This window comes from Thalassotalea sp. 1_MG-2023, from assembly GCF_030546745.1.
In the GTDB taxonomy this organism is placed as follows: Bacteria; Pseudomonadota; Gammaproteobacteria; order Enterobacterales; family Alteromonadaceae; genus Thalassotalea_C.
In genome coordinates this window covers 115,344-230,686 of sequence record NZ_JAUOPD010000005.1, presented here as the reverse complement: position 1 = coordinate 230,686, position 115,343 = coordinate 115,344, and the positions used below count along the sequence as shown (strand labels likewise).

Genomic DNA, 115,343 nt, shown 5'->3' with positions numbered 1-115,343 from the left:
CAGCACCACCGCCGCCAAAGCCGCCACCGCCGCCCATACCACCTTGTTCAAAGGCTGCATGACCGTATTGATCATAAGCTGCGCGCTTTTGATCATCCATGAGCACTTCATAAGCTTCTTTTATTTGCTTAAATGTTTCTTCTTTCTCTTTATCACCTTTTGTACGATCAGGGTGAAACTTCATAGCAAGACGCTTATAGGCCTTTTTAATTTCACGATCAGACGCATCTTTGGCAACTTCTAATAGTTCATAGTAATCGCGTTTTGACATAGCTTTAATTCTTTATATTTACTGCAGGTTTCGAAAATTAATTTTTGTATTCGCTTAACCAATAAAAAAATTAACTCAGGTATTTAATTATTAAACACAATAAAGCGCCGACAACGACGCTTTATTAACACCCTTTTTAAAAATTAAGGGCTTAGAAGCTTTAAGTTAGTTGGCTTTAGTACAAGGCTGAAACACGGAGCATACAAGTGTATGTGAGTATTTCCAACGAAGTAATCGAGCCAACTAACGACAAGATTCAAGTCCGACTTATTTGTCGTCTTTAACCTCTTCAAACTCAGCGTCAACAACATCATCAGCTGGCTTTTCACCTGAGCTTTGAGCTGCATCAGCACCTGGTGCTGAGCCGCCTTGTTGTGCTTGCGCTTTCGCTTGAGCTATTTCCATTAACTTATGCGAAGCTTCTACAACAGCTTGTGATTTAGCGTCAATTTCTTCTTTGTTGTCGCTTTTAATCGCGGCTTCTAGTTCTGTAAGCGCTGCTTCAATTTTTTCTTTATCTTCAGCTGGCAAGTCATCACCTGCTTCAGTAATTTGTGTGCGTGTTGCGTGAACCATGCCATCAGCTTGGTTACGTGCTGTCACTAGTTCTTCAAATTTAGCATCTGAATCTGCATTAGCTTCAGCGTCACGTACCATTTGTTCTACTTCATCATCAGACAAACCAGAAGACGCCTTGATTGTGATTTTCTGCTCTTTACCTGTGTTTTTGTCTTTCGCAGACACATGTAATATGCCATCAGCATCAATATCAAAGGTTACTTCGATTTGCGGCATACCACGTGGTGCAGCATCAATACCTTCAAGGTTGAACTGACCTAATGACTTGTTTGCTTGGGCTTGCTTACGCTCACCTTGCAATACATGCACAGTTACCGCAGCTTGGTTATCTTCGGCTGTAGAGAACGTTTGCGATTGTTTCGTTGGGATAGTCGTGTTTTTATCGATAACTTTCGTCATCACACCGCCCATCGTTTCAATACCTAGCGATAATGGTGTTACATCAAGTAATAATACATCTGTAACGTCACCTGCTAATACACCCGCTTGTACTGCTGCACCAGAAGCTACTGCTTCATCAGGGTTAACATCTTTACGAGGCTCTTTACCAAAGAATTCTGTTACCACTTTTTGCACTAATGGCATACGTGTTTGACCACCAACTAAAATTACATCAGTGATTTCAGTTGTTGATAAATCAGAGTCAGCCAACGCTGTTTTTAATGGTTCAAGTGTTGCTTTCACCATGTCTTCTACTAACGATTCAAGTTTGGCACGTGTCACTTTAATGTTCATGTGCTTAGGACCTGAAGCGTCCGCAGTAATGTATGGCAAATTAACATCTGTTTGTTGTGCAGAAGAAAGTTCACATTTTGCTTTTTCAGCGGCTTCTTTAAGACGCTGCATAGCTAATGGATCTTTTGTTAAATCCATGCCTTGGTCTTTCTTAAATTCTTCAACTAAGTAGTTGATCATGCGGTTATCAAAATCTTCACCACCTAAGTGAGTGTCGCCATTTGTCGCAAGTACTTCAAATGTGTGTTCACCTTCAACTTCATCAATTTCAATGATTGAAATATCAAAAGTACCACCACCTAAGTCATATACAGCAACAACTTTTTCGCCTTTTTGCTTATCCATACCGTAAGCAAGAGCTGCAGCTGTTGGTTCATTAATAATACGCTTAACATCTAAACCAGCAATACGGCCAGCATCTTTAGTTGCTTGACGTTGAGAATCATTGAAATATGCAGGCACCGTGATAACAGCTTCTGTTACAGACTCACCTAAGTAGTCTTCAGCTGTTTTTTTCATTTTTTTCAATACTTCTGCAGAAACTTGAGGAGGCGCCATTTTCTCGCCTTTCGCTTCTACCCACGCATCGCCGTTATCAGCTTTAACAATACCAAATGGCATAATGTCAATATCGCGTTGTACTTCTTTGTCTTCAAAACGACGACCAATTAAACGCTTAATTGCGAATAACGTGTTGTTAGGGTTAGTTACCGCTTGGCGCTTTGCCGGTTGGCCAACTAACGTTTCACCATCATCTGTATATGCGATGATTGAAGGAGTTGTGCGATCACCTTCCGCATTTTCAATAACGCGTACTTTGTCGCCATCAAGAACAGCTACACATGAGTTAGTTGTCCCTAGGTCAATACCAATTATTTTGCCCATCTTAAGGATCTCCAAATACTTTCATTTACAATTAATTTCGTTGTTGACCATTTAGTGGGGGCAGGAAAAATTGTTTTCAACTGCTTACCCGAAAAAAATAAAAAAAATGTCATTTTATTTACCTGAAAACGACATATTTAAAATTAATTTATATTTTATGTTTAACAAGAGCTAAAAAAGCCAGGATAATTCCTGGCTTTTTCAAGAAATAGCGTGACTACGCTTCTGTATCAACGGCAGGTTTTGCTTTTGATACCATCACCATTGCAGGTCTAACTAAACGGCCATTTAATTCGTAACCTTTTTGCATCACGGCAATAACAGTATTAGGCTCCACGCCCTCTACTTCTTGCATTGACATTGCTTGATGCAATTCAGGGTTAAAAGGTTGATCTTGTGGATCAATACTTTTTACATCAAATTTTTCTAACGAGCTAAGAAAGCTTTGCAATGTTAATTCAACACCTTCAAGCATTGGCTTTGTTTCTTCATTTTCTTTATCAAAAGAAGCAATCGCGCGCTCAAGGTTATCAACTACAGGTAATAATTCACAAACAAATTTTTCTAAAGCAAATTTACGAGCTTTTTCAACATCTTGTGCACTTCGTCGGCGCACGTTATCTACTTCAGCTTTCGCCCGGATCACTGAGTCTTTTTGATCTGCAACAGTTGTTTGAGCTGCAGCTAACGCTAGCTCTAATTCATTTATTCTTTCTTGTTCAGCACTAATTGCTTCATGCGCGTGCTCATGTTGCTCTTCTACTTGCTGTTCTGCTTCTGCAATAATTTTCTCTGCAGCTAATTCCTCTGCACTTTTATTTTCTGATGATTCATTAGACATGAAACAACTCCACAATTCTTAATCTAACAGGATAATATAGTCGATTTTGGTAATTATGGGGGCTTCGCTTGACGATTCAAGCTTATTTGTAAAAGTTTTATAAAAAAGTAAACTTTACAAGCGGTTAAAATACAGCGAAACTTTTACTATTGATTCACTTTTTGTTCTCTAATGATGACTACTGTTTACAGCACAATAGGCCTTATTGGCAAACCAAAGCATGATGGTGCTAAAAACACCATAGAAACGTTATATAAATTTTTATCTGAACAAGGCTATCAAATACTGATTGAAACATCAGTCGCAAATGGTTTGGCAATAGAAAATATTAACCATCGAACACTTGTTGAAATTGGCGAGCAAGCTGATTTAGCTATTGTGGTGGGCGGTGATGGTTACATGTTAGGGGCTGCTCGTGTGCTCTCTTGTTACAATATCGGTGTAATAGGTGTTAACCGAGGTAACCTTGGCTTTCTTACCGATTTACCCCCCAGTGACTTAATAGAACCACTTCAACAAATATTAGATGGTAAGTCTCGTTCTGAGCAGCGATTTATTATCGAGGCTGAAGTGTATCGTCACGGTAAATTAAAAAGTTCAAATAGTGCGGTTAATGAAGCAGTGCTACATGCGGGTAAAGTTGCTAGCATGATTGAATTTGAAGTATACATTGATGGCAGTTTTATGTTTAGCCAACGCTCTGACGGCTTAATTGTATCAACCCCCACAGGTTCTACTGCTTATTCGATGTCGGCAGGAGGGCCTATATTAACCCCCAATCTAAATGCATTGTCTTTAGTGCCAATGTTTCCACATACCCTCACCAGCAGGCCGATAGTCGTTGATGGCGAAAGCGAAATTAAATTAGTACTGGCAAATGAAAACTATGAGAGTTTACAGGTTAGTTGTGACGGGCACGTCATTTTAGCCGTTTTACCAGGAGATGAAGTCGTTATTAGAAAAAGTGCCAATACACTTAGACTCATTCATCCATTAGATCATGATTATTTCAATGTACTAAGGCAAAAACTAAGCTGGGGCAATAAACTATATTAAAGTGAAGTAAATTTTACTTGCATCATCTACGAATACTGTATAAATTAACACCTATATATTAATACAGTAGTTGACCACTATGCTTATACATTTATCGATTCAAAATTTTGCCATTGTAAAATCGTTAGAAGTTGAATGGCGTTCAGGAATGACCACCATCACCGGTGAAACAGGTGCAGGTAAATCAATCGCTATTGACGCTTTAGGGCTATGTTTAGGAGATAGAGCCGTTACTAACGTTGTTCGACCTAACTGTAAACAAGCGAATTTAGTCGCTACATTCGACATATCAAAGAACCCAAAAGCAATAAACTGGTTAACTAACAATGACTTTTCCATTGATGATGAATGTATATTGAGGCGTGTTATTTCGAGTGAAGGACGTTCTAAATCATACATTAATGGCACGCCTGTGCCACTTGCTCAACTTAAAGATATTAGTCAGTTGCTGATTAATATTCATGGACAGCATGATCACCAATTAATCACTAAGAGTCACACCCAAAAGCATATGCTTGATGCCTTTGCTAACCATCATGATTTATTAGACTCAGTAAAGTTTCACTATCAAAAGTGGCAAGGCTTGAGCCAAGAATTAGCAACTTTACAGGAAACTCAACAAAGCCGAGAGGCGCAACAACAGCTATTACAATATCAAGTGAATGAACTTGATGACTTTTCAATGTTAGCCGATGAGTTCACCCAATTAGAGCAAGACTACAAAAAATATAGCAACTGCCAGCACTTACTTGATAATTCTTTACAAGCCCTTCATTTACTCAATGATAATGAACAATTTAACATCAACGATGCCTTACGATCTTGTATCGAAAAAGTTGCTGAAATTGCCAACGTAGATCAAGTTATTTCTCCAGTAATAGAACAAATGAATGATGCGTTATTGCAATTAGAAGACGCAAGCCAAGAACTACAAAGCTACCATGAACGCCTAGAGCTTGACCCTGAACACTTTCAACATATAGAAGATAGGTATTCAACAGCCATTCAACTGGCGAAGAAGCATCAAACACAACCAGAAGCTTTATACCAGCTGCATCATGATCTTAAACAACAATTAACTATGATAAGCTCTGACGAAACACGCTTAACACATTTACATCAAGAAATTGATGATGCTAAAAATCAATATTTAGATACTGCCAAGGCACTAACTCAGTCACGTCAATCTTCCGCAGAAAAATTAAGTGCATTAATTACCGACAGCATGCGAGAGCTTAATATGGAACATGGTCAATTTAATGTAGCAGTCAATAGTAACCATGCAGATAAAATGTCTGCAACGGGTAGTGACGACATTAACTTCTTAGTAAGCTTAAACCCTGGTCAATCATTAGATATCATGAGCAAAGTTGCCTCTGGTGGTGAATTGTCAAGAATAAGCCTAGCGCTGCAAGTTATTTTATCCCATCAAATTACCGCGCCAAGCTTAATATTTGATGAAGTAGATGTTGGTATTAGCGGCCCTACAGCGGCAATGGTCGGTACAAAGTTGCAACAACTTGCAGCAAATACACAGGTTATTTGTGTAACCCACTTGCCACAAGTTGCCAGTAAAGGCCACCAGCAACTCTTCGTCAGTAAATTAACCGATGGTGAACATACTGAAACAAATGTTACGGAACTTAGCCAACAAGCACGCGTCCAAGAAATTGCGCGATTACTCGCTGGCGACCAGATAACAGATTCAAGTTTGGCAAATGCACAAGAACTATTAGCAAGTTAAACTAAACATCTACTGAGACTGCACTGCTTAATAAAGAACACTCTGTTTGCCTACTTTATATTGATGAATCGCACTCGATAATGAATAATAGCAATTGATATAAATAGCTAAAAAAGTTTTGTATCTAAAGGCTGGCTTCGTTATTATCCCCATTCACAAAAAAAAGGGTTACTTATTACATCATGTTGTTTCGAATTTTAACGTTAATTGCTTTATTAGGATTGTCCGCTTGTACTGGTTGGATTTATCGCATAGATATGCCACAAGGTAATTTTCTTGAACAAAAAGATATTGATAAATTGCAATTAGGTATGACTAAAGAGCAAGTAAAATTTGTACTAGGTACACCTGTAGTAACAGATTCGTTCGATAATAATGTTTGGCATTATGTATATCGCTTTAAGTCAGGTAGAAGTGAGTCTTTAAATAAAGATAGAAAATTCATCGTCACATTTGAAGAAAATAAATTAAAAACGGCTAGTGGTGATTTTGAATTGCCTGAAAGTTTTTATACCCCTATCGTCAACTAATACCAATTGATATTAAAAAACCGATATTAACCTCATTTGGCTAATATCGGTTTTTTTGTGTTTGATAATGAGGTATTAAGCTTTTAATGCATTAACAGTGACATTTGGCGAACGTTTCACTATTTGATCATTAAGCTCAATGCCAATACCTGGTGCTTCTGATACCTTAAAAATACCATTTTTAGGCTGTGGATCTTGAAGGCATAATTCACGGTTCCAGTGCTTAATGGCATAGGTATGATGTTCATGAATTAAAAAGTTAGGGATCGCTGTTTCTAGATGCAAAGATGCCGCTGTAGCCACCGGCCCACCACAAACATGTGCTTGAATGCGGATATCGTAGGTATCGGCATAGTCACACACTTTCTTCGCTTCGGTAAAGCCACCACATAAACCAACATCAGGTTGTAAAACATCAATGCTTTGATCTTCAAAGTATGGGCGCACATCCCAACGATGGTATAATCGCTCACCGCCTGCTATTGGTACATTAACTCGATCTGAAACCTTTTTATGTACTTTAGCATTAAGATAATTCACGGGTTCTTCGTACATCATACAACCCACCTCTTCAACAATTTTACCCATTTGAATTGCTGATGCCGCCCCCATAAGTGAATGAGATTCAAAAATAATATCAACATCATCACCCACTGCATTTCTGATCGCACGTAAACGATCACCGAATAAACGCATTTGCGGAGCCGTAAATAATTTAGTTCGATCAAAAGAAGAACTGCCATCTTGGTTATAAACGATGGGATCTACCTTCACCGCATCATAACCTTCTGCCACTGCTTTTAAAGCAGCTTCGGCATACTCAGCAGGCTCAATTAACTTCTTACACTCTTTGTCCCAATCAAACTGCAGCTGACTAGCATAGGTACGTAACTCGTCATTCACTTTACCACCAAGTAATTGGTAAACAGGCAACTTTAATGCCTTGCCTTTAATATCCCATAACGCAGTATCAATCGCACTCATCGCAGAATAAAGCACTGGACCACCGCCAAGCCCCCAAAAACTTTCTCTTAACATTTTGGTCCATAACAATTCAGTACTAAAAGGGTCAAAACCTATTAATACCGCTTCTGATATTTCTTTGATCATGGCAGCCGCTGCACTATGACCCCAATCATATGCTAAACCAGCTTCACCCACACCGCTAATACCTTCATCAGTATGAACCCTAACAAATACAGGGTTCCAAGGTGGCCTTTCAGGGCATTCAATATCAAAAATTTCTACATGTGTTATTTTCATTTTATTCTCTTATTAACTTGCGAAGGTTGGATCTAAGCGATAGATACGCCTTAACATGGCTGGCCAAGATTTTTGACCGCCGGTTAGGCCTGTGTGCACGATATTAGCTTGTGCTTTGATCCCATCTATTATGCTTTGATCCACTAAAATAGGCTTCATACCAGTACTCATGATTTGCAATTGTACTTGGCATGCCCTTGTTAAATCGTACATATGCATAAAGGCATCGCCAATTGTGCGGCCGAGCGTTAAACCGCCATGGTTTCTTAGCAACATAAAATTGGCGCTACCTAAATTATCCTGTAAACGTTTCTTTTCATCGGCGTTAACCGCTAGTCCTTCATAATCATGATAACTAATAGAGGCAAGTGCAAACATTGCATACTGACTCAGCGGTAATAAACCTTCTTCCAAACTTGCCACCGCAATTGTTTCATTCGTATGAAGATGAAAAACGCATTGGTCTTCATGGCGTGCTTGATGTACAGCACTATGAATAGTGAAACCCGCAGGATTAATTTCGAACGGACAATTTGAGTCTACTATATTGCCGTTAATATCAATTTTTACTAGGTTAGACGCGGTAATTTCTTCAAACGCTAACCCAAACGCGTTAATAAGCAAGTGCTCAGAATCAGGAATTCGAGCCGAAATGTGGGTATAAATAAGATCATCCCAGCCATGTAACGCAACAAGTCGATAACAAGCCGCCAAATCTATACGGGTTTGCCACTCTTGCGGCGATACTTTATTTTTTAAATCGAGTTTTGGCACATCAAACATGCGGTGTCCTTAAAGCTAAACGATAGCGAAATAGTTTCGCAGTAACTGCCCGTCGTGTTTAGGGTAATTGTAGAGAAAGGTTTTATTGAGTTAAAGCAAACTATCAGCTTAAATACTCATAACTTAGACCATCATTTTAATGATGGCAGCAATAATCAAGACAAAAACCAGAATGCGAAGCCACTTACTGTAACTTGCCTGCTGCTCCTCATCCATGGGTTTACCGTATTTTTCGCCAAATATCACCATTAAGGCAACACCACCAAATACGCAAGCTAAAATAATTAATAATGTCATAATGAAAATTACTTGTTTTAGAAAAGTAAAACATAACATAAAATATCAAATAGTTAACGGCAATAACTTCGCTGCGGATCAAATTTATGAGTAACCTTGACGAGTTTCACCAAAAAAGACGATTTATTATTCGCTTGGGTAAAGCATTACATAAATTTGGTACCCCCGCTTACCGCTTAGAAGCACACTTACAAAGTGTCTCGCAATTTTTAGGGTTATATGCCAGCTTTATTGTTACCCCTACATCGCTAACTTTTATTCTTTCTGATGACGAAGAAAATCAAGAATATAATCACTTAGTGCGAGTAAATCCTGGCGATTTAGATCTAGGCGCCCTGGCGCGTACCGATGAGTTAGTGGATGAGTTAAGTTCTGGTCAGCGAACATTAACTGATGCCATAGAACGGTTAGATGAAATTGTAAATAAACCCAACCCTTATGGCAAAGTGCTGACTTTTTTCGCGTTTGGCGCGTCTAGCGGGGCATTCGCCATGCTAATGCATACCAGTTGGAATGATGTTTTCTGGTCGACTATTCTCGGTCTATTCGTTTGCTTAATTGTCTTTTGGGCGGAAAAATCTAAGCGTGTTACTGACATGTTAGAGCCAATATCTGCATTACTTTGTGCATTATTCGCTTCATTGATTACCAATTATGATCCAAGTATCAACGCCCCTTTAGTCATTCTTTCTGCAGTTATTGCACTAATTCCCGGTTTAGCACTCACTTTAGGCTTATCAGAACTTGCTGCACGTAATTTAATCTCGGGTACGGCACGAGTAATGGACGCCATTATGGTTATGTTCAAATTATATTTCGGCGCCGTATTAGGAATGGCTTTGGGCAATAAGCTGTGGGGGGTTGCTGATTATATAGAACCCTTAACGCTACCTGATTGGACATCTTGGGCTTCAGTTACTGTGTTATCAATTAGTCTCGTTATTTTATTTAAAGCACGTAAAAAAGATGCACCTTGGGGCATACTCTCTGGCTATATCGCTTTTAGTGCTAGCCTTTGGGGCGCTAGCTATTTAGGTGTTGCATTGGGCGCATTTGTCGGAGCCTTTGCATTAGGCATTTATAGTAACCTGTTCTCACGTATTATGAATTTACCTTCTAGCTTAGTAAAAATTCTCGGCTTAGTTGTACTCGTGCCAGGTAGCAAAGTGTATATGGGGTTAAATATTGCGGTATCAGGTCAAATGATTTTAGCTAATACATCTGATATTAATTCGCAAGCTTTTCTCATTTTTATGTCACTAGTTGCAGGATTAATTTTTGCCAATGTGGTGATCCCTCCACGAAAATCTTTGTAGCAAATATAATATGACAAAATCTGTAGAAAAAATGGCGTATCATCACGGTGATCTTTATCAAACCCTACTTGATAATGCCACGAATATGCTGTCTAAAGAGGGAATTGAAGCACTTTCTTTACGTAAACTCGCAGAGAAGTCAGGCGTTTCAAGAACAGCTGCATACCATCATTTTGCTGATAAACATGACTTACTGTGTGCTATTGCCGCAAAGGGTTTTACACAGTGGCGTTCTATTGCAGACGATATCGCAAATAACAAAAATTCCAAGATTGAAATTCAATATCGTAACTTTGTCTATCGCTATTTAGATTTTGCCACTAGTAATCCCCATTTATATAACCTGATGTTTGGGCATACTATTTGGCAATCTAACAACGTTAGTGAACCACTTAAAAAAGCTGCTTACCCCACTTTTAGTCAACAGGTTGAGATGGTTAATCATTGGCAAGAGCAACAACTGTTACCAAGTGAACATTCCTCGTTAAGAGTGTCACAAGTTGTTTGGGGAACGTTACATGGTATTGCAAAATTAACAATAGATGGCATATATACTGAACCATCAAGTATCGAACAAATGTGCGAGTGCGCAATTGATTTAATGATAAAACAACATCATTAGTTGCGAATGATTGTGTACTTTGCAGATTTATTTCATAATTAAAAAAAGCTCCTAATAATGTGTGTGCGATGACAACAACAAATCAAGATAAACATGACCAATTTAATGAGTTTTTTTCCATTGCTCATAATTTCACTGTAAATGTTACACCGTTAAATAACACACAAGTGACGAGTTATCAGAACTTTTTAGATGCAATACCTACCCCCTTTCTCATGGCTTCTGAGATATCAAGTTTAGATCAAGCAGCTTTAAAACCTTTACAAGCACTCAGTGGTGTTGCCGGTCAACTGATTGATTACTTAAACCATCAGGCACGAAAAATTGATTTATTAATGGGTTATATTGTTCAGCAACAAGATGAAAGCAATAAACGGTATCAAGGGGTTAGTTTTGGCGGTGGTGGGTTTACCTTTGTTTGTGAACAACCGTTCGCCATTGGTACATTCATCGAAGTTAAGCTATTCATCCCAACTGACAATTGTGCCATTTATTGTTACGGCGAAATTATTAATCATACCCCACAACCGGAAAATGAAACGACTTCTGCGCAACAAGAATACCAAGTGGTTTACCATTTTATTCGTGATGAAGATAGAGATGCACTCGTTCGAGCAAGCTTGCATAAACAAGCAAAAGATTTACAAGCACTTGCTGCAAAAAGAAAACAAAAAGAAGCCGAATAACGTCAGTCGGCTTTAGTTAACATATAAAGTTTGTATTAAACGCAAACTCTATTTAACGTGGTATCTACATCTTCCGATGTTGCTTTTTGACGTTCAGCATGCTCTGCAATATTATTTAGTGCGCCATGTAACTCTTGGCTTAAGGTTACAACTGTTGCCATATTATCATTGATAGACGAAGTTGCTTGTTGTTGTTCATCAGTATCTGCCGCTATCTGTGAGGTTAAGTTATTCACCTCTTTAAATGCTTCACCCACTTTATTCAAAGCCGCAACAACTTCTTCCGATTGCGTTAAACTATCTTGAGTAAGCTTTTGCCCTTTAGCAATAGATTGCACCGCATTGTTAGATTTTTCTTGTAAGCCTTCAACCATTGATTGAATTTCAACGGTTGATTCTTGTGTACGATGTGCAAGCGCTCTAACTTCGTCAGCGACCACAGCAAAACCTCTACCTTGTTCACCAGCTCTAGCGGCCTCAATAGCTGCATTTAACGCCAGTAAATTGGTTTGATCAGCAATGCCACGAATCACATCTAACACTGAACCTATTCGCGCACATTCCTCTTGCAACAACGCTAGATCATGTGCCATTTCTGTTACTTCTTGTGCAAAATTTGCAATGGTATTTTGACTGATTGAAGAAGAGTCTGTTCCCTGTTGTAAGGTGGCTAACACTTCGCTTGTGGTATTACTAACTTGCGCTGCATTTTGTGATAACATCGATGATGTAGACGCTACGTTATCAATTGAATTCGCCATTTGCGTAATTTGGTCACTGGATTGGTCAACGGCAATAACGGCATCACTGATTTGACTGGTTAATAACCCAGCCCCCTCCCTTAACCTTACTGATTCTCGCCTAATCTCAGCAAGCACATCGCTTAAGTTATCAATAAAGCCACCAAGATCTTGTGTCATTAACGCTAAATCGTCATTACCCGAATCAACTAGCGGGCCAGATGGTGCTTCATTAACACTAATCACTAAAGCTAAATAACGTTTTAATTTTTCTAAACGACTTCCTACCTGTTGATTAAAAAACCAATAACTAATGGCTACTTGCAATAAACATAATATAAATATTAATGTGATAACGCCAAGTTTAGAAAGCTGCTCTACAAATAATGCTACTGTCATTATTGCTAAAATACCGACACCAACGATAGGAAGGAGCAGTTTAAATTGCAATTTATTCACCATAATTTATCCATCATGTAATTATTTTTATTTTGCGTATAACAACAATAAACTAGAACAAGTGTGACTCAATAATAGCAGTTATACTAATTACATAACGTTACAGGTAAATTTGACATTTGGCGACTTTTTTAACAACAAAAATGCGCTAAAAAACAACATATCTTTCATCATAAACGTGTTATTTTACGGTAAAACTTGTGGTGAATTCTCAATATTTAACATGCAACAGCAGTTCAAACTGCTAGTAAATTAACGTTAATTGACAGGTTTAAATAAAAGTAACAAAGGAAATTCATATGAATGTATATAGTTATTTACTCATTTTTTTGTGTTTAGCATTCATCGTTGGTGCAGTGATGGTTATCTTTCAATCAGCAAGGAAGTTCAAGTTAACCGACGAACAACGTAAGAATATCAGAATACGTGAAGCAGAGCAGCGAAAAAAAGATAAACAAGAAGAGTAGTATTCAACAAAAGTAATACCTCGTTTAATATTATTTTGCGCAATATCACAACAATTAAAATTCAGTTACAGTTTTGCATATAATTATTGTGATTTTGCACTATTCACATCAGTTAATAAATCTTTACACTGATAAATTACCAATAAAAATCAATCATCTACAAACAAAACTTAAATAAACCATATTAAAAAAAAGAATATTGAAAACGAAATGTTATAAAACGACACATTTTAACTGGTTGTTTTTTCTTAATTTTATTGACCTTTTGGGAGAAGTACAGACTTTTCAATTGAATTCATGTCAATAAATACATACTTTTACGTTTAAATTATTAAAAGCCTTTAAAATAAAGTACTTTAATGATTTAAAAATATTTCAAACCATTTCAAACACTTCCAAGATCACTCTCCTCTGTATTGCAGTTTCAAAGAGGCACAGCTTAATATCAGCACAACGCTGGCATTGAGGCCATATTGAAAGTTTTCATCCATGGCAACAAAACATGACTAGCGCGACATAACAACCAAAAATTAAATGAAAGTCCCAGGGAGTTTATAATGAAAAAATCTCGATATACTAAGATTTTTACCCGCTCACTTACCGCTATTGCCATTTCTTCAGTAATCGGAATGTCTACGGCTAGTGCAGAAGATATTAGAGGTGTGATTTCAGTTACACAGGGTGTTGCAACAGATATTACAGTAAAAGCTGTTAATGTAGACACAGGAACCACTCGTAGTATTGAATTAGACGATGATGGAAGTTATCGATTAGCAAAACTACCTACAGGTATTTATGAGGTAACCGTTTCTAAAGGTAATCGCGTTTTAGCACTTGAACAAGTACGTGTGTCACTTGGTAAAAATACCATCACCAACTTTGAGGTTGCCGCACCTAGCAATGACACTGAAGTTATTCAAGTGGTAGCTTCTTCGGTTGCTACACTCGATTTAGCGTCTTCTGACTCAGGTCTCATCATTGGTGAGGCAGAAATTGATCGCATGCCTGTCACTCGCAATTTAACATCTGTTGCTTTATTAGCTCCTGGTGTTGTTCAAGGTGATCAATCATTTGGGGCGAATACCGCTTCATTTGGTGGTTCTTCTGTTGCCGAAAACATATGTTATATCAATGGTATGGAAGTAACCAATACACGTAATGGGTTAGGCTGTGGTGAATTGCCGTTTGAATTCTATAAAGAGTTCCAAGTGAAAACAGGCGGTTACTCTGCTCGTTACGGGCGTGCTACAGGTGGTGCCATCAATGCCACAGCGAAAAAAGGGACAAATGAATGGGAATTTGCTGTCACTGGTACATACACGCCAGAATCATGGCGAAGTGATGATCGACAAATAGCACGTTCGAATGGCGGCTCAGGCACCATTTACCGCGATGAAAGCCTTGATGAATTAACCCAAAAAGAAATGACCTTCTCTGTGGGGGGCCCTATCATCAAAGATAAGCTATTTATGTACGCGATTATTAACCCTAAAAGTACTAAACAAAATTTAACTTTTCAGCCATCTTTTTGGGATCATTACCTAGCAAATAACCAGTACAGAAAACGTGAATCTTCAGGTGGTGACAATTTATTCTGGGGTGCAACCATTGATTGGGACATTAGCGACAACCATCGCTTAAGCTATTTTGGCTATTCAAATAGATCAGATACCCTAGAAACTATTTTTGCCTATAACAATAATGGTAAAGGGGTAGTAGGTGATGAAACCGGTACCCAAATCAGAAAACGTGGTGGTGAAACTCATAGTATTAGTTATACCGGTTACATTACGGATGATTTAATTGTCACAGCAATGGCTGGTCGTATTGAAACCGAGTATGAAACCAGTGCTTCTAATATCGCATGTTCAACCGTGAACGAAGCTCGTGATAACTTTACAACGCCAGCAGTAAGCTGTGGCCCTGGTGGTGCATACGGTGAAAACAACGATACTAACACGCAATATGCGTTAGATCTTGAATATACCATTGGCGATCATACCATAACAGCTGGTATTGAAAGTCAAGAACGCGATACTACTCGCTTTAATATTCCAACAGGTCCTGATGGTGGTCACTCTTGGACGTATTATACCGTGCAACCTGGTGCATCTATTCAAGGTAATGATGGCGTATTATTTACAAACACTAGCGATCAGCCGCAAGATTATGTACGAGACCGTGTATTTTCGAATGCTGAAAAAGGGGGTGGCTTTACCAGTGACATAAAAGCGTACTTCATTGAAGACGTTTGGACACTGAGTGATGACCTCACGCTAACCTTAGGTTTACGTGTTGATGACTTTGAAAATACCGGCGTTACTGGTCGTGTTATTAGCTCATTTACAACGGATGTTGCCCCTCGTTTAGGTTTTTCATGGGATCCAACAGGTGATGGTGAAAGTAAATTATTTGGTACATTTGGTCAGTACTACTTGCCAATAGCTAACAATACTATTTATCGCGCCGCTTCAGGTGTTGATGATAGAACGACTCATTATACTTTTACAGGCGTTGATCCAACAACGGGTGAACCCATTGGTGCAACACCGGTTAATGGCACTAAATCTAACTCAGAAGTGGTTAACTCGACGGCAACGTTTCCAGAAGAGAAAACCTTTGTATCAAATAATGCCGAACCATTTTCTAAAATCGAATACATCTTAGGTTATGAAACAATGTTAACTGATGAATACTCGATGCTAGTTAAAGGTACATACCGCTATGTTGATTCTGCGTTAGACGATTACTGTGGGGCATATTCAAATGCACACTGTTTAATGATCAACCCAGGTAAAGACGCCGTATTTTATGTTGACGCCGATGACGATGGTTTAGCAGATACAGATACACCTGTTAGCTATGATAATGAAACAACAGTTAAGTTACCGAAAGGCGAAAACAAGTATTACGCACTTGAAACAACTTTGAAATATAGAGTAGAAGATTTTTCTTGGACAGCAAGTTATACGTGGTCACACAGCTATGGTAACTTCGAGGGTGCCGTTAAATCAGATAATGGTCAAACAGACGCAGGTGTTACCACTGACTTTGATTTTCCAGCATTAATGGATGGATCTTACGGTAACTTACCAAACGATCGCCGCCACGTTCTCAAATTCTTCGGTAGTTATAATGTTACTGAACAATTTGTAATTGGTTGGAATTCAACCTTAGCTAGCGGTCGTCCTCGTGGTATACAAGGTGGTAGTTACTGGAGTACAGATCCAGATTTATACGGAAGTTATGGCGATACTTATTATGTTACACAAGATGACGGTTCAATTACCTACCACCCTCGTGGAAGTAATGGCACAACACCTTGGACATTTAGATTAGATCTTTCAGCAAGCTATACCTTCAATGTCAAAGGCATTGACATGAGAGCTTCATTAGATATTTTCAATGTGCTAGATAATAGCCAACCTGTCAGCATTGTTGATAACTATGAAGGAATCGGTTGGACAGCGGGTGCTCGTAACCAATTTTATGGCGCCCCCCTTGATTGGCAAACACCTCGTTTTGCGACACTTAACTTTGAAGCACGTTTTTAAAAAACAATTGCCGAAAAGTTAATTTAAATGAAAACGCCGCTGAGTAACAACTTAGCGGCGTTTTATCTTGTAAACCTAAAAAAGCAAGCTATCAACTACGATAAATGGTTTGAATTAGATGGTATCCAAAGCGTGTTTTAATGGGTCCATGAATTTTAAGCACTTCTTTTTTAAAGACTACATCATCAAACGCCTTAACCATCTGACCTTTCTTAAATTCGCCTAAATCTCCTCCTTTTTTACCAGAAGGACAAGTAGAGAACTTCTTCGCCAGTTGACCAAAGTCAGCGCCTTTATCAATTTTACTTTTTAAATCATTCGCTTGTTTTTCATTTTTTACCAATATATGACGTGCACATGCCGTTGCCATAACTTACCTTTTTTACCAAAATCAATTACATTTATTGTAATCGATTTACCCTAATCTGTGCTTATCTTTGCGATATAATTTTTGTTCACCAGTAAAATATTTGTCACAAAACTCTAGCGTGCAAACATGATTGACTACTTAAAAGCTGGAAAAACCACACAGAAAGGCCTGAATAATAGATGTGGATAATCAGCAAATCCTAACACTAATAAGAATGAATTATGCCAAAATAAGGTATTGGTCGGACTTACAATAAAGTTGAAAGTGACATAAAATGTCTATTATTCATTTGTGTAGAGCGATAAGTAGAGCCATATGTCAAATATAGATCACCTTTTTAAGAATAACCGCGCTTGGGCAGATAAAATTAATCAAGAAGATCCTACGTTTTTCGACACCTTAGCCAAGCAACAAAAACCGGAATACCTTTGGATTGGTTGTTCAGATTCTCGCGTACCAGCTAACGAGTTACTTGGCATGTTACCAGGAGAAGTATTTGTTCACCGAAATATCGCAAATCAGGTTATCCATACTGATCTTAATTGTTTATCTGTGATTCAATTTGCCGTTGATTACTTAAAAGTAAAACACATTATTGTGTGTGGTCACTATGGTTGTGGCGGTGTGTTAGCATCCATGGATAGCGACAGCTACGGTCTGATTGATAATTGGTTACGCCACATCGAAGACGTCCACCGTTTTCATCAAGAAAAGCTGGACGCAATTACAGATCACACCGAGAAATTTAATACCTTGTGCGAACTTAACGTGATCGAACAAGTAGCAAATGTGTGTAATACAACGATCGTACGCAATGCTTGGGAGTCAGGGCAAGAACTGACTATACATGGTTTTGTCTATAATTTAGCTGACGGTATTTTAAAAGATTTACAAGTATCTTCTGGCGCAGAAAAGCTACCAAAGTAAAATGCATGTTTGACTAAACCGGCAATTAGCCGGTTTTTTTACCTATTAATTTTGGCCTACTGCCAGCTAATTATACCTAACTTTTCATTAATTAGGATTGTCATTATTTTTAACCTTGTTTATATTGGTTAAAAAAATAACAACATGTTCAAGTTGTTAGATGTACATGTGAATTAAGGATGATTGATGGCAGATTTAGCAGTAAGCCCCCTACCTATTGAGGAAGAAGAATCAAATAATTTTTTTGAATTATTACCTGGTAAAGTCCTTGATTTTCAAGTAAATCACCCGGTGCAAGTGAGGCTCAGACTTCCACTTATAGGTTACGAAACCGGTAAATATATCATGCTAAAATATCCATCAACTTCTGATAACTTTAATGATGTATTAATTGAAGGCAATGTTGCCATTATTCGCTATTTACTTGAAGGCGACAAAGGCTGCTGTTTTGCTTTTAAAGCCACGATTCGCAACATCACACAGTCTCCAGAAAAGTTGATTTATCTTAATTACCCCAAAAAGATTGAAAATCGTCAACTAAGAGCTCATCAACGAATAACCACACACTTACCTGCGGCAATATCATTAAATGCACCCGATCAAAGTAACATCGAGTTAAATGGCATCATTGTAGATTTATCACTAAAGGGGTGCGGGTTCACCTTTAAAGCAAGTAGTGGCATTGTAAGTGTTAAACAACGTGAGATTTTTGTATGCGTTACCCACTATGCAACCGGAGAAATGCGGATACCCGCTAGAGTGTGTAATAGTCGCAATGAAAAGGGGCGAGTCAATGTTGGTATTCAATTTAATGAAGGTGATCAACAAGTAGCAACACTACTAGAACAGTTATTTATCGATACCAGCATTTTGTGATGATAGATAGAAGACAAAAAATCCAGTAGTGACAACTACTGGATTTTTCATCATATATCACTACAGAATATTGTAGTGAATTGTATTAATGCCTACAGTACACCACGTTCCATTTGGTTTAATTCAATAGACTTAAACAGCGCAGTAAAGTTTCCTTCACCAAATCCTTTATCATCAACTCGTTGAATCATTTCAATGAATATAGGACCAAATATATTCTTAGTAAAAATTTGCAGCAAATACGAATTTTCTTGTTGGCTATCTACTAAAATTTGGTGTTCACGAATACGATCTTTATCTTCTTTCACCCAAGGAATACGGTCAAATACATCATCATAATATTCTGGCACAATGTTTAGAGTGTCGATAATAGATTTATCAATCTTATCTAGCGAACCAACTAAATCGTCAGTGATAAACGCTAAATGCTGCACACCTGGTCCATCATATTCATCTAAGTATTCATCAATCTGGTTATTGCTTGTACCTTTACCTTCATTAATCGGGATAGAAAAGTTGCCGCAAGGCGACTGAAGTGCATATGAAACAAGCGCAGATTTTTCACCCTTAATATCAAAGTAACGTACTTCTGTAAAACCAAATACATCTTTATAAAAGTTAGCCCAATGTTCCATTGTGCCTTGATAAACGTTATTCGTTAAATGATCAACAGCTTTAAAGCCTTTATCTTCCACTTCAACAGGATTGTCTAATGGTTCGAAATCATCTTGGTAAATTGACCCTTTATCGCCAAACTTATCAATAAAATAAATTAAGCTATCACCGATACCATAAATGGCAGGGTACGGCAGTTTATTTGCTTCTTCTTGGGCTGACTTAGCACCACGCGCAATCGCTTGTTCAAAGGCAAATTCAGCATCTTCTACTCGCCAACCCATTGAACAAATAGCCGGGCCATGTGCTTTAGCAAACTCACGCGAAAAGCCTTTTTGCTCGTTGTTCAATAAAAAATGGATATCATTTTGATTGAAGTATTCAATGTCGCGACCTTTAAATTTTTTCGTTTTCGAAAAACCAAAGCCATAAAAAGCTTTTTCCATAAAATCAGAATCAGGCGTTGCGTATTCGGTAAACTCGATACCACAAAGTTTTAAAGGGTTTGCTGCGTTAGTCATAAGTTATCTCTCATTGATTTCTTAGCGCTATTATTACGAGTAAAAATCATCAGTAAAAGTGTCGAGAGATCAAGATTTTTACATGTGTCGTAAATGAATTTGTACGATAAGATTGCTGAAGTTTAAAGCAACTAAAAGCTAGCCCAATAGAGCCGTACAAAGAAGCTGTAAACAATTAAATACAGACATCAAATTTGTCTGATTAAGGTTAGATAACAGCCAATAAAACTGTCTTATATTTAGACGAAAAAAAAGCGCCTATTTGGCGCTTTCTTCAATAATTATGAAACCCGAGCTGGTTTTCGTGGCCTATCATTTCGTCTTTTCGGCTTATCTGTTACAACAGGTGCTTGTGACACAGAAATCTCTAATGCTTGACGACGTACACGTACGCGCTTCAATTGATTAAAGGCTTTCTCTGGCATACCTTTTGGTAATTGAACAAAAGTATGACGATCATGCAAGTTGATCTGACCAATATAGCCACTGTCTAGTGCTATTTCATTAGCAATAGCACCAACAATATCACCAGGCTTAGCACCATGCTCTTTGCCAACTTCTAAGCGATAAGTTTGCCAATCTACATCATTACGTGCCACTTTTGAACGACGAGGGCGTTCTCTTTCACCACGATTATCTCTGCTATCACGACCTCTTCCATCACGAGAACGGTTGTTATCTCTATCACGAGCTTCACGGCGAGGCTTAGGGTCTTCTTTAGGACGAAGTGGTTGTTTAACTTGTTTCAAGAACAATAAAGCTGCTGCGATGTCTGTCATTGAAAGTTCGGTGTCATTTGCCATCCCTTCAATAATTTCACGCATGTCAGCAATATCTTTTTGTTCAAGCAAGTTTTTCAATTCTGTTTGTGTACGTGCAATACGTGCTTTACCAATTTCATGAATACTCGGCAATTCAAACGCATTAATGGTACCTGAGGTTAAACGCTCATATTGACGTAATAAATACATTTCACGAGGTCGAACAAATGAAATCGCTGTACCACTACGACCAGCACGGCCTGTACGACCAATACGGTGAACATACGATTCAGTATCACCCGGTAAATCATAATTAATAACCGTAGAAATACGTGGGATGTCTAATCCACGAGCAACTACATCTGTTGCAATTAATATAGACGCTTTAGATGACTTAATTTGTTCAACAGCACGCTCACGTTGTGCCTGGTTCATGTCACCATTTAACGCAAGTGCCGGATAGCCAGCTCTCTCTAATTTTTCAGCAACTTCAACCGTATCACTTCGGGTACGAACGAAAATAATCATTGCATCATAATCAATAGTTTCAGCAATACGCTCTAAAGCAGTCATTTTATTAATACCACTTACTTTCCATGCAAGTTGTTCAATATTTGCTTTTGCTTTTTTCTCAGCGGCTATTTTCACATGCACAGGATCCGTTAAGAATCGATTCGCTACTTTACGAATTTGTGCTGGCATTGTTGCAGAGAATAAGGCCATTTGCGTTTTTTCAGGTAAGTGCTCAAGGATCCACTCAATGTCTTCTAAAAAGCCCATGTTTAACATTTCATCGGCTTCATCAAGTACACATACTTTAAGATCAGCAAGTTTCAAACTTTTACGACGTAAATGATCCATTAAACGTCCAGGTGTACCTACCACAACTTGAGCACCACGCTCCAGTTGTTGAAACTGTGGTCCATAAGATTGACCACCGTATAATGTAGCTACTTTTAAGCCTTTGATATTTTTTGCGAAAGTTTCAATCGCTTCTGCCACTTGAATAGCAAGTTCACGCGTTGGTGCCAATACAAGCATTTGAGGCTTACGTATTGAGGTATCAATTTTAGTCAAGGCTGGTAAGCTGAATGCAGCTGTTTTACCTGTACCTGTTTGTGCTTCACCTAGTACATCAAACCCTTCCAATAATGATGGAATTGTTTTCGCTTGTATTGGTGTTGCTTGGTCAAAACCAAGTGATGTAACAGCAGAAAGGATATTTTCAGGCAAGCCTAGGCTAGCAAAGCCGATAACGGCATTGTCGGTATTTAACATATATTTTGTCTTCCCATGGTAAAGCATTTTGTAAACTAACAAGCTCTACGCGATATAAAGAGGAAACCACCAGGAAGACTTTACAAATAGAGGTAGCACGTCAGTGCAGTACAGATCAAGTCTATTGGGATCGCCCCACTTCAAGATTCTTGCTAAGGCGTCCGAGCCCTAACAACGAGGCGCGCATTATACAGAATATAACAAAACAAACAAGTAATAAGTGTATAATTTGACCATACAGTTAACTAATTGCTGTGAATAATGCTTTTAGCTTAACCAAATTAGCATTAAAAATTTAATAACGGGGTAATAATCATATCAGGTAAAATACCTACACCAATGCTTAACAAGAAGATAACGCTAATCCAAAGTCGAATACGCCAAGTCGTCATGTGGCTCATTGTAACTACCTCTTTTTTAAACAACTGAAAAATCATCGGCAAATAGTAGCCCAATGCAATACCACTCCCTACAATCAGCGCAATCAATAATGGCCATAATGCATTATTTGCTGCGAGTATTATCAGATAAAACTTGCCGATAAAGCCAGCAGTTAAAGGTATACCTATCAAACTTAACAATGCCACAATAAGTACTAAAGCTTTAATGGGCGAATACCAAAACATCCCCTTCCAATGAGATAACTCAATATTATTACCAACATTACGCTCTCGCTCAATTAACACTAACACGCCAAATATCGCAATATTTGCTATTAAATAGGCGAATAAATAAAACAACACCGCTTGTCTTGCTAACAATATTGCCTGTTGTTGATGTACCAATAAAACAATCATCAAATACCCCATATGGGCAATCGAAGAAAAAGCGAGAATACGCTTAATATTGTTTTGACCTAACGCTAAGCAATTTCCCACAATCATAGAAATAATAGCTAAAGCACTTAACGCATGATGAATGCTTGGTAATGCAATCAATGTTTGAAAGCCTTCTACATAAAAACATTTAGCCAATGCGATAAACATCGCGCTTTTAGATATAGTGGCTAATACAAAGGTCACTGGCGTTGGTGAACCTTGATAAACATCAGGCGTCCAAAAATGAAACGGTACTAATGAGAGTTTAAAACCAATTCCAGCGATAAACAGTAAGAAGCCTATTTGAGCAATCATATTATCGGCACTTTCTGCCTGCATTTGCACAAAAGATAAACTGCCTGTCTGGCTATAAAGAAAGGCAATACCCAGTAACATAAAACTTGAAGCACTGGCACTTAGAATTAAATATTTAAAACTAACTTCTATAGCATGCCGTTGGTGTCGAAAATATCCCGTTAAACCCACTAATGATATACTTAGCAATTCAAAACCAAGAAATAAACTCGCAAAATGATCACTAGCCACTAAAACCCCTGCACCGAGAACAGTAAGTAAGAGTAATAAATAAAATTCATCATGAACTTCTAAATGACTGTGTAAATAAGCTTTGCTCATGTAAACAGCAGCAAAACCTGCCAGCAATACCCACAAAAAGGCGACCAAAGAAAAACTATCAACATAGAGTAACTCAGTAACATGCACTGCTGGTTGCCCAACTAACGACACCGTAGCAACAATCGTTACCAGCAATACCATTAACGTAAACCAAGCGATAATTTGTTGGCTACGTTGCCAAGAAATAAGCAACAAACAACAGACTACTCCAAGCGCAACGAGTAGTTGAGGAGTCAATAAAAGCCAAGTGTTTAACGACATTTAATAACCCCCTTGAAAAGTAAATTGCAATAACACTTGAGGGTAAATTCCGATCAAAAAAAGCAGTACGGCTAACACCAAGCAGATTGCCCCTTCTCTTATCGATAAATCTTCTATCTTGGTCGAGGTATTATCGCGTTTTACACCATGAAAAGCAGTTTGAAATAAACGTAGGCCATAGATAGCTGAGCCAATCATGCCGAGTGCCGCTAATAATGCATGTAATGGAGAAACCGCAAATACGCCAAGTAAACTATAAAACTCTCCAATAAAGTTTGCCAAACCCGGTATGCCAAATGCAGCAGCAACAAACACTAAAGTGACCCCTGCCATCCAAGGCGCACTTAACGCTAAATTACCCATTTGGGCTAAATCTCTGGTGTGAATACGGTGATAGATCATACCCGCTAAACAAAAGAGAGCAGCACTACTAATACCGTGGGCGATAATCGTCACAATAGCGCCATTAAACGCATTATAATTAAAGGCAAATAATGCCATCATCACAAAACCCATATGGCTAATACTGCTATAAGCGATTAAACGTTTGCAATCAGACTGTGCAAACGCCATTTTCGCGCCGTACAAAACACTCACAACCCCCAGGGTCATGGCGATAGGCGCAAACTGCATGCTGGCATTTGGAAACAGTAAAATAACAAAACGAATCAAACCGTATGCACCCGTTTTCAATAAAATACCTGCCAGCAATACACTGCCTGCTGTTGGGGCTTGAGTGTGTGCGTCAGGCAACCAAGAATGGAATGGTACAGAAGGTAACTTAACGGCAAATGCGATGAAAAAGCCAATCATAAGAAACGTTGCGGTTTCTGGTGAAAATGCTAACTGTTGCCAGTCACTGTATAGGAAACTGAATTGTCCAACCTGCTGTTGATGCATGAAAGCAAGCATAATAATCGCCACTAACATGCATAAGCTACTCACTTGGGTAAAGACAAAAAACTTCACAGCAGCAAAATAACGATTTTCATGTCCCCATATTGCAATTAGTGCCGTTATCGGCAACAGCATCACTTCCCAAAACACGAAAAATAAAAAAACATCGCTCGCAGCAAATACACCAATGATCCCAGCAATCGCGCAAAGTATATTAAAATAATAAAAACCCTGTCGTTCGCTAACTTCTTGCCATGAAATGGCTATCGCGATAAACGCAAGCAATAGCGTTAACGAAATCAATAAAATACTAAGCTGATCAAGTGAAAACTGTAGTTTAATGTTAAACGCTTCAATCCATGTAGCATCAACAATAACCGTCCATACTTCAAAACGATGTTCAGCTTGAAACAGCTGAAAACAAAATAAAAAACTAGCGATAACAACAGCTATAAGCGCAACGACTTTAGGTGCTTGAATAAAGTATTTTTCAACACGCCAAGCCAGTAACGCAAAGACAAGTAGTAACGCAATCATTAACAGAATTATCATACTAGCCACGCTCCTAACCAAAGCATTAATCCACAGGCAAAAGCAGCAGCGTACCAGCGTAATAAACCATTTTGTAAAGAGGCAGCAACGTCACGTAGAAGTTTGGCATACCAAGCACACAACATCACCAGTTGATCGATGAGATCCTTACGATTAACCTTAGCAATGAACATAAAAGGCGTAACAACAAGATGTGTATATAAACTGTCAAAACCTAAGCCCGAATAACACCAACGTTTAACCCTATTTGTTTGAATGCTTTGATAGGACTGTGCAATTTTTGTCGAATTACCCAATCGGTATTCACGAAAAATCCACCAAGAAAAAGCAATACCAATAAAGGGGGTAGCAACCGCAACACTGTGTAGCCAAGAAGGTTCTTGCTTCATCACTTGCGTTGTTAATGGTTGAAAGACAGTCGTAAGATCAATATTCAGCCAACCACCAAACAATGACAGAATCACCAATAAACTCAGCGAAGCTTTAATTAGCACTCCGTCACTTTTTACGATTGATATATTTTCTCTTGCGCTGCCCATAAAGGCCAAAAAGAATAATCGACAACTATAAATTGAGGTAATTAGGGCACCTATTATTGCTAACCACCAAAAAATAGGGCCTGCTGTAGGTGATTGCCATAAATGGCCAATTATTGCTTCTTTTGAGAAAAACCCTGAGGTACCAGGTAAAGCAACCAAACAAGCTAAACCGACAATAAAAAAGGCAGATTCAACCGGTAATCGTTTTAATAAGCCTCCCATTTTAAAAATGTTTTGTTGGTGATGTAAGGCATATATCACTGCACCAGCAGTCAAAAATAGCAATGCTTTGAAAAACGCATGGATCATTAAATGAAACACGCTAGCGCTCCAAGCACCAGCGCCTAGCGCTAACATCATATACCCTATTTGGCTCATAGTAGAGTAGGCAAGTATTCGCTTAATATCTGACTGCACTAACGCAGTTATGCCAGCAATTAACAAGGTTAAAACACCAATCCAAGCGATTAATGTCATTACCTCTGGCGATTGAATAAAAACATGATGCATACGTGCAATCAAATAAACACCCGCTGTTACCATGGTAGCAGCATGAATTAAAGCACTAACAGGTGTCGGCCCTGCCATTGCATCTGGTAGCCAAGTTTGTAGGGGTAACTGTGCTGATTTACCAACGGCACCACCTAACAAGAGTATCGTTATCCAGAAAGTTCGCTGTTCAGTTAACGGCCACTCTCCTTGTGCTAAAGTATTTAAGGTATTTATTTCAAGTGAATTGAGGCTGGTAAAAAGGAAAAGTAAACCGATAACTAATGCAGTATCACCGATGCGTGTAATGATAAACGCTTTTCTTGCCGCGGCAGCATTTTCAGGGACTTTATACCAAAAACCAATCAACAAGAAACTACATAACCCTACCCCTTCCCAACCTAAATAAAGCAACACTAAATTATCAGCAAGTACTAATAACAACATAGCAACGAGAAACAAATTCATGTACGCCATAAAACGATGAAAATGCGGATCTTCTTTCATATAGGCGGCCGCAAAACAATGGATCAGAAAACCCACGCCACTCACTACACAAACCATCACCGCTGAAAGCCGATCTAAATAAAATGCAATATTAACTTGGTGCGTATCTCCGGTATCAAAACTGGTTAAGGTAAACCATTGCCAGAGATTGACAGACAAGGTAGTAACATCGTTAAAGCTGAGCTGCCACATCAAATAACCACTTGATAGGGCCGATAACAAAACGGTAGTTACACTAATAACACTCGCAAGCTTCCACGATAACTGCCGCTGAAAAGCGATTAACAATGCAAAACTAATCAACGGATAAAATGGCAACCAAGCTAAAATCATCATCATTGCCCTTTCAAATCAGATAATACATCGATATCGAGTGAACGATATTGATGTTTCATACGAATTAATAAAGCTAGACCAACCGCTACCTCTGCAGCAGCAAGCGTTAATATCAACATGAACATGACTTGACCATCAGCTTGCTGCCAGACACTCCCGGCACCAATGAATGCTACACCGGTTGCATTTAGCATCACCTCTAAACTCATCAAAATAAACAGAGCATTTTTACGTACGATGACACCAACAAAGCCAATCAAAAATAAAATACTGGCTAAAATTAAAATATGTTCCAACGGAATAGCAGTCATTGTTGACCTCCGTGCGTAACATCTTTTGCAAAGTGATAAGCTGCAATTAAACCTGAGAGTAATAAAAATGACGCTATTTCAACTGCGAGCAAATACGGTCCATACAACAATATTCCAACCTGTTTTGAGTCAATTACCGTCGCGGAAAGTTGCTGCTGGATCCCTTGATGATTGATGGTATATAACAATTGAGCTAACAACACTAAGGCTAGAGTAACTGGGCCAAACCACATAGAAATGCCGTGATGAGAAGGCGCATATTGAGTTTCATCTTCTCGTAAACCAAACAACATTATGGCAAACACAAATAAAACTAAGATAGCGCCAGCATAAACAATCACTTCTAACCCTGCAGCAAAAGGGGCTCCCATAAGGTAGAAACAAACAGCAACTGCAATCAGTGATATCACTAAATACAACAACGCGTGTACGGTGTTTTTTCGCGTTACCACCTTGATACTCGCAACAATGGCAATCAGTGCGGCAAGGTAAAACATCGTTACTATTGGAGAAAAGTTCATGGCATCAAACTCTTCACATCAATTGGAGGCTTCTCTTGACTGCCTTGACCTTTGTCTTTGTTTTTTATTGAGATCCCTGATTGCTGATAAAAACTATAATCTGGATACTTGCCAACACCGTCGATTAATAAATGATGCTTTTCATACACTAAACTTTGACGATCATACTCAGCAAGTTCAACATCAGGGGTCAATTGAATAGCATAGGTTGGGCAAGCTTCTTCACAAAATCCACATAAAATACAACGCGAGAAGTTGATTCTAAAAAACTCAGCTCGTTTCCTTCCGTCATCATCAACCGTTTGCTGCAATGCAATACAGTCTACAGGGCAAGCAACCGCACAAAGATTACAAGCAACGCAGCGCTCTTGACCATCAGGCTCTCTGGTTAACACAATTCTGCCACGATATCGTGGCGCTAAGTACGGTTTTTGTTCAGGGTATTCAACCGTATCTGCTTTGGTAAACGTATGCTTTAATACCAACCACATCGTTCGCAATTGACTTAACATTAAATCACCTCCGTTAACGCCAACACAGCTGTTACCAGCAAATTCACTAACGCGAGCGGCAGCATATATTTCCAGCCAAATAACAGTAATTGATCAAACCTCGGACGCGGCAGTGATGTACGTAACAAAATAAACACCATCACCAACACACTGACTTTTAATAAATACCAAACAATCGCCGGAAGCCATGATGCTAAAGGCTCAGGCATTAACCAACCACCAAAAAACAACACAACAGACATACAAGAAATAAGCATTACGCCTAAATACTCACCTAAGAAGAATAGCGCAAACTTTAGTCCTGAATATTCAGTATGAAAGCCCGCGGTCAACTCAGTTTCTGCTTCAGGTAGATCAAAGGGCAATCGGTGACTTTCAGCAATACCCGCGATAAAAAACACAATAAAACCTACAAACTGGGTTTGAATAAACCAGCCTGACTGTTGGCTTAGTACTATTTCTCGTAAGTTAAAGCTACCACTAAGCAACACCACTCCCATCAGCGATAACCCCATAAACACTTCATAACTGACTGTTTGTGCTGCAGCTCGCATGCCGCCAAGTAAAGCATATTTAGAATTTGACGCCCAACCGGCAAGCACTACAGAGTAAACAGCAAGCGAGGCCATCGCTAAAAAGAACAATAAGCCAATATTTAAATCAGCAACCCCGATATTCGGTGAAAAAGGAATAACAGCAAAGCTCATCAACACGCAAACGGCACCAATAACCGGCGCGACAATAAACACTAATTTGTCACTAAACGGTGGTACCCAATCTTCTTTTCCAAGAATTTTTATGAGGTCTGCGAACGACTGTAAAATACCAAAAGGGCCTACCCGATTTGGTCCAAGTCTATCTTGCCAAATGCCAATTAGACGACGCTCTACCCAAACAAGCATTGCCGCAGAAGGGATAAGTAACCCTAATATGATGGAAATTTCAAACAGCTTTAACCAGGTATCATGCATCTTCTAACCCTCCAGAAACTAAACGGATAGGTATCGTTTGATCTTTTTCTTTTAGCCTTGTTAAGGTATTTTTTTGCTCAAGTTCAGCGGATTTTAAACGATTTTCAACCTGTTTATGCCATTGCTCAAGCGCTTGTTCGTCTGCCAATGTAACACTGACTAACTGCCAATGATTTTCATGCAGTTCATCTGCTTGCAAATACAAGTGGTTCACCGGTAAGTCATCATCAATCATCAATTGAGCGAACACCTCTTGTCTTGTTGACTGATTTTTTTTGCTTAATGACACCTTTACCCATTGTTTAACGGCTAATTGTTGCTTGTTAGCATAGCTTTTCGATACATACAGCACATTAGCTTGCACCATCATGCTAAATTCAGCTTGTGATCTCGTTAACCAAAACCGTCTGAACCATGGGACACTCATTGCTAAGCTAACATCATTGTGCTCAGTGTTAGCAGGCTTACCCTCATCGACAGATTGATATTGGTGAAATGGCTGCTCATTGAAGCTTAAAAATTTCGCTGATTGCCTGTTCATTAACGGGCCATTAGGTCGCTGTTGATAAAAAGTAATGGCTTGGTTTGAATTCCAGCCTGGCGCCCAAACGTAGGGCATGTTATCGCCGGTATCAATCGCACCGCCTTCCATTGAAAAGCGATAAGCTTCCTCACTTTGTGTCGTTTTTGCTTCATGAACCGTTTGATTTGCCATCTTCGCCGTTCTACCACTCACTCTGTGCGGCTCTCTGGCAATTGATGTATCGCTGGCATCAAGTTTGATTGGCCAACGATCAACATGCTTTTCAAACCACTCATGTAATGTAGAAAAGCTATTAATAACTGTTAATTCATCGGATAATTTCTCCAAGCCACTTGCCAGCAAACACAACCATTGCCAAGCATTTTGGATGGGTAATATCGGTGGTGTCACTGCATAGAAAGACTGAACCCTTCCTTGATAATTAGCAAAATGCCCATGCGATTCAGTGACAGGCGTTGCAGGTAACACCATATTGGCCGCTTGGGTAAATTTTCCGTCACTATGATCTATGGCAATACAAAGTTTATTCGCACTGTTTAAACGTTCAATTTGCGCTTTCGACAAGCTAGGTAACTCATGCTCTAAAACAATCAGTCCGGCAATATCACTATCGGTTATTGTTTGCTCTATTGTTTGTTCAACCGATTGGGTAATTTCTGTTGTTAAATATAATTGCCCAACCGTATTCGCCTCTGGTGCAGTCATCAATGAACAACTATTGCTATGACAAGCGCTAACAGCATCAATTAATGCAATGCTTGATGAAAACAGTCCATGATGTTGATGGCTCCAACCACTAATAACCAAGGGCTTTTTCGCTTGAATTAGCGCATCAGCAATCTGCAAAATATTAGGATTTATCTCGTGCTCACGATGCTTGTTAGTTAATACTGCAATTAATTGTTCGACCGCCAACTTGGTTTCTTCTGGTGATTGTAAGTATCGAGCTGACGCGACAGAATCTAATTTAGTGGCGACACTGGTAAAAATATACAACGGTGATTTTTGTTCACCAGCGATTGTTCTTACTGCGCTATCTTGCCAAGACGGGATCCCCATACTTTGCGCACGTGCAATACCCTTATTGCGTAATGCTTGTCTTACCGATAAGGCAATTCTTGCGGCACTTTGGGTAATATCTTCATCAATGATCAAGACAAAATCGGCTTGTTCTATTTCAGCTAAAGAAACCGGTTGATGGCGTGATAAGTAATCTGCATGCTGTTTAGCAAAAGGTAATTGAGTTGCTGAAAAGCCCGTACTGAAGTTTCTTACACCGACTATTTCCCGTAATAATTGATTGCTTTCAATACTCGCTCGACCCGAGCCTATCGCTAAGAATTGTTTTTTCCGATAATGCAACAATGCACGAACGACATCTTGTTTTTTTAAGCCCATTGGCGACGAATGATCAATGCCCTTCGTGCGTGTTAATCGTTTATTGCTGTTAACATACGATAAACCAAAGCGACCATGATCACAGATAAAGTAGCCATTTAATTCATGGTGATAACGATTCATGACTCGTCTAACACTACCGTACCTTTCACCGACGCTAAGATTACACCCCACAGAACAATTCGCACAAATAGAGGGCGCTGATTGTAAATCCCATTTACGCGCATAATGTGCTGAGAAGTGTTTATTGGTAAACACCCCTGTTGGACAAACCTCTACGAGATTACCGCTAAATTCACTCTCTAATTGGCCATCTTCTTGACGACCAAAGTACACTTGGTTTTTCGAACCAAAAACACCGAGGTCTTCTCCGCCTGCATAATCTTTATAAAAACGAACACAACGATAACAAGTAATGCAGCGATTCATTTCATGGCCAACAAATTGCCCTAAGTCTTGATTGGTAAAGGTGCGCTTCAACCCTTCATAGTTCCGTGATGTGTGGCCTGTCATCACAGTCATATCTTGTAAGTGGCACTCCCCCCCTTCTGCGCACACTGGGCAATCATGTGGATGATTCGTCATCATTGCCCCAATAACTTGTTCACGGAACTCCTGTGATGCATGATCATTAATACTAATGCGCATTCCTTCAGCAACTGGTGTGGTACAAGCCATCACAATACGACCTTTTTTATCATGCTCGTCTTGATATTGCGTCACAGCACATTGACGGCAAGCACCAACAGAGCCCATCGCAGGATGCCAACAAAAGTAAGGTAGATTTAACTTATTAGACAGTACGGCAGCCAATAAATTGTCATTACCATCAACTTGATAAGCGTCACCATTGATATAAATGGTGAGTAGTTGGTTATCCATGATGCCCCCTTTGCTGATATGGGCAGCAGTGTTCTTCAATGTGCTGTATGAAATCATCGGTAAAATAATTTAACGCACTTCTTAAAGGCTCTACCGCACCTGGAGCTAATGCACAGTGTGTTTTACCAATCCACATAAAATCACATAATCGATAAAGTTCGTCGATATCAGTTAATGTTCCTTTCCCTTGCTCTATTCTAGTTAGAATTTCCAATGCCCACGGTGTACCATCACGACAGGGAGTACACCAACCGCAAGACTCTTGCGCAAAAAACTGCATAATATTTTTCACCATGGCAACAGGGCAATTCTTATCATCCAGTACAATTAGCCCGCCTGTTCCTAAGCGGCTGCCAGCTTTAGCGATTGAATCGTAATCCATTGCTACATCTAAATGTTCTGGTAGCAAGAAATCTGTTGATGCACCGCCGGGCAATAAACCTTTTAATGCTAACCCTTCACACATTCCGCCTGCGTGATCATTTAACAGTCGCCCGATGCTAACTCCCATGGGTAACTCCCAAAGCCCAGGGATTTTGATACGGCCACAAGCACCGTATATTTTCGTTCCAGCATCACTTTCAGGCGCATGCTGTTGAAACCACTCAACGCCGTGGGCAAAAATATGGGGTAAATTACTTAACGTTTCTACGTTATTAACGATAGTGGGTTTACCAAATAAACCAGCAACTTGTGGAAAAGGTGGTTTTGCTCTCGGTGTTGCGCGTTTTCCTTCTAAGGCATTAATCAATGCCGTTTCTTCCCCACAAATATATCGCCCTGCACTGGTGTGCAAATGTAACTCTAGGCTATAGCCACTTTGCTGAATATCGTTACCTAACCAGCTTGCCTGATAAGCTTCGTCAATTGCTTGTTGGATCCGCTTAGCCGCAAGGTGATATTCACCTCTTAAAAAAATGTAAGCACGCGTTGCACCGATGATGTAACCGGCAATAATCATTGATTCAATAAGCTGGTGAGGAACGCCCTCTAATAACAATCTATCTTTAAACGTTCCTGGTTCCATTTCATCAGCGTTACAAATAAGGTATTTAGGTTCTTTTGCTCTAGGGTCGTCTTCTTCAAATTCAGGTAAAAAGCTCCACTTCATCCCTGTAGGAAAACCAGCGCCGCCACGGCCCTTTAAGCCTGAACTCTTCACGGTATCTAAAGCCTCTGCTGGCGTATACTCAAAAAGCACTTTTTTCGCGGCGGCATAACCCTTTTGTTGACAGTAGCCCTTGAAATTTAACGGGTTATTAACATCAACCAAATGCGTTAACGGATGTGTTAAAGGTGTCATCTGCCCACCCCTTTATTATCTGCCGCTTGCAATGTTTGTAAAATATCCACCACATTTTGTGGGGTGAGACTTTGATAAAGCTGATTGTCAATCATCATCACCGGTGCTTGATCGCAGGCGCCTAAACAGGCATTTGACAACAACGTGAACATGCCATCAGAAGTCGTTTGACCATATTCTATTGCTAAATAATTTTTAATGGCTGATACCACGGCATCGTAACCACACAAATGGCAACTGATACTATTACAAATATGAATCACGTATTTCCCAACCGGTTGGCGGTAAATAAGGTTATAGAACGTTGCTACACCTTCTAAGTCTGCTGATGGTATTCGTAAATAAGCAGCAATCGCATGTAGTGAATCATCGCTGATCCAACCTCGTTGCAGTTGGACAATTTTCAATGCTTCTATACTGCATGCTTCTCGGGTTTCCATGATCTGCAACTCATGATCAATAGCGATCTTCTCTTGTTCGGTAAGGTAGTCTAAAGTTAATAAGTTACTGTTTAAATCTATGGTCATCACATCACCTGTCAACATCAGCCATCACGTAATCAATACTGCCAAGTGTCGCGATTAAATCTGCAACCATTTGGCCTCGAGAAATCACCGGTAGCATTTGCAAATGCGCAAAACTCGGTGTTCTTATGCGTGTGCGATAACTCATCGTTGAACCGTCACTGATCAAGTGATAGCCCATAATGCCTTTGGTCGCTTCTACCGCAACAGATACTTCACCAACAGGAATTGTAGGCCCCCAAGATACGTTGATAAAATGTGGGATCAAAGTATCAATATCTGTCATGGTACGAGTTCTATCAGGCGGTGTTGTTTGTGGGTGTTCCGCTTTGTAAGGACCTTCAGGCATGTTATTTAAGCATTGTTCGATAATACGAATACTTTGCCTCATTTCTTCAATTCGAACGCGGCAGCGGTCATAACAATCCCCGTTGCTACCGGTTGGCACTTCAAAATCAAATTGATCATAACCACCATACGGTCGCTGCTTTCGTAAATCCCATGAATAACCTGTAGCACGTAAGCCAGGGCCAGTAACGCCCCATTCAAGCGCCTCTTTAGTAGAGTACGCGCCAATTCCTTGGGTACGTTGTTTTAAGATACTGTTTTGCATGACCATCTTGTCATATTCATCAAGTCTGGCTGGTAGGTAATTCACGTATTCTCGAACAAGTGTCTGCCAACCTTTTGGTAAATCTGACGCTAAACCACCAATACGAAACCAACTAGGGTGCATACGAGCCCCCGAAATAGCTTCAACAATACCGAACAGTTTTTCGCGATCTACGAACATATAAAAAATGGGTGAAAGTGCACCGACATCTTGGGCAAACGTACCGTAAAAAAGTAAATGGCTCAGAATTCGAAACATTTCGGCTGTCATTATGCGTGCAACTTTTGCGCGTTCAGGCACCTGAATGCCGGCAAGTTTTTCGACTGCCATCACATACGGAAAGTTGTTCATCACACCACCGAGGTAATCAATACGATCGGTATAGGGAATGTAACTATGCCATGATTGTCTTTCTCCCATTTTTTCTGCGCCGCGATGGTGATATCCAATATCGGGGACACAATCGACAATTTCTTCGCCATCCATTTGCAATACGATACGAAAAGCACCATGAACGCTCGGGTGATTCGGCCCTAAATTTAAAAACATGAAATCATTATCTGGACCTTGACGCTTCATTCCCCAAGCTTCTGGGTTGAACTGTAATGCCTTTTGCTCTTCGTCTTGTTTATGTTTTGGTAGTGTGAAAGGATCCATTTCTGTTGCTCTAGCAGGGTGCGTTTTCAACAGTGGATGTCCTTGCCATGTTGATGGCATCAAAATACGCGAAAGATGTGGGTGATTAAGAAAAACCACCCCAAACATATCCCACACTTCGCGCTCATACCAATTAGCATTAGGCCAATATTGGCAAACGCTTTCGATTGATTTATCGTGTTTTGTAAGCGCAACTTTTAACCGAATATCTTGGTTTCTTTGCGGAGATGTTAAGTGATAACTAATGGTAAAGTCAGCCACATGTTTAGACTTATGGCGTCTTTCACTTTCATCGATAGCGGTAATATCAAAGCAAACGGTAAAAGGCTCAATTAATTCATGTCGAACAGCCTGCATCACTCGGCATACATCTTGTTTTAACAGCCAAACCGTTGGAATATCATCACAAATATTATCTTGCTTATTTGCAGGTATTAACGATACGTCATGAATCAATGCGCGAATTTCTTCAATAATAGGCAGTTGATTAGGTTGGTGCCAATCTTGACTGAGCGATATATCCACCTGATTTGTCATACGGAATCTGGCTCATCTAAATTGGTCGTTGCGATACGATGCTCGTGCTTGATGTCTCGCAAAGAAGGTTTAGCTATTTCACTCACACCAGCTTCATCTACCATCCAACTAACTTGTCTTGGTTGATGAGCTATCTTAGTTTGCAATAATAAAATGGCTTCCATTAACGCTTCTGGCCTTGGCGGACAACCCGGTACATAAACATCAACGGGGATAAACTTATCAACGCCTTGTACAACGCTGTAAATATCGTACATACCACCAGAGTTAGCACAAGACCCCATTGAAATTATCCACTTAGGCTCTAATAATTGCTCATAAAGATGCTGTATAACTGGCGCCATTTTTCGAAAGCATGTACCAGAAATGACCATCAAATCAGCCTGACGTGGCGTTGCTCTGATCACTTCCGCGCCAAAACGCGCAATATCGTGTCTTGAAGTAAAACTGGTCGCCATTTCAACGTAGCAGCAACTCAACCCGAAATTAAAAGGCCAAATAGAGTTTTTACGCCCCCAATTGGCTAAATCATCTAATTTAGAAAACAAAACATTACGCGATAACTCTTGTTCAACTTGTTGCTTAGACTGCGACATTTGTTTATCAAGTTCAGCTTTAGTTAACGACCACTCCATTAGCGCTCCTTTTCAGTATGATTGATTTGGATTGTGTCTGCTTTAATCGACAAGTGCCGTCTGGTTAATGACAATGCGCCAACGCGATACAAATATAGTAACGCTGCAAGTAGAATAAAAATAAAAACAGATGCTTCAATAAACCCAGGCCACCCTGACTCTTTAAAGGCGATGACCCAAGCAAAGAGAAAAATCGTTTCTAGATCAAAAATGACAAAAAAGACGGCATAAAGAAAAAAATGAGAGGTAAAGCGAGTTTTATTAGCATTAACAGATATAACGCCAGATTCATAGGGTAAGTTTTTTGCAGGGAGTTTCGCTTTAGTACCAAGCACATGAGAAAGTATCATCATGGCAACTAACATGATAACCAGCGTTAAAAAGTATGCAGCAATCGGCCAAATTTGCGAGACTTGCTCACCCATCGCACTGAGCTCCCCAAATGTTTAACATTTGATTTATTATCGCGATAGACTACTTACTTACCGGCAGTATTATATTGCTCATATCAGAAAAAGCCTGCGATACGAGCTGTTTTTTAATCAGCTATTCTAATCATAAGACAAAGATAATATTTTGCAAATATACCGTACATTCAATTAATTAAAATTAGGGGCTATTGAACTTTGTGGTTTAAATGTAATTCGTATTCAACGTTTTTTGTTCAAGGCGTGAGTAATTTCGGGTGGTTACTCCATGTAAAGGGCAAACAGCGATGACACCCTTTTTCGTTACCGTTGCTAGAAGTATAAGAGCATATTGAGCTTTGTGGTATAAATGAACTAAAAAGGCAGCGATTGTTTAATTTTCTACGTTGTTGTTGCGTTGTTGCTACGTTCTTGAAGAAGCATAGCTACACGACAAGAACGCTGTAAATGATAAAAAAACAAACTAAAGGCTGCAAAATCATTGAACAAAGTTAAACACGCAGAAGAATTACATTTTGCTATTCTTCTGCGCCGTTTATCAGCTCCGTTAATTGGCCTAACTTGGCTAACACTTGTGCATGAATTGATTTTCTAGGGTAGCGCCCCACACTATTGATTTCACCAGCTGTTTGACCCATTAATATTTCCATTGATTGATCTACATTATCAACCGCATAAATATGAAACTTCTTGGCGTTAACCGCGGCAATAACTTCTGGAGCTAACATTAAATTTGTCATGTTCGTTTTTGGAATAATCACCCCTTGCTGACCCGTTAAGCCTTTATCTTTGCAAAGGCGATAAAATCCTTCTATTTTTTCATTAACGCCACCAATCGATTGCACTTCCCCATGCTGGTTCATAGAACCCGTTATCGCTATTGCTTGTTCAATTGGAAGTTGAGCAATTGCAGAAATCAACGCACATAATTCAGCCATTGAAGCACTGTCGCCATCTATATGCCCATAAGATTGTTCTATCGCAATATTGGCTGAAATTGACACTGGCAGCTCACGCCCATATTTGTGGCCAATATAACCACTGAGTAATAATACACCTTTCGAATGTATCGATTTACCAAGGTCGACTTCTCGTTCAATATCGGTAATGCCGTGACTCCCCGCATAGACAGTTGCCGTGATCCTAGCTGGAGTACCAAACACAGTATCGCCAATTTCAAGTACCGTTAAACCATTAACTTTCCCTATTTGTTGGCCACACGTACTGATCAACACTTGTTCTTCTTTAATTTCATCTAGCCATGCTTCACTAATGCGCCCGGTTCGTTTCTCTTTCGCTTTTATTGCTTGCAGCACATGCTCAGCGGTTAACGGGGTGGTTAATTCTGCCTTGCGCCACAAGTAAGCAGACTCATCAAGTAAGTCGTTCACTTGCACGATATTTGCAGATATTTTGTGTTGGTGTTCTGCACGCCTTAATGCATAGCGAATAAGTTCTAACACTGCGCAGTCGCTAAGCTCAGGGTATTTTTGTTGGTAAGCTCGTTGCCTTATGAGTTGTGCGTATTCTAATAAACGCTCATCGCTGGTATCTAAATAACGGTCGAAATCTGCAAGTACACGAAAAAGCTCAGTAAATTCTTGATCGTAATCTTGAAGCATATAATAAATATCAGGGTCACCTAACAGCACAACTTTTACTTGTAACGGTATTTTTTCTGGTTGAAGACTAAAAGAACCAGGTTGAGCAAATTCAGAGTATGGGTTTTCAATGGTAATTTCTTGCGTTTTTAACGCGAGTTTTAATTTTGCCCAAACTAAGGGTTGATTTAACAATTTCTCAGCTTCAAGTAATAGGTAGCCACCATTGGCACGATGTAAAGCTCCAGGACGAATTAGCCGATAACTGGTATAAGTACTTCCTTGAAAGCTAGCAAAATCAACATGACCAAATAAACGCTGAAAAGTAGGGTTCTGCTCATATACAACAGGGGCACCCTCATGTTCATCCCGCGCAACTAATAGGTTTGGTAAAAAACGCTCAACCATTAATTTTCGTGTGTCTTTTTCGTTCGGTTGCTGGTCTTCGTTTTCAACTACTAATAATTCTAACACCACATCAACCACATGATGTTTAACACTTGATAAGTATTTTAATACTCCATCATTGTTAGCAAATTCGTCTTCTAATTCTTGTAAAAACGGACGAATACTTTGCTCTGCCGTTTCTTGCTTTAATTTGCGTAATTTATCTGACGAAATGCGCTTCCATTGGGGAAGTTCAATTAATTGCTCAGAAAGAATGTTTTCTAATTTTTCAAGTTCGTCATAAAAGGCATTGCGTTTGGCTTCATCTAATTTAGCAAACTCTTGATCGTTTAATGGTTTACCGTCATTTAAAGGCGCAAAGGCAATTTCACCTGCTTCTTCATATACGACCACTTCGTTTTCTAACGCCAAAGCCTCAACATGTGCAATGGCCTGATCGTACTTTCGATTAAACTCGCGATCTATTGCTGCTTTTTGTCGTTGATAGCTTGGGTTATCAAAAATTTCAGGAAATAAATCTAATAATTCATCTATGAATGTATTCATTCGAGCTAGTAACTGTTTACCATCACCAGGACTTACATAAAGCTTATAAGGCGCATGAACATCATCAAAGTTATTGATATAACACCACTCATCAGGTGTTACTTGCTCGCTAGCAAGTTTTGTGAGCATTTGTTTAACTAATGTTTGTCGACCCGTGCCATGCTCACCCATCGCAAAAACATTAAACCCTCGTGTTTGCATTGATAAGCCAAATGCTAACGCTTCTTTTGCTCGTTGATGACCAAGAAATATTGATGATTGAGAAGAGTCTTGAGCGATGTTTTTGAAAAGCGATGCATCTAACTTTGCAGTTAATTTTTCCGGCGCCAATCGATATTGGCTAAGACTTACGGTCATATTGATGATACCTGAGTACAGAAAGTAAATAGTTTACGGGCGGATGGTATTCATTCATATATGGCAAGGTAAACCATCCTTGATAACATTTATCAAGGCATAGTGTACTCTGAACTAAGGTAAAGTCGCAAAAAATACCTCGACTATGGCGTTAAACTTTTTCTAATAAAATGATCATGCCCGCAATAGATACATTTTTTCACTTCCGTCATATGCGTAACAGCAGTCGCCTTATGGCATTGTTGGCACTCAAGCATACCAAAGCCAATAATATCACCTTCTTGATATATACCGTCATGCTGAAAATCATCAGGAATTTCAGCCCATTCAACTTGTGATTTATCGGTAATATTTGCCATATTCGCCCAAAAAGATTCCTTCATTAAGGATAAATAAATCGAATGCTTCGCCTCTTTTTGATTCTGTGCATAAAACTCTTGTAGATCATATTTAAAATTTGCGACAAATTGTTTAACACGATCTTCCGGCAACTTTTCCATGGCAAACAGAATTGATTTTGCTTGTTCTACCAATTCAACAATTTGTGTGACTTCATGTTTTTTGACATCTGTGATCCAGTCAGACATGTCTTGATAAAAGTCAGAATAGTTATCTTTTTTCATCTTACTTCCGTCAACGTTTTGTTTTAATGAAAGTATAGCAGTTTTTAGGCACGGGTGGTCTTTACCTCTAAGTAAGAAACAATCAAGCATCTAACATAATATGCCACCAAACCGCATAAGCTTTTTAATAGGTTTACAGTGGTTAGCTTCTCTTCAAGATTTTCGCATAAAATAGCATCATATAAACTTGTCGCCATCACGGTAAATCATGTATTCTATAGCGATTATTAAATTATCTTTTTGATCTGAATTTCTTAACGCGAAATTCGCATCACTTCAAATTTTTGAGAACACCATTAATGGAATCCATTTACAATCCCCAAGCTATCGAAGCTGCAGTACAAAAACATTGGGCTGAGAACAAAACATTTAAAGCCGTTGAACAGCCAGGTAAAGAAAAGTTTTATTGCTTATCTATGTTTCCTTACCCAAGCGGAAAATTACACATGGGCCATGTACGCAATTACAGCCTAGGTGATGTAATTTCTCGATACCAGCGCTTGCAAGGCAAAAATGTTATGCAACCTATGGGATGGGATTCGTTTGGCTTACCTGCAGAAAACGCTGCGATAAAAAACAATTCAGCTCCCGCTAAGTGGACTTATCAAAACATTGATTACATGAAAGGCCAACTTAAATCGTTAGGCTTTGGCTATGATTGGGATCGCGAATTAGCTACCTGCAAAAAAGATTACTACCGCTGGGAACAATGGTTTTTCACTAAATTATACGAAAAAGGTTTAGTGTATAAAAAAAATGCAACGGTTAACTGGGATCCTGTAGATCAAACAGTACTCGCCAACGAACAAGTCATCGACGGTCGCGGATGGCGCTCGGGCGCGATTGTTGAGCGCAAAGAAATACCGCAATGGTTTATTAAAATTACCGATTACGCCGAAGAGCTATTAAATGATTTAGATCAGTTAGAAGGCTGGCCGGAACAAGTAAAAACCATGCAAAAGAATTGGATTGGTCGCTCTCAAGGCGTTGAAATGACCTTTGATGTTCATAACAGCGATCAACAATTCGATATCTACACCACTCGTCCTGACACGGTAATGGGCGTAACGTATGTTGCTTTAGCAGCACAACATCCGTTAGCACTCGAAGCAGCAAAATCGAATCAAGCCCTAGCCGCTTTTATTGATGAATGTAAGCAAAGCAAAGCCACTGAAGCTGATATTGCCACGATGGAAAAGAAAGGGGTTGATACCGGCTTAAAAGCTGTTCATCCACTAACAGGTGAGTTAGTCCCCGTTTGGGCAGCAAACTTTGTATTAATGGACTATGGTTCAGGCGCGGTAATGTCAGTACCTGGGCATGACCAACGTGACTTTGAATTTGCGAAAAAATATGGCCTAGCCATTCACCAAGTAATTGCCGCTAGCGAAGGTGACGACATAGAACAAGCTGCCATCCTTGAAAAGAACACGTTAGTCAATTCAGGCGAATTTACCGGTTTATCATTTGAAGAAGCATTTAACGCTATTGCTGATAAATTAATCGCGTTAGGTAAAGGAAACATTAAAGTTAACTATCGATTGCGCGACTGGGGGGTTTCTCGTCAGCGTTATTGGGGTTCACCTATCCCCATGATTAACCTTGAAAACGGTGAATCTGTACCAGTACCTGAAGATCAGTTACCCGTAGAATTACCGGAAGATGTAGTAATGAATGGCGTTACTTCTCCAATAAAAGACGACCCTCAGTGGGCAAAAACCACTTATAATGGAGAAGCGGCATTCAAAGAAACAGACACCTTTGATACGTTTATGGAGTCTTCATGGTATTACGCACGCTTTTGCTCTCCAAACGATGATACGCAAATGCTAGATCCAGAAAAAGCTAACTATTGGTTACCCGTTGATCAATATGTTGGTGGTATAGAACATGCCATTTTACATCTTTTATACGCACGCTTTTTCCATAAGTTATTACGTGATGTTGGTTTAGTAGATAGCGACGAACCGTTTAAAAGCTTGTTATGTCAGGGTATGGTGTTAGCAGATACTTATTATCGTGAAAGTGAAAATGGCGCACAAGAGTGGATTTCACCTTCAGATGTCGAAGTAGAACGGAATGAAAAAGGTGCAGTGATCAAAGCAACCAGTAAAGTTGATGGCCAACCTGTTATTTCTGCCGGCATGAGTAAAATGTCTAAATCTAAAAATAACGGCATTGATCCACAAGAAGTGATTGAACTTTTTGGTGCGGATACTGTGCGTTTATTTATTATGTTTACCTCTCCACCTGAGCAAACACTAGAGTGGTCTGACTCTGGCGTTGAAGGTGCACATCGATTCTTAAAACGCGTTTATAAATTGGCGGCAGATTTCAAAGCAAGCGGCAGTGCGCCAGATTTGGCTGGCCTTTCTTTAAACAGCCAACAAAAAACCTTACGTAGAGAATTACACAAAACCATCAATAAAGTCAGTGATGATATTGGCCGTAGAAACACATTTAATACGGCTATAGCTGCAATTATGGAGCTGATGAACCATTTAGCTAAAGCACCACTAACGAGCGAAGAAGATCGCGCAGTAATGCAAGAAGCGGTTCAAGCGGTGGTATTAATGTTATCACCTATTGTACCTCATTTAGGTCATCATTTATGGCAAGAAGTTGGTGATGGTACAACGATTGAAAACGCATCGTGGCCTGTTGTTGATCAAACCGCATTGGTTGAAGATGAAAAGCTAATTATTGTGCAAGTAAACGGTAAGTTACGCGCTAAAATTACCGTGGCTGCTGATGCAACACAAGACTCTGTTGAACAACTCGGCACCACAGAAGAAAATGTCGCTAAATTTATTGAAGGTAAAACGATTCGTAAAATTATTTACGTTCCCGGTAAACTACTAAATATTGTGGCGAATTAATGAGTGTAGTAAGTAGTAACTTACCCGTTAACTATAAGGTGTTCAGCGTTATGCTGTTCACCTTAGTGCTAACAGCCTGCGGTTTCCAGCTGCGAGGAAATTATTTGCTTGACCCAGAGCTACAACATTTAAATGTTAGTTCGGTAGACAGGTACGGTGAACTTACTCGTCTGACAATTCAACATTTACAGCGTAATCAAGTTACCGTTGCTAAACAATTTGACAATACATTACCTGAGTTACGTATTTTAAAAGACACCTTAGATCGAAGAACATTATCAGTCTTTGCCAATGGACAAGTAGCGGAATATGAACTTATCTATACCGTAAACTATCAATTGCGATTTAAAGAACAAGATCCCCTTGATTTTCGTTTTGAATTAAATCGAGATTATCAAGACGACCCAGATATCGCATTGGCGAAAAGTCGAGAATTATCGATGATGTTGAAAGAAATGCGTATTGAGGCAGCAGACAAAATATTACGCAATATGGCCAGTATACAACGCTAATTGAGAAGCAATTAATCACGTGAGAATTTATCATAATCAACTAACAGCAACGCTAAACAAACCTGCTGTACCTGTATGGCTGATTTTTGGTGATGAACCATGGCAAAAATCGAACAGCCTTTCAACAATAAAACAACACTATAAACAACAAGGCTTCGATGAAATAATTCAGTTTACCGTTGATGATAAATTTGATTGGTCACAATTAGTTCAAGAATACCAAGCCATGAGCTTGTTCGCCAGTTTACGAATCATCGAACTTGAATTACTGACAAACAAAATTGGTGATACAGGTAGCAAGATACTTGCTGACATTGCTCAACAGCTAGTGCCCGATGTTTTATTATTAATACATGGCAACAAACTTGATGCCCCAACACAAAAGCGTAAATGGGTTAAAGCATTAGAATCAAACGGCTATTTTTTACCGTTATATGATATTGAAGGTAAACACCTACAACAGTGGGTGCAAAAGCAAGCACGGTTTTATCAAATTAATATGCTTCCTGATGTTATGCTATTACTGGCTGAACTGTTTGAAGGCAATTTACATGCGCTCGATCAAGAGCTGCAAAAGCTCGCTATTTTATTTGGGCAGCAGTTAATTATCGCTGAACAAGCAGAACAGCTGATGATCAAGCAAGCGAAATTCAATCCGTTTCAACTTATTGATGCCATGCTGTTGGGAGACTTATCAAAATGCATAAGCATACTCGACCAGTTGCAACACGATGGAACGTCTGCTGGTCAGCTATTATGGTTTATCCATAAAGAAATTAAACAATTAAACCTTATGCAAGAACACATTGCTTCTGGCCAAGACATTCAAACTATCTTCAAAGAATATCGCATTTGGGATAAACGAAAGCCACTGTATCAAAAAGCATTGAACACCATGTCACCACCACACTTAGCCATTGCATTAGCAAGAATAGCTGAGGTAGATTTAACCATGAAAACAACCAGTGATTTCAATGTATTTCTTTTATTAGCCGATGTGATTACATCGTTATTTTATGGTGAAACAACAAAAGGTTTGTCTTTGAATTATGAGTATGGCGACGCATAATTTAACCAAGCAACGAATTGGTATTTTAGGCGGCACCTTTGATCCAATCCATAACGGTCATCTATACCCTGCTATCGCATGTATCGATACATTCGCACTTGATCAATTATTGCTGTTGCCTGCACATATTCCCCCCCATAAAAATACGACGGTTGCCAGCGCAGAACATCGCAAAAACATGGTCGCGTTAGCAAGTAATATACATAAAAAATGTCAGTTAGACGCAAGAGAGCTTTTACGTAACAGCCCTTCGTATACGGTAGAGACCCTAAAAGAAATAAGCCAACAACAGCCCAATTGGCAACTTTTCTTTATCATTGGTATGGACTCATTACTTACCTTTACCTCATGGTTTCAATGGCAGGAAATTTTAAAATATTGCCACTTGATTGTTACCGTTAGGCCGGGATATCAACAAGAGACTTTAGATAAAGAAAAGCTAACATTACTTAATCCGTTTTTTACCGATGATCACCTAAAACTGACAACAACACACGCAGGTTTAATTGGTTTTGTACAGCAGAAAGCGTTTGATATTTCTTCCACTAACATTCGACATTCAATTCGTGAAGGGCAAATCAATCAAAACGATATGCCTAAAGAAGTTGCTAACTATATTTTCCAACACAATTTGTATCGTTAAGCCGCTTTTCACCTATTAACCTAGTGTTAGATTAGTGCTATTATTCAGATATATTTTACTAATGAAGAGACGAAACGTTGCACATAGACGCAATTGCCCCATTTATTGTAGACAAAATTGATGATTTAAAAGGTAGAGATATCACCTCAATTAACATTAGCCAAAAATCAGACTTCGCCGATTACATGATTATCGCCTCGGGTAATTCTACACGCCACGTGAAATCAATCGCCCAGCACGTAATTATGGAGTGTCGAGCAGAATCTATTGAGCCTTTAGGAATCGAAGGAAATGATACTGGTGAATGGTGTTTGGTTGATTTAGGTGATGTTATTGTTCACATCATGACGGATGAAACGCGGGACACGTATCAACTAGAACAGCTTTGGGAAGCCTAATTATTTATGCGTATAACGCTGTTTGCTGTTGGTAATAAAATGCCAGCTTGGGTGCTTCAAGGTTTTGCTGAATACCAAAGACGATTTCCTCGTGACTTATCATTCGAACTGGTAGAAATAACACCAGGAAAACGTGGTAAAAACGCCGATATTGCTAGAATCCTTGAAAAAGAAGGTCAGCAAATGCTAGCGGCCATCCCTAAAGGTAGTAAGATCGTGACATTAGAAGTCACGGGTAAGCCGTTGACAACACCGCAACTCGCACAGCATCTCGAAAAGTGGCAGCTCGATGGTCGAGATGTTGCACTGCTTGTGGGGGGGCCTGAGGGATTAGCGCCAGCTTGTATTCAAGCTTCAGAACAAAAATGGTCGCTATCACCATTAACTTTGCCACACCCTATGGTCCGTGTTTTAATTGCTGAAAGCTTATATAGAGCTTGGAGCATCAACAACAACCACCCTTACCATAGAGAGTAACAATGGTTAAGCAGCCTCGGGTCGCCATTAGAAACCACACCGCAGAAGCAAATTTATTTGCGCGACGTTCCTTCATTGCATTATTGGGTGTAGTTATCATGTTGTTGGTGCTATTTAGTAAAGCCTACAACTTGCAAATAAGCTCTTTTGAAAATTACCAAACACGTTCAAACTCTAATCGGATAAAGCTATTACCCGTGGCACCAAACCGTGGCTTAATTTATGATAGAAATGGTGTATTGCTTGCCGAAAATAAGCCTGTTTACAGTATTGAATTGATCCCCGAGCAAATCAAAGACCTCGAAAAAACCGTTACCGAAGTCAGTAAATTATTAGGCATTTCAGCCGAAAAACAAGAAAAGCTTTTTAAATCTCTACGCAGTAAACGCCGATTTAAGCCGATTGAATTATTATCGCGTTTAAGTGATCAACAAGTGGCTTTGTTTTCTGTAAATCAACATAAGTTTCCTGGCGTGTTCATTGAAGCACGTTTAAAGCGTTATTATCCATTTGCTGATTTAACAACACATTCCTTAGGTTACGTTGCGCGAATTAATCGTCGAGATGCCATAAAATTAGAAGAACAAGGAAAAGAAGAAAACTACAAGGCAACGCGTAATATTGGCAAGCTTGGCTTAGAAAAATTTTACCAAGATGAATTGCATGGCAAGGTAGGACACCAAGAAGTAGAAATTAATAACCAAGGGCGTATTATTCGCACCTTAAACTTTACCCCTCCGGTGCCAGGAAAAGATTTAACCTTATCCCTCGATATCGAATTGCAAATGATTGCCAAACGCGCATTATCAGGTAAACGAGGGGCAATCGTAGCTATCGACCCTCGTGATGGCGGTGTGTTAGCCATGTATTCCAACCCTAGTTACAACGGGAATCTATTCGTACATGGCATCAGCACTAAAAATTACGGTAAATTATTAAGTTCAAAAGATCGACCCTTAATTAACCGTACCGTACAAGGTTACCCACCAGCCTCAACCATAAAACCATTACTTGCGTTGACAGGCTTAGAAGACGGCGTGATCACCCCGGAAACCGAAATATACGATCCAGGTTTTTACCAATTAAAAGGGGTTAAAAATAAACGCCGTGATTGGAAGAAGTGGGGTCACGGTAAAGTCAATTTATCGAAGTCCCTCGAGCAATCCTGTAATGTTTATTATTATGATTTATCCTATAAATTAGGCATTACGAAAATTGCTCGTATGATGGAAAAATTCGGCTTTGGTGAATACACTGGCATTGATATTTATGAAGAAAACAAAGCTATTATGCCCAGTGTTGAATGGAAACGCGCGAGATATAATCAACCATGGTATACCGGTGAAACGCTATCCGTTGGTATTGGACAAAGCTTTTGGACCGCAACACCACTGCAACTTGCTCAAGCTATTTCAATTTTAGTGAATAAAGGGCGAATAAAAGTACCACATTTAGTCAAAGCAAAAACCACTTACGACTCTCAGGATGGCACCACTTCAGAACAAACCAGCCGTATTGAAAATATCGCCATCGATGAAAAACCCCCTATTGTCTTAAAAGATGATAAAAATTGGGACTATGTGTTAGATGGTTTACACAATACGGTACAAAATAAAGGCGCTACCGGTTACCGAGCTTTTATCGGCCACAAGTATGATGCTGCCGGTAAAACAGGTTCTGCACAAACGGCAAATTTAGCACAAGATGAGAAGTACGATGCGAGCACTACAGAAGAGAGTCAACTTGATAATGCCATGTTTGTCGCTTTTGCCCCCTATGAGAACCCTGAAATCGTTGTTGCCGTTGCGATAGAAAATGTTGCTGAAGGTGGTGGGGCAACCAATGCAGCCCCTGTAGCAAGACAAATACTTGATCAGTACTTCGGTGATCGTGAAATTGTTAGTAAAAAACCGCATCCACTCCACGAAAATACCTACGGTGTTGATGATGATTAACGACTACCTAGTAGCAAGAGGCTTTTAATGCGTTCTCATAAACACGATCAACAAGCACAACGTTCGTTCTGGCAAATGTTACATATAGATATGCCGTTATTGATAGGGTTAATGTGCTTAATTATTTTAGGCGGTTTCATTGTTTACAGTGCAAGTGGTGGTGATAGCGCTACTGTGATCAGGCATATAAAGCGCCTAAGCATCGCGTTTGTTGCCATGTTTATTATTGCGCAAATCCCTCCATTAGTCTGGCGAAAATGGGCGGTACCAATGTACATAGTAGGCATAGGTTTACTTGTTGCCGTTTTAGCTTTTGGCCATGTAGGTAAAGGTGCACAACGTTGGTTAAATTTAGGCTTTGTAAGTTTTCAGCCTTCTGAAATTATGAAGCTCATTGTTCCCATAACTATTGCTTGGTTTATTAGTCAATATGACCTACCCACTAAATTTAAGCATATTATCATTGCCTTTTTAATGGTGATTGTCCCAACACTATTAATTGCTAAACAACCTGACTTGGGTACGTCTCTCTTAATAGCGAGTTCTGGGGTATTTGTTATCTTTCTTGCCGGTGCTAGTTGGAAACTTATCGGTGGTTGTGCCGTGCTCGGTTCTGCTTTTGCACCGGTTTTATGGATGTTTTTGATGAAAGACTATCAAAAACAACGCGTACTCACTTTCTTAAATCCTGAACAAGATCCATTAGGCTCTGGTTACCATATCATTCAATCTAAAATTGCAATTGGTTCTGGAGGATTAAATGGTAAAGGCTGGATGCAAGGCACACAATCACAACTTGAATTTCTACCTGAACGGCACACTGATTTTATTTTTGCAGTATTTAGTGAAGAATTTGGCTTAGTTGGAGTAACATTATTACTCGTAGTGTATTTAGCCATTGTAATGCGAGGGCTTTGGATTGCTGTTAATGCACAACACGCCTTCACTAAACTTTTAGCTGGTAGTATTACCTTAACCTTTTTTGTTTATGTTTTTGTCAATATAGGCATGGTTTCTGGATTATTACCCGTGGTAGGTGTGCCGCTACCTTTGGTAAGCTATGGCGGTACATCAATGGTAACCTTGATGGCTGGGTTTGGCATTTTAATGGCCATTGGTACTCATAGACGATTTATTATGTAATATGACTTATACAAACTTTCTTTTCATTATTGTTTTTATTGTATTAATGGGTTGTAGCGCACAACAAGGGCGCTATAAACAACAACACGATAGCTCACCAACTAGGAAACCTAGCGCTGTAGAGTTACAAGACGCGATACCCAGAGTTGAGAAAAAAAGTAGAGGTGGTAACCGAAACTACACCGTTAGAGGTATTCAGTATGAAGTACTTGATAACGCCTCTAACTTTAAGCAACAAGGTGAAGCTTCTTGGTACGGTAAAAAATTTCATGGTCATTTAACCTCAAACGGTGAAATTTATAATATGTACGGTATGAGTGCCGCCCATAAAAACTTACCATTACCAACGTATGTCAGAGTCACCAACCTCGCCAATAATAAATCTGTCATTGTGCGAGTAAATGACCGCGGCCCTTTCCATGAAGATCGTGTGATTGACCTGTCATATAGTGCAGCATATAAGTTAGATATGCTTAAAACAGGAACCGCACAAGTTACTGTAGAAGCAATTAGCAATATCAACCAAGAAGCCACAGTAGTTAACAAAGAAAAAACGCATTATATTCAAGTTTTTGCCACTAAAAACTCAACTCAAGCTAATAAAACCGCCAACAAAATTAGTACATTGTTTAATTACCCCACCAAAGCTAAACAAGAAAATGGCTATTACAAAGTTCATATTGGCCCTATCAAAGAAAAGACAGTCATTAGCATGCTGCTAGAACAGCTAAAGACACAAGGCTATCCATCTGCTTTTACCGTAAAATATTAAAGAGCGGATTATGATCAAGCCACGCTAGTTAGCCAAAAAACGTGTCGTATTTGTCAGCGATAGAGTAAAACATCAAAAGATACAAATTCCTCGACGTTACAACGTAGTAATCGCCTGCAAAACTGGTATACTTTTGAAAAACTGGTGTTCGGGTGAATGTTCAATAAACTCGGTAATTCTACTGTATTACATAAATTTCAAGTTATAAAAGGTTAATTATGCCATCATCTTTGGTAAAAAAAATAACTACAAATGGTAAAAAGTTACTCACATTTGTTGGTTGTATCGCTTTCTCAATTTCATCACTTAGTCATGCTTCAGCAATTATTCCTTCTCCTCCGCAAATTAATGCTAAAGGGCATATTTTAGTTGATTTCACCACCGGTAAAGTTATCGCAGAAGGAAATGCTGATATTCTTCTTGCTCCAGCCAGCTTAACTAAAATCATGACAAGCTACATTGTTGGTAAAGAGCTGCAATCAGGAAATATCAAAAATAACGACCCTGTTAAAATTAGCAAAAATGCATGGGCAACAGGTAATCCTATCTTTAAAGGCTCGTCATTAATGTTTTTAGAAGTAGGTAAAGAAGTTCCTATTCATGAAATAAACCAAGGGATTATTGTTGCTTCCGGTAATGATGCGTGTGTCGCAATTGCCGAACATATTGCAGGCAGTGAAGGCGCGTTTGCCGATATGATGAATGCTTATGCAGAGCAACTAGGCATGAGCAGTAGTTATTTTGAAAACAGCCACGGTTTAGACAGCACAGAGCATAAAACCACAGCAAGAGATATGGCAACATTAGCTAAAGCATTAATCCGTGATGTACCAGAAGAGTATGAGATTTATAAACAAAAATCTTACACTTATAACGGTATTAAAACAGTAAACCGCAACGGGCTTTTATGGGATAAAAGCATGAATGTAGACGGTTTAAAAACCGGTCATACTGCTCAAGCAGGTTACAGTTTAGTGAGTTCTGCAACCAAAGGTGACATGCGTTTAATTAGTGTTGTGATGGGGGCAAACAGTGAACGTTCACGCCTTGTTGAAAGTAGAAAACTATTAAATTACGGCTTCCGATTTTTCGAAACCTATACACCTTATAAAGCAGGTGAAACGTTTGCAACAAATCGCGTTTGGATGGGCGATAAAAAAGAAGTTGAGTTAGGTATACTTGAAGATACCCCAATTACCATTCCTCGCGGTCAACGTAAAAACCTCAAAGCCAACTTTGAATTAAACAAACAACTCGTTGCGCCATTAACAAAAGGTGAAGTTGTTGGCACGGTATTTTTACAACTTGACGGTGAAGATATCGGCCAATACCCAATGGTTACGTTACAAGAAATTAATGAAGGCGGAATGTTTGACCGTTTAGTTGACTACATAAAGCTTCAATTTACTCATTAAACGAAGTACAACATGGTCTAGGTACACTTGTTAAAAAGTACTACTTAATATAAAGCACCTTCGGGTGCTTTATTGGTTCTGTGTGGTTAAATTTACACCCTTACTTGAAATTCTCTTTAAAAGCACCATTTTGCTCTGCAAGAAACAATGTTAAAATAGCCGAAATTTTGCTTAGCCTGATAATTCAGCTCTTTGATATTAAGCAAACACTTTAATGAGCACCGTAATGAAAACCAAATTTGATGAACTATTAGAATTTCCGACAGTATTAAACTTCAAAGTCATGGGCGTTGCTTGCGATGAACTGCCAGACCTTGTTGTTGCGGAACTTCAAAAGCATACACCTGGCGACTATTCGCCTACCATCAAGCCGAGCTCTAAAGGAAATTATCACTCTGTCTCTGTGGCTGTTACCGTAACAAGTAAAGAACATATCGAACTTATCTATAAAACGCTCAATGATATTGAGCCAGTGCGATACGTACTGTAGCGATTAACATTCATGACAGACATTAATCAACAATTAGTCATTCGGCAATTAGATCAAACTGACTACACCACAGTGTGGCAAGCCATGAAAGACTTTACCGACACAAGGGGCGACAGTACCCCTGACGAACTGTGGTTAGTCGAGCACCCATCAGTATTTACCCAAGGCCAAGCAGGAAAAGAAGAACACTTGCTCATGCCTGGTGACATACCTGTGGTAAAAGTCGACCGTGGCGGTCAAGTCACTTATCATGGCCCTGGGCAACAAGTGATGTACTTTATGATCAACTTGCGTAGAAAAAAAATGGGTGTGCGTGAGCTGGTAACCTTAATTGAACATGGGATTATTGCAACCATGGCCGATTTTAATATAGAAGCTTACGCAAAACCTGATGCGCCTGGCGTTTATGTTGATAATAAAAAAATTGCTTCATTAGGATTACGCGTTCGTAAAGGTTGTTCTTTCCATGGTCTAGCACTCAACATAGATATGGATTTATCACCTTTTTTGCGAATCAACCCTTGTGGTTACGCAGGCTTAGAAATGATACAAAGTGCAGATATCTGCGCATTAAAAACGGTTGAACAAGCAGGTGAAACGCTTGTAAAACATATGTCAGCGTTACTTAACGCAAATACACTCAGTTATAAAACCGGTTTGGAGTCATTACATGACCATTAAATCTTCACGTATTGAACCTGGTACGAAATTACGCGACGCCGATAAAATGGCGCATATTCCCATAAAAGTAATGCCTTCTGAGCGTGAAACTATGCTACGTAAACCAGAATGGTTACGCATAAAGTTACCCAGAACCACAGAGAAAATTGATCAAGTAAAAGCAGGCCTAAGAAAACACGGTCTTCATTCTGTTTGTGAAGAAGCTTCCTGCCCTAACCTATCAGAGTGCTTTAATCACGGTACGGCAACGTTCATGATTTTAGGTGATATTTGTACTAGGCGCTGTCCGTTTTGTGATGTTGCTCACGGTAGGCCCCTTAAGCCTGATGCAGAAGAGCCAAAAAAATTAGCGCTAACACTTAAAGATATGGCACTTAAATACGTGGTGATCACCTCTGTTGATCGTGATGATTTACGCGATGGTGGCGCGCATCAGTTTACCGAGTGTATCCGAGAAATTGCCGAACATGCACCGCATACGAAAGTAGAAATTTTAGTTCCTGATTTTCGCGGTCGTATGGACCGTGCGTTAGACGTATTAAATCAACATCCGCCGCACGTGTTTAATCATAATTTGGAAACCGCCCCACGCTTATACACAAAAGCTAGACCAGGTGCTAACTATCAATGGTCTTTAGATTTATTGAAAAAGTTTGGTGAAGCAAATCCAAACGTGCCAACTAAATCTGGTTTAATGGTTGGCTTAGGTGAAACAAACGAAGAAATTCTTCAAGTCATGCGTGATTTACGCGCACATGGCGTAACCATGTTAACGATTGGTCAGTACTTGCAACCGAGTAAAGATCACTTACCTGTTGAACGCTATGTTCATCCTGATGATTTTGATATGTTTCAAAAAGAAGCCATGAAAATGGGCTTTGAACATGCAGCATGTGGTCCGTTAGTACGCTCTTCATATCATGCTGATAAGCAAGCTGCAGGTGAAGAAGTTGTGAATTTCAACCCTTCTAGCGACTAAACAACGATAAATTGTACTACATCGTTATTTTGTACTGCGAGCTTATCAAATAATGGCAGGGAATATTCCTAAAATAAGGGAATTTCCCGCTGATGATCGCTACTGGCGAGTAGATTGGTTTGGTGCAATCGAACGAAATCCACATGTAACCTCAGAACCCTTTGTTCAAATAGTAATAAGCCCGTTTATTCAAAACAAGGACATACACTCCTCATCTAAGAAGCTCGCCTCAACTCATGTTACAGACTATAAAGATCAATGCGTTATAAAGATAGGTGTCGGCCAATTGCCATTGATCAGTGTAGGTTCAATCTGGCTAAATGGTTACTGCCAGACTATTAAAGCAGGCAAACAGGAACGCTTTTACAACCTACTGATTAACGACAAAACCATACGAATGGTCTCTGGTAATCACAAGGAAGAAGACAAAAACCTAATCCCATACGACGGCTATCGAACCGGAAAAGGTTTTATGGCTAATTTAATAGCCGTTGAAAGAGATAATGATCCATTCGGACTGTTAATTCCAGCAATGGAGTTAATTCGGTTTTATTACGCTGTATCAACGGACATGGCACATGTAATCTTTTCTGGTGACCTAAAGCACCAGCCAAGAAATATCCTTAATCCTGAAAAATGCGGTTTTTTAGAGGAAGAGGACCGATGCATACTGCACTTACGGCAGCACCTTTCAGATGAAGATGGCTGGGTGATCGGCAGAATACTAGCTTGTGACGAAGCTTGGCAAGGAGCAACACTTCCTCATGACGCTATGATGCGGGACTCTCTGAACACTAAATTTTCTCATCCTGAAAGTGGCTTTCCTTTCTCCGGCTTCACAAACCTCAAAGTTAGAGGGAAATACATAAAAGCCCAAGACAGTAACTCAAAAAGTGGTTGGCGCTATTTGGTATTGGGTATAGAACACTGTTCTGCTCCATTTCCATTTGAAAACCTCACTGCGGGTAGGGATAACGATCCAACGCAGTCGGAAGGTGAAGACGAAATTAGTGATGCAGATAAGGCAACCGCATTTCCAGCGGCGAGGCACAAAACATCTGACGGAAAAAAATCATTTCAAAATACAGATGAACCAGACCAAGCGAAAACCAAGGAACACATCCCCCTACCAACCGACAGATTTGGAGCTATTGCGGGGAAAAAAGTCGATAGACCGGAAAAAGATCAGTGTCGCTACATTAGCAGGCTACGTAACGTCCCAAAGGAAGATGAATCTAAAAATTTGGGAACTGGGCAAGGAAATTTAGATGGTTCAGAAATTGCCCGAGGCCACGTAGATCAAACACGAACACGCCGAAAGGCGCTCCCTGCAAGCTTTGAAACCTTCAAGGAAGCTATTGAGCTTCTAAACCAAACTGAGGGAGTTCAGGCAAGTTTGCGTCCAGAAGAAGAAGTTATAGAGTATATACCGCTGACAAAACCAGCCAATAAAAAACAATGGTCGTATCTTGACTCAAGCACACGAACCAGGCGGCATGTCATTATCGCAGATATCTACTTTCATCATCGATGGTATTCATTAATGGAATTTGAGCTTCGGAAAAGTGACAAATGTAAAGTGGCATTAATATCTAACAGTAACGGGGAATATTACTCTAACCATCAAATAAATTACCTATTAATTCAGCTCGCAAATGAAAAAGGTATTTGGAAAAATTGCAGCATATTTACAGAGAAAGCTATTAATATTATTACTATGAAGCATACATGGCCATCAGAAGCCCAATTCTGCAAAGCTATAAATCTAAAAATAAATTACAAATCAATAAGTTAATCAGCATTCAATTGAATTTAACTGTTTACTCTTTTATTACTTTCAGTTGTGTTTATTCATACTCTGCCTACCCTAATTCCTTTGTCAGTATTAATGATAAGCAGATACACAGATTTAGTTACAGGATAAATAATTAATCATCACGAAAATATGCCCAATCCAGTAAAGGCTGAAAATTAATAATCATACTCTCAATTTCAGCAGAGTTTGGGTTAAATCCGCCGTGTCCAATATTATTTAATACAAGTACATCTCCAAACTGTCGACTTTTAGAGTTAACTTGCACACACTTAAAAACACTAACATCTTTTTGGTTATCAAAGAAATCACTCTTGTTATTAGTCATATGATTAATCAATGCTTGAATACCAAATTCAGATACTCTTGAATACTTGTCGTTAAAATCTTTTTTAATTCTTGCTAAAGTTCCCTTTTCAATTACAACTCTTAAACTTAGAGCTGCACTAACTGGCCGGTCAGCTATTATTTGATACCTCAACTCATCAATAAATTTGATTAAGCCTAGATTAGAAATATCTGATTCTTTCAAGCTTTGTAAATAGTCAAGTATTGTCTTCCTTTGAGATTTACCCTTATTAACTTTAGGTTTAGCTGTTTTCTTTACCCCACTACTGCGAGTTTTTTTTGGTGATGGCTTATTCGCAGGAGGAGGAATATCATCTTCGCTTGAAATAAAAACAGTTTCCTCAATTGACTTTTCCGCTCTATAGTTTTCACACTGATTGCAAAATAGGGAAACCTCAGGTTCTTGTCTTAATAACTCTTCAATAAAAGCATCTTCATCAAAGTCTATCTCATCTTTTGTATACGTCACTGGCAAACCATCAATAGTTAATTCACCATATAATCTCTGGGACCTATATTTGTTTTTTGTTCCATATAGCTTATTTGGTTTATAATCCTTTTCATGTGTGCCAACCACTACTCGTCCGTTTCTAAATAAAACCAGCCCTGGGTTATCGGTATCATATCGGCCGGTTTTCAGAATATATATAAAACCTGTTATTTTCGCTGAAATTCCATCGTGAGAAAAATCAAATGATATGTTCTTATACCAAGATCTTTCTTCTCCAATTGCATAGTAAGTTGATTTTTTCTGTCTAGTCACAGATTTATTAATAGGTGAAACCAGAATAGTATTATCATCATGAGCTTTATAATTAAGAGGTTTAGGGTGCGAACCATCTATTGATGCTTTTAGAACCAATACTCTCTCAGAGCTATCTAAACTTGTAAACCTTTGATAAATCTCACTTAGTAAGTTGCAGATAGATTCTGTTTTAGCTTTATCTAACTGTCTTCTACTTCTTAAATCAGTTAGTTTAATTACTGTACCATGATTTGAGATCATACTGTCATTTTGGCTATCTTCAACAGTAATTTTACTACTACCTTCGGCAAATAATTTATTCAAATCAAAGTGTACAGAGTGATGCTCTTTTTCAAGCAAATTTTTGGTAGTAAGTTCCCATGTATCAGTAAACCAGACGGAGGCGGCTTTCATACCTATGCCAAATTCACTTAACCCTTCAATAACAGGCTTTTTCGCTGGTTTAAAGGCACGCCCAAGCTCTGACTTTAGCATGCCAGGGCCATCGTCAATTATTTCAATGGAATTTCGCTTATTTTTATTTTTTTCATATTCATTTGTAAAAAAATTTAAGGTGACGGATAAGTATTTTGTAGAAAGAGCTTCGTTATTATGTTGAAAGGCATGAATTGCATTATCTATAAATTCCGCAAGAGCGAATGCGGGGTTATATCCCTGTTGAGGAAGGATTCTATACATCCCCATATCTGGTGCTACATCAACTTCTAAATCACCAGTAGTTAAATCATCTCTACTCACAACAAAATTCCCTCTTAATTAAAGTACAACAATAATTTGTACTAGATAGTTTTCCATACTTTCAAGTTGGTTGCAATTAACTCAACAATTTTCGCATTAACAGCATTTCCTAACGCTTTGAATGACTTAACTAGCCCTTCTGGTAAGTTTTTTAACTCATGCAAATTTTGTAGTTTCGCTGCTTCATGAGCCGAAATATATCTATTTTGTGAAGGAATAATAGGTATTTGGGTAGGTGTCATAGATATTAATGATGGTGCTATTTCGGGCTTTAATATCCGAATACCCGAAGCTCTAAACTGCACGATGTGCTGGTAAATATCATGTTCAAAGTGCTTACCTCTCCACTCTAGTATTTGCCAGCTATTATTTTCCTTATCAAGTAATTTAGACCACTCATCTATAACACTTGTATGCTTAGAGTAAACCGAGCGACTATATTTGACAGACTTTTCTAGCCAATTCGCCACCTGTTTATTTTTACGACAATAACTTGGTAATAAAGCAAGTAATTCATCCCAGGTCTTACAACCAGCTAAAGATACTCCGTATGCTCCACTATACTGACGCATTTGCTCTAGATTCAAGTTAGTAAAATCCAGTGGATAAGTGGCTCCAAACTCAGGAGCAACGAGCGATACAGAGGAAAGCTTACCTAGGTGGATTTTTGAAAGCAATGACTGCCAATGCGCTAGCAACTCAACCTTTTTGTGCTCTAATGGCTTTGAATCACATTGTTCATCCAGAATATCAAGTAATGTTTTCTTATCTAATTGGTTACACGCAGGCCATGTGAAAGATTCTTCACTAAGCTGGCTACCTACGATAAAAACACGCTTTCTATTCTGCGGTATACCAACATCAACAGGTGAAATAACTTTATACTCCAACTTGTAGCCAATTTTCTTAAATGACTGCTGCATATAATCCCAAAATGTTCCTTCTGCTATCGTTAATACATTAGGAACATTCTCTAGAACAATGAACTTAGGTTGATGATGTTTAGCGATGCGTATCACATGATCAATTAGCTTACCTGACTCAGGACACTCAGCCCCCTTTTTCTTACCCGCTAAAGAAAAAGGTTGGCATGGAAAACCTGCACACATTACATCATGCTCAGGTATAGCTTTTTCATCAACCTTAGTAATATCACCATGGGGTTCAATACCATAGTTTTTAAGGTAAAGCTCTCTTAAATGAGGTTCTAACTCACAAGCAAATACACATTCATACCCACTATTCATAAAGCCAGTATGAAAGCCCCCAAGTCCCGCAAATAAATCGATAAATTTCATACTTAACTTCCTTGTAATGTTGTTGAATTAGCTATTTTTGCAATATGTTTAAGTAACCCGCGAATTTGCTGCTCTATACTAGGGTTACGCTGTATTGCACTCTCTATTTGTAGAAATTCTCTTTTCAATTTAGGTTCAACTGATTCATTAAACGTAGAAACATCAATACCTAAAAAGTCGCAAAGTTTTACGACACGCTTACTACTTACTTCAAATTTATTTTTTTTAACTCTTTGCACAAAATCTTTATCCAGAGCCGGAAAACCATTGGCAATATCTTCTTTGTATGCAGAATTAAAGGCTTCACAGCACTTACGCAACGAAAGTTTACGTTGATAAAGTTCCGTTTTTACTCTTTCAGCAATCTCGAAATTTGTTAATTTATTGCAATTCATAAGTATCAAATAATTACGACATCATCTCATAATGTATCATTTAAGTGCGACTTGTCAATTATTAAAAATGTCCCGATGACGGAGGTTACATTGTTATGATTTGTTTTGTATTATCTTTTTTAAATCGACAATTGTGAGGTTAACTAATAGTGATAATTTTTGCCTTTGATCCACATGGTGTTGTTCAACCATTAATAGATGCATGTCAAAAATTAAAGCCAACCGCAATTATTCTTATGGGAGATAACTGTCTAAATTCCCCCATCCCTATAACTTTTGAAAAGCTATTAAAGGAAGGAGTAAAAGTTTATGCAATCAGTGGTAATCATGATCATGGATCTATATCAAATTTAGATATGCCACACATGTTAGATGGCAAAGTGGTTGATATAGATGGGCTAAGAATTGGCGGATATGACTGGTCATTACATGATGTAATGTGTAATCAACACCTCGATATCGTTGTTTCTCACTACCCACCAACAGGTTTCAAAGACATGTCTCATTATGATTGGCATCATAGTGCGATAAAAACCGCAGAACTCACTCTTAAGAGTAATGCAGTAGCGGTATTTCACGGGCATCTACATGGAAATAGGTTATTTGATCCTGTAGGCATCTACGACATCTCATGTGCTCTAGCCATCTCGACTTGTGAGCATTTATTTGATGAATGTGGAAATATACTTGGTCAATCAAGCTACAAAGGCTTTACTCAACCTCAAGATGATTATCAATATTGCATAGCTGAAATGATGAAAAGGGGCTACCAATATAAAACCAAGCAATCTCGAAAGAGCAAAATAGATGAATATCGCTATATTGAATCTGCTTATTATTCAGATGGATGCGGTGTTTGTGTTCCCTGCAACGATAATCATCACTGTCATAGAGAAACAAGAGTAGATCATAATTTTAATATTGATATTTCTAATGAAAAACTTAATGGTTCAGCTTCTTTTCATTTTGAAGCAGCCAAGCAAAGAGCCTACAAACGTATGCTAAGTGAATTATTGGACATTAGAAGGAAAGTTCCCCATACGCCAAATTTCAAAGGCTTTGGCGGACTAATAAGATACAAAGGCGATAAGGCCTGGACGGTTTTAGATGAAACGCACCAAATAACGTCACAAAAAGTTGTAATTGAGAAATTTGGTATAAAAACAGCGGAGAAATTTTTCGATAAGATAATAGGGTTCTATAAAAGCAGCTACTGCACTCAACTTCTATTTGATAAAAAACAAAAAATTACACTCAATAATGATGCAGTAAAAAAACAGCAATTTATTCAATTCCTAACGAAAAGGAAAGTTAATATAAATCAATAAGTTTATATCAAATCAGGCTATTGATTAAAAAACCTCTCAACTTCTTAAGTTATGTAGATGTAGCTGAGAGGTTTTAATTTATAAACTAATGCCTTGAACTTATTTTGCTTCAATTACTGCTAGCTTTACCATGTAATTACAGCAGTAAATTTAGTTAAACGAGTATTTTTAGTTCTGCATTCATCTCTATCATAGTAAGAAGGGCAGTCACTGTTAATTGCAGGATTTGTTACCCGTGCTCTTAATTCTAAATCTGTTGCACTTAAAAGTTGTCCATTTGCCCCTGTATACACACCACTTCCATTTAACGGAATGCCTGAACCTCTAGGATTACCGCCACCTCGAACGAAAGGAAATGTAAAGCTATTTTGTGAACCGAAAAATGCCATCATCACTTGATAGTCAGCAACTAATACGGCTTCTTGAAATGTATAACTGAAACTAACTGATTTTATTGTTGCATTTGAAGGCGCACCAGCATAAGTAATACAATTGCTGAGGGAAACTCTAGGCTTAGGCTGGCTGCTGGTATACGGATTGGGATAATAACCATCTGTAAATGGAATAGTTACATCATATGTAACCATTCCGCCAGGCCCATAATCAATTGGCGAAAAATTACCATCCTCATCGACAAGATCTATAGTACAAGTCCCTGCTAAAGCAGACGTGGACAAGAGCGCAGTAAAAATAATTGATATCAATGTATATATCTTTTTCATTATTAATAATCCTTTGTTTAATATAAAAAAGCAGGGATACGATAACTCTAAAGTAGGTTACTTAAAGTCGGTTAAATTACAGATTTGAATAGTTACGATCAATGTAATATTTATTGCTCCCTGCACTTAAAAAAAAGCACATGATATATTTGTTGTCAACAATTAAGAGAACTTTTACTTAAACGTAAACAGAATGCTCATAATAGTTTGATCTGATACAACAAACTCTAAATCAATCTAGAATCAAAATGTATAACTCTTGTAAAATAAACGCTTAATTGTTAGTTACTTATTATCTTGAAGTATGAAGAACAATGAATTATTGTTCTAATAGCTCTTCTATGTTCTCTCGTGATTATACAAATGATGATAAGTATGAACACAAAAGGCATGACCGTTTGTAAATAAGGATAATAACAGATGAAAAAGCTAGCTTATGTCGTGACAGCTATCTCACTTTTTACCGTTGATGTAAAAGCCGATACCGTTGGTTTATTTCTTGGCGGTCAGATATGGAAAAACGAAGCTAGTGGTGTTTTCGGAGAACAAAGTAAACTAATTGACTTTAATTTAGAAAAAGAACAGCAAATTAACTATTATGCTGCTGTAGAACACCCCTTTCCTTGGCTACCTAATGCACGAATTTCAACTACAACACTCGATACCTCAGGTAGTTCTACATTAACACAAGATTTCAGTTTCGGTGGTAAAGTTTTTTCAATTAATGACGATGTCACAGCCAACTTTAACGTCAATTATATCGATTACACCCTATATTATGAATTGTTTGATAACGACTTATTTTCAATTGATTTGGGGCTAACAGCTAGAGATTTTGATGGTGATATCACTGTTAAAGGACTAACAACTATTGATGATGGCACGTGCAATGATCCTAATCCTTCTCCAGATAGTCCTTGTACTGGGGAAGGAAACTCTAATACTCTTGTTGGCAAGATAAAAACAAACAAAATTGAACCGATGTTATATGTTGCCACTAATATTAACCTACCATTAACTGGTTTAAGTGCATTTGCTCAAGGTGATTTTTTATTTGTAGATGAGCATTCACTTTCTGACTATCAAGCTGGCTTAAGTTTCAAATTTGTAGATAACAAAGCGGTGGATTTAAATTTTACCTTGGGATATCGAATTATAAAGATGGAATTTGAAGATTTAAGTAATTTATATACTGACCTCGAATTTAAAGGTGCTTTTGCTGGTGTAAGTGCGCATTTCTAATATTTTGTAGTTTTATTTGATAAAACAATTTAAAAATTCTGTTTAAGCAAGTAGTGCAACATTTTATCTCTTGAATCTCTGTATAAATAATTATTTTGCATAGCGTTTTTTCTAATAGATTCCTTAAGTTTTTTGTTCGTATTACCAACTAGCCACCAGGCAAGTTGTAAAATGTAGTGGCGCTCGTTAACATCAAATTGCTCAAAGTACCTGTTTATACCAAAATCTCGGACAGGTAAATCCGATTTATCGCATATGTACTTTATTATCTTCTGATTAAACCGTGGTGATACGATAATTTTGCATATTTGATGAAGCAGTATTAACCGTTCATAATTAATCGGTCCAGAATTAACAAAACCACGAGTAATCACTCCTAATACTCTATTCCAAATTGTATAAACGGACTTAGGTAAAAGCTGAATTACTTTAGGTTCCACACCACCTAGCCGAAGACCACATTGATAACACTCATCGAGTGTTGACGGTGCAAACTGATTGGCTTTTCCTAGCTCAATACGATGAAAATTAACACTAGCTCCGCATGAGCAGCGATCTTCCATCATCACTTGATGAATAGGGCAAAAAGTATAGAGTGACAAGCGCCAAGCGATTCGAAAATAGGGTTCACTATCTTCTAACAAACATAAGGGACAAAACTGCATGCCAAACCCTGTATGTTTTCGATGATGAAGCACAAGAGGATTTATCCAGCGCATTATTCCTGAAGGTTTAAGTGCAGGAAACAATCGATTTATATATAACTTTAGCGTAGTTTTATTGATTTCTTTCAGTGATATAGCTGCTCGATTACTCATGGTTTGCAAAACAAAACTTGGTGCTAGTTTATCAATATCTCTATTCCAGATCTGATTATGTTTACCGAATGATAAATCTGAAAATGTTTGAATTTTTAAACCGTTATGATGAGCTGTTCTTACTATCCATGAAGATAAGCACTCTCCTTGATATGTGTGAGGATGGGCAGGCCATAATTCACCAGTTAACACTTTATATTGCTCGGTCTAATTGACGCTTCCGTTGCGAAGGAGTGATCCAATCAATTTTATCTAATACTGCAGGGGTAATTACTTCTAAATCATTTTTAACAGCATAGACCGCAGCATCATTAAGCAATCGCGATAACTCGCCAATGTAACCTTCACTCATCGAGAAAAGACGCATAGCTAAACTTTTAGCGTGTAAGTTAGAAGGATTCTTTAACGGTAACATACGTTCAAAGCTAACTAATAACCTTAAAAAATCCTGATTGAACTCCCAACGAGGCAATAAAACAGGTTCAAACCGATTAGACAGCTGTGGATCAGACTGCAAGGCTCTAAAAGCGTCCTTAGTACCAACACCGACAATAGAGATTTGCAGCTCGTTTCCTAAATATTTAAGCACATTAAGAAAAGCACGTTGTCGATTTAGATTGCCAGCTAAAATGTGATGAATTTCATCAATAACTAATATTTTAGTGCCTATGTATTTAAGTAATTTTATTACCTGAAATTGCTTTTTATCAACCCGTTCACTCGGTCTGTACGGTGCGAATAATAACTCTAGAATAGCATTATAAAAACGTCCTTCGTCCGGCACTGGTGGTGCTTGAACAAGTAAAACAGGAGCAATAATACCATCCCCTTCAGGATTATCTTCAGCTGGGTATTGCTTCAAGAAGCGTTTAGTCAACATCGTCTTACCATTGTTCGTATCCCCCACTATTAACATATTAGGCATTCGCTCTGTACGAGGGTATGATAATAAATCATCAAGCTTGGTTAGGACGGTTTTAGCTTTAGGATAGCCAATCCAGCGATCTGAGCGGATTTTCTCAATTCTTTCGTCATCATCAAGATCTAATTGTTTAACTGCTAGTTCGTTTAAGTGCTTAGTACTACTCATGACCAATCATCCATTTCTTCAAATGGTTCAATATCCAATTCAGGAATATCCTCAATTGGAGCTTCTTCAACCACAGATTTAGCGGCTATAGGCTTCTCTGCTTGAGCATGTATTTTTCTTCGCTGCTTTGAACGTCTAGCGGCTTTAGTCTTTTGCACTGATTCCTGTTCAATCTCCCTCATTTTTTCATAAGCTTCAAAAATAGCATGCTCATTCAAGCTTTCTTTACCCATAGCTTCTGCCCTAGCAACAGCTTCTCGTAATTCCCAAATACTAATTGCAGGGTGTGAGGTATCTCGATACGGTATTGCGAAGTGAGAATGCAATTCAGGATCATAGAACCAGATTTGACTAATATCCCGGGGATCTCTTCTAAAGATAAACTTACGTTTTCGTTTTGAGTCATTTTGATCTGATGCGTTAATCCATGGCCGAAGTACATCGTGGTAATAGTGAACTTTATCAATCACTACCCCATAATCTTGGATAGAACGTAATTCATACGGCATAAAGTCAAACCTTAAGCGCTCTTCATCCCTAATTTGGGCGGGTAAACCGCAGCCTGGAGTATGCTCATCACCTAATATTCCCTGCTTATATTTTGCAAGCGGTGTCATGTTTATCATCGAATGGATTTTTTGGTGATATACATTTACGACATAATTCGCTAGCCAATGCTCAAATTCAGTTAACGTTAAAGATGCCTTTGATTCAGAGTTATAGTCGCCTTTTTCAAAAATATTAGAAAATGTAGAACCTGGCAAAGCATGAATTTCTTTAGCAAATGTACCCAACACTCGCTCTACATGGGCACCAAAATTAGGCCTAGCAACCGGACGCCACTCAATGTCTATATTGTACTGCTCACATGCTTTTTGAAGCATATTGCCACGAAACTCTTTAGCGTTATCGACATGAATTTTCGCTGGTAGCCCCCATAACGGCCACTCACCATTAATATCGTACTTTGCTAACCACTTCTCTTTAGGCAAGATGGAATGAATTAAACATAAACCAGTAGTCATAGCACTAGGAGGATCAAAAGAAACATAAAAGCCGGTAACCATTCGGCTATAAACATCAAACGCAAGAGTAATCCAAGGCCTACCAATAGGCTTGCGATAGTGGTCATCCACCAAAATAATATCTAATTTAGTGTGGTCAATTTGTACAGCAGATAATGGCCAATCAGCCCCAGGAAACTGCCCTTTAATTGGTCTATAAGTGTTATCAGAAACTTTACGTCCTAATCTACGTGATGCGACTAGCTCTGGTGATAAGGCCTTTATCCTGTTTCGAATAGTATTATCATGAGGTGGTGTTAAACCTTTTTTTCGACAAAGTTTTTTAACTTCATCAATCACCATTCTCTGTGACTTTTTCTGCTTGGTTAAATATTCAGTTGCAATAGCCTGCTTAATGATCTCTTCAATATTTTCATCAAATTTTGTAGAGCCGCGGTCGCGTCTTACTTTTGGCAACAGTGATGACAATAAGCCAGATGATTCGTAGAGTTTTAACCATCCATATAGTGTATTTGTATGTAAATTATTTTCTTTTGCGACCTTTTCAACATCAGCACGGCTACGTTTTGATAAATTAAGCAACGGCCTAATAGCTTTAAGCCTTGATTTCGCTATATTCCAAGACTCTTCCGATATATTTAATAGTTCCTCAATAGTCTTAGTTTCTTCAGGTCGTTCAGCTTCAAGATCTGAAATAAGAACGCTGTGCGAAATACCACTTATTTCATTGACGATCAGTACATGACTTAGATCTAATAGTTCAGCAACTCGGTGATTATCTCCTTTGTACGAAACCTTTTTACCAGGTACGACTTGAACTAATGCGGATGATTCCATAATTAATGCCTCTTCCAAATATTGCTCGACATAGTGATCTTGGAATTGAGATCTATTTGAATTTGTCGGCTTCCAATCAGGTACCACAAGGTTGGAAGTAACCGTGCTTGATTCCACTCATCACAGTAAATAGAGCTCACCAACTCTTTTGGTGTTGTTGTACCAAGCTGAATAATTTTGTCATCTAAAATCATCATATCATCTTCACTCGATGCCCCTTGTCGCACGAACGGGAGTAAAAATTTTACAGACTCTAAATAGGTGGTTTTTATCTCTACTTCTGTTATCAATTTGAATTTCCAGTTATTTTCCTTACAAAAGCGAATAGCTGCTTTAAACTTGGGCTTCAGCTTGCTCCAGTTTTTATTGATATCCTCTCGGTACTTAACCTCGTATAGGGTTGGTTTATGTTTACTTTGCTTGTAATAAACCAAAACATCAGGAGTATATGAGCGAGATTTACCTAAATCATTTTGCCATTCCAATTTAATAGGCTGAACTTCAAACCGTTCTACGTTGTTATCAAACTCAAGTAACATTAGAAAGTCACGTTCCAATGTTGACTCAAACATTGCTTGTCCTTCAGCTTTAGAATGAGCAGCAATGCCAGTAACGTTACTATAGTTTTTAGGTATTTTTCTAATAGGCATAGCAAATAACCAGTACATTTTATTGGTGTAATAAAGTGATGCTTACAATCACCACTTCATTATAGTAGCCAAAAGCAATGTAAATTTAATGGAAGAAAATAAATATAGTACAACAGAACGTTGTAATTCACAGAAGTTAAATAAACACACCGATGTGACGTCAACGGTGGATATCCGCTTTGACGTCACAAGGTAAATCAGAGTTCATTTCGCTATTTAATGACACTATTCCAAAAAACTAAACGCGCAGTAATAAGCCAGTCGATCAGAATAATACAAAGTAACGCTGCGGCCGTCATCGGAAAACACAGCGAAAGTAAACACATTATCAATATAACATTTCTACCTTGTTGTTTAGCAGCTTTAGGGGCGTTTACGCTAAACGATTTTTGACGCTGTCTTTTAAACCACATGACAAGTCCTGACACCATCAACATAAAAATAATCACCACTAACACGATATTTAACAGCCAATTCCATAGCCCAAGGTTTCCTTCGTGAAACGGAATAAATGCAGCCATCGCCTTACCTATTGCCGAATAATCACTAAATGAAATATTCGCTAATACTTGTCCATTACTAGGTTCAAGGTGAACAATATTATCACCTAAAGGGTTAGTAATATCGCCTGCCATGGTTGTTGCTGATATGGTCCACACACTATGATGCCCTTGCGGTAAGTGTACTCTGAACCCCTTAAAACCATGCTCTTGTGCAAACTTAGTTACATCATCAAGGGTTAGTTTATTAAGATCGCCATGTGATTGAGGTAACGCCGTTTGTTCTAATGCCCAAGGCACACGATGTGCTCCTTGATCATTTAACGAACTATGGGTAACTTCACTCGCATTGTAATTGGTGCCTATTACCGAGTTCCAGGGTTGAACGAATTTCCCTCCCCAAATATTTGTCCAGGCTAACCCTGACATTAAAAAGAAGAAAAGTGGAATAGCAATAAACCAACCAATAGTTCTGTGCAATTGTCGCCAATCTGCACGCGATTTAAGCCTTCGTGGGGGTAATAATGTTTGCCAACCTTGCCCCGGCCAAGCTAAATATAAACCAGTAACAATAAGAAGTACTGCAAAACCAGCGGTAATTTCAATGATTAAATCACCCGTGTCACCTAAATATATTGAGCCGTGTAACGTCTTGACCGTGTTGTACCAAGAATCTGATGAGGCTCTATCACCTAATATTTTTCCTGTATACGGATTAACATAAACCAATAAGCTTTCGGGGTTATGACCACCATGCCCCTGAGCATGTGCAGGCTTTAATGAAAATACTGCTGATGCATTTTCAACTTGAGCAGGAATATACAAAGTTACCATATCATGCTGATAATGTTCTTTAACGTTACCCAGTAACACTGAGTCAGCCAGCCTTTTCTCTTGGGCTTCAATCACCAATAAATGTTGGTTTAACGCATCATCAATCGGTTTTGCTATTAACATCCCCAAACCTGAAATGGTTAATAACATTAAAACAGGGATCACCATAAGCCCCGCGTAAAAGTGCCATCGCCAAACCGCTTTATAACGCTTACTACGATTTTCCAAGGCTGCAGTATCTGTGGTCATCCCCTACTCCCTAACAACATAAATTTTGAGTCTTGATTAAAAGCGATATTTTATGCCAGCATATACAGAACGTGGTTCGCCAGCTTGTAAAATCTCTGCTTCTGGTGCAGTGGTATCTTTAACACTAAATACGGATACATATTCTTGATCCGTGATATTTCTAAGCTCAGCAAAAAATTCCCAACGATCCCTTGAAAAGCCAGCTCTAAAACCCAGCAAATGATAACTATCTATGTGATAAGTATTAGTAAAGTCTGCGTATCGTCCATCAACAAAATCGAATGTAGGCCCTGCAAAAAAGCCATTGGCATGCCGATATATGACTTCACCTTTGACGGCATAATCAGGTGCAACCGGTAACTTATTATTATGGTAATTGGCATCATCATCAAAAGAAAAGTCATTTAGTGTCACACTTAAAACGGGTTCGATAACATGTTCACCTGCGTTATCAATAGAAAAGCTGCCGCCAACCATAGCTTCTACACCTGCGTGGATAGTACGCTCCACATTGGTGGATAAACTTGTGCCCGGTGCCATGGGATCATCAATTGACAAAATTTCATCGTTTAACTTGCCATAATAAAACGCTAATTCCCAACGCCATTGATCAAGCTTATTCAACATTATATGACCTCGAGAGCCAAATTCGATAACATCGCCGTTCATGGCTGCTAATGCTTTACTGTCTTGGCTAGCATCATCTTCCAATTCATACGTTGTTGGCGGTTCGTACAATCGGCTCACATTAGCAAACAACTCACTGTCAGCTGATAACTGATAAATAATCCCCACTCGAGGGTTTACCCGTTGATAATCTTCATTCGGGTTATAAAAGGCATTATTAGTAACATTTGTATTTCGTACTTCTCGCGTCGCAGAAACAAACTGTAAGCCATAAATAAGCTTCCAGTCAGCGGCAAATTGCCAGCGATCTAACAAGAAAAGCTCTACGCTATCAGCGTTATTATCAACAACCGTACTAATGTCTTTGCGAATACCTGCCGATTGACGATAATTGCCGCCTTCTACCGTCGTTTTTCCATAGTTAAGCCCTAACAGTAAATCATGATTATTAAACGTAGTTTGATATCGAACTGAGGTTCCCAAGGTATGCTGGTCTGTGTCTATCAATAAGCTAAAATATGGGTTTTCAACAATCGGGTGATACAACGCCTGCTCTTCATAAGAAATACCTACTGATAACCTGCTATCTTTACTTAACTGCCAGTCAGTAATATTTGCCAGTCGCCAGGTTTCAACGTCATGTTGGTAGTGTCCTGCTATTGATGACGGGTTTCCTTGGTACGGATCATCGTTAAATTGATGTTGGGATAACGCACCTGGTAATTCTTGGTCATTGTGAATATAAGTCGCGTAAAAACGGGTTTTTACTTTATCATCAAATACCCAACCAGCATTGGCATAAAGCCCTTCTCTACGTTGCTGTTGATGCTCTCTAAAGCCATCGGACATTTTCTTTTCAACGGTGATTAGCCCATCAAATTGATCAACGACAGTGCTAGCGGTGAACCGCCCTTGAAAATGCCCATGACTTCCAAGGTTTAAGTAGATCTCAGGTGATTGAATATCATGCGCAGTAGGAGTGATAAAATCAATAGCTCCGCCTAAGGTACTCGCCCCGTAAGCTAATGCGTTAGCACCTCGAGCAACAACAGCGTAGCGAGCGCTTAGTGGATCAACTGCACGATTATGATTATTACCATCAGCAGCGGTAACAGGCAAACCATCTTGCAACAATTTAATACCATTGCCATCATAACTTGTAGCATCAAGGTTTGAACCTCGACTGGAAAAAAACGTAGAATCTCCTGTTGAGCCACTGGCTACCCACATACCTGGCACATAACGAAGCATATCTGCTAAATTTGCAACATTACGTTGATATAAATCATCTCCGTTTACAAGGCTGACACCACCAGGAATTAATGCGGCTTCAGATTCAATCAGTAATTTTTTTTGCTGTCCTTGAACTTCTATACGCTCAAGGTCTTTTAAGGAAATTTTATCTGTAGAACGTTCAGTGCTGTTTACCTGAAAAGTGCAACTAATGAGCAATCCTATGCCCATTACCATTGATGACTGCTTCACTGTTTGCATTTAAGTATCCTTCATACCGCATGATATTATCTTATCTATTACTGAAGGAACTTTATCCGATAATGTTAGGTTTAGGAATGTGGCAAAATGTCGCAGTTTGACAAATAAATCGAGTATTAACAGCCGACTAAATTCGATTCAGTTATCGCTTTACCCCAATATTAAACAGGCAAAAAAGCATTATTATGAATAGCTGTTACTAGGTTGATATCGCATTAGAATTTTTATGAGGTTTCATCAAGCAAGCTAACCCACCTGCCATCAAACAAGTAATCGCTGCCAACTCAAATGATAACATTGAACCTTCACCATCTAACCAAAAGATACCCGATAAAAATGCCCCTAATGCTCCCCCGATCCCATAAACGCCAGCAATATAAATCGCTTGAGCTCGATTCTGCTCTTGAATTGAGAAGTGTTGCTGTAAATATTGAATGGAAGCAGTGTGATATAGCCCAAAACTAGCAGCATGTAACAGTTGAACAAAAAACAAAATTATCGCGCTATCAGCCCAGTGACCTGTGGCATACCATCGAAGAGCAGTTAAAAAAATACTGACTGCTAACAACACCTTAGGGCCAAACAAATAATACAATCGCCCTGCGATTATAAAAATACCAATTTCAGCAACAGCACCCAAGCCAATATAAGCACCAATTGCCATACTAGGGTATGATAAATCACGAAGATAAAGCGCGAAGAAGCTATAATAAGGGCCGAAACTAATTTGTAATAATAAGCCTGCAACAAAAAATAAAATAAAATTACGTTCAATTAATTTAGGGAAAATTGATACGCGCTGAGCATTAGGTTTTATATTGATCTTTGGCTGCTTAAGTAATAGGCTCGAGATAAACAACGCTAATAAAATACTCCAGCCTAAAGTAACGAATACATCCGGATGACTCTCCACCAACAACTCGCCAGCAATAATCACCGAAATAATAAACCCTATACTGCCCCATAAACGTATACGTGAATAGATATTGGCGTTACGTCTAACGCTCACTAAAGTCATCACTTCAAGCTGTGGCTGAATAGCGGTCCAAAATAAACTAAAAATTCCTAAGACAAAAGCGATAGGCCAATAACCCTCAACCCAAAATAATAGCGAAAATAATGCCAGAGATAAGCCAGCTCCTAATTGAATAATGAACCTAAGCTTACCCGATTTATCTGCGGCATTTGCCCATAGTGTTGGACCAATAATTTTCGTGGCGGTAAAAATCGCAATCAGCTCGCCAATATCACCAGAATTGAAGCCTTTACCATCAAGAAATACGCCTAAATAAGGCACGACTAACCCTACAATGGCAAAATATGCAAAGTAACTAAATGAAAAAGTAAGAAAGCGTGGTGAAAGTGACATTGCTGTTACTACACCACGAATATGCGGTTATCGTTCACCTGAAATTTTAGGTGTTGTGCAGATAGCATCTGCGTTTTGGCCACGATGACGTAAGAAATGATCCATTAATGTTAATGCCAACATAGCCTCTGCGATAGGTACAGCACGAATGCCTACACAAGGATCATGTCGCCCTTTAGTAATTATCTCTGCAGCATTGCCTTCAACATCGATGGTATTGCCACTAACACCAATACTTGATGTTGGCTTTAACGCTAAATGTGCCACAACGGGTTGCCCAGAAGAAATCCCACCTAACACACCGCCAGCATGATTCGTTGCAAAGCCTTCTGGCGTTAATTCATCTCGGTGTTCCGAGCCTTTTTGATTAACAACAGCAAAGCCATCGCCCACTTCCACGCCTTTCACGGCATTAATTCCCATCATTGCATGCGCAATATCAGCGTCTAAGCGATCAAAAATGGGTTCACCAAGACCAACTGGTACATTCTTCGCAACAACCGTCACTTTGGCACCTATTGAGTCTTTTTGTTTAATAATCGATCGGAGTAACTCGTCAAGCTGTGTCAGCTTGCTTTCATCAGGAAAGAAAAAAGGATTATCTTCAACAGTATTCCAATTATATTGCTCAGCGACGACATCACCAATTTGTGTCACGCAGCCGTTAATTTCAATACCAAACTTTTGCTTTAAGTACTTCTTAGCAATTGCACCTGCGGCAACACGCATTGCTGTTTCACGTGCTGAAGAACGACCACCGCCTCGGTAATCTCGCAAACCATACTTTTGTGAATACGTATAATCAGCATGACCAGGTCGAAACGATTGAGCTATATTACCGTAGTCTTTAGAGCGCTGATCAGTATTTTCAATCATTAAGCCTATAGGTGTTCCTGTGGTTTTACCTTCAAAAACACCAGACATTATTTTTACTTCATCAGCTTCACGTCTTGCTGTTGTATATCGAGATGTACCAGGTCGACGACGATCTAAATCGATCTGCAAATCTTCTTCAGATATTTCAAGCCCTGGAGGGCAGCCATCAATAATGGCGCCCAAACCTAAACCATGGCTTTCACCATAGGTGGTAACTGTAAATAATTTACCAAACGTATTTCCAGACATACTTAACGTTTCACTCGCTGATTAAAAATTTCTTGGTGTTGTTGTAATTGTGCTTTGCTTAAACAAAACACGCCGTGCCCGCCCCTTTCAAAGGTGAGCCATTGAAAACCAACCTCTGGGTAAACAGCTTCTAAGTGCACTTGTGAATTACCCACTTCACAAATTAATAATCCGTCTTCAGTTAAATGTTGCGCCGCTTGAGCAAGTATTACTCGGGTAATGTCTAAACCATCTGGCCCACTTCCTAAACCCATTTCAGGCTCGTGTGTGAACTCAGCAGGAAGACTATCAACATCTTGTTGGTCAACATAAGGTGGGTTGGTAACAATTAAATCATATTTAAGCGCTTCAACAGAAGTAAAAATATCAGATTGAATTGGAATAACTTGTTCAGTTAACCCATGATTTTCAATATTGATTTGCGCAACATTCAGCGCATCAACCGATAAATCTAAAGCATCAACTTCTGCCTCTGGAAAGTAATGAGCACATGCTATTGCAATACAACCACTGCCAGTACACAAATCAAGAATGCGGTGCACTGCTTTTTCTTTAGCGATTAAAGGGAAGAAACGCTTTTCAATCCACTCTGCAATCGGCGAACGTGGCACTAATGTTCGTTCATCAACATAAAACGGTAAGCCGGCAAAATAGGCTTGATTGGTAATGTAAGCCGCTGGTACTTGTTGCTCTATTCGCTGCTCAATCAACGCCAAACAAGCCAGTTTTTCATCCTGAGTTAAGCGACATTGCATAATATGCTCAGTTAAATGCGAGGGTAACTCGACAGCAAACATCATAAGGGTGATCGCTTCATCCCATGCGTTATCGTTGCCATGGCCAAAAAATAAGTCTGCACGATTAAACTCACTGGCTGCAAACCGCACAAAGTCACCCAAGGTGAACAACTGCTTTGCTAATTCTTGATGTTGTTGAGTCACTCAACTCCCCTGTTAATTTCCGAATACTATAAGGTTTTACTTGTTATTCACAGCCGATATTTTTAGACTTCACCTATGAAATTTAAAGATGCTCTTTCGCCACAAGAAAAACAATTATTTAAAGACGCTATAGGTAAGGTAAAACCTATGGTGCACGACAAGATACACCCACAAAAAAAATCCATCAAGCCCCAGAGCACTATTCTTAAAGAAAAAGTAGAAAAACAGCTTGCTAGCTTTCATTTCTCAGACGAATTTGAACCAAATTTGACCACACAAGGACCAATGAAGTATGTACGTGATGGTGACAGTGCCTACGAAGCGAAAAACCTAAGGCGAGGCGTTTACCGCCCAGAGCTTATTTTAGATTTGCACGGTTTAGCTCAACATCAGGCGAAACAAGAAATTGCCGCACTTTTGTATGCCAGCCAAAAAGAACATGTTCAATGTGTTTGTATTGTACACGGCGTAGGAGCAAAAATATTGAAAAATAAAGTACCGCATTGGCTTGTACAACATCCAGATGTCATTGCTTTTCATCAGGCCCCCCTTGAATTTGGCGGTGATGGGGCCTTATTAGTGTTACTCGATATTCACGATAAACTGATGCTCAAAGAAGATTAACCGTATTTACTTTAAAGAAATAAATTAAGCATTAACAAAGATCATAAGGGGCAACATGTCGAGTTAAATCCCCCTTCATTTTTTGCTTATCATAATTAATTTCGGCGATTGCGGCAGTGGCAAATAAAGGCGCAATTGTATCAAAGGTTAACTCATCAACTAAATAGCTTACCAGCGGCATGTGAGAAATAATCAATACATTTTCCAGCTTATCGGCCTGACAGACACCATCAATATAATCATGCACTTCTCTAGCGTCGCCAGAAGGAGTAATAATATCAATTGTTGCTATGGGGGCGGAATGGCTAACAGCTGACATTAAAGTACTGGCCGTTTGCTGCGCTCGCTCAAAGGGACTCACAAAAACTTGGTCGAAAACAATATTGTTATCATTAAGCCATTTGGCCATTAATTTGGCTTCTAAGTGCCCTTGTTCTGTTAATGCCCTTTCGGCATCACTTGCTGCACGTGCACTTGCTTGACCATGGCGCATAACATATAGCTGCATAACTTCTACCAAGCCGTTAAAAATATAAGAGAAATAATAAATTGGCGCTATAGTAAAGGAATACGAGACATTGTTATAACATCAGTTAAGAATAAAATGGACTCAACTTATTCCATAGGGTAATTTAGAAGAAAATAGTCATGATGTTGTACGTTTAAACGAAGCACTTTTTGGTAAGCTCGGAGCAGGTTTTGAAACAAAGTCCAAATGATCATAAGACATACTCAGCTATCACTTTAGAAAATGGTCTGCGAGTGTTACTTGTTCATCACAAGGAATCTAAGAAATCCGCTGCTGCCCTTGCTGTAAACGTAGGGCATTTTAGTGATCCTGACGATCGTCAAGGTATGGCGCATTTTCTTGAACATATGCTATTTCTTGGCACAGAAAAATACCCTGACGGTAGTGAATATCAAAAATTTATTAGTCAATATGGTGGCTCTAATAATGCTTGGACCGCTACAGAACATACCTGTTTCTTTTTTGACATTCACCACACACATTTTGAACAAGCCTTAGATAGGTTTAGTCAGTTTTTTATAGCACCACTACTGTCAGAAGAGTTCGTCAATAAAGAACGTAAAAACATTGACGCAGAATTTAAGCTAAAACTAAAAGATGATATTCGTCGTCTTTATGACGTACATAAAGCAACGATTAACCCTGAACACCCTTTTTCAAAATTTTCAGTGGGCAATACTGAAACGCTTTCTGACAAAGAAAATCGCTCATTACGTGATGAAGTTGACGAATTCTTCCAGCAATATTACAACGCAAAAGCGATGACATTAGTATTAGAAGGCCCACAAACGATAGATGAGCTACAGGCATTCGCGACACAGTATTTTACTGGTATTTCAGCGAATACATTACCGCCTAGCTTACCCAATGTTTGCTTATATTTACCTACTCATCAAAGCATCAAAATTCAAGTTCAACCGGTTAAAAACGAACGACAATTGATCATTAGTTTTGCACTGCCGAGTATCGATCAATACTATCGTCATAAGCCTGAATCATTGTTAGCTTATTTATTAGGCCATGAAGGCGAAAATAGCATTTTGTCTTATTTAAAAAACAAACATTGGGCAATTGGACTCACTGCTGGCTCAGGAATTAATGGCTATAACTTTAAAGATTTTAATATCAGTATTCGGTTAACCGATATAGGTACCCAGCATATTAATGATATTATCGATGCAGTATTTTTCTATATTTCCTTAATCAAAAAAGCACCCTTAGCTGACTTTTACTACCAAGAGAAAAAAGCAATCGCAGAGCTTTCTTTCCATTATCACGAAAAAACCAAACCTATTGACTCTGTCAGCCAGTTAGTCATCAATATGCAACATTACCCAGAAGAAGACTATATCTATGGCGATTACATGATGGAGGGTATGGATAACAAAAGTATCGAACATTTACTTGAAAAGCTTTCGCCTAATAACATGCGTGTTATTGTTATTGACCCGCAAGTGCAAGGCAATCAGGTAACTAATTGGTATCAGGTACCTTATAATGTTGAGCCTATAGCACAAAGTGAGCTTGACCAATGGCAACATGTTACTAAGGAACTTCCATTAGCGTTACCTTCTGTTAATAATTATATTGTCGGCAACCCGATTGTGTACGAAAACCAACAAGACAAGTTCTCACAACCCCAGCGAATTTCTCAGCAAGATGGCTTAACACTTTGGTACAAACAAGACCAAACATTTAAAGTTCCAAAAGGCTATATCTATATTGGTATTGACGCACCAGCAACGTTAGAAAATGCACAAACCATTGCAATGACTCGATTATATGTTGAGCTCTATACCGAGTCTGTTATCGAACAGCACTATGATGCAGAGCTAGCAGGCATACAATACCACTTATATGCTCACCAAGGTGGATTGACCTTACAGTTGTCAGGTTTAAGTGAGAAACAAGAAATGTTACTCGCGCAATTATTAAATGAATTACAAAGCTTTCAATATCAAGAGAACAAATTTAATTTAATCAAAAAACAATTGATTAATCACTGGAATAACGCCGAAAACAGTAAATCTATCTCGCAATTATTTTCAGCGCTTAGCGCAACAATGCAACCGAAAAACCCCGATGCTAAATCATTAACTGCGGCTTTAGAACAAACAACTTTTGCTCATTTTACACAATTTTGCCAATCTATCTTTACACGTGTAAATATTGAAGTGTTAATTCACGGCAACTGGCAACGTGAACATGCTACATCAATTGAAAAAATCATCTTACAAGCGTTTAAAAATCAATTATCGAATGATGCTAAACAAGAGGTTCCAGTATTAGATCTACAACAGCAAGGTTCTCTCTATTATCCGTTAGCGTTACCAGAACACGATCATGCCGCTGTTATTTATTATCCTATGGTAGACCGAGCAACGACTACCGTTGCATTGACCATGATTATTAGCCAAATACTGTCACCGCAGTTCTTTCACCAAATGCGCACTGAGAAACAATATGGCTATTTAGTTGGTGTTGGCTATGTACCAATCAATCGTTACCCTGGTATCGCATTTTACATACAATCACCAAATCATCATGCTGATAGCTTGCTCTCAGCAATGGATGACTTTATCAACAACAGCGGCGAACTCATTGAACAAATGAGTGACGATGATTGGCATCATCTACAGAAAGGTCTAGCTAGTCAGTTACAAGAAAAAGACACTAGTTTACGCATTAAAAGCCAACGGTTTTGGAATGCAATATGTAATCAAGAATTTGATTTCAACCAAAAACAAACCTTAATTGACACCCTATTGCGTATTAATAAAGACGATATCAAACAATTTTTACACGATAATATTGTCGCATCAAAACAAGCTACAGATCGCTTATGTTTAGCCTCTTTAGCGCAAGTATCTACCGAACAACTAACAGATTTGGAAAATAAATTAACAAAATTATCAATAAAACATTAAACCTGCCGATACAACTGTTTGTGCAAATGAATAAAATAAAGACATGCTGGGTAATAATTTCGTCAAAAAGTTGACTTAACCATTATTCTGCTTTGTAATGGACTAAATAATAATAATACGTAACGTATTTATAGGTAGTGTTAAGTGCGTCTTTCTATTTCTAATTTTCTGTTCTGTAAAGATAAAAAAACATTTTCTGCACTCGTTTTTCTTGCCGCAATTTTTCCAACTTTTTTACATGCTTCAACACAAATAAATCAACATGGTACACCGCTTTCTGTTCAGCACTTAAAGCCTGCTCAAGGTTTATCACAAAATTATGTTTTTGACATGGTGCAAGATAAAGATGGCTTTATTTGGGTTGGTACGGATGATGGCTTAAATAAATACGACGGTAAAACCTTTAAACAATATCGTTTTAATGCTCTTGATGCCCAATCTCTCGCTGGAAATAGCATACGTAACTTATTAATTGATTCAAATAATAACTTATGGATAGGGACGGATAACGGCGTTAGTATTTATAATGCTGAATTAGATAATTTCAGTACATTTCGCGCAGAACAAGGTAATGATAATACGCTGACCGATAATTTTGTATGGCAAATATATGAAGATGCAAACCACGACATTTGGGTTGCAACCGAAAATGCACTACATCGCTTTAACAAAGAAGAACAATCATTTACACATATTAAAGTCAGAAAAATCTCCGATAACACCTTGTTAAATTTCAGTGCGATAAGAACCTTCTTTCAAGATGAGAAAGGTAATTATTGGATCAGCAATTACGATGGCGACTTTTACATTCTAACGCCGAACTTAACACCAGATACTGTATTAACCAACCAAATAGCTGACACACTAGCAGCAGACAACACCTTTAAAATTCGTCAAATTGAATACCACCAACGTAAAAACCATTATTGGATTGCGGTCGATAATAGTATTGTCATTCTTGACAGTAATTATAACCTTTACCGACAATACGACTTAAACCAAACCGATAACGCAGCAGTTGAAATTAGAAGCTTTGGCAAGCTTAACGATGCACTCTACTGGATTGGCACCAATAACGGCCTGTACTCGATTAACCCGTTAGAAGACAAAGCGTTTAAACATCAATTTTCAAACATTACACCACACGCCTTTAATACCAATATTATTAAAGTGTTTATCGATAATGAAAAACACATTTGGATCGGCAGTTTTAATGGTTTAATGAAAGCCAACTACTCATCATTGTTAATTACCCATAGTAAAAACTTAGCAACTCCAATTGTTGAGAACATTGAAAATATAACGGCGCTTAAAGAAGATATCTTGTTTTCTAAAGATGGTGAACTGGCGCTCTTCGATACACACACAAACACCCATAAAGACATTTCACTTACACACCCAGTTGATCAAATATTCCAGACGAGCACAGACACCTACATTGTTTCAATGCAAAATGAGCTTTTTCAATTTAACAGCGAAACTTTAATCCCTGAAGAAATTCAGCCATGGAAAACATCTAAACGACATCAGCTAGGTATTAATCTCATTGGCCTACAAAACAAAATTTGGTATATAGAAGACTCTGGAAGTCTATCCTCTTTTGATTTATTGGATTATTCCACACAGTCTCATTTAAATAATAAGAAATTTTTAAACTTATCGGCCACTAAAGATGGTAACTTGTTGCTAATTTCTACAAAAAAAGAACTTTTATATTACCAAATTGGCTCAAATTCAGTTAAAGAGTTTACCCTTAAGAATAAGCATAACTTCATTTTTGAAGACATTATTACGATTAAAGATACGACAAAATTTTTAATTCTTGGCTCAAATTCACAAGGCGCACTAGTTGTGAATAAAGCTAATAGTCAAGGCACTTGGTTTAACGAAACATCTGGATTACTCAATAATTATATTAACGGTATAGTACTAGATAGTAACGGTAACGCCTGGTTAAGTAGTAATAAAGGGTTTAGTTTTATTAATCTACAAACATTAAAAGTTAGAAATTTTTATAAAGATTATAACCTTGAAAATAATGAAAATTATGCCCATAGCTCAACGATAGACGCAAATGGCAATATTTACTTTGGCGGAAATAACGGTTTCAATTGGTTCACACCAGAAAAGTTACTCGCTTTTACTTTTGAAATATCTCCGCCTGTCCTTACTTCCTTACTGATCGCTAATAAAGAAGTACCGGTAACGTCAACACCAACTAAAGGGCAGTTTACCTTATCAGCTCAGCTTAATACCCTAAAAGAGATCACCTTAGCGCATGTTCATTCCCCTTTTAGTATTGAATTTATATCACCAAACGCTAGTTTACCCGAGCAACTTGTTTACCAATACCGCTTAATTGGGGTCGATGAAAATTGGCTAACGACGACAGCTGAAAACCTACGAGCAACGTATACAAATTTAAGTGCCGGCAATTATACCTTTGAAGTTCAAGCATATGACCGCTACTCGCCAACAACCTTTACTGCTAACAATTTATCGATAAAAATACTGCCCCCCTGGTGGTTATCGAGTAGCGCTATACTGGTTTATAGTTTAGTCGTTCTATTGGCGTTGTCTTATTTATTGCAACAATTTAGGCATAAAAGAATTTATCACTTACAAATAAAAGAAAGTGAAGAGCGCCTTAAACTATCACTGTGGGGTAGTGGCGATGAAATGTGGGACTGGAACATTAAGAACGGTAAAATTTATCGTTCTAATATCTGGGGCACGCTTGAATTCCCACAAGATGGTAAACGTAACTTAGGTAATAACGGTGATAATGAAACCAATGTAAATAAAGGCGATATCACACGGATTACTAAAGCGTTACAAGACCACTTTGACGAAAAAACAGAACATTTCGAAGCAACTTATCGTGTTAAGAACAAACAAGGTAATTGGATTTGGATTTTAGATCGCGGCAAGATTGTTGAACGCGATGAAAAAAATAATCCTGTTCGTATGACAGGAACTTTAAAAGATATCAGCCAAATAAAGAAGGCTGATGAGCGCTTAAAGTTATTTGCAAAATGTTTTGAAAATATCTCAGACGCTGTGGTCATTTACGATCGTCAATTTTTTGTTGTCGATATCAATAAAGCTTTCCAACGAATTACCGGTAAAACTAAAAAGCAAATGATTGGCGAACCATTAACCTTCAGGCAATACCCGGACAGTTTCGCGAATACGGTAAAACAACATTTGTTAACCAAAGGCAGTTGGCACGGTGAAATAGAAAGTAAACGTGATGACGGTATGCTTTACCTTACCGACTTAAATATTGACATTATTCGTGATGAAAATAGCAGTATTTCACACTTTGTCGGGGTTTTTTCAGACATTACCAAGCGCAAAGAAACCGAAGCAGAATTACGAAAACTGGCAAACAGCGACACACTAACCGGTTTACCCAACCGTTCTTATTTTCAAGCAAACCAAACCCGACTAGTGAAAAACAAAGTACCTCATGCATTGCTTGTTTTTGATTTAGATAACTTCAAAAAAGTAAACGACTCAATGGGCCATGAGGTTGGCGATGTGTTGTTATGTAAAGTCGCTGAACGTATAAGAACCGTTGGTAGAACACAAGATACTGTTTATCGATTAGGGGGAGATGAATTTAGTATCATCGTTGAAAATACTAACGATATCCATACGATCACGACCATCGCCAAAGATATTCTACGCACCATTGCACAGCCTTTAAGATTAAAAAATCACGAGATTGTACTTTATTCTAGTATTGGTATTGTACTTTATCCTGAAGATGGTGCTACTCCGCAAGAATTACTTAAAAATGCTGACACCGCGATGTATCACGCCAAAAATGCTGGTGGTAATCGTTATAAGTTCTTTAATAGCTCCATGAATGAACAAGCAGTGAAACGATTACAGATCGAAGGGCTTATTCGACATGGCTTAAAGGAAGATTTTTTCTCTGTGTTTTATCAACCCAAAATTGAAATTACAACGGGTAAAATAGCAGGTATGGAAGCGCTGGTTCGATTTGAAACACCTTCCAAAGGCATTATTAGTCCATTAACTTTTATTCCGGTTTCCGAAGAAACAGGCCAAATCATAGACATCGGTGAAGTAGTTTTACGTAAAGCGTGTTATGCAACCAAAGTGTGGATTGACTCTGGCTTATTCGACGGACGTATAGCAGTAAACTTATCCGCAGTACAATTTACCCAACCTAATTTAGTTGGCATGATTGCAGAAATACTCGCTGAAACAGGCTTACCGGCAAAGCACTTAGAACTAGAAATTACCGAAGGTACGGTAATGGACTCCCCTCAACAAGCAATTGATACTATGTTGCAAATTCGAGCAATGGGCATACATTTATCACTAGATGATTTTGGTACAGGTTATTCATCATTGGCGTATTTAAAGAAATTCCCATTAAACACTTTAAAAATAGATAAAGCCTTTGTCGATGATATAGAGCAATCAGAGCAAGGTCGAAATATGGTAGCTACCATAGTTACCATCGCTCACAACCTTGGCTTACAAGTGGTTGCTGAGGGTGTAGAAACCAACCAACAATTAAGTTTCTTGTCCGGTTTACGCTGTGAGCAACTGCAAGGTTATTTGTACAGTAAGCCATTAGCAACGGAGGATTTCCGCCGCTATTTAGTTTCCCATCAAATCACTGACAAATCTACGTCGTTTAACCGTTCTTAACTCTACCTATCGTATTTTTAGCTGTCAGAATTATGACGGCTAAAAATACACAATAATTTCGATTCTCTCTGTCCCTTAATTTATATGGGTATAGCACATATTTTCAATATTGGCACATTAATCGCTTATTCCTAGTTGCGTTTACAACAATAACCAATAAAGGAAAATAAAAATGCTAAGTTCAATCATCTTATCTTTGGTAGTTAATACATCTCCGGCTCCAGTAGTTGATCAAGATTCATTAACCATTGAACAAGTAGGTAGAAAAGTAAGTACTGTTAGAATCAGTAAAGATTTTTCTGTTGAAAAAACTGGTCGAAAAGTAAGTACTGTTCGAATTAGTAATGACTTCACTGTTGAAAAAACAGGCCGCAAAGTAAGCACGGTTCGAATTAATAATGACTTTGCTGTAGAAAAAACAGGCCGAAAAGTAAGTACTGTTAGAATATAAGGTGTAACTATGTTGGGATTTATTAAGAACATCTTCGCTATCGCACCGAAAGAAAATGCGATTGCAGCGAAAATTATCATTAAAGAACTACCTGCTGCTACTTCATTATAGTATGCAACATAAAAACTATCATAATCGCTACAAGGAAGTTAGCGGCTATAATTTTGTCTAACACTCTTCTACATTATTTATTAAGACTTAAGCACGCAGAATAAGTGCATTCCAACCAAATAAGCTATTCACTTTCATACGCTTTTTCATACAAAACATTGGCCAAACAAATGGACCAAACACAAAGCCAGCAAACGCCCAACGCTTTCGACCCAAGCCGCTCGTAAAAGCCTGACAATAAAAGAATATAGCTGAAAATAACGCTAATACAGGAATTAAAAACAACATAACAATTAGTTCCAATGCGACTTATAAAGATGAATTGGCGCGTATTATAGACAATTAGAGTATTTATTCAACAATTTTAGAGTATTTAAACTAATTTTTTACTATTACCCAATAACAAGCACATTACGTGTCCACAGGGTAAAAAAAAGAGGCAACCAATTGCCTCTTTCGCAACTTCTTTTGTTATTGAATCGGCAATGCTTTACCTAGGGTCGGTTGAACATTCGAGATTCTTTTGCAGGTATTTGTTGAGTTTTGATACAAGGTAGAATCTCTTTATGTGATTGTTCCAAACAAAAAAGCAATAATGTCGTAAAAAAACCAACAAACGCTGTCCAAAGGGTTCGGCAATAAACGTTTGACTCGTTGTTGAGTAGTATTAGCGTAGAATGACTAAGCTAAATACTACTCGCCGCGATTAAAACACGTTTATCTAAAACAAAATTTAACCGCGAAAGCTCAACAGGCTCTAGTATTTATAAAACGTTCCACCTTGGTTGGCCATATTTACCAATGACTCACTCGGTGCATATCTATCACCATATAACGCTTTAAATTGATTTAGCTGGGTCACAACCTTGTCAATACCTAATGTGTCCATATAGCGGAAAGGCCCACCTAAAAATGGTGGAAAACCTATGCCAAATATAGTGCCAATATCACCATCTCGCGCGTTTCGGATTATCCCTTCCGCTAAACATTCGGCTGCTTCATTTAACATCATAAAGAGACAACGATTAGCAATTTCTTCCGAGGCTAACTTACCTTGTGGTGAAATGTTAAGTAGTTGATAAACACTCTGATCAACTTCTTTCTTCTTAACATCATAACGATAGAAGCCCTTTTTCGCCTTCTTCCCTAATCGACCATCATCAATTAACTTATCAAAGGCTTCTGGTGGCGCAAATCGTTCGCCTAGTTCTGCTTGTAAAATAGGGCCAATTTTAGCGCCAACATCAATACCTACTTCATCGAGTAATTGCATTGGGCCAACTGGAAACCCTGCATTTACTAACGCACGGTCTAATTTATCAATTGGCTCACCCGCTAATAATAAAATCGCCGCTTCATTCATATAGGGTGCTAAAATGCGATTAACATAAAACCCTGCTTTATCTTTAACAACAATTGGCGTTTTACCTTGTTTTTTTGCAAGGGCTACTGTTGTTGAAATGACTTGTTCAGACGTACCTTCATGGGGAATAATTTCAGCCAGCGGCATTTTATCCACTGGTGAAAAATAATGTAAGCCGATAACGTTTTCTGCACGCGTTGCTTTTGCTGCAATCTGCCCAATAGGTAAACTTGAAGTATTACTCGCAAAAATAGTTGACGTAGCACAATGCTGTTCAATGTCTTGCACCATGCTTTGCTTTAACGCAAGATCTTCAAAAACCGCTTCAATAACAACATCCACATCATGAAAACCTGAATAATCCGTCGTGCCAGTCATCATTGACATTTGTTTTTGCATTTCGCTTTTACGCATAAAGCGGCGTTTCACTTTTTTATTTAATAAGTCATAACCATATTTGAATGCGTTTTTCAGTCCTTGATCACCAATGTCTTTAATACGTACCGGCAACTTAGCTTTCGTTGCAGTAACAAAGGCAATTCCGCCCCCCATAAGGCCACCACCAAGAACAGCTACTTTCTTTATGGTACTTGGCTCTACTCCAGCGACACCTTGCTCTTTTTTCATCTCAGTAGTCGCAAAAAATATTTGTCGTAATTGATACGACTCAGGCGTCATTACTAATTCGCCGAACAGATCAGCCTCTAATTGAAACCCTTTCGCTGGAGATTGTTCTACTCCCATCTTAACGCACTTTATAATGCTTAATGGCGCTGGGTAATTACCTTTCGTTTTTTTATTAACCGTTTTACTAGCTTGATCAAATAGCACTTTACGGCCAAACGGTGTTTTCTCAAGCGCCTTACCAACTAGGTTTAATTTTACTGGCTTGTAATGATTTTTGCCCGCTTTTACTTTGCCAGACAATACCAATTTTTCTGCAACGTCAATTAACACTGTATTTGGTACTACGTCATCAACTAATCCTGCTTTTAGCGCTTGTTTCGCACGTAATTGTTTACCGGTTAGCATCATATCTAACGCTTTTTGAATACCAACTAGCTTAGGCAGTCTTTGTGTACCACCACTTCCTGGTAACAACCCTAACTGCACCTCAGGTAAACCCAGCGCTGTTTTAGGGCTATCTGAACAAACTCTTGCATGACATGCCATTGCGAGTTCTAAGCCACCACCTAAGCAAGCGCCATTAATTGCTGCTACCACAGGAATGTCTAGAGAAGCCAACTGATCAAAAATCATTTGTCCTTGTCTAGATAGCGTGGTCGCTTCTTCTGCTGTTGTACAACTTGCTAACATATTTATATCAGCGCCAGCAACAAACGAATCTTTTTTGCCACTACAAAGTACTACCCCAAGCAAAGAGGTATTCGCTTTAATTTCTTGTAAGATTGTCGCGATTTCGTCTGCAAATGCTGACTTTAATGTGTTCATCGACTCATCAGGCACATCCATCACTAAATGGGCAACATTATTGTCTTGAATCGATAAAGTAAACGTTGTTGTATCTGTCATTATTCTGTCTCCAACACCATTGCTGCACCTAAACCGCCTGCAGCACAAGCGGTTGTCAAACCAACGCCACCACCTCTGCGGCGTAACTCGTTAAGCACCTGAGTAATTAATCGGGTTCCTGTCGCCGCAAAAGGATGTCCGTATGCCAATGAACCGCCCATAACATTAAAAATGTCCATATCAATTTCACCAATTGCTTTGTCACGACCTAAATGCGTTTGTGCGAATTTCTTACTACCGAACATTTTAACATTCGCTAATGCTTGCGCCGCAAAAGCTTCATGCATTTCTATCAAATCTAAATCTTTTAATTCCATGCCTGCGCGTTTAAGTGCGATAGGTGTTGCAAAGCTTGGTCCCATCAGCATATCTTCCCACACATCGATGGCAGCAAAACCGAAGCTACGAATATAACCCAATGGCTCATAACCAAGTTCTTTTGCACGACCTTCTCGCATTAATAAAATAGCCGATGCACCATCGGTCAATGCTGTACTGTTGGCTGCGGTAACCGTACCGTGTTTGCGATCAAACACGGGGCGTAATTTCGCATAACTGGCTAAATCTGAGTTTTCTCGAATACAGTTATCTTTATCAATAAAATGTTTATATGGTTCAACATGTGCAGTCATTACTTCATCAGCAAGCTTACCGTCATTCCAAGATTGCGTGGCTAATACATGAGAACGATGAGCTAAAGCATCTTGTTCTTCACGGGTAATACCATGGGTTTTTGCCATTTGTTCAGCCGTTTGCCCCATTGAAAGGCCGGTTGAATACTCTGCAACCGCTGGCGGTACTGGCAACAAATCTTTGAAACTAAGCGTTTTGAGCAAAGATAACTTTTGTCCTAATGTTTTTGTTTTACTTAAATCGAGCAACGTTCTAGCGAATTTTTTTGATACACCAATCGGCGCAACAGATGAAGAGTCAGCCCCGCCGGCAACACCTATATCAACAATGCCAGAAAGTATTGACTCAGCAACATTAACTGTAGACTGAAAACTTGTCGCACAAGCACGCGATACACTGTAAGCATCAGTATGTACATTCATACCAGTGCCAAGCACAATTTCACGCGCAATATTAGGTGCTTCTGGCATTTGAACCACTTGGCCAAAAACCAGTTGATCGATAAGTTTAGGATCAATTTCAGTTTTATTGATTAATTCATTAACCACGATTTTTCCAAGATCTAACGCAGGAATACCGTGAAAAGCAGTTGCTTGTTTCGCGAAAGGTGTTCTCAAACCAGCAACAACGGCAATACGTTCGCCTGAAGCTGTTTTTAATGATAATGACATGATGTTTCCTTATTGCAAAGAGGTCTGACCTCTTTATTTTTCAATTCATTCTAACGACATTTACAAGGAATTCAACTCACTATATAGGCTAGTTAACGCATTTATAATATCAAGTTAGTGAGCGACTACCCCACAAGTATATGAAATTCTGAGAATTATGCTAAAATCATCTAGATAAAAAATCGTTACAATTTTGTAGTAGCTCTTGTTTTTGGATTAGGGAACCATATATCAAAACAAGAGTCTGAAATCTTCAGTAAAAATTCATTAACGAAAAAAGAACAATTATCATGGCTATTGAGTATTTTTCATCGCTTAAAGAACATTTATCCGCACAAATTGTTGGACAAGAAGCATTAGTTGAAAACCTGTTAATTGCCTTATTGGCAAACGGACATTTAATCGTTGAAGGGCCTCCTGGGCTAGCAAAAACACGCGCAGTAAATGCCTTAGCACAAGGCGTTGAAGCAGACTTTCACCGCATTCAATTTACGCCAGATTTATTACCCGCTGATTTAACCGGTACAGATATTTATCGCCCTGAAGATGGCAGTTTTGTTTTTCAATCGGGTCCTTTATTTAGAAACTTAGTATTGGCTGATGAAATTAACCGAGCGCCTGCAAAAGTTCAATCAGCCTTGTTAGAAGCCATGGCTGAAGGCCAAATTACCGTTGGTAAAAACACTTACAAACTGCCAGATTTATTTCTCGTAATGGCAACTCAAAACCCTATCGAGCAAGAAGGGACCTACCCGTTACCAGAAGCACAATTGGATCGTTTTCTTATGCACTTAGAAATCGACTATCCTGATGCACAAAGTGAATTAGAAATATTAAAAATCAATCGTGGCGAAGCGTTAAATAAACCCGTAGAAAAAATCAGTCAGATTTCACAAGCAGATATTTTTGCCGCAAGAGAACAATTATTGCAAATACATATGTCTCCTGCGATTGAAACGTATATCGTCGATTTAATTATGGCAACACGCCAACCGGAAAAATACGACGACAAATTAAAACAATGGTTAGCCTATGGTGCCAGTCCTCGTGCTACCATTGCATTAGATCGTTGTGCCAGAGCACGTGCTTGGCTACACGGACGTGATTTCGTCGGCCCAGATGATGTTCAAGCTGTGGTACATAATGTATTACGTCATAGGCTTCTTCTGACTTATCAAGCTGAAGCTGAAGGTATTACGACGAATGATCTACTTGATCATATTCTTACTCAGGTAGCTGTAGGTTAATTATTGTTACATGTGGTTTAAGTCTAAAACACCAACAGCTACCTTTGACCCTAGCCAGCAATTAGCCAGTTTAATGGCTAACGGTGTGTCTATTACGATCAATGAGCTGTTGCAATACCAAAATAAAGCGTCGCTTATTAACCTTACGGCAAATAAAAATTTGCACGGACAATTAGCGGGTAACTATTTAGCTCGTACTAAAGGTCGTGGTATGGAGTTTGATGAAGTAAGACATTATCAAACAGGCGATGATATTCGCACCATAGATTGGCGCGTTACTGCTCGAACGGGTGAAACACACACCAAATTATTTCGTGAAGAAATAGAGCGTCCGGTAATTGTCGCAACTGATTTAAGCAGCAATATGTTGTTTGGCAGTAAGTTGTTATTCAAATCTGTTCAAGCAGCACATTTAGCCGCATTATTAGCCTGGCACACCAAACAACGCGGTGATCGTTTTGGCGGTATTGTGTTTAATGAATCTTCTCATACCGAATTGAAACCACGAAGTAGGCAGCAAGGCGTGTTGCATTACCTTCATGCCTTAACGACATGTCATCAACAATCAAGCTTACTATTAGCTGAGGATAATCCGCATGTTGAAGATAAAATCCAAGCATTCGCGCAAAACTGTTTACGGTTAAGGCAAGTATCACGCCCAGGCAGTTTAGTGTACTTTATTACCGATGGTCATCACACATCTGATGAGGCCATACGGCATTTAGCAAATATTAATCGCCATTGTGAATTAGTCGTTTGCTTGATATCTGATCCACTTGAGCACCAACTACCTTCGGTAAAAACGAAAGTTAATGTCAGTATTACTGACGGCCAGCATAAACAACAGCTGACCTTAGGTGATAAAAACACAGCAGCAGAATATGCATCTCATGCTCAGTCACTGATCACGAAAAAAGAAGCCTTACTTGAAAAAGCAGGAGCCCGTTTATTGCATTTCTGTGCTGGGCAATCTTTAGAACAACAAATTAAAAACGGAGTGGCACCATGGATCCGTTAACACAACTTAAAGACATTCATCTTCCAGAACAAGTGCATCAATGGCCCATTGCTATTGGTTGGTGGCTGCTATTAACAGCGCTCATTATCTTGTTAATTATTGCCATGATTAAAATCGTGCAAAAAAGGAAACTGCTTGCTGATAAAAAACAAGCGATGAAATTACTCAACTCAACAGAAATGAGCGGAGCACAAGTCATTGCAACCTTAAAGTGGCTTTCTATTCGTTATTTTCAACGAGGTCATGTTGCAAAGCTTCATGGAAAAGCATTTGCCGATTTTTTAATTTCAGTTTTGCCAGAGAAGAAACAAGCATTAATCGCTGATAATTTCCCTGATCTTTTAATTGCGCACTATCGCAACGCAGATGACGAAGAAACATTAAATGAACTGAAGCAACAAGCGATATTATGGATTAACTGTGCATTACCTCCCAAAGCAGAGACTAAAACCATGCAATTGGAGCCTGTTCAATGATTGAATTAGCATTGCCTTGGGTATTATTAGCACTGCCTTTACCATTAATCATGTATTTTTTACCAGCGACTGCGAGTAATGAAGCAGCGCCACTGAAAATGCCGGTTTTAGTCTCTTCAAGCACACCTAAAACTTTATTAGGTAACCAGAAGAAAACACCAATCTCATTACTGGCATTATTATGGGTTTTATTAGTTATTTCAGCGAGTCAGCCACAATGGTTAGGCGAACCTGTAAATATTCCCACTGAAGGACGAGAGTTAATGGTTGCCGTTGATTTATCCGGCAGTATGCAAGTGGAAGACATGAGCTTAAATGGCACAACCGTTAATCGTCTTGAAATGTTAAAAGTACTATTAGGAGACTTTATTGATCGCAGAGTTGGTGATCGCATAGGTTTGATCTTATTTGGTGATGACGCCTATATGCAAACCCCAATGACTTTTGATAGAAAAACCGTCAAGCAGATGCTTGATGAAACCGTACTAGGTTTGGTTGGTAAGCAAACTGCAATTGGTGATGCAATCGCGCTTTCTGTAAAGCGTTTTGCCGAAAAGGCAGAATCAAATCGCGTACTACTGTTATTAACCGACGGCCAAAACACCGCTGGCAAAATATTGCCTGAACAAGCACTAGAATTAGCTGTTGCGAAAAACGTGACGATTTATTCGGTAGGTATTGGTGCTGACGTAATGATCCAACGTTCATTATTTGGTAAACGCCGCGTAAACCCATCAAGTGAGCTAGATGAAGAAACGTTAACTAAGCTTGCTGTAGATACCGGTGGTAAATACTTTCGCGCACGAAGCAGTGAAGACATGGAAGAAATTTACCAATTGCTCGATCAGCTAGAGCCTGTTGAGCAAGAACAACAACAAATGCGACCACTAACCGCTTTGTTTTATTACCCTTTAGCAATTGCTGCTATTCTCGTTTTTAGTTACATTTTATGGTTAAATATTTCAATATATCGTCCAGTAGGAAAATCAAAAAATACACAGGTAATAGGTGATAACAATGGCTGATTTTCACTTCATTCGACCTTGGTGGTTGTTAGCCACCCTAGGGTTAGTTATTACCCTTTATTTATTGAAAAAACATAACGTTAATCAATCTGGTTGGCAAAAGTTAATTCCTAAACATTTAGCAAATGTACTCATCGAAGGCAAACAAAGTGCAAAGGGGTTATCGTTAACTATTCCCTTTTTAATAGGGTTATTAGCGATTGTGGCACTTGCTGGCCCAACCTGGAAAAAATTACCCCAGCCGGTATATCAATTGGCACGTGGTTCAGTGTTAGTTATGGATATGTCGTATTCAATGTATGCAACCGATATATCCCCTAATAGGTTAACCAGAGCTCGCTACAAAGCAGTGGACTTATTAGAAAAGTTGAACGAAGGTGAAATAGGCTTGATCGCTTATGCCGGCGATGCGTTTACCATTAGTCCGTTAACAGAAGATATTAACAACATTGAATTACTGCTACCGTCTTTAAGTCCAGATCTGATGCCTGCTCTCGGTAGTAACCCATATGCAGCTTTGGCTTTAGCCAGCGATATGTTAAAAAATGCAGGTCATGTTGAAGGCGATGTCTATTGGTTTACAGATGGCATTGATCAAGAAGATGTACAAGATCTCACAAATTGGGTCAGAGAAAACCCGTATCGGTTAAATATAATGGGGATCGGAACCACAGCAGGTGCACCTATAAAGTTACCGAATGGTCAATTACTCAAAGATGACAGCGGTGCGATTGTAGTACCCAAGTTATCAGAAAACCTATTATCAACCGTTGCAGCACAAGGCAAAGGGCAATATGCACGCATGGTAAACAGTAATCAAGATATTGACACCATTGTATTACCGCCAATAAAACACGATGCAGAAAGCAACAATGAAAGTTCACAAACCGGCGATCAATGGCAAGAGTTTGGACCTTACCTTGTGTTATTAATGTTACCTTTAGTTTTGCTTTACTTCCGTCGTGGAAAATTACTTACCATAGTACCTATTTTATGCTTAATGACACCAAGCAAACCCGTTTATGCTGACTTCTGGCAGAACTTATGGCAAACAAAAGATCAACAAGCTCAAGCCTTGTACAACGCTAAAGATTATGAAAAAGCCGCTGATACTTTTGAAGATCCAATGTGGCAAGGCAGTGCACATTACCAAGCAGGTAATTATCAAGCAGCACTTGACGCATTCTCAAAGGGTAATGACGCCGACGCTTTATTTAATCAAGGAAATGCACTTGCTAAATTACAACAATTCGATGAGGCCCTTGCTGCCTACGATAAAGCGCTTGAGTTAAACCCAGAACTACAAGATGCCAAAGAAAATAAAGCGTTGGTAGAGCAATTAAAACAGCAACAAGAACAACAACAAAACCAAGATAATCAACAAAATAAAGATCAAAAAGAAGACAATAACGAACAACAAAACGATCAAAACCAACAACAAGATCAAGAAAAAAATCAGCAACAAAGTGAAGATCAACAAGAGCAAACTAAAGAACAACAGCAACAAGATGCTCAAGATCAGCAAAAAGAGCAAGAGCAAGATCCTGAACAAGAAAATCAAGCACAAGAAAAGCCTGAGCAGCAGCCAGAGCAGCAACAGGAACAACAAGCTAAGGCAGCTAAAGCCCAACAAGAACAAGAAATGGAGCAAAAGCATCAGCAACTGTTAAATAAAGTCACTGATGATCCTTACTTATTATTGCGTAATAAAATGCAGTTGGAATATCAAAAGCGTCGTCAAAATAGAACCAGCGTAGGAGCACAGAAAAAGTGGTAAAAGTTTTAACCGCCCTTTTAACGTTATTTATTACAGTAAATGCGTACGCGTTAACTGAAGTTACTGCAACTATCGACAAAAACCCAGTCATTGTTAATGAGTCATTCGTATTAACGGTAGAAGCAAATGATGATGTTGACACTAATGCCTTAGATACATCAGCTTTAATGCAAGATTTTATTGTAGGCCGTACCTCCGTTAGCTCACAGACGAGCATGGTAAATTTCAAAACAACTCGCACCACTCGTTGGACTACAGTATTAATCGCGCGAAAAGCAGGAAATTACACTATTCCTCCCTTAATAGTCGATGGCGTAACCACCAACCCAATAGACGTAAAGGTGATTAACGCAAGTGACGATAATTCTACCAAACAACAAACACTGTTTATCACGACTGATATTTCGACAAAAAATGTTTATGTTCAACAACAATTAACGTTGACCATTAAGTTACACTTCGCCGCAGAACTAAAAAGAGGCAGCCTAACTGAACCCGAACTTGAAGGCGCAAATATCACTCAGGTAGGTAAAGACAAGGAAGGTGAGACAATCATCAATGGCTTACGTTATCGCGTTATTGAACGCACCTATGCTATTAGCCCGCAAAAAAGCGGGGAATTTACGTTAAAATCACCAGTATTTTCAGGCGAAATCATGGTGCCTTCAACGCGTAGAAATAGCTTTTTAAGCTTTGCAGAAACTAAACCTGTCAGTGTCATCGGAGAAGAAATCCCCATTAACGTTAAGGCGATTCCGCCAAACTATCAAGGCACATGGTTACCTAGCGAGTTACTGTCTATTCATCAAGAGTGGCAGCCAAAAGTTACGGAGTTTAAAGTTGGCGAACCTATTACACGGGTGATCACATTAACCGCAGCAGGGCTATCAGAAGAACAATTACCAGAAATAGAAATGTCACTACCTGCAGGGTTGAAGGTATACCCAGATCAAGCAGAACTACACACTGGTATGAATAACAATCGGTTAGTCAGTCAAAAAGTACGTAACTTTGCCATCGTTGCCAATAAACCTGGAAATTACCAATTGCCCAAAATGGTTATCCCTTGGTGGAACACCGTAACCAACGAATATCAAGAAGCAGTCATTCCGGCACAAATTATTACTATAGCTGCCAATGCTGAACAACCTGAGTTTGTTTTACCCCCGAACGAAGGACAAACTACTCCAACACAAACCCCGATTGAAAAAACAATCATCGTAGAAAAAGCCTCTATACTTCAATGGGTATTTCTCGCATTGTGGTTGTTAACTTTATTAGCATGGTTGATTACGTATCAACAACAAAAAAGTACGCAAAAAACAGCGGTAAAATCTAAGGTGAATGATCACTACTTAGCGCTTTTAGCAGCCTGTAAAAAACATAATAGCGAACAAGTTTTTACCCATATTCTACCTTGGTATAACAGTTTACATCTACAATCAGTTTCTACTATTAGTCAGCTACTGGCGTCAACAAATAATCAATCGCTTATCGCTGCAATTGAAGAACTGCAACTTGCAAAATATGGACAATCACCCATTGCATGGCGGGGAGACAACCTAGCGAAGGCTATTCAACAGGTAAATAAAACCCAAAGTTCACAACAACATAATACTGGTTTTAAACTAAACCCATAAGCTTAGTTGTACATTAGCGGTCAATGTTAAAATGAGAAAGCAGCAAAGAGATGCCCTCTTACTGCTTTCTTTCGCACACAGCCCTCACAATGTCTCCTATAATTAGAGCACCACTAAACATCGTATAAATAATTTCTTATTAAGAAATTTAATTCGTTATGCTCAGGTCTATAACACCATGGCGACAAAACAAGTTAGATATGAAGCACTAGTTAAGGCATTACATAGCGATCTATATCGTTATGCTTTTTGGCTAACACATGACCGGCAAGTGTCAGAAGATTTAGTGCAAGAAACCTTTTTACGTGCATGGCGAGCTTTAGATTCATTGAAAGATGAAAAAGCAGCTAAGTCATGGTTAATTACTATTTTACGCAGAGAAAACGCAAGACGTTTCGAACGTAAAAGATTTGAGATGAGTGAATATGAAGAAGCAACAATACAAGATGTAAAATCCACTAACGCTGAACAAGAAATTGAAAATCAATGGCTAAGAGATAAGATTGCTAAAATGCCCGAAGAATATAGAGAGCCTCTGGTATTGCAAGTGATCGGCGGTTTTAGCGGTGAAGAAATCGCAACCATGCTATCTCTAAATAAAAATACCGTGATGACTCGGCTATTTCGCGCGAGAAATCAATTAAAAGATGCACTAGAAGACGAACCAATGACGCGAGGTATCCAAAATGGATGATTTGCAATTTAGACGTGAAATTTATGCAGATCCCAAATCCAAATCGCCCGACATTCAAGCGGCGAAAAATACAGATCCTGCAAAATTAAAATTTGCACAAGAAGTTGATGAACTCGATGATAAAATTTCAAATGCGTTGAATATTCCTGTGCCTGAAGACCTTTGTCAAACATTAATCTTACGTCAGTCCTTGGCAAGTCATCAGCAACAAAAACGCAAGAAGTACATTCGAGTAGCACTTGCAGCTTCTATCACTTTGGCAATTGGCTTAACGGTTAATCAATTGCAGTTTTCTCATGCCTATGACTCAGTAGGTGATTACGCCATTGCACACGTTAATCATGAAGCAAAATACTTCTCTAACGATGCAGAAGCGAATGTACCATTGGGTGCACTTAATAAAAAAATGGCATCATTTAACGGAAGCTTTACCGACTCAATGGGAGATTTGTTGATGGCAGAATTTTGCCGATTCGACGGTATAAAAAGCTTACACATGGTATTTCGGGGTAAAAACAGTCCAGTGAATGTTTTTGTAGTACCTCAAAGTAAACATTTATCCTACAAAACCGTTTTTGATAATCATCAATACAACGGCATAGTTAGCAGCACAAATGAAAGCCATATTATCGTTGTTGGAGATAAAGCAGAGCCATTAGAACAATGGCAGCTAAAATTACAAAATCAGTTACGATGGTCCGCATAACATGGCTATTTATTAATGAAAGGAAGTGAATAGTTCACACTTCCTTTCTTTTTTAAATCACAAAAAACCATAAATTAACAACTTTGTTACAATCCCATTAACATTATAGTTCAATATTTAAACAAAAATAACAAATTAATATATAATAAGTACATGTCCCATCAACACTAAACTTCTTTAAAAACATAGTATTAATTAAAAACAATATTTTTTTGTAAATATTATTTTACAAATACTATTACTCCCTCCACTCTTCACAAGTAAAAATAAAATAATTTTACATATAAAACATGTGGTTACAATAAAGCACGTGATATTACACGTAAAAATGTTAATGCAAAGTTAATTACGAAATGTATTGAATTATTCTCCAATTTTTGTAAATAATATAGGGATCATCTCTGTATAATGTTTCAAATGATGTCATCTGAAACACTTAATAATAAAATTGAGATGCATAATTACTTACAAATAGGGAATGAATATGAATAACTCTAGAGTTAGCAAAGCAATAAAAATTGCTTTAGCTTTTGGTGCTGCTTCTGCGTTACCGTTTAACTCAGCATTTGCTGCTGAAGAACAAAACGAAGAAGAACAAGTAGAACGCATCCAGGTTACGGGTTCTAAAATCAAACGTATCGGTGAATTAGCACCGACACCAGTTACAGTGATCAGCGGTGATATGTTAATCAACGCAGGTATCACTAACGTAGCTGATTTATTAAATGAAATGCCTAACTCATCTGTTGGCCTTTCTCCTGAAACAACTAACAACACTATCTTCGCAAGTGGTCTGAACAACACAGATTTACGTGGTTTAGGTAGTTCAAAAACACTAGTACTTGTAAACGGACGTCGTTTCGTTGCTGGTGCTCCAGGTGCTTCTGCAGTTGATTTAAACAATATCCCTACAGCGATGGTAGAACGTATGGAGATCACGACTGGTGGTGCTTCTGCGGTTTATGGTTCTGACGCTGTTGCTGGTGTTGTGAACATTATCACTAAAAAATCATTTGATGGTATCGCTATTGACGCTTCTACTACACGTCCATTCGAAGACGGTGGTGACGAAGAATATATGTCATTAACTTTCGGTGACGAAGGTGAGAGAAGTAGCTTTATTGCTAACATTTCATACGCAAAGCAAGACCAATTACGCGCTTTAGATCGTGATTACATGGTAAATGGCCCAGTTACCTTTGCTAACGTTGATAACGTGAACAATGAAGACGGTATCCCAGAGCGTTCAGTATATCAAAATGGCTACGGTCAGTACCGCTTAGGTTACTATTCACCAACAGGTGATTTCTTCATGCCTGACGGTCACTACATTTTTGCAAATGATGGTTCAATTCGTACTTTCGAGCAAAATGGTACTCTACCAGCAAGTTCTTCTCCTGGTAACCGTAATACAAACTACTTTATTGGTGACGGTGATGGTTACCACTTTGCAAAACATGACTATTTACGTACGCCATTAGAGCGTTTAAATGTTGCGTTAAACTATAGCTATGAAATCAATGATAACCATAGCATGAACTTTGAAATGATATATGCTGATACATCTGCGTATGGTGAATCTTCACCAGCATTCCATGCCAAAGTATTACAAGCTGACAACGCATTCTTCAGTCAAGCTAACCAAGACTTCTTTGCTGAACGTGGTGTTCCTGCATTCTACGCTTACTTAACCACTGATGGTTTAGGTAACCGTAAATATGACCAAGATCGTACTACTGTTCGTGCTGCATTAAGCTTTGAAGGTTTAATAAACGACAACTGGGCGTATGATGCATACATCCAAAAGGGTCAAGTAACACAAGATACTACTTGGCATGGTGAAATGATCACTGAACATTTTGATAACGCGCTTGATGCAGTTATGTGGAATGGTGACATTGTTTGTGCTGATAGAAATGACGACGGCGATGTAGTCGGTGCTCTTTCTGGCTGTTCTCCTTTAAACCTTTGGGGTGAAGGCTTAGCTTCTGAAGAAGCACTTGCGTATGTTTCAACAAAAGCACAACGTCAAGCAAGTGTTGATCAAATGTCACTTGGTTTTACTGTTTCTGGTGATTTATTTGAATTACCGGCTGGTCCAGTGGCTAGTGCATTCACTGCTGAATACCGTGAAGAAAAAGCAAAAACAACTCCTGATGCTGCAATGCAACAAGGGTTAATTTTCGGTAACCAAAGTGATGCATTACAAGGTGAATTTGACGTAACTGAATTAGCAGCGGAAATTTCTGTACCATTAATTGCTGAAACATCTTTTGCTAAAGAAATTTACTTAGAATTAGCATATCGTTACATGGATTATTCTTCTACAGGTGATGATAGCGCTTGGAAAATAGGCTTAAACTATGTACTGAACGATGAACTTCGTTTCCGTGCCAATATGTCACGCTCAGTGCGCGCGCCAAACGTATCTGAATTATTTGCGCCAAAAGGCCAAACATTTGCTAGCTTCGCTGATCCATGTGGCCAAGGTGCAATCGATAACGCACCTGTTGAGAAACAAGCCAACATCGAGAAAAACTGTCGTGCAGCTGGTATCCCTGTAGGTTGGGAAGCAAGTGAAGACTGGAGACGTACTAACCACTCGGGCTTCATCTTAGGTAACCAAGATCTATTTAACGAAAAAGCAGATGACGTTACAATTGGTTTTGTTTATAACCCAGCTTGGGCTGACGGTTTAGGTATTACAGTTGATTACTGGAAATTCGATTTAGAAGACGAGATCAACTACCCTTCAGCAGCTACAATTGTTAACAAGTGTTATGAATCAGAGTCTTTAGAAAACTTATACTGTGGTTTATTACAACGTACTGCTGGTACATTTGAAATTGATAACTTCGATCAAAAACCAATTAACTCAGCGTCAAGTGACATTAGTGGTGCAGATATTGAAATCGCTTATACACTAGATACTGAGTTCGGTACATTCAAACCACGTTTAATTGCGACTTACTTAGATGAGCGTAACTTTAACGATACTGGTTTTGCTGAAGATGCTGATTATTCACACGGTGAGCAAGCTCGTCCACGTTGGAAAGCACGTTTTGTAGGTAACTACACTAACGGTGATTTATCAATGACATTAAGTGCTAACTATCGTCATGCTACGGTTGGTAACAACGAGTGGGATGCTGAACAAAACGACTACAATGAGATTCCTTCTTATATGACTTGGGATCTAACATCACGTTACATGGTAACTGATGATTTTGAAGTTCGTGCCGGTATCTTAAACTTATTTGACCGTGAACCACCTGCAAACCCATATTCGTATGACCAAGGTGCTTACTATGACCTATTTGGCCAACGTCTAACGTTAGGTGTTAACTACAAGTTCTAATTCAATTAAACTTGAATAGCAAAAGGCTCGGTATTTACCGAGCCTTTTTAGTTACTTGGTTACGATTAATAAAAGAGTTTGTCCAACTTATTCAAAAAAGTATAAATCGAGTTTATCATAAAATGTTGCACTTCGATCTGACGCTGTTTTCTTGCCTTGCTTCAATGATGTAAAATCACTGTAATGTAAAATAATGTTTGCTATCTACATTCTTAGCTATAACCTACCCCAGCCACTTAAAAACGCAGCCATTCACTTTAGATATTATTAATTAGATTAATAACAGATATAATCAAAGAGTGTGAAAAAGTATAAAATTTTCTCTTGGAACAAGCTATTTCATCAAATTGGAATAAAAATGATGAAATTCAACGGTAATTCTCCTATATTCGTAGTAAATAAGTGTGCAGGAAACTTTATGTATTTTTACGCGGCTCGCCAACCTATCTTAGATAAAGAAAAACAGTTATTTGCTTATGAGTTGCTTTTTCGTGACAACATAAACAATGTTTTCCCTGATATCGATGGTGATGAAGCTACCAGTAAGATGATTGATGCTAGCAAATTCAACATGGGGATCGCCGAGTTTACAGGCAAAAAACCCGCATTTATTAATTTTACGTTGGAAACACTCAGCAAAGGCCTCCCTGAGATGCTAACACCGGAAGAAGTCGTTGTTGAAATATTAGAAACCATAAAACCAGGGAAAAAACTGTTAGCACTTTGTAAATCGTTATTTGAAAAAGGTTACACCCTTGCATTAGATGATTATGAGCATCAAAATGTTTGGGCCCATTTTTACCCTTTTATAAAGATCATTAAAATTGATTGGCAAACCACAAGCATTGAACAAATTAAGCAGATCAAAGTTGCGATTGCATCCCATGACCATATTCAATTACTTGCTGAAAAAGTCGAGACTCACGAAGAGTACCACCAAGCACAAGAACTTGGTTTTGAACTTTTTCAAGGCTTCTTCTTTGCTAAACCAGAGATGATAAAAACTAAGTCATTGTCTCCATCACAAATGGCAATGGCTGAACTCCTCTATGAAACATCAAAGCCAGAGCTCGATCTTGGCGCTATTACCGATGTATTTGAACGTGATGTAACCCTGTCTTATAAACTATTACGTTATGCAAATTCTGCTATCTTTAAACGTCGCAATGAAATATCAACGATTAAGCAAGCGTTGGTCACCTTAGGCTCAGGTGAATTAAAACGTTTTCTAGGGTTATTATTTGCAACTAATGTCAATCCCGATAAACCTAATGAGTTAATTAATGCAGCCATGACACGCGCAAAATTTTGTGAAATGGTCTCAAAAGATATCAATGCCCCTATAGATACCTCAATAGCTTTCTTAACGGGGTTATTATCCTTAATTGATGCAATACTTGATGAAGAGCTATCGAGCATCATGGATAAGCTACCATTGGCTCAAGAAATAAAGGATGCGCTAATCACCAAAAAAGGTGTACTTGCAGCCTTAGTGATCCTTGTTGAACAAATTGAACACGCCAACTGGGAAAAAACCAATTCCGTGATGGAAAAATTAGGTTTAAAGAAAGAACCTGTTTTAGAAAGTTACCATGAAGCAATTGCTTGGGCTGATGAGCAATGTCAGTTATCGGCTTAACGAGAACTATCATAAAAAAAAGCCGCATAGCGGCTTTTTTTTATGCAAACTTAACTGTGGCTATTCAGTATAACCTTGTGGATTTGTAGACTGCCAACGCCAAGTATCTTCTAGCATTTCAGTTAAATTTCGTTCAGCTTGCCAACCTAGCACATCTTTAGCCAACGCTGCATTTGCATATACGGTTGCAATATCGCCTGCACGTCGAGGAACAATTTTAAAAGGAACTTTTGTACCACTGATATGGCTAAAACCATCAACTATTTGTAAAACCGAAGTACCGTTGCCAGTGCCAAGATTAATCGCTTGGCAACCTGAAAGAGTTGCTAATGTTTCCAAAGCTTTAATATGCCCTAACGCTAAGTCAACCACATGAATATAGTCGCGAACACCTGTTCCATCAGGTGTATTATAATCGTCCCCAAACACTTGTAATTGTGCTAAACGACCAATCGCCACCTGAGAAACATAAGGCAGTAAATTATTTGGAATATCATTAGGATCTTCACCAATTAGCCCTGATTGATGTGCCCCAATAGGATTAAAATATCGTAAATTAATTATCGACCAATCTGAGTCGCTTTTGGCTAAATCAAATAAGATCTCTTCGATCATTAACTTAGTACGGCCGTAAGGATTAGTTGCTGAAGTCGCCATTGTTTCATCTAATGGTGATACATTATTTTCACCATAAACAGTAGCAGAAGAACTAAACACAAGGTTTTTAACATTATGAGCTGCCATCACCTCAAATAAAACCACTGAACCTGTAACATTATTATGGTAATAACTCAGCGGAATATCATTTGACTCACCAACGGCTTTTAACCCAGCAAAATGCACAACAGCCTCAGGCTTATACGTCGAAAAAATATCATTTAAGGCATCGCGATCGCATATATCGGCTTTAACAAATTGCGGCATTTTACCGGTTATTTTCTCAATGCGGGATAAAACAAGTTCCGATGAGTTAACTAAATTATCAACAATAACAACATCATGTCCTAAAGATAATAATTCAACAACTGTATGGCTGCCAATATAGCCCGTGCCACCTGTAATTAATAACTTCATTACTTCCCCTTTGTATAAAAGTCTATATCTTAACGATAATAATCGCTAATTGCTGTGACAAACGCGTTAACGTTTTCCGCTGATAACTGATTAATTCCTGCCGCAGCTGCTCTGCCACCACCAGTTGCAAAACGCGCACAAATATCACCAGCACCTTGTTTGTTAGTTAATGGCGCTCTTAAGCTTACAGTATACGTGTTATCAAGGTTAAGGGTAAATACAGCATGTGCCTTATTAGGTGTTTTATTTGCAAGTTCATTCCCTAGTACACCACTTACGCGCCTTGACCACGCTTCGTCTGGTAATTCGATAACCTTGCAAACATCAGTATCAGCAAGCACTTTCGCCTGTTCCGCATTTGCCATATCTTGATGATAAGCTTGCTCTAATTGAGAAAAAACAGAACCTGGTTGGTTAATAATATCAAAAGGGTTTGAATATTTTACCAATTCACTAAACAGTTGTTCAGGAGTAAAGTGTAAATCTTCGAGTGAACTACCATAACCATTATAGTTTATATAAATACCAAAACGTTTTAATTGGTCACGTTCATTTGTTGAAAGGTTAAGTTCATCTGACAACGCTTGTGCAGCATCTAGCATATTATCACCATAAGCGGCTGTTATCGCCCACAGTGGAAATTGCTGATTCAAATATTGATTAACAATTAACGCCGTACAAGTATTTGCGTCAGTATCTATATGCGCAGATAAGTAATCGGAAGTTGGAATTGAACCTGGACGATGATGATCAGCATAAAAAACTGTCACGTTATTTGCTAGCAATTCATTCAGAGCTTCAATGTTTTTTTCCATCGAAATATCTAAAACAGTTACTGAATGAGCTTTTGCAACGTCTACATGTTTTAACAAACTAATATCGCGTTTAACACCTGTTATTAACGTACTTTCTTTAGGGTTAGCGAGACGTAATTGTACTAATGAAATAATACCATCGGCATCGCCATTAAAAATATCGTAATGCATTATGAACCTGTTGAAATATAATGGTTGTCTTCTAAAAATTGTACAATTTGTTGGGCACATTCAACGATTGTCAATTCTGCCGTTTTAATATGTATTTCCGGTGCCGATGGGATATCATAATCAGAGTCAATGCCGGTAAAGTCTTTTATTTCTCCGGCGCGAGCTTTTTTATACAAGCCTTTTGGATCACGTTGCTCACAGACACTAATCGGTGTATCAATATACACCTCTAGGAATTCACCTGTTGCTAGTTTTTCACGTGCCATTTTTCTATCTGACGCAAAAGGAGAAATAAACGCAGTAGAGACAATTAACCCCGCATCAACAAACAACTTTGACACTTCACTAATCCGGCGAATATTTTCAATGCGATCTTGATCGCTAAAAGATAAATCACCGTTCAAGCCATGGCGTACGTTATCACCATCAAGCAAATACGTATGACATTGACGCTCAAACAACAACGCATCCACGGCATTTGCAACTGTTGATTTTCCTGACCCGCTTAAACCGGTATACCATAATAAACAAGGACGTTGTTTTTTAATATTAGCCCGTTGTACCTTATTTATTTGTTGTTGATGCCAAACGGTATTTTCAGTTTTCATTTAGAGGTATCTCACGTTAAAAAGGAAAGAAAGTAGGTAACAAAGTTAACACGACAATGGAATAAGCCAATGAAACAGGCACGCCAAATTTCACCACATCAAGTAACTTATAATTACCCGCATTATAAACCATAACATTGGTTTGGTAGCCAAAGGGGCTAATGAAGCTACCACTTGCGGCAAACGCAACAGCTAACACGAAGGGTAATGGACTAACTCCTAGACCTAATGCAATATTATAAGCAATAGGGAAAATAAGCGCAGCTGCGGCACTGTTAGTCACTAGTTCTGTGATTAACAGCGTAACCACAAAGATAACAATCAACGTAATATAAGCGCTCTGCCCAGCAAGTAAATGTTCAATATAATTTGCTAATAATAACGCCACGCCACTGGATTCAAGCGCTTTCGCTAACGTAAGCGCTCCTAGTACTATCATCCAAATTTCTAGCGGGAAACGCCGCTTTATTTCATTAACCGTCAAGCAGCCAGTAAAAACCAACAATGCGATGTAAAACATCAACACTTTTAATAAAGATAATTCTGTTAGCACTGACGCCATGACCGCAGCGATAAAACCAAAAACGGTTAACGAGTCACGCCAACCAGAAAGCATATTATCTGGTTGATGTCCCGATAAAATGTAAAAGTTCTTACTTAAGTTAGTACGTGTACTAAAGTCATTCCCCACGGCTAATACAAGAAAATCGCCTGGTTGAATAATCAATGAACCTAATTTGCCTGAAAGCGCCGCACCTTCACGACGAACAGCCACAACTGCAGCATCAAATCTAGCACGAAAGCCCGCTCTTTTTAACGTTTTACCAACCACAGCTGAGTCAGGTTTAATTAACACCTCAGTTAAGTTATCTCTCAGTAAGCCATCTTGCTCAGCAAATAGCGTTAAACCATCAAATTGTTGTAACACCTTAACTTTCGAGACATCACCAGTAAAAATAAGTTTATCGCCGCGCAAAATCACTTCATCAGGTGCCACTGGAGATATTAGCCTACCATTTCGAATCACTTCGACTAAAAATAACGTGTCTAAACTTCGCAAACCATTTTCTTCAACTGTTTGACCTATCATTTTAGAGTCGTTACTAACACGCGCTTCTAGTAAATAATCTGGGTTTTTAAGTTGTTCAACTTCCATATCAGGCAAGGTGTGTTGCCTCAAGAGAATTAACGCTAAACAAATGATTAACGCAACAATACCAATGGCAGTGAAATCAAAAAAGCCAAGGCTTTCATTCCCTTGCTCAATGAGCATGGTGTTAACAATGAGATTCGTTGAAGTACCTACTAATGTGAGCGTTCCACCTAAAATAGCGGCAAAAGATAACGGTAGTAAGAGTTTTCCGGGGTTGATCACTCGATTAGTTTTAATGGTAGAGATCAGTGCTGCAACAACGGCAGTGTTGTTCATGAACGCAGAAGCAATTGCAGTATACACCAGCGTTTTTACTGTTGAGATAAACGGTTTACCGTTGATCATCACAGCAGAAAGACGGCGTAATATACTGGTACGTTCAAAAGAAAAAGAAGCCAAGACAAGTAATATTAACGTCACCAAACCTGGGTTTACTGCATTGGCTAATACATCATCTGTTTCAACAAAAGAAAAACCTAAACATGTGATCATTGCCAAGGCAAAAACACGCTCAGGCACGCGCTGATACTTTATCAGCCCTGCAAAGGTTAAACAGAAAAGAGCTATCAATGCCCATTGTGATGCTACCATTTAATGTTTGTCCTTTAGCAGCAAATGATATGAAATGTTTATCAGCTGCTTAACGTATATGCAAGTGAAGTATGCAAGTTAAGCAGCTAACATAGTAAAAGTAAGTGAGATTTACTTTAATAGTTTAGCAATATCACGAGCACCCCAATGCGGGAAATGCTTACGTACTAAGGCATTAAATTCCATTTCAAATTCACTAAATTGATGATCATCTGCTGATTCTGCAGCCCCTGTGATCATTCCTGCACCTACAGTGATATTACTCAATCGATCAATGATAATAAATGCACCAGTAGCACGGTTTTCTAAGTACGGGTCAAAATGTAACGACTCAGCGACAGAAAAACTAACCGAACCAATTTCGTTTAAGGTTAACTGGCTTACGGCAGTAGTTTCCATCGTGTTAACATTAATTTTATGTGCAATATTAGACACATGACCTGTGGTGAGCTTGCTGCCATGTTTAATGTAATACTCACGGCCCGTTTCAAGTTCGTCTTCATGCATCCAAACAACTGAAGCATTAAATTCTTTCGACGTTAAAGGAACAGCGCCTTTACGTACGATCATTTCACCGCGGCTGATGTCTATTTCATCTTCGAGGGTTAACGTTACCGCCTCCCCTTTATCGGCACGTTCTAAATCACCATCAAAGGTGACGATTGACTTAATACGCGACTGCTTACCAGAAGGTAAGGCGACAATCTCATCACCCACTCTGATATGACCTGAACCAACAGTACCCGAAAAGCCTCTGAAATTTAAATTTGGACGGTTTACGTACTGCACTTGGAATCTAAATTCAGTACATGTGTCGTTATTTTCAACATTCACGGTATTTAAAAGCTTCATTAGCGTCGCACCTGGGTACCACGACATATGCTCGCTTTCTTCAACTACGTTATCGCCTCGTAACGCTGAAATTGGTACGAAACGAACATCCGTAAAGGCGAGCTGATCAGCAAACTCTCGGTATTCTTTTTTAATTTCTTGGTAACGTTCTTGGCTATAGTCAACTAAGTCCATTTTGTTCACAGCAATTAATACATGTTTAATACCAAGCAATGAACAAATAAAAGAATGTCGACGTGTTTGTACCTGAACGCCATGACGTGCATCAATCAAAATAATCGCTAAATCACAGGTAGACGCACCTGTTGCCATGTTACGCGTGTATTGTTCATGGCCTGGGGTATCAGCGATGATAAATTTGCGCTTATCGGTTGAAAAATAACGATATGCAACATCAATGGTAATGCCTTGCTCACGTTCAGATTGTAAACCATCAACCAGTAAAGCTAAATCTACTGCTTCACCCGTAGTGCCTGACTTTTTACTGTCTTTTTCAATCGCCGCAAGTTGATCTTCAAAAATCATTTTTGAATCATGAAGCAAACGGCCAATTAGTGTACTTTTGCCATCATCAACACTACCGCAGGTTAAAAAGCGCAGTAGTTCTTTATTTTCGTGTTGCTTTAAATAAGCTTGAATATCTTGTTCAATTAATTCTGATTGGTGACTCATCGTTCAGACCTTAGAAATAGTTAACAGTTAAAATGAAAGTTAGGTTAAAAAAATATTTAGAAATAACCTTCCATTTTCTTTTTCTCCATAGAACCCGCTGAATCATGGTCAATCACACGACCTTGACGTTCAGAGGTTTTTGTTAACAACATTTCTTGAATAATTTCCGGCAAACTTGCCGCTTCTGACTCAACTGCGCCAGTTAATGGGTAACAGCCAAGTGTTCGAAAACGAACACTTTTCATTTGTATTTCTTCGCCTTCTTCTAGAGGCATGCGCTCATCATCTACCATGATTAAGGTACCGTCGCGTTCCACAACAGGTCGTTCAGCGGCTAGATATAACGGCACAATGTCAATATTTTCTAGATAGATATATTGCCAAATATCAAGCTCAGTCCAGTTTGACAAAGGAAACACTCGAATGCTTTCACCTTTATCTACTTTACCGTTATAGACATTCCAAAGCTCAGGGCGTTGACTTTTCGGATCCCAACGATGATTTTTATCACGAAATGAATATACACGCTCTTTAGCACGAGACTTTTCTTCATCGCGACGCGCACCACCAAATGCGGCATCAAAGCCATATTTATCAAGCGCTTGTTTTAACCCTTGCGTTTTCATAATATCAGTGTGTTTTGCACTGCCATGTACAAAAGGATTGATATCCATCGCGATACCATCAGGGTTTTGATGGACTAACAATTCAAACCCATAATCTTTTGCCATTCGATCGCGAAAGGCTATCATTTCTTTGAACTTCCATGTGGTATCAACATGCAATAACGGGAATGGTATTTTCCCCGGTGCGAACGCTTTTCTCGCTAAATGCAGTAAAACGGCTGAGTCTTTACCAACAGAATAAAGCATAACTGGCTTATCAAATTCAGCAGCAACTTCACGAATGATATGGATAGACTCTGCTTCAAGCTTTTTTAAATGCGTTTGAATCGTCATTTAATTAATATTCCCTAGCAATTTTAATGACGATAGTTTACTGGATAGCTTTTAATACATCCATATAAGAAAAAGCTTTGTTAGATGATTTAGGAATAATAAAGACGGAGCGTTATACAATTAAGCATTAACTAGCTAAAGTGAATAACGCTTAAAAGTTTATGCTAACAATTTTTGTAAATAACTACTGAACTCTTCGCCTATTTGTTTATGTCTTAAGCCATACTCAACCATGGCTTTCATATAACCCATTTTAGAGCCACAATCATGCGATTTACCCGTCATATGGAAGGCTTCAACCGTTTCTAATTTCATCAAACTTGCGATTGCATCGGTTAGTTGAATTTCATCACCAGCACCAGGTGGTGTAAATGCTAGTAATTGCCAAATGGGCTCTGACAAAACATAGCGGCCAACAACCGCTAAATTTGAAGGGGCTTCTTCGATCGTAGGCTTTTCAACAACAGCTGTCATTTCAGCAGAGTTTCCCTCTGCTAACGTTTTCCCACCACAGTCAACCACGCCATAATTTTGTACTTTTTCTTGTGGAACCGGCTCAACTAAAATTTGGCTATGACCCGTTTCATTAAAACGCGCAAGCATCGCTGCTAAATTTTCTGTCTTTAAATCTGCGGTTGCGTCATCCAAAATGACATCAGGCAACACTACAACGAAAGGGTTATCACCAACCAAAGGTTTAGCTTTTAATACAGCATGACCTAAGCCTTTTGCTTCGCCTTGACGCACATGCATTATAGTTACCCCTTTAGGGCAAATAGCTTGTATTTCATCAAGAAGCTGGCGCTTTACGCGGTTTTCTAAGGTGGTTTCTAGTTCAAACGATTTATCAAAATGGTTTTCAATTGAGTTCTTAGAAGAGTGCGTTACTAGCACAATTTCTTTTATACCTGCATCAATACATTCATTGACAATGTATTGAATTAATGGCTTGTCCACGATTGGTAACATTTCCTTTGGAATTGCTTTTGTCGCTGGCAACATACGCGTGCCCAAGCCCGCAACCGGAATAACCGCTTTTGTAACTTTCTTATCCATACCATCCTCTAAGAAATGACCTTGCACTCTTAATGTTGAGCACAAGTAAACGTTTCAATTTTCGAATGCTATATTAAAACAAATTATCGGTTTTATCACACCTGAATATTTTTAACTTACACGTGAACCAATGATATTCAGTATCAATTTATTAAATTTGTTCGATTACAATTGAATAAAACCCTAAAAATATATTGTATATCAAATAACAGAATAATCTGGCTTAAGGCCTTTGTCTTTATAGATACAAACAGAAACTAGCTTGTAAAACTTTCAACGCAATATTCAATCCACTTAGCTGAATTACTTGCGCTTCGGCTTCATCAAAGGTATAAATGCCGCTGATTAACGATAAATTGCGCCTGTTGAATCCATTTATCAATCTTATCTAAATAAACAAGAATAATAATAATGCTCAATACTAGGTGCGCACCTTAGGAAGGAAAATTTATATGACAACGCAAAGCGCTAAGACTTTTTTCGGGCAACCTGAAGGTCTTCAAACACTGTTCTTTACTGAAATGTGGGAACGCATGAGTTACTACGGTATGCGAATGCTGCTAGTACTCTTTATGACCGCCACGTTACAAGAAAATGGCTTAGGTTTAACGGTTGCCTCTGCCGCGGCTATTTATGGTTTATATACCGGTAGTGTCTATTTCATGGGATTACCTGGTGGTTGGATTTCAGACAGACTTTTAGGTGGTCAAAAAGCCGTATGGTATGGCGGTATCATCATTATGTGTGGCCACATTATTTTGGCCTTTCCTAGTGATAAAACCTTTTTCATCGGTTTAGTCGTGGTTATTTTGGGTACAGGTCTACTTAAGCCAAATATTGGCGCAATGGTTGGACAACTTTATTCAGACGAAGACAAGCGTCGTGACTCTGGTTATGCCATTTATTATATGGGCATAAATATGGGTTCAGTATTAGGTTACACTATTTGTGGTTACCTAATGGAAGATCAAGAAAACTTCGGTTGGCATTGGGCATTTGGCGCGGCAGCGGTTGGTATGGCTGTTGGTTTAATTCAATATCGACGTACGTTAAATAAATTGCACGGTGTAGGTGCAGCACCAGCAGCGCCTTTAACAGCTAAAGGTAGACAAATAAGCTGGACGGTTATTGGCGCTTTCTTAATTATGCTTGCTACGGTTACTGCCGCAGCATTGTCTGGCGCAATAGTGATAGAACCCGTTGCTGTGGCGCAATATGTTGCTGTCTGCTTTAGTGTTATGTTTGTGCTTTACTATGCTTCAATTTTCATGTTTGGTAACTTAACTAAAAATGAGATGAGACGCTTGGGCGCCCTATTGTTGGTTTGTATTGCTTCTGCATGTTTCTGGTCAGGTTTTGAGCAAGCGGGCTCTTCAATGAACTTATTTGCTCGCGATTACACAGATAGAATTGTTGGCAGTTTCGAAGTACCAACCGGCTGGTTCCAATCGTTAAACGCAATGTTTATTGTATTATTGTCACCATTTTTTGCGGCATTATGGATAAACTTAGGTAAACGTTTTGTTAGCCCTGCCTATGGTATCAAATGTGCTATCGGCTTAATGATCATGGCAAGTGGTTTTATTGTAATGTTCTTTGCTGCACAATATGCTGCGTCAGGCATGAAAGTAGCGCCTTATTGGTTAGTTGCCACTTACTTTTTACACACAGTAGGTGAATTATGTTTAAGCCCTGTTGCATTAAGTGCAATAAGTAAGTTATCACCTCGTCGATTTGCAGGCCAAATGATGGGTGTATTTGTGCTAACCTACTCTATCGGTAATATTATTTCTGGTTTATTAGCGGGTAACTTTGATCCAAACCGTATTGACCAACTACCTAACCTATATATTCAAATTAGTTTATTTAGTATCGGTATTGGTATTGTAATTTTATTACTTAGTATCAAATCTCGCGTTTGGGAAAACTCAGCAGACGAAGCTGATCCTACAGCACCAACACCTGGTAAAGCTGCAGAAACTATTTAGTCGTTAACTTAAAAATAGCGGTGGTTAGCCACCGCTTTTTATATGAAATTATTGAACTCTCGCCAAGGAATACGTCAACAAATACGACTTGCCCGTCAAGCGTTATCAGTTGAAATGCAAACGCAAGCCTCGTTATTATTAGTTGATCAACTCAAGCAAATTCCCGCTGTTAAAAACGCTAAATCTATTGCTATTTATCATGCAAATGACGGTGAACTTAACACCACCCCTTTTATACATTGGTGTTGGCAACAAAAGATACAAACCTATCTTCCTGTACTTCACCCTTTTAACAAAGGGCAACTGCTGTTTTTACACTATTGTGCATCAACCATAATGACCCACAACAAATATGGCATTTTAGAGCCTAAGCTAGATGTTAGACATGTCTGTCCACTTAGAAATCTTGATATCATCTTTACCCCTTTAGTGGCATTCGATGAAACAGGTGCCCGTTTAGGAATGGGTGGCGGTTATTACGACCGAACGCTAGCCAATTTATATAGTACTACCCCAGCTATTATGGGATTAGCGCATGACTGCCAAAAAGTTACCACGGTTCCTATTGAAGTATGGGACGTGCCACTTCCACATATTGTTACTCCATCTAAACATTATCAATTTTGTTAAAATCTAATAACACCGATTAAATATTGGCTGTTATAATGCTGAAAAAGCAACTCGGATAATTTACGATGACACAAGACGAAATGAAAAAAGCTGCGGCAATAAAAGCCGTAGAATTTGTTGAAGATGATGCTATAGTCGGCGTTGGCACAGGTTCAACTGTTAATCACTTCATCGATGCACTCGCCAGTAAAAAACACGATATTACCGGAGCCGTTTCTAGCTCTGAAGAGTCAACCAAACGTTTGAAAGCATTAGGTATCGAAGTGTTTGATCTGAACAGTGTTAGTGAAATCAGCGTTTATATTGATGGTGCTGATGAAATTACTGAACACATGCACATGATCAAAGGCGGTGGTGCAGCGCTAACCCGCGAAAAGATTGTTGCCGCTGTTGCTAAAACGTTCATCTGTATATGCGACGAAAGTAAACAAGTGCCAATATTAGGCAAATTTCCTCTTCCCGTAGAAGTTATTCCCATGGCACGTAGTTATGTGGCTAGAGAGTTAGTGAAATTAGGGGGCGATCCTGTTTATCGCCAAGGCGTGATCACGGATAACTCAAATGTCATTCTTGATGTGCATAACTTAGACATTATTGATCCAAAGCGTTTAGAGTCAGATATTAATGCTATTGTAGGCGTTGTAACCAACGGATTATTTGCTCACCGTGGCGCTGATCTACTTATATTAGGAACACCGGAAGGTGCAAAGCTAGTAAAATAACACTTTAGAGTTTTAACACTATATGGTACGGTTGATTAAGTTTTGGGTATCTAGCCATCTATACATCAACAATATTAACTACGGTTTTAGCATATGAGCAATAATTCGTTAGCAAAAGAAAAAATTAAGATTTTACTGTTGGAAGGTGTACATCAAAGTGCATTAGAAGAGTTAAAGTCTAAAGGTTATACCAACATTGAGTATTTAAAAACGTCTTTATCTGAAGAACAGCTTATCGAGAAAATTGCTGACGTTCACTTTATCGGCATTCGTTCTCGCACCATGCTTAATGAAAAAGTTCTTAGTCATGCCAAAAAATTAGTCGCTATTGGCTGTTTTTGTATTGGTACGAATCAAGTAGATGTGCGTGCAGCAAAAGTTAAAGGTATACCTGTATTTAACGCGCCATTTTCTAATACGCGCTCAGTTGCTGAACTTGTATTAGGTGAATTATTGCTATTATTACGTGGTATCCCTGAAAAAAGTGCACAAGCTCATCGTGGTGTTTGGAATAAATCTGCCGCTGGTTCGGTTGAGGCAAGAGGCAAAACCTTTGGTATCATAGGTTACGGCCATATCGGTATGCAAGTGGGCATTTTAGCTGAAACCGTTGGTATGAAAGTAAAGTTCTACGACATTGAAACAAAATTACCCCTTGGCAATGCTGAGCAATCACCAAGCCTAACGGCCCTTTTGCAAGAAGCTGACGTAGTAAGTTTGCATGTACCAGAAACAGCGCAAACACAAAATATGATGGGTGCTGCAGAGTTCGATGTGATGAAAAACGGTGCAATTTTTATTAATGCATCGCGCGGAACGGTTGTTGATATTGAAGCTTTATGTGAAGCATTAACCAGCAAAAAAGTTGCCGGAGCTGCAATTGATGTATTTCCTGTTGAACCTAAAGGTAATGATGAAGAGTTTGTTTCACCATTACGTGATTTTGACAATGTGATTTTAACACCTCATATTGGTGGTAGCACAAAAGAAGCACAAGAAAACATTGGTTTAGAAGTGGCGAGTAAATTGGCTAAATACTCCGATAATGGTTCAACGCTTTCAGCAGTTAACTTCCCAGAAGTATCACTGCCTGAGCATGTTGGCACCAGCCGTTTATTACATATTCATAAAAACCAACCTGGTATATTAACAAAAATTAACCAAGCATTTGCTGAACATAATATTAATATCGCCGCGCAATACTTACAAACAGACGACCAAAACGGTTATGTTGTTATCGATATAGAAACAGAAAACAGTGAAACTGCGTTACGTGAATTAAAACTGATTGAAGGTACAATTAAAGCACGTATTCTGCATTAATATGAGTTATAAAGCTTAATACTTTTAATGCGAACACTGTATTAAAAGCAATAAAAAACGGAGCTAATCGCTCCGTTTTTTTATTGCTAATGTGCACCAGATACTTATCACTTAATCTTTGCCAAAAAGATCTCGTGTATATACCTTATCAACCACATCATTGAGTTCAGCGTCCATACGGTTAGAAACGATCACATCTGACATCGCTTTAAATTTTGCTAAATCAGTGACAACCCGTGAGTTATAAAAGGTATCATCTTGCAGTTCAGGTTCAAAAATAACCACTTCAACCCCTTTTGCCTTAATACGCTTCATAATGCCTTGAATTGACGAAGCACGAAAGTTATCAGAACCAGACTTCATAATTAAACGGTAAATTCCAACAATCGAAGGAGATTTCTTTAAAATTGACTCTGCTACAAAATCTTTACGGGTAACGTTCGCTTCAACAATCGCATTGATCATATTATTTGGCACATCTTGGTAGTTCGCCAATAGTTGTTTAGTATCTTTAGGTAAACAGTAACCACCATAACCAAACGACGGGTTGTTATAATGATTACCAATACGTGGATCTAACCCTACCCCTTCTATAATTGAGCGAGTATCTAAATCATGAGTTTCTGCGTAAGTATCTAATTCATTGAAATAAGCAACCCGCATGGCTAAATAGGTATTAGCAAACAGTTTTATGGCTTCGGCTTCTGTCGCTCTCGTAAAAAGCGTAGGAATGTCATCTTTCTTAGCTCCTTGCTGCAATAATTTAGCGAAGGTTTTAGCACCTATAGTCTCTGCACCTACAATAATTCTAGAAGGATACAAGTTATCATATAACGCTTTGCCCTCTCTTAAGAACTCTGGAGAGAAAATAATGTTATCAGTGTGATATTTATCTTTTAATCGCCTTGTAAAACCTACTGGCACTGTCGATTTAATCACAATGGTAGCATTAGTATTTATCGCCATTACATCTTGTATAACTGTTTCAACGGAACTCGTATCGAAATAGTTTGTTTCAGGATCATAGTTTGTTGGTGTCGCGATAATAATAATATCTGCATCAGAATAGGCTAACGATTTATCTAGCGTAGCAGTAAACGATAATGTTTCTTGCTCAAGAAAGGTTTCGATTTCATTATCACGAATCGGAGATTGTTTATTATTTAACTGGGTTACTCGCTCTTCTACTACATCTAACGCCACAACATCATTATGCTGTGCTAATAAAATACCGTTCGATAGCCCCACATAACCTGTACCCACTACAGTAATCTTCATTTACGACACCTATTACCCAATAAAACTAAAAAAGAAAATACATACATAAAAATGCTACAAGTCCAGCGGCAATATCATCTATCATAATACCAAAGCCACCATGACAATGTTTATCTAACAACGAGATTGGCCA

General features: G+C 38.7%; 95 protein-coding genes (2 of these 95 cut by a window edge). 44 read left to right on the top strand and 51 right to left on the bottom strand.

Translation table 11 applies throughout. The annotated features are described in order from the left end of the window. The 3 genes from dnaJ to grpE form a co-directional block, all read right to left on the bottom strand. Positions 1-271 carry the start of a molecular chaperone DnaJ gene (gene dnaJ, locus Q4489_RS06275; RefSeq protein ID WP_303478180.1) on the bottom strand. Its footprint begins 878 nt before the window's first position, so 271 of the gene's 1,149 nt are visible here — the first part of the coding sequence; its start codon is at positions 269-271; its stop codon lies off the left edge, out of view. 267 nt (positions 272-538) lie between these two features. Then, complete coding sequence (gene dnaK, locus Q4489_RS06270) at positions 539-2,470, bottom strand: molecular chaperone DnaK (protein WP_303478179.1); 1,932 nt, start codon at positions 2,468-2,470, stop codon at positions 539-541. A gap of 217 nt (positions 2,471-2,687) precedes the next feature. Then, complete coding sequence (gene grpE / locus Q4489_RS06265; RefSeq protein ID WP_303478178.1) at positions 2,688-3,311, bottom strand: nucleotide exchange factor GrpE; 624 nt, start codon at positions 3,309-3,311, stop codon at positions 2,688-2,690. A 174-nt stretch (positions 3,312-3,485) separates the two neighbouring features. Here grpE and nadK point away from each other — a divergent pair, with 174 nt between their 5' ends. The 3 genes from nadK (at position 3,486) to Q4489_RS06250 (ending at position 6,641) form a co-directional block, all read left to right on the top strand. Then, on the top strand, positions 3,486-4,367 hold the full coding sequence (nadK, locus tag Q4489_RS06260) for an NAD(+) kinase (protein ID WP_303478214.1): 882 nt from the start codon (positions 3,486-3,488) through the stop codon (positions 4,365-4,367). 79 nt (positions 4,368-4,446) lie between these two features. Then, the gene (recN, locus tag Q4489_RS06255) at positions 4,447-6,111 is read left to right on the top strand and encodes a DNA repair protein RecN (protein ID WP_303478176.1); all 1,665 of its coding nucleotides are present in this window, start codon (positions 4,447-4,449) and stop codon (positions 6,109-6,111) included. Between the two features lie 182 nt (positions 6,112-6,293). Then, positions 6,294-6,641 (top strand): outer membrane protein assembly factor BamE, encoded by a 348-nt coding sequence (locus Q4489_RS06250; RefSeq protein ID WP_074496638.1) that lies wholly within the window; start codon positions 6,294-6,296, stop codon positions 6,639-6,641. 75 nt (positions 6,642-6,716) lie between these two features. Here Q4489_RS06250 and Q4489_RS06245 read toward each other — a convergent pair whose 3' ends face one another. From Q4489_RS06245 to Q4489_RS06235, 3 genes are all read right to left on the bottom strand, one after another. After that, entirely contained in the window at positions 6,717-7,904 is a 1,188-nt protein-coding gene (locus Q4489_RS06245) for a mandelate racemase/muconate lactonizing enzyme family protein (RefSeq protein WP_303478174.1), read from the bottom strand. Between the two features lie 12 nt (positions 7,905-7,916). Further along, the gene (locus tag Q4489_RS06240) at positions 7,917-8,687 is read right to left on the bottom strand and encodes a class II aldolase/adducin family protein (RefSeq protein ID WP_303478172.1); all 771 of its coding nucleotides are present in this window, start codon (positions 8,685-8,687) and stop codon (positions 7,917-7,919) included. 123 nt (positions 8,688-8,810) lie between these two features. Further along, entirely contained in the window at positions 8,811-8,984 is a 174-nt protein-coding gene (locus tag Q4489_RS06235; RefSeq protein WP_303478171.1) for a hypothetical protein, read from the bottom strand. An 86-nt stretch (positions 8,985-9,070) separates the two neighbouring features. Between Q4489_RS06235 and Q4489_RS06230 the strand changes: the two genes are divergently transcribed. The 3 genes from Q4489_RS06230 to Q4489_RS06220 all read left to right on the top strand — a co-directional run bounded on the left by Q4489_RS06230 (position 9,071) and on the right by Q4489_RS06220 (position 11,608). Further along, the gene (locus tag Q4489_RS06230) at positions 9,071-10,300 is read left to right on the top strand and encodes a threonine/serine exporter ThrE family protein (RefSeq protein WP_074496641.1); all 1,230 of its coding nucleotides are present in this window, start codon (positions 9,071-9,073) and stop codon (positions 10,298-10,300) included. A 10-nt stretch (positions 10,301-10,310) separates the two neighbouring features. Continuing rightward, positions 10,311-10,922: a TetR/AcrR family transcriptional regulator gene (locus Q4489_RS06225; RefSeq protein ID WP_303478169.1), complete on the top strand. Its 612-nt coding sequence runs from the start codon at positions 10,311-10,313 to the stop codon at positions 10,920-10,922. Between the two features lie 68 nt (positions 10,923-10,990). Then, on the top strand, positions 10,991-11,608 hold the full coding sequence (locus Q4489_RS06220) for a PilZ domain-containing protein (RefSeq protein WP_303478167.1): 618 nt from the start codon (positions 10,991-10,993) through the stop codon (positions 11,606-11,608). 35 nt (positions 11,609-11,643) lie between these two features. Here the strand turns inward: Q4489_RS06220 and Q4489_RS06215 are convergent, their stop codons facing one another. Beyond that, a complete protein-coding gene (locus Q4489_RS06215) occupies positions 11,644-12,810 on the bottom strand; it encodes a methyl-accepting chemotaxis protein (protein WP_303478165.1) in 1,167 nt (388 codons plus the stop codon). A gap of 296 nt (positions 12,811-13,106) precedes the next feature. Here Q4489_RS06215 and Q4489_RS06210 point away from each other — a divergent pair, with 296 nt between their 5' ends. Both Q4489_RS06210 and Q4489_RS06205 read left to right on the top strand, forming a co-directional pair. Then, positions 13,107-13,274 carry a DUF2897 family protein gene (locus tag Q4489_RS06210; protein WP_303478164.1) on the top strand — a complete coding sequence of 56 codons (168 nt, stop codon included), beginning with the start codon at positions 13,107-13,109 and terminating at the stop codon, positions 13,272-13,274. Positions 13,275-13,831: 557 nt separating this feature from the next. Further along, complete coding sequence (locus Q4489_RS06205) at positions 13,832-16,828, top strand: TonB-dependent receptor (protein WP_303478163.1); 2,997 nt, start codon at positions 13,832-13,834, stop codon at positions 16,826-16,828. 91 nt (positions 16,829-16,919) lie between these two features. Here Q4489_RS06205 and ppiC read toward each other — a convergent pair whose 3' ends face one another. Further along, entirely contained in the window at positions 16,920-17,198 is a 279-nt protein-coding gene (gene ppiC / locus Q4489_RS06200; RefSeq protein WP_074496646.1) for a peptidylprolyl isomerase PpiC, read from the bottom strand. A 315-nt stretch (positions 17,199-17,513) separates the two neighbouring features. Between ppiC and can the strand changes: the two genes are divergently transcribed. Both can and Q4489_RS06190 read left to right on the top strand, forming a co-directional pair. Continuing rightward, on the top strand, positions 17,514-18,125 hold the full coding sequence (gene can, locus Q4489_RS06195) for a carbonate dehydratase (protein ID WP_303478161.1): 612 nt from the start codon (positions 17,514-17,516) through the stop codon (positions 18,123-18,125). A gap of 186 nt (positions 18,126-18,311) precedes the next feature. Continuing rightward, positions 18,312-19,001, top strand: a complete 690-nt coding sequence (locus Q4489_RS06190) for a flagellar brake protein (protein WP_303478159.1) — start codon at positions 18,312-18,314, stop codon at positions 18,999-19,001. A gap of 92 nt (positions 19,002-19,093) precedes the next feature. On the opposite strand, the gene hppD is transcribed toward Q4489_RS06190, so the two are convergent. The 17 genes from hppD to Q4489_RS06105 all read right to left on the bottom strand — a co-directional run bounded on the left by hppD (position 19,094) and on the right by Q4489_RS06105 (position 40,582). Further along, on the bottom strand, positions 19,094-20,137 hold the full coding sequence (gene hppD, locus Q4489_RS06185; protein WP_303478158.1) for a 4-hydroxyphenylpyruvate dioxygenase: 1,044 nt from the start codon (positions 20,135-20,137) through the stop codon (positions 19,094-19,096). A gap of 281 nt (positions 20,138-20,418) precedes the next feature. Continuing rightward, the gene (locus tag Q4489_RS06180; RefSeq protein ID WP_303478157.1) at positions 20,419-22,176 is read right to left on the bottom strand and encodes a DEAD/DEAH box helicase; all 1,758 of its coding nucleotides are present in this window, start codon (positions 22,174-22,176) and stop codon (positions 20,419-20,421) included. Between the two features lie 287 nt (positions 22,177-22,463). Then, positions 22,464-23,891 carry an NADH-quinone oxidoreductase subunit N gene (locus tag Q4489_RS06175; RefSeq protein ID WP_303478156.1) on the bottom strand — a complete coding sequence of 476 codons (1,428 nt, stop codon included), beginning with the start codon at positions 23,889-23,891 and terminating at the stop codon, positions 22,464-22,466. Then, the gene (locus tag Q4489_RS06170) at positions 23,892-25,340 is read right to left on the bottom strand and encodes a NuoM family protein (RefSeq protein WP_303478154.1); all 1,449 of its coding nucleotides are present in this window, start codon (positions 25,338-25,340) and stop codon (positions 23,892-23,894) included. Next, on the bottom strand, positions 25,337-27,214 hold the full coding sequence (nuoL, locus tag Q4489_RS06165; RefSeq protein ID WP_303478152.1) for an NADH-quinone oxidoreductase subunit L: 1,878 nt from the start codon (positions 27,212-27,214) through the stop codon (positions 25,337-25,339). The genes Q4489_RS06170 and nuoL overlap by 4 nt, the downstream gene beginning before the upstream one ends. Then, complete coding sequence (nuoK, locus tag Q4489_RS06160; RefSeq protein WP_303478151.1) at positions 27,211-27,522, bottom strand: NADH-quinone oxidoreductase subunit NuoK; 312 nt, start codon at positions 27,520-27,522, stop codon at positions 27,211-27,213. The genes nuoL and nuoK overlap by 4 nt, the downstream gene beginning before the upstream one ends. Further along, positions 27,519-28,043, bottom strand: coding sequence for an NADH-quinone oxidoreductase subunit J (nuoJ, locus tag Q4489_RS06155; RefSeq protein WP_303478150.1), 525 nt, complete (start codon positions 28,041-28,043; stop codon positions 27,519-27,521). The genes nuoK and nuoJ overlap by 4 nt, the downstream gene beginning before the upstream one ends. Continuing rightward, a complete protein-coding gene (gene nuoI / locus Q4489_RS06150) occupies positions 28,040-28,555 on the bottom strand; it encodes an NADH-quinone oxidoreductase subunit NuoI (RefSeq protein WP_303478149.1) in 516 nt (171 codons plus the stop codon). Before nuoI ends, nuoJ begins: the two co-directional genes overlap by 4 nt. After that, complete coding sequence (gene nuoH / locus Q4489_RS06145) at positions 28,555-29,526, bottom strand: NADH-quinone oxidoreductase subunit NuoH (RefSeq protein WP_303478148.1); 972 nt, start codon at positions 29,524-29,526, stop codon at positions 28,555-28,557. Before nuoH ends, nuoI begins: the two co-directional genes overlap by 1 nt. After that, positions 29,519-32,350, bottom strand: coding sequence for an NADH-quinone oxidoreductase subunit NuoG (nuoG, locus tag Q4489_RS06140; RefSeq protein ID WP_303478147.1), 2,832 nt, complete (start codon positions 32,348-32,350; stop codon positions 29,519-29,521). The genes nuoH and nuoG overlap by 8 nt, the downstream gene beginning before the upstream one ends. Next, positions 32,343-33,653: an NADH-quinone oxidoreductase subunit NuoF gene (nuoF, locus tag Q4489_RS06135; protein ID WP_303478146.1), complete on the bottom strand. Its 1,311-nt coding sequence runs from the start codon at positions 33,651-33,653 to the stop codon at positions 32,343-32,345. The genes nuoG and nuoF overlap by 8 nt, the downstream gene beginning before the upstream one ends. Further along, complete coding sequence (nuoE, locus tag Q4489_RS06130; RefSeq protein ID WP_303478144.1) at positions 33,650-34,180, bottom strand: NADH-quinone oxidoreductase subunit NuoE; 531 nt, start codon at positions 34,178-34,180, stop codon at positions 33,650-33,652. The genes nuoF and nuoE overlap by 4 nt, the downstream gene beginning before the upstream one ends. A 4-nt stretch (positions 34,181-34,184) precedes the next feature. Further along, complete coding sequence (nuoC, locus tag Q4489_RS06125; RefSeq protein ID WP_303478143.1) at positions 34,185-35,984, bottom strand: NADH-quinone oxidoreductase subunit C/D; 1,800 nt, start codon at positions 35,982-35,984, stop codon at positions 34,185-34,187. Continuing rightward, on the bottom strand, positions 35,981-36,619 hold the full coding sequence (locus tag Q4489_RS06120) for an NADH-quinone oxidoreductase subunit B family protein (RefSeq protein WP_303478142.1): 639 nt from the start codon (positions 36,617-36,619) through the stop codon (positions 35,981-35,983). The genes nuoC and Q4489_RS06120 overlap by 4 nt, the downstream gene beginning before the upstream one ends. Beyond that, positions 36,619-37,044 carry an NADH-quinone oxidoreductase subunit A gene (gene ndhC / locus Q4489_RS06115; RefSeq protein WP_303478140.1) on the bottom strand — a complete coding sequence of 142 codons (426 nt, stop codon included), beginning with the start codon at positions 37,042-37,044 and terminating at the stop codon, positions 36,619-36,621. Before ndhC ends, Q4489_RS06120 begins: the two co-directional genes overlap by 1 nt. 521 nt (positions 37,045-37,565) lie before the next feature. Next, complete coding sequence (locus Q4489_RS06110; protein ID WP_303478138.1) at positions 37,566-39,959, bottom strand: ATP-binding protein; 2,394 nt, start codon at positions 39,957-39,959, stop codon at positions 37,566-37,568. A gap of 143 nt (positions 39,960-40,102) precedes the next feature. Further along, positions 40,103-40,582 carry a hypothetical protein gene (locus Q4489_RS06105; RefSeq protein ID WP_303478137.1) on the bottom strand — a complete coding sequence of 160 codons (480 nt, stop codon included), beginning with the start codon at positions 40,580-40,582 and terminating at the stop codon, positions 40,103-40,105. A gap of 299 nt (positions 40,583-40,881) precedes the next feature. Between Q4489_RS06105 and leuS the strand changes: the two genes are divergently transcribed. The 14 genes from leuS (at position 40,882) to Q4489_RS06035 (ending at position 55,790) form a co-directional block, all read left to right on the top strand. Continuing rightward, positions 40,882-43,461: a leucine--tRNA ligase gene (gene leuS / locus Q4489_RS06100; RefSeq protein WP_303478136.1), complete on the top strand. Its 2,580-nt coding sequence runs from the start codon at positions 40,882-40,884 to the stop codon at positions 43,459-43,461. After that, the gene (gene lptE, locus Q4489_RS06095) at positions 43,461-43,973 is read left to right on the top strand and encodes an LPS assembly lipoprotein LptE (RefSeq protein ID WP_303478134.1); all 513 of its coding nucleotides are present in this window, start codon (positions 43,461-43,463) and stop codon (positions 43,971-43,973) included. Before leuS ends, lptE begins: the two co-directional genes overlap by 1 nt. 19 nt (positions 43,974-43,992) lie before the next feature. Next, on the top strand, positions 43,993-45,042 hold the full coding sequence (gene holA / locus Q4489_RS06090) for a DNA polymerase III subunit delta (protein ID WP_303478132.1): 1,050 nt from the start codon (positions 43,993-43,995) through the stop codon (positions 45,040-45,042). Beyond that, positions 45,023-45,685, top strand: coding sequence for a nicotinate-nucleotide adenylyltransferase (gene nadD, locus Q4489_RS06085; protein ID WP_303478130.1), 663 nt, complete (start codon positions 45,023-45,025; stop codon positions 45,683-45,685). Before holA ends, nadD begins: the two co-directional genes overlap by 20 nt. Positions 45,686-45,762: 77 nt before the next feature. Further along, the gene (gene rsfS / locus Q4489_RS06080) at positions 45,763-46,083 is read left to right on the top strand and encodes a ribosome silencing factor (protein ID WP_303478129.1); all 321 of its coding nucleotides are present in this window, start codon (positions 45,763-45,765) and stop codon (positions 46,081-46,083) included. 6 nt (positions 46,084-46,089) lie between these two features. Next, a complete protein-coding gene (gene rlmH / locus Q4489_RS06075; RefSeq protein WP_303478127.1) occupies positions 46,090-46,560 on the top strand; it encodes a 23S rRNA (pseudouridine(1915)-N(3))-methyltransferase RlmH in 471 nt (156 codons plus the stop codon). A 2-nt stretch (positions 46,561-46,562) separates the two neighbouring features. Continuing rightward, positions 46,563-48,515, top strand: coding sequence for a penicillin-binding protein 2 (gene mrdA / locus Q4489_RS06070; RefSeq protein ID WP_303478126.1), 1,953 nt, complete (start codon positions 46,563-46,565; stop codon positions 48,513-48,515). Between the two features lie 27 nt (positions 48,516-48,542). Next, positions 48,543-49,658, top strand: coding sequence for a rod shape-determining protein RodA (rodA, locus tag Q4489_RS06065; RefSeq protein WP_303478125.1), 1,116 nt, complete (start codon positions 48,543-48,545; stop codon positions 49,656-49,658). Position 49,659: 1 nt separating this feature from the next. Continuing rightward, on the top strand, positions 49,660-50,430 hold the full coding sequence (locus tag Q4489_RS06060) for a septal ring lytic transglycosylase RlpA family protein (RefSeq protein WP_303478124.1): 771 nt from the start codon (positions 49,660-49,662) through the stop codon (positions 50,428-50,430). A gap of 218 nt (positions 50,431-50,648) precedes the next feature. Continuing rightward, positions 50,649-51,845, top strand: coding sequence for a serine hydrolase (locus Q4489_RS06055; protein ID WP_303478123.1), 1,197 nt, complete (start codon positions 50,649-50,651; stop codon positions 51,843-51,845). A gap of 226 nt (positions 51,846-52,071) precedes the next feature. Continuing rightward, the gene (ybeD, locus tag Q4489_RS06050) at positions 52,072-52,335 is read left to right on the top strand and encodes a DUF493 family protein YbeD (protein ID WP_074500563.1); all 264 of its coding nucleotides are present in this window, start codon (positions 52,072-52,074) and stop codon (positions 52,333-52,335) included. Positions 52,336-52,347: 12 nt separating this feature from the next. Next, on the top strand, positions 52,348-53,016 hold the full coding sequence (lipB, locus tag Q4489_RS06045; RefSeq protein ID WP_303478122.1) for a lipoyl(octanoyl) transferase LipB: 669 nt from the start codon (positions 52,348-52,350) through the stop codon (positions 53,014-53,016). Beyond that, on the top strand, positions 53,006-53,995 hold the full coding sequence (lipA, locus tag Q4489_RS06040) for a lipoyl synthase (protein WP_303478121.1): 990 nt from the start codon (positions 53,006-53,008) through the stop codon (positions 53,993-53,995). The genes lipB and lipA overlap by 11 nt, the downstream gene beginning before the upstream one ends. Before the next feature lie 52 nt (positions 53,996-54,047). Further along, a complete protein-coding gene (locus Q4489_RS06035; protein ID WP_303478120.1) occupies positions 54,048-55,790 on the top strand; it encodes a hypothetical protein in 1,743 nt (580 codons plus the stop codon). A 133-nt stretch (positions 55,791-55,923) separates the two neighbouring features. Here the strand turns inward: Q4489_RS06035 and Q4489_RS06030 are convergent, their stop codons facing one another. From Q4489_RS06030 to Q4489_RS06020, 3 genes are read right to left on the bottom strand one after another with little or no spacing between them, the layout of a single operon-like run. After that, a complete protein-coding gene (locus Q4489_RS06030; RefSeq protein ID WP_303478119.1) occupies positions 55,924-57,660 on the bottom strand; it encodes an ATP-binding protein in 1,737 nt (578 codons plus the stop codon). Positions 57,661-57,701: 41 nt separating this feature from the next. After that, positions 57,702-58,958 (bottom strand): DNA cytosine methyltransferase, encoded by a 1,257-nt coding sequence (locus Q4489_RS06025; RefSeq protein ID WP_303478118.1) that lies wholly within the window; start codon positions 58,956-58,958, stop codon positions 57,702-57,704. Positions 58,959-58,960: 2 nt separating this feature from the next. Continuing rightward, positions 58,961-59,353 carry a hypothetical protein gene (locus Q4489_RS06020; RefSeq protein WP_303478117.1) on the bottom strand — a complete coding sequence of 131 codons (393 nt, stop codon included), beginning with the start codon at positions 59,351-59,353 and terminating at the stop codon, positions 58,961-58,963. 149 nt (positions 59,354-59,502) lie between these two features. On the opposite strand from Q4489_RS06020, the gene Q4489_RS06015 reads away from it, so the two are divergent. Beyond that, positions 59,503-60,681, top strand: coding sequence for a metallophosphoesterase (locus Q4489_RS06015; RefSeq protein ID WP_303478115.1), 1,179 nt, complete (start codon positions 59,503-59,505; stop codon positions 60,679-60,681). A 125-nt stretch (positions 60,682-60,806) separates the two neighbouring features. Here the strand turns inward: Q4489_RS06015 and Q4489_RS06010 are convergent, their stop codons facing one another. After that, entirely contained in the window at positions 60,807-61,403 is a 597-nt protein-coding gene (locus Q4489_RS06010) for a hypothetical protein (protein ID WP_303478114.1), read from the bottom strand. A gap of 420 nt (positions 61,404-61,823) precedes the next feature. Here Q4489_RS06010 and Q4489_RS06005 point away from each other — a divergent pair, with 420 nt between their 5' ends. Then, positions 61,824-62,645 (top strand): TIGR04219 family outer membrane beta-barrel protein, encoded by an 822-nt coding sequence (locus Q4489_RS06005; protein ID WP_303478113.1) that lies wholly within the window; start codon positions 61,824-61,826, stop codon positions 62,643-62,645. A 29-nt stretch (positions 62,646-62,674) separates the two neighbouring features. Here Q4489_RS06005 and Q4489_RS06000 read toward each other — a convergent pair whose 3' ends face one another. The 9 genes from Q4489_RS06000 to prmB all read right to left on the bottom strand — a co-directional run bounded on the left by Q4489_RS06000 (position 62,675) and on the right by prmB (position 74,204). Next, positions 62,675-63,655, bottom strand: coding sequence for a TniQ family protein (locus Q4489_RS06000; RefSeq protein WP_303478112.1), 981 nt, complete (start codon positions 63,653-63,655; stop codon positions 62,675-62,677). 1 nt (position 63,656) lies between these two features. After that, a complete protein-coding gene (locus Q4489_RS05995) occupies positions 63,657-64,553 on the bottom strand; it encodes a TniB family NTP-binding protein (RefSeq protein WP_303478110.1) in 897 nt (298 codons plus the stop codon). Then, positions 64,550-66,415, bottom strand: a complete 1,866-nt coding sequence (locus Q4489_RS05990) for a Mu transposase C-terminal domain-containing protein (protein WP_303478108.1) — start codon at positions 66,413-66,415, stop codon at positions 64,550-64,552. Before Q4489_RS05990 ends, Q4489_RS05995 begins: the two co-directional genes overlap by 4 nt. 2 nt (positions 66,416-66,417) lie before the next feature. Next, positions 66,418-67,065: a TnsA endonuclease N-terminal domain-containing protein gene (locus tag Q4489_RS05985; RefSeq protein WP_303478106.1), complete on the bottom strand. Its 648-nt coding sequence runs from the start codon at positions 67,063-67,065 to the stop codon at positions 66,418-66,420. A gap of 212 nt (positions 67,066-67,277) precedes the next feature. Continuing rightward, a complete protein-coding gene (locus Q4489_RS05980) occupies positions 67,278-68,648 on the bottom strand; it encodes a PepSY domain-containing protein (protein WP_303478104.1) in 1,371 nt (456 codons plus the stop codon). A gap of 36 nt (positions 68,649-68,684) precedes the next feature. Then, positions 68,685-70,769, bottom strand: coding sequence for a TonB-dependent receptor (locus tag Q4489_RS05975; protein WP_303478102.1), 2,085 nt, complete (start codon positions 70,767-70,769; stop codon positions 68,685-68,687). A 199-nt stretch (positions 70,770-70,968) separates the two neighbouring features. Beyond that, the gene (locus Q4489_RS05970) at positions 70,969-72,138 is read right to left on the bottom strand and encodes an MFS transporter (RefSeq protein ID WP_303478101.1); all 1,170 of its coding nucleotides are present in this window, start codon (positions 72,136-72,138) and stop codon (positions 70,969-70,971) included. Positions 72,139-72,165: 27 nt separating this feature from the next. Then, positions 72,166-73,263 carry a chorismate synthase gene (gene aroC, locus Q4489_RS05965; protein ID WP_303478100.1) on the bottom strand — a complete coding sequence of 366 codons (1,098 nt, stop codon included), beginning with the start codon at positions 73,261-73,263 and terminating at the stop codon, positions 72,166-72,168. Between the two features lie 2 nt (positions 73,264-73,265). After that, complete coding sequence (prmB, locus tag Q4489_RS05960; RefSeq protein WP_303478098.1) at positions 73,266-74,204, bottom strand: 50S ribosomal protein L3 N(5)-glutamine methyltransferase; 939 nt, start codon at positions 74,202-74,204, stop codon at positions 73,266-73,268. 75 nt (positions 74,205-74,279) lie between these two features. Between prmB and smrB the strand changes: the two genes are divergently transcribed. After that, positions 74,280-74,828, top strand: coding sequence for an endonuclease SmrB (smrB, locus tag Q4489_RS05955; protein WP_303478096.1), 549 nt, complete (start codon positions 74,280-74,282; stop codon positions 74,826-74,828). 31 nt (positions 74,829-74,859) lie between these two features. On the opposite strand, the gene sixA is transcribed toward smrB, so the two are convergent. Further along, positions 74,860-75,336 (bottom strand): phosphohistidine phosphatase SixA, encoded by a 477-nt coding sequence (gene sixA, locus Q4489_RS05950; RefSeq protein ID WP_303478095.1) that lies wholly within the window; start codon positions 75,334-75,336, stop codon positions 74,860-74,862. Positions 75,337-75,527: 191 nt separating this feature from the next. Here sixA and Q4489_RS05945 point away from each other — a divergent pair, with 191 nt between their 5' ends. The 3 genes from Q4489_RS05945 (at position 75,528) to Q4489_RS05935 (ending at position 83,427) form a co-directional block, all read left to right on the top strand. Next, on the top strand, positions 75,528-78,284 hold the full coding sequence (locus tag Q4489_RS05945) for an insulinase family protein (protein ID WP_303478093.1): 2,757 nt from the start codon (positions 75,528-75,530) through the stop codon (positions 78,282-78,284). A 144-nt stretch (positions 78,285-78,428) separates the two neighbouring features. Further along, positions 78,429-82,976 (top strand): EAL domain-containing protein, encoded by a 4,548-nt coding sequence (locus tag Q4489_RS05940; RefSeq protein WP_303478091.1) that lies wholly within the window; start codon positions 78,429-78,431, stop codon positions 82,974-82,976. A gap of 172 nt (positions 82,977-83,148) precedes the next feature. Next, entirely contained in the window at positions 83,149-83,427 is a 279-nt protein-coding gene (locus tag Q4489_RS05935) for a hypothetical protein (protein WP_303478089.1), read from the top strand. Between the two features lie 198 nt (positions 83,428-83,625). On the opposite strand, the gene Q4489_RS05930 is transcribed toward Q4489_RS05935, so the two are convergent. The 3 genes from Q4489_RS05930 to fadI form a co-directional block, all read right to left on the bottom strand. After that, the gene (locus Q4489_RS05930) at positions 83,626-83,826 is read right to left on the bottom strand and encodes a hypothetical protein (RefSeq protein WP_303478088.1); all 201 of its coding nucleotides are present in this window, start codon (positions 83,824-83,826) and stop codon (positions 83,626-83,628) included. 469 nt (positions 83,827-84,295) lie between these two features. Continuing rightward, positions 84,296-86,434, bottom strand: coding sequence for a fatty acid oxidation complex subunit alpha FadJ (gene fadJ / locus Q4489_RS05925; RefSeq protein WP_303478087.1), 2,139 nt, complete (start codon positions 86,432-86,434; stop codon positions 84,296-84,298). Then, complete coding sequence (fadI, locus tag Q4489_RS05920; RefSeq protein ID WP_303478086.1) at positions 86,434-87,738, bottom strand: acetyl-CoA C-acyltransferase FadI; 1,305 nt, start codon at positions 87,736-87,738, stop codon at positions 86,434-86,436. The genes fadJ and fadI overlap by 1 nt, the downstream gene beginning before the upstream one ends. 290 nt (positions 87,739-88,028) lie before the next feature. Here fadI and Q4489_RS05915 point away from each other — a divergent pair, with 290 nt between their 5' ends. The 10 genes from Q4489_RS05915 to Q4489_RS05870 all read left to right on the top strand — a co-directional run bounded on the left by Q4489_RS05915 (position 88,029) and on the right by Q4489_RS05870 (position 101,318). Then, on the top strand, positions 88,029-88,985 hold the full coding sequence (locus Q4489_RS05915) for a MoxR family ATPase (protein WP_074500578.1): 957 nt from the start codon (positions 88,029-88,031) through the stop codon (positions 88,983-88,985). Between the two features lie 10 nt (positions 88,986-88,995). Continuing rightward, entirely contained in the window at positions 88,996-90,003 is a 1,008-nt protein-coding gene (locus Q4489_RS05910; RefSeq protein ID WP_303478085.1) for a DUF58 domain-containing protein, read from the top strand. Beyond that, on the top strand, positions 89,991-90,479 hold the full coding sequence (locus Q4489_RS05905; protein ID WP_303478083.1) for a DUF4381 domain-containing protein: 489 nt from the start codon (positions 89,991-89,993) through the stop codon (positions 90,477-90,479). Before Q4489_RS05910 ends, Q4489_RS05905 begins: the two co-directional genes overlap by 13 nt. Then, positions 90,476-91,504 carry a VWA domain-containing protein gene (locus Q4489_RS05900; RefSeq protein WP_303478082.1) on the top strand — a complete coding sequence of 343 codons (1,029 nt, stop codon included), beginning with the start codon at positions 90,476-90,478 and terminating at the stop codon, positions 91,502-91,504. Before Q4489_RS05905 ends, Q4489_RS05900 begins: the two co-directional genes overlap by 4 nt. Continuing rightward, on the top strand, positions 91,497-93,281 hold the full coding sequence (locus Q4489_RS05895) for a VWA domain-containing protein (protein ID WP_303478080.1): 1,785 nt from the start codon (positions 91,497-91,499) through the stop codon (positions 93,279-93,281). The genes Q4489_RS05900 and Q4489_RS05895 overlap by 8 nt, the downstream gene beginning before the upstream one ends. After that, positions 93,275-94,921 (top strand): BatD family protein, encoded by a 1,647-nt coding sequence (locus tag Q4489_RS05890; RefSeq protein WP_303478079.1) that lies wholly within the window; start codon positions 93,275-93,277, stop codon positions 94,919-94,921. Before Q4489_RS05895 ends, Q4489_RS05890 begins: the two co-directional genes overlap by 7 nt. 178 nt (positions 94,922-95,099) lie before the next feature. Beyond that, positions 95,100-95,615, top strand: a complete 516-nt coding sequence (locus Q4489_RS05885; protein WP_303478077.1) for a sigma-70 family RNA polymerase sigma factor — start codon at positions 95,100-95,102, stop codon at positions 95,613-95,615. Continuing rightward, positions 95,608-96,321 (top strand): DUF3379 family protein, encoded by a 714-nt coding sequence (locus Q4489_RS05880; protein ID WP_303478075.1) that lies wholly within the window; start codon positions 95,608-95,610, stop codon positions 96,319-96,321. The genes Q4489_RS05885 and Q4489_RS05880 overlap by 8 nt, the downstream gene beginning before the upstream one ends. A 484-nt stretch (positions 96,322-96,805) precedes the next feature. Beyond that, positions 96,806-99,679 (top strand): TonB-dependent receptor, encoded by a 2,874-nt coding sequence (locus Q4489_RS05875; protein WP_303478074.1) that lies wholly within the window; start codon positions 96,806-96,808, stop codon positions 99,677-99,679. A 418-nt stretch (positions 99,680-100,097) separates the two neighbouring features. Then, positions 100,098-101,318 (top strand): EAL and HDOD domain-containing protein, encoded by a 1,221-nt coding sequence (locus Q4489_RS05870; protein ID WP_303478213.1) that lies wholly within the window; start codon positions 100,098-100,100, stop codon positions 101,316-101,318. A gap of 60 nt (positions 101,319-101,378) precedes the next feature. Here Q4489_RS05870 and galE read toward each other — a convergent pair whose 3' ends face one another. From galE to galU, 7 genes are all read right to left on the bottom strand, one after another. Next, on the bottom strand, positions 101,379-102,392 hold the full coding sequence (gene galE / locus Q4489_RS05865) for a UDP-glucose 4-epimerase GalE (protein ID WP_303478072.1): 1,014 nt from the start codon (positions 102,390-102,392) through the stop codon (positions 101,379-101,381). A 29-nt stretch (positions 102,393-102,421) separates the two neighbouring features. Next, positions 102,422-103,378 carry a DHHA1 domain-containing protein gene (locus Q4489_RS05860; RefSeq protein ID WP_303478071.1) on the bottom strand — a complete coding sequence of 319 codons (957 nt, stop codon included), beginning with the start codon at positions 103,376-103,378 and terminating at the stop codon, positions 102,422-102,424. After that, entirely contained in the window at positions 103,378-103,986 is a 609-nt protein-coding gene (gene cysC, locus Q4489_RS05855) for an adenylyl-sulfate kinase (protein WP_303478069.1), read from the bottom strand. Before cysC ends, Q4489_RS05860 begins: the two co-directional genes overlap by 1 nt. 16 nt (positions 103,987-104,002) lie before the next feature. Further along, on the bottom strand, positions 104,003-105,730 hold the full coding sequence (locus Q4489_RS05850; RefSeq protein WP_303478067.1) for an SLC13 family permease: 1,728 nt from the start codon (positions 105,728-105,730) through the stop codon (positions 104,003-104,005). Between the two features lie 111 nt (positions 105,731-105,841). After that, positions 105,842-107,254 carry a sulfate adenylyltransferase subunit CysN gene (gene cysN / locus Q4489_RS05845; protein ID WP_303478066.1) on the bottom strand — a complete coding sequence of 471 codons (1,413 nt, stop codon included), beginning with the start codon at positions 107,252-107,254 and terminating at the stop codon, positions 105,842-105,844. Between the two features lie 56 nt (positions 107,255-107,310). After that, positions 107,311-108,213, bottom strand: a complete 903-nt coding sequence (cysD, locus tag Q4489_RS05840; protein ID WP_303478064.1) for a sulfate adenylyltransferase subunit CysD — start codon at positions 108,211-108,213, stop codon at positions 107,311-107,313. Positions 108,214-108,372: 159 nt separating this feature from the next. Continuing rightward, entirely contained in the window at positions 108,373-109,269 is an 897-nt protein-coding gene (gene galU / locus Q4489_RS05835; protein ID WP_303478062.1) for a UTP--glucose-1-phosphate uridylyltransferase GalU, read from the bottom strand. A 452-nt stretch (positions 109,270-109,721) separates the two neighbouring features. Here galU and Q4489_RS05830 point away from each other — a divergent pair, with 452 nt between their 5' ends. The 4 genes from Q4489_RS05830 (at position 109,722) to serA (ending at position 113,932) form a co-directional block, all read left to right on the top strand. Beyond that, positions 109,722-111,257, top strand: a complete 1,536-nt coding sequence (locus Q4489_RS05830) for a peptide MFS transporter (protein ID WP_303478060.1) — start codon at positions 109,722-109,724, stop codon at positions 111,255-111,257. A 42-nt stretch (positions 111,258-111,299) separates the two neighbouring features. Next, on the top strand, positions 111,300-111,887 hold the full coding sequence (locus Q4489_RS05825; RefSeq protein WP_303478059.1) for a 5-formyltetrahydrofolate cyclo-ligase: 588 nt from the start codon (positions 111,300-111,302) through the stop codon (positions 111,885-111,887). 65 nt (positions 111,888-111,952) lie between these two features. Then, complete coding sequence (gene rpiA / locus Q4489_RS05820) at positions 111,953-112,609, top strand: ribose-5-phosphate isomerase RpiA (protein WP_303478057.1); 657 nt, start codon at positions 111,953-111,955, stop codon at positions 112,607-112,609. A gap of 93 nt (positions 112,610-112,702) precedes the next feature. After that, entirely contained in the window at positions 112,703-113,932 is a 1,230-nt protein-coding gene (gene serA / locus Q4489_RS05815) for a phosphoglycerate dehydrogenase (RefSeq protein WP_303478056.1), read from the top strand. 111 nt (positions 113,933-114,043) lie between these two features. Here the strand turns inward: serA and Q4489_RS05810 are convergent, their stop codons facing one another. Further along, positions 114,044-115,210: a nucleotide sugar dehydrogenase gene (locus tag Q4489_RS05810; RefSeq protein WP_303478055.1), complete on the bottom strand. Its 1,167-nt coding sequence runs from the start codon at positions 115,208-115,210 to the stop codon at positions 114,044-114,046. 25 nt (positions 115,211-115,235) lie between these two features. Further along, positions 115,236-115,343: the 3' end of a phosphatidylglycerophosphatase A gene (locus Q4489_RS05805; protein WP_303478053.1), read on the bottom strand. It continues 372 nt past the right edge of the window; only the last 108 of its 480 coding nucleotides appear in the window; its start codon lies beyond the right edge, outside the window — the gene reads right to left on this strand; it ends in the stop codon at positions 115,236-115,238.

Bases quoted from the DNA above. Each gene is read 5' to 3' on its own strand.
- dnaK (WP_303478179.1), bottom strand. From the start codon at position 2,470: ATGGGCAAAATAATTGGTATTGACCTAGGGACAACTAACTCATGTGTA.
- grpE (WP_303478178.1), bottom strand. From the start codon at position 3,311: ATGTCTAATGAATCATCAGAAAATAAAAGTGCAGAGGAATTAGCTGCA.
- nadK (WP_303478214.1), top strand. From the start codon at position 3,486: ATGACTACTGTTTACAGCACAATAGGCCTTATTGGCAAACCAAAGCAT.
- recN (WP_303478176.1), top strand. From the start codon at position 4,447: ATGCTTATACATTTATCGATTCAAAATTTTGCCATTGTAAAATCGTTA.
- Q4489_RS06250 (WP_074496638.1), top strand. From the start codon at position 6,294: ATGTTGTTTCGAATTTTAACGTTAATTGCTTTATTAGGATTGTCCGCT.
- Q4489_RS06245 (WP_303478174.1), bottom strand. From the start codon at position 7,904: ATGAAAATAACACATGTAGAAATTTTTGATATTGAATGCCCTGAAAGG.
- Q4489_RS06240 (WP_303478172.1), bottom strand. From the start codon at position 8,687: ATGTTTGATGTGCCAAAACTCGATTTAAAAAATAAAGTATCGCCGCAA.
- Q4489_RS06235 (WP_303478171.1), bottom strand. From the start codon at position 8,984: ATGACATTATTAATTATTTTAGCTTGCGTATTTGGTGGTGTTGCCTTA.
- Q4489_RS06230 (WP_074496641.1), top strand. From the start codon at position 9,071: ATGAGTAACCTTGACGAGTTTCACCAAAAAAGACGATTTATTATTCGC.
- Q4489_RS06225 (WP_303478169.1), top strand. From the start codon at position 10,311: ATGACAAAATCTGTAGAAAAAATGGCGTATCATCACGGTGATCTTTAT.
- Q4489_RS06220 (WP_303478167.1), top strand. From the start codon at position 10,991: ATGACAACAACAAATCAAGATAAACATGACCAATTTAATGAGTTTTTT.
- Q4489_RS06215 (WP_303478165.1), bottom strand. From the start codon at position 12,810: ATGGTGAATAAATTGCAATTTAAACTGCTCCTTCCTATCGTTGGTGTC.
- Q4489_RS06210 (WP_303478164.1), top strand. From the start codon at position 13,107: ATGAATGTATATAGTTATTTACTCATTTTTTTGTGTTTAGCATTCATC.
- Q4489_RS06205 (WP_303478163.1), top strand. From the start codon at position 13,832: ATGAAAAAATCTCGATATACTAAGATTTTTACCCGCTCACTTACCGCT.
- ppiC (WP_074496646.1), bottom strand. From the start codon at position 17,198: ATGGCAACGGCATGTGCACGTCATATATTGGTAAAAAATGAAAAACAA.
- can (WP_303478161.1), top strand. From the start codon at position 17,514: ATGTCAAATATAGATCACCTTTTTAAGAATAACCGCGCTTGGGCAGAT.
- Q4489_RS06190 (WP_303478159.1), top strand. From the start codon at position 18,312: ATGGCAGATTTAGCAGTAAGCCCCCTACCTATTGAGGAAGAAGAATCA.
- hppD (WP_303478158.1), bottom strand. From the start codon at position 20,137: ATGACTAACGCAGCAAACCCTTTAAAACTTTGTGGTATCGAGTTTACC.
- Q4489_RS06180 (WP_303478157.1), bottom strand. From the start codon at position 22,176: ATGTTAAATACCGACAATGCCGTTATCGGCTTTGCTAGCCTAGGCTTG.
- Q4489_RS06175 (WP_303478156.1), bottom strand. From the start codon at position 23,891: ATGTCGTTAAACACTTGGCTTTTATTGACTCCTCAACTACTCGTTGCG.
- Q4489_RS06170 (WP_303478154.1), bottom strand. From the start codon at position 25,340: ATGATAATTCTGTTAATGATTGCGTTACTACTTGTCTTTGCGTTACTG.
- nuoL (WP_303478152.1), bottom strand. From the start codon at position 27,214: ATGATGATGATTTTAGCTTGGTTGCCATTTTATCCGTTGATTAGTTTT.
- nuoK (WP_303478151.1), bottom strand. From the start codon at position 27,522: ATGACTGCTATTCCGTTGGAACATATTTTAATTTTAGCCAGTATTTTA.
- nuoJ (WP_303478150.1), bottom strand. From the start codon at position 28,043: ATGAACTTTTCTCCAATAGTAACGATGTTTTACCTTGCCGCACTGATT.
- nuoI (WP_303478149.1), bottom strand. From the start codon at position 28,555: ATGTTAAGTCAATTGCGAACGATGTGGTTGGTATTAAAGCATACGTTT.
- nuoH (WP_303478148.1), bottom strand. From the start codon at position 29,526: ATGCATGATACCTGGTTAAAGCTGTTTGAAATTTCCATCATATTAGGG.
- nuoG (WP_303478147.1), bottom strand. From the start codon at position 32,350: ATGGATAACCAACTACTCACCATTTATATCAATGGTGACGCTTATCAA.
- nuoF (WP_303478146.1), bottom strand. From the start codon at position 33,653: ATGACACCTTTAACACATCCGTTAACGCATTTGGTTGATGTTAATAAC.
- nuoE (WP_303478144.1), bottom strand. From the start codon at position 34,180: ATGACCATAGATTTAAACAGTAACTTATTAACTTTAGACTACCTTACC.
- nuoC (WP_303478143.1), bottom strand. From the start codon at position 35,984: ATGACAAATCAGGTGGATATATCGCTCAGTCAAGATTGGCACCAACCT.
- Q4489_RS06120 (WP_303478142.1), bottom strand. From the start codon at position 36,619: ATGGAGTGGTCGTTAACTAAAGCTGAACTTGATAAACAAATGTCGCAG.
- ndhC (WP_303478140.1), bottom strand. From the start codon at position 37,044: ATGGGTGAGCAAGTCTCGCAAATTTGGCCGATTGCTGCATACTTTTTA.
- Q4489_RS06110 (WP_303478138.1), bottom strand. From the start codon at position 39,959: ATGACCGTAAGTCTTAGCCAATATCGATTGGCGCCGGAAAAATTAACT.
- Q4489_RS06105 (WP_303478137.1), bottom strand. From the start codon at position 40,582: ATGAAAAAAGATAACTATTCTGACTTTTATCAAGACATGTCTGACTGG.
- leuS (WP_303478136.1), top strand. From the start codon at position 40,882: ATGGAATCCATTTACAATCCCCAAGCTATCGAAGCTGCAGTACAAAAA.
- lptE (WP_303478134.1), top strand. From the start codon at position 43,461: ATGAGTGTAGTAAGTAGTAACTTACCCGTTAACTATAAGGTGTTCAGC.
- nadD (WP_303478130.1), top strand. From the start codon at position 45,023: ATGAGTATGGCGACGCATAATTTAACCAAGCAACGAATTGGTATTTTA.
- rlmH (WP_303478127.1), top strand. From the start codon at position 46,090: ATGCGTATAACGCTGTTTGCTGTTGGTAATAAAATGCCAGCTTGGGTG.
- mrdA (WP_303478126.1), top strand. From the start codon at position 46,563: ATGGTTAAGCAGCCTCGGGTCGCCATTAGAAACCACACCGCAGAAGCA.
- rodA (WP_303478125.1), top strand. From the start codon at position 48,543: ATGCGTTCTCATAAACACGATCAACAAGCACAACGTTCGTTCTGGCAA.
- Q4489_RS06060 (WP_303478124.1), top strand. From the start codon at position 49,660: ATGACTTATACAAACTTTCTTTTCATTATTGTTTTTATTGTATTAATG.
- Q4489_RS06055 (WP_303478123.1), top strand. From the start codon at position 50,649: ATGCCATCATCTTTGGTAAAAAAAATAACTACAAATGGTAAAAAGTTA.
- ybeD (WP_074500563.1), top strand. From the start codon at position 52,072: ATGAAAACCAAATTTGATGAACTATTAGAATTTCCGACAGTATTAAAC.
- lipB (WP_303478122.1), top strand. From the start codon at position 52,348: ATGACAGACATTAATCAACAATTAGTCATTCGGCAATTAGATCAAACT.
- lipA (WP_303478121.1), top strand. From the start codon at position 53,006: ATGACCATTAAATCTTCACGTATTGAACCTGGTACGAAATTACGCGAC.
- Q4489_RS06035 (WP_303478120.1), top strand. From the start codon at position 54,048: ATGGCAGGGAATATTCCTAAAATAAGGGAATTTCCCGCTGATGATCGC.
- Q4489_RS06025 (WP_303478118.1), bottom strand. From the start codon at position 58,958: ATGAAATTTATCGATTTATTTGCGGGACTTGGGGGCTTTCATACTGGC.
- Q4489_RS06020 (WP_303478117.1), bottom strand. From the start codon at position 59,353: ATGAATTGCAATAAATTAACAAATTTCGAGATTGCTGAAAGAGTAAAA.
- Q4489_RS06010 (WP_303478114.1), bottom strand. From the start codon at position 61,403: ATGAAAAAGATATATACATTGATATCAATTATTTTTACTGCGCTCTTG.
- Q4489_RS06005 (WP_303478113.1), top strand. From the start codon at position 61,824: ATGAAAAAGCTAGCTTATGTCGTGACAGCTATCTCACTTTTTACCGTT.
- Q4489_RS05995 (WP_303478110.1), bottom strand. From the start codon at position 64,553: ATGAGTAGTACTAAGCACTTAAACGAACTAGCAGTTAAACAATTAGAT.
- Q4489_RS05990 (WP_303478108.1), bottom strand. From the start codon at position 66,415: ATGGAATCATCCGCATTAGTTCAAGTCGTACCTGGTAAAAAGGTTTCG.
- Q4489_RS05985 (WP_303478106.1), bottom strand. From the start codon at position 67,065: ATGCCTATTAGAAAAATACCTAAAAACTATAGTAACGTTACTGGCATT.
- Q4489_RS05980 (WP_303478104.1), bottom strand. From the start codon at position 68,648: ATGACCACAGATACTGCAGCCTTGGAAAATCGTAGTAAGCGTTATAAA.
- Q4489_RS05975 (WP_303478102.1), bottom strand. From the start codon at position 70,769: ATGCAAACAGTGAAGCAGTCATCAATGGTAATGGGCATAGGATTGCTC.
- Q4489_RS05970 (WP_303478101.1), bottom strand. From the start codon at position 72,138: ATGTCACTTTCACCACGCTTTCTTACTTTTTCATTTAGTTACTTTGCA.
- aroC (WP_303478100.1), bottom strand. From the start codon at position 73,263: ATGTCTGGAAATACGTTTGGTAAATTATTTACAGTTACCACCTATGGT.
- smrB (WP_303478096.1), top strand. From the start codon at position 74,280: ATGAAATTTAAAGATGCTCTTTCGCCACAAGAAAAACAATTATTTAAA.
- sixA (WP_303478095.1), bottom strand. From the start codon at position 75,336: ATGCAGCTATATGTTATGCGCCATGGTCAAGCAAGTGCACGTGCAGCA.
- Q4489_RS05935 (WP_303478089.1), top strand. From the start codon at position 83,149: ATGCTAAGTTCAATCATCTTATCTTTGGTAGTTAATACATCTCCGGCT.
- Q4489_RS05930 (WP_303478088.1), bottom strand. From the start codon at position 83,826: ATGTTGTTTTTAATTCCTGTATTAGCGTTATTTTCAGCTATATTCTTT.
- fadJ (WP_303478087.1), bottom strand. From the start codon at position 86,434: ATGACAGATACAACAACGTTTACTTTATCGATTCAAGACAATAATGTT.
- fadI (WP_303478086.1), bottom strand. From the start codon at position 87,738: ATGTCATTATCATTAAAAACAGCTTCAGGCGAACGTATTGCCGTTGTT.
- Q4489_RS05915 (WP_074500578.1), top strand. From the start codon at position 88,029: ATGGCTATTGAGTATTTTTCATCGCTTAAAGAACATTTATCCGCACAA.
- Q4489_RS05910 (WP_303478085.1), top strand. From the start codon at position 88,996: ATGTGGTTTAAGTCTAAAACACCAACAGCTACCTTTGACCCTAGCCAG.
- Q4489_RS05905 (WP_303478083.1), top strand. From the start codon at position 89,991: ATGGATCCGTTAACACAACTTAAAGACATTCATCTTCCAGAACAAGTG.
- Q4489_RS05900 (WP_303478082.1), top strand. From the start codon at position 90,476: ATGATTGAATTAGCATTGCCTTGGGTATTATTAGCACTGCCTTTACCA.
- Q4489_RS05895 (WP_303478080.1), top strand. From the start codon at position 91,497: ATGGCTGATTTTCACTTCATTCGACCTTGGTGGTTGTTAGCCACCCTA.
- Q4489_RS05885 (WP_303478077.1), top strand. From the start codon at position 95,100: ATGGCGACAAAACAAGTTAGATATGAAGCACTAGTTAAGGCATTACAT.
- Q4489_RS05880 (WP_303478075.1), top strand. From the start codon at position 95,608: ATGGATGATTTGCAATTTAGACGTGAAATTTATGCAGATCCCAAATCC.
- Q4489_RS05875 (WP_303478074.1), top strand. From the start codon at position 96,806: ATGAATAACTCTAGAGTTAGCAAAGCAATAAAAATTGCTTTAGCTTTT.
- Q4489_RS05870 (WP_303478213.1), top strand. From the start codon at position 100,098: ATGTATTTTTACGCGGCTCGCCAACCTATCTTAGATAAAGAAAAACAG.
- galE (WP_303478072.1), bottom strand. From the start codon at position 102,392: ATGAAGTTATTAATTACAGGTGGCACGGGCTATATTGGCAGCCATACA.
- Q4489_RS05860 (WP_303478071.1), bottom strand. From the start codon at position 103,378: ATGCATTACGATATTTTTAATGGCGATGCCGATGGTATTATTTCATTA.
- cysC (WP_303478069.1), bottom strand. From the start codon at position 103,986: ATGAAAACTGAAAATACCGTTTGGCATCAACAACAAATAAATAAGGTA.
- Q4489_RS05850 (WP_303478067.1), bottom strand. From the start codon at position 105,730: ATGGTAGCATCACAATGGGCATTGATAGCTCTTTTCTGTTTAACCTTT.
- cysN (WP_303478066.1), bottom strand. From the start codon at position 107,254: ATGAGTCACCAATCAGAATTAATTGAACAAGATATTCAAGCTTATTTA.
- cysD (WP_303478064.1), bottom strand. From the start codon at position 108,213: ATGACGATTCAAACGCATTTAAAAAAGCTTGAAGCAGAGTCTATCCAT.
- galU (WP_303478062.1), bottom strand. From the start codon at position 109,269: ATGGATAAGAAAGTTACAAAAGCGGTTATTCCGGTTGCGGGCTTGGGC.
- Q4489_RS05830 (WP_303478060.1), top strand. From the start codon at position 109,722: ATGACAACGCAAAGCGCTAAGACTTTTTTCGGGCAACCTGAAGGTCTT.
- Q4489_RS05825 (WP_303478059.1), top strand. From the start codon at position 111,300: ATGAAATTATTGAACTCTCGCCAAGGAATACGTCAACAAATACGACTT.
- rpiA (WP_303478057.1), top strand. From the start codon at position 111,953: ATGACACAAGACGAAATGAAAAAAGCTGCGGCAATAAAAGCCGTAGAA.
- serA (WP_303478056.1), top strand. From the start codon at position 112,703: ATGAGCAATAATTCGTTAGCAAAAGAAAAAATTAAGATTTTACTGTTG.
- Q4489_RS05810 (WP_303478055.1), bottom strand. From the start codon at position 115,210: ATGAAGATTACTGTAGTGGGTACAGGTTATGTGGGGCTATCGAACGGT.